Here is a 115,343-nt window from a genome sequence, read left to right as displayed (position 1 = left end):
CAACTTCGGCAGTCACGATTACAGGTTTATCCGTTCTAAATATTCATGAATCTTTTACACTCTTTGGGCAAGTCATTATTTTATTGTTGATTCAGTCAGGTGGTTTAGGCTTCATGACTTTTGCTATTTTGGCCGCACTGAGTCTTTCGCCTAAAATTGGCCTTAAGCAGCAAATGATGGCTCAGGACAGCCTGGGTCAAACGAGCCTATCAAAAGTGACCTTCGTAGCGAAAGGAGTAGTGACTTATACTCTCCTATTTGAACTGATCGGCATAGTCATTCTCACCTGTGCATTTACACCAGCTTTTGGCTTCGCTCGTGGTTTGTATTATGCAATTTTTTATAGTATCTCTTCGTTTAATAATGCCGGTTTTTCATTATTTAATAATAGTTTAATGGGTTTTCAAAACAACTATGTGATCTGCCTTACGGTAAGTTTGCTTTATACAATAGGTGGACTTGGCTTTTTAGTTCTCATGGATATTAAACAAAATAAAAAATGGAAAAAACTTAGCCCAAATAGCAAACTGATCTTAACGACTATTGCCATTATTAATTTAGTGGCCTTTATTTTAATTTGGGCAATGGAAGCACAAAACCCTCATACGCTAGGAATGCTAAGCGTAGGTGATCAAGCTTTACATGCTTGGTTCCAAGCGACTGTTCCACGATCTTCAGGGTTTAACACCATTGACACAGGTGCAATGACTAATAGTAGTTCTTTGCTTATGATGCTACTTATGTTTATTGGCGGTGGTTCATTAAGTACTGCTGGCGGTATAAAAGTGGGTACTTTTGTTATATTAGTTTTAAGTGTCCTGTCCTTTTTAAGACGTACCGATGAAATCAGGGTTTTTAATCATTCTGTTTCCCACGAAACTACTTATAAGGCGTTAGCAGTTACTGCGATTACCAGCATACTCATATTTATTGGGTTCTTTATACTTTTGCTTTTAGAACCAAAAGCCGACTTTATGAACTTACTATTTGAAGTCGTTTCAGCCGCCTGTACGGTAGGCCTTTCCCGCGGTATCACGCCAGATTTACATAACGGTAGCCTGTTTATATTAAGTTTACTTATGTTTGCTGGGAGACTTGGACCTTTAACACTGGCGTATTTAATTGCTACTCCTAAAAAGAGCCGTCTCAAGCATCCTCAGGCCAACATTCAAATTGGTTAATAAAAAAGCCGCTGTTAAAGCGGCATTTTTATGGGTTCGAACTTAGTACCAGTTCATGAGTGAAACACCCAAACCTGCATAAGTTGCACGGTGGTTATAGTCAATTAAGCTTTCACCATATCCATTAAATAGCTGGAAGTGACCACGTAACTTACCACTAATTGGGAATGCCCAGTCAAACTGAACAGCTCCATGAGAGTCATCTCCACCTTTTAAAGAGTGACGTAACATTAGGGAGAAGTCGTTATCTTTCCACTTATAAAAAGCGGTCAAATCGCCTCGTCCAATATAATCTTCAATATCGGGGTTGTTATCATCTTTGGCAGCTTCATTAATACGTATCCAAGGACGAAGCATTACAGCAAAATTGCCACGCTCTAAGCCGACATTAAAGATAACACGGTTCCAACTACGAGATAACGGATCTGAACGACCATTCGATTGGTGATTTAAAGTGACACCAAGCAAGCGACCATCTAAACCGAGTAACTCATAGTTTGTTCTAAACATTAAGCTAGCTTCAGGCTCATAGTTTGTTTCACGGAAAGGCCGAGATTTTTTAGAGTTAAAGGTCTGCCAACGTGAAGATTGGGTATAACCTACCCACAAATCACCATTGTTACCAAAAATATTTTCCCAAGCTTTAGTTTTCAAAGAAATTTGAAATTTAGTTTCGGTAGATTTCAAATCTTGAGCTTCTTTAACTGTGTTATTGGGATTTGGGCTAGTTGGAAATTCATTTTTATCGCTGGTCCAAAATACAGGTAGCAAATAGACAGGCTGATAAGCACGAATGTTCCAAACACCAAGTTTACTTTTTTCAGATAACTCCCAACGTTGGTCTAATAAAGAAGTAGTAGGTTCAATTTTCGGAGCTTTCCCTATTACTTTAATATTACTAACCGTATCTACAACCTTCTCTTTAAAAGTTTCAGGCTGAACAGCAGGTTTATCAATTTTTTTAACAGGCTCTGGTACTGCGGCAGCTTGAACAGCGGGTAAAGCTGAGGGCTTAAATACAGAGTCATAACAAGCTAGGCGATCAGCATTTGAAGCTAGGGCAACACATGCATCTACGGTCGCAGGTTTTACAGGGGCTAAGGTGTCAGCATATGCCACCGACGCACATAAACAGCTAAGCAGGGTCCCCATACTTAGCTGTAAAGATGTGCGTTCAAATTGTCTGAACGCCATGTTCATCTCCAATTTTTATTTTAATTAACTTGTTTAATCGTAAAGCCCAGTTGTTGCAATTCATCACGTTTTGCAAAAGGTGCAACCACAGCTTTTACAGGTGTTTGTTCAATTAAATATTGACGTGCAACACGTTGTAAATCATCTAAAGTTACATGCAATAATCTTTCACGTAAGGTACGACGGAAAGTTGGAGTTCTTGCATGTAACAGTGCATAACACGCTGTAATTGCCTCACCTGCTGGTGAACCAGGTTTATCCATACTCGCCACCAAACCAAGAATTGCTTCTTCAAGCTGATGAGGTTGTTGCTCTGTATTTAACAACCATTGCACACTCGCTTCAAAGTCTTTAAACGTGTCAGCTAAACGAGGATCACGGTAACTAAAGAAACGGAATGAACATGCATTTCCATCATAGCTAGCACCACCACCATAAGCACCACCTTTTTCACGGATAGCGCTGTGCAAGAAGCCATTACGCAAGTAGGCTGCCAATACCATTAAAGGTGCCGCATCCGGATGAGACACTTCAACTGCTTGATATGCAGAGGCACAGAACTGAACATTGGTTTGAATTAACCAAGCTTCATGTTCATTATCATTTTCTTGCTCGACTTGGGTTAACTCAGCCGCTGCTGTATCAACGTTTAATTTATCCCAAACGTTTTGAATTTCTTCAACTAAACGCTCTGACTGATGCTCTTCACATACAAGCAAGAACTGTTTAGGCGCTTGCAATAGTTTGGTATGGATATGCTTCAATTCAGCAATCAGGGCATCATAAGCAGCATCGTCTTGAGTAATGTTAGTAACAAGCTCGCCTAACCAGTTCAACGCACCTAAACCTGTGTTTTGATAGTCACGTTGAGCCAATGCACTCATATTACGAGAAGCGATCTGCATCGCGTAGCTATGACCAGCACCAGATAAACGAGACTGCCAGCGTGTCTTACGTTGTTGCAACAACTCAATAATTCGCTCTTTTTCATCAAAGCGGAGTTGTTCAAACGCTAATTTCAATAAATGAATTGCATCAAACTTCTGCGTTAGAGATTTAGTCGTTAATGTTAACCAAGCGCTAATTTTGTCTTTATCGTCAACTTTGCTACGCAACGAAGCACCCATTCCCAAACCACCACTTACAGCTGTTTGTAAGTTTTGTAGTTCAAGATAATCATACTCACCTGCACCAACTTCACCCATTAAGATAGAGAGCAAATTAAAGTATGGCGATTTAACAACATCATCAGGAATCTGAATGAGAACTTGTTGATAGTAAATACCATTCGTTCCTGCATGATACAAATTCAACGGCGTATCCATTCGATTACAGATAATTTCGCGCAATTGACCTTGTACAATATGCAAGTCAGCTGGAACGTCTTCTAGGCCTACTTTTGGTAATAGCTCAAGATTATCTGGCGTATCTTGACGCTCTTGTAACGCTTTGGTTTTAGCAACGATCTCTGCTTTGTCTTCTTCAGTGAGCTTTTCACCAATCGCAGCTAAACGTGCTTTTTCAGCTTCTTGCTCTTTTACTGACTTGGTTGCATCAGGTACTAAAGTCATTTGTACGCGGTGCGGATTATCTAACAAATGTGTTTGAATTAAATTAGATAACCACATTGGGTCTTGAAGTTCTTCTTTGACCTGAGCAATAGCACTGTCAACATCCCAAATTTGAATCGGGTCGTTATGGTGAATAGCCCCACTTAAACCATTTAAGATCAGGCTTAAGCCATATGGTGTGCCGTCACCATTAATTTCACGTTGATGCAATTCGATTTGATGCAAAATTGCATCAACTAACGATGAGTCAATTGGTTTTGCAGCCACTTCACGTAAAACATTTAAGACACCATCTCTAAAGCTTTGTGCATGCTCTGGATTTGAACCTTGAACGCCGCAATAGAATGTCATTTCAAAATTACTGTCGTCTACTCCCATTAAAGGACCAGTCGACTGAGCATAACCACAAGTTTCTAAATAATGACGTAGTGGTGAAGCAGAGTTTTCTAGTAAAACACCTTCGACCAAACGCATACCTAGACGTAGTTTGATATCACTCGCTTGTGGTAACAACCAAGACAACACATGGTAAGTTTTGTCTTTTAACTCATCACCATCAACAGCATAGGTTTCAGTGACTTCAACAGGAGCTGTTAAACGTTTTTCTGGTTTTGAATATAAAGTTGTACCCGCAGTAAATTTATGTAGAGCTAGTTTTTCAAATTGCTCTTGTAACTCATACGCCGTTTGGTTACCGAAAGTCATAAATACCGCATTACTTGGATGGTAATGGGTTTTATAAAATTCGACTAACTGTTCATAGGTTAAATCAGGAATATCTTTTGGATCACCACCTGAGTTGTAGTGATATGTAGTTTCAGGGAATAGATGATGAGCCAACTGATGATAAAGCTGGTCAGACGGCGCACTCATCGCACCTTTCATTTCATTGAACACTACGCCTTTATATACAGGCTGACCGTTTTCAAGTTCAATACGGATTCCTTCTTGAGCAAAATCAAGAGGATTCAAATTTGCCGAGAAAGCTGCATCAAGATAAACAGAGAGTAAGTTTTGGAAATCTTTCTTATTTTGAGTCGCAAATGGATAGGCTGTCCAATCTGCTGCTGTAAACGCGTTCATAAATGTATTTAATGAACGGCGAATCATTAAAAAGAATGGGTCACGAACAGGAAACTTTTCAGAACCACATAAAGCGGTATGCTCTAAAATATGTGCAGTTCCTTTAGAGTCCATAGGTTGTGTTCTGAACGCAACAAGAAATACATTTTCATCATAATCAGTTGCCAAGTGATAATGCACCGCACCTGTGACTTTATGCTTATATTCAGACACTAAAATATCTAATGCTTCAACATGGTGCTGACGTAGCAACTGAAACGCAGGGTGAACAGTTTGAGAAATGGTTTCAGTGACATCTACAGTCATGTGATCTCCTAACATATCGGATAAGTGAATAAGTCTCATTATAGCCTGAGTCGGCTTGAGATTGGCGAACAAAAGCCAAGTAAAATACTATGTTTTTGTTGAGTATTAGTTTTCATGGGCATAGCTTTGATATCAAGCACATAGCCAACTTAGTTGTATCCTACCAGAACAAAACCTTTTAATACTATCTATATGCTACACGACAAATAAAAAAGCTCACCAAAATGATGAGCTTTTTAGACTTTTTCAATTAAAAACGATAGCGAAGTGCAACTTGAGCATTTAAAGGGTCACCCATCATATTTGAATCATTTGCTCCACTATGGCCTGAAACAAAATAATCGCGATCAAACAAGTTATTTAGGTTTAAGTTCACATCATAACGTTCACTTTGATAACCTAAAGCTGCATTTACAACCGCATATCCAGGTAAAACGTTTTTGTTATCTGGTGCACTAAAGCGCGATGATTCACCACGACCACCTACAGCTGCATACCAATGATCATTAATTTGATATTTTAACCACAGGTTAGCTGTGTTGTTTGGCGTAAGCGCTGAGTGATTACCCGTAAATCCAACAGTCGACTTTTCAATCTTACCATTCATATAAGAATAGCCAGCTAGCACTGACAACTGATCAGTCAACTGACCTGTTAATGAAAGTTCAACACCTTTTGTTTTTTGCTCGCCTGCCAATAGTGCTTGATTTGGATTAGCTGGATCTTGGTTTTGAATATTGGTTTGGCTCATTTCAAATAAAGCCAATGTCACATTCAGTTGATCATTCACATCCCACTTTGCACCCACCTCATAATTTTCAGTTTTTGTTGGTTTTAAATCATCACTGTTTTGATAAAAAACAAATGAATCAGCTAAAGGCTGGAAAGAACGATTATAAGAAGTATAAAGTGAAAGATTATTTACTGGCTGATAGACCACCCCAATTCGTGGAGAATAAGTATTGTCAGTACGGTCTAAGTCTAAATTCGTACTCGTTTTATCATCACGATTTTGAGATAGATTGTCATAACGTAAACCAACTAAAACTTTAAGCTGATCTGTTACTGTCATTAAATCTTGCAGATACACACCATAGTTTTCAAAGGTATTACTATTGTTATTGCGTGCAACTGTTGTTCCAGTATTAATAGGCGCCCAGTAATCTAATTTAGGATCATATAAATCAGTAGTTGTCTTAGCACCTTGCCAAAGTATCTCATCTTTATGCTGTTTGCTATATTCAGCACCAATTAAGGTATTGTGCTTTAAGAAACCTGTATTAAATAAACCACTTAATTCTTGCTGAACATACACACCATCTTCATTACGCAGGCGTTTATTTTGAGTCAAAGTAATTTTTGTCTTATCAGCAGGATGCGTATCAACACTATATTGACGGTCTAACGAGTAGTTATAGTGGCGAACTGCACCATGATATTTGAGTTGATCATTGAACTCATGATCTAAGCTGATAGTCTGGCTTGAGATTTCAGTATCGACATCCCCAACTTCTTTACCGTTTAATGCACCATAAAAAGTTTTAGGGTTTGTCTTAACTGGTTTACCTGTAATTGGATCTGTCGGGAAGCCTTGATCCGCTAGACGATCATCATGCAAATAGTCAGCCTGAAGTAAAAGTTTGGTTTTATCAGTAATATCCCACTGTACAGATGGAGCCACCGCCTGTCGTTTTAAAAATGCCTGATCGCGATAACCATCTGAGTCTTCAACTGCACCAGTTAAACGAACTTTAACATTCTCGGCTACTTTTTCATTTACATCGACTTCTGCACGACGTTGCCCTGTAGTACTACCAATCAGGCTCACTTCACGCAAAGATTGATCCATTGGTTTTTTATTAATCTTGTTAACTAAACCACCCGCCGAACCGCGTCCATATAATACAGAAGCAGGTCCTTTTAGTACCTCAACTCGTTCAACATTCGACATATCACGAAAATACAAAGCATCATCGCGAATACCATCTACATAATTATCTGTGATTGCAGAGAAACCGCGAATCATGACCTGATCACGTTGTCCATCCCCCACACTAAAGCTCAAACCGGCAACATTTTGCAAAGCACCTTGCATAGAAGTCACTGTCTGCTCTCTTAGAATTTGTTTCGGTACAACATTTACAATTTGAGGAACATCTTTTAATTGCATAAGTCCTTTAGTGGCACTTGATGCTTGTCCTACCTCTTGTTTTAAACTGTTTTCCTTGTCAGCTTTGACTGAAATCGTTGGAAGGTTGGTTACAGCCTGTGAGTCTGTCTCTACGGCATATACTTGGCCTGTTATAACCCCAACTGATGAAATAAATAAAATAGAACGTTTCATGTAAGTTCGCTATGAATAATTTCAGGCGAAGTTTCAATGAAATACTATACATTTGTAAATATTATCAAGAATCATTATTAATTGATAATATTTATTAAAAAGAATATTTCGATTGCTTATGCAAACAATAAAACTCTACTAACTGCTGAATTACCTGAATTTTATTCAATAAACTACAGCAAATGTTAGCAATGGTGTAAAATTATCAGTCTGATTTTTTATTCTGTGACAACACATATGGCAACTGTAGATCTTTTTGCAATTGGTAATGCATTAATCGACCAAGAATTTAAAGTGTCTGATGATTTTCTTAGTCAGCAAGGCTTACAAAAAGGCACCATGCAGTTGTCTGACGGTGAAACACAATCTGCCCTTTATGAAAAATTAAAGCAAACTCAAGACTACAAAGGCCAAGCAAGTGGTGGTTCTGCTGCAAATACAACTGTAGCTTTTAGTGCATTAGGTGGAACTGCTTTTTATGGTTGCCGCGTTGGCAACGATGATTTGGGTTCAATTTATCTGCAAGGTCTAAATGATGCAGGCATTCAGACTACGCCAAAGTCAATCAGTGAAGGTGTAACAGGCACCTGTATGGTACTTATTAGTCCAGATTCTGAACGTACCATGCATACCTATTTAGGTATTACAGCTGAACTCTCTCAAGACCAAATCGATTTTGAGCCATTAAAAACAGCAAAATGGCTTTATATTGAAGGCTACCTTTCTACGAGTGAAACGGCACGTAAAGCGGTAAAAGAAGCTCGAGAAATAGCTAAAGCTCACGGCGTTAAAATTGCGTTATCTTTATCAGACCCTGCAATGGTTCAATACGCACGTGAAGGCTTAGAAGAGCTTATGGATGATGGTGTAGATTTATTGTTCTGTAATGAACAAGAAGCTTTAATGTATACCAATACTTCTACTATTGAGGATGCACTCACTCAGTTGCGTTTTAAAAACCATACTGTTGTGATTACACAAAGTGCCAAAGGTGCTTTAGTTGCAAATTCAACCCAACATTTTCATGTACCTGGCCGTCACGTAGAAGCTGTAGATACCAATGGCGCTGGTGATGCTTTTGCTGGTGCCTTCCTCTATGCATTAAATCATCATGAAGATTTAACTGCTGCGGCGCAGTTAGCCATCTTAATTTCTAGTGAAGTTGTGTCTCAATTTGGTCCTCGTTTAGCCATTAATGACTATGCTAAACTTCTCGAAAATTTTCAGAAGGAATGTGCTTGAAATGGAAAGGATCTGTATGACGGAAGAAGTTCCTGAGCGTGAAGCTAGAGCTTTTGACACTTTACAAGGAACGACTATTTTCATTACACAGCGTGATGGCTCATTCTATGCCTATCAGAATTTATGCCCGCATTTGCAAACCGAACTTGAGTATTTAGAAAATCAATTTCTAGACCAAGACAAAGAATATATTCAATGCTCTACTCACGGTGCTTTATTTAACGTGGAAACTGGCGAATGTATTTCAGGTCCTTGTTTAGGTGATTTTTTAAATAAAGTTGAGATTAAAGTACATTCAGATGGCGGTATTTATATCGTAGACTGAGATCATCAACATTAGAGTTTCTACCATGGCTGATTACTTTTTTAATTATTATCTTATGCCATTTCATTTAAGTGTTGTGGCTTTGATATTGCTCAGTGTGGTAGAAACTATTGGTATGTATATCGGGTTACGGCCGAGTCAACTCCTAAAAAAAATTGCACCAGACTGGCTTACTAACTCACCTATACTTAATGTTAAGTTTTCTAAAGCTCTAATTTTTGTTTTTTTACTCATTAATTTCAGTTTTGCTGGTTACTTCTTACAGCTGTCTTTCTTTGCTATACAGCATTACTTTATCACTCCATTTTACTTAATCATCCCTGCACTGGTCATTGCAATCTTTTTTACCGTATTTATGATTCATTGTCTTGATCAAGTGATTAAACCAAAGCATACACATACCAATTACAATCTTTTAGGGCGACTAGCAACTATCTCTAGTGGTAGTGCCAGACCCGGTTTTTCAGCTCAAGCACGTGTACGTGATGAGTTCGGCCAACTACACTACGTGCAAGTTGAACCAGAATATGGCGAGCTAGAATTATATTCACAAGTCATTCTTATTAAAGTGCATAAAAGCCATTATGTTGCCAAAAAAATCTCCTTATCAAACGATCTTTTTGCACCCGATTAATTTTCCATAATTTTTGTCTTTTATCAGTTTAATAACTTTATTATTCCCTTCTATCTTTTTATTTTTTAATTAAAATTAATCCAACTATTTTAGTTAGAAATAAAAATAACTTTATTATATCCAACCATTTTAATCAGAATTAAATTTAACCATACCATTTTAATCAACTTAAAATATTTATTTACAAGTGTTTTAGTTGGATTTAATAATCAATCCAAACTATTTTAGTAAGATATTTTATTTAAAATTATTTAAATACATAAGATATTGTTTTACATAAAAAAGATAATTAAGTTTTTATTTAAAATATATTTATTGTTTATTTTTAATATATTTTGATTAATAATGAAATTAATATGTATCGAGGTTTATTTTATGAGCCTTAAAAATCTAGATATTAATGCCAAATTAGTTAGAGAAATTACGATTATTCTAATAATTAAAGTCGTGCTTCTCTTAACAATCAAACATATTTGGTTTGACGCTCCCACTATCCCCAAAAATTTTGACAATCAGGTCGCCGAGCATATTGCAGGCGATAACACTTCCCACATTAAGGAGACACGTTGATGATTTCTGAAAGCGTGGTTGATCTTTCGCGGTTCCAATTTGCCATGACCGCAATGTATCACTTTCTTTTCGTACCTTTGACCCTAGGCCTTGCATTTATTCTGGCTATTATGGAAACAACTTATGTGATATCTGGTAAAGAAATTTACAAAGATATGACTAAGTTTTGGGGAAAATTATTTGGTATTAACTTTGCCTTAGGTGTAACTACAGGCTTAACCATGGAGTTCCAATTCGGGACAAACTGGGCATATTACTCACATTATGTAGGTGATATTTTCGGTGCACCATTAGCAATTGAAGGCTTAATGGCATTCTTCCTTGAGTCAACATTTATTGGTTTATTCTTTTTCGGATGGGACCGCTTAAGTAAAGTTCAACATCTAGGAGTAACTTGGTTAGTTGCTTTAGGTTCTAACATGTCAGCGCTCTGGATCTTAGTTGCGAATGGCTGGATGCAAAATCCAGTAGGTGCAGCATTTAACTTCGAAACCATGCGTATGGAGCTTGTCGATTTCGGTGCACTTATTTTCAACCCAGTTGCACAGGTTAAATTTGTACATACTGTTTCTGCCGGATATGTAACAGGTGCGATTTTCGTACTTGCCATTTCAAGCTACTATCTACTCAAAAAACGTGACCTTCCTTTTGCCCGCCGTTCATTTGCAATTGCTGCCATTTTTGGTCTTGCCTCTACACTTTCAGTGATTTTGCTTGGTGATGAATCTGGTTATGAGCTAGGTGATGTGCAAAAAACTAAACTCGCTGCAATTGAAGCAGAATGGGATACTCACCCTGCTCCAGCCCCATTTACGTTATTTGGTGTACCCAACCATGAAGAAATGCGAACAGACTATGCAGTTAAAATTCCATATGCATTAGGTCTAATTGCAACTCGTTCAACAACTAAAGAAGTCACTGGTTTAAAAGACTTAATGCAACAGCATGAAGTGCGTATTCGTAACGGTATGCTTGCTTATGCTGAACTTGAAAAACTACGTGCTGGTGATCGCTCACCTGAGTTGTTAGCTTCATTTGAAAAAAATCAAAAAGATTTAGGTTATGGCCTACTTCTTAAAAAATATGCACCAAATGTTGTAGATGCAAGCGAACAAAACATTCAAGCAGCTGTGAAAGATACTGTTCCAAATGTTACAGCGTTATTCTTCTCGTTCCGTGCAATGGTTGCATCTGGTTTCTTAATGTTGCTTCTTTTCATTTTAGCGACTTGGGCTGTTGCGAAAAGAAATGCTGAGAATAAACCTTGGCTACTTAAATATGCATTATTTGCCTTACCACTTCCATGGATTGCTGCACAAACTGGTTGGTATGTAGCTGAGGGCGGCCGTCAGCCGTGGTCTATTGGTGAGATTTTACCAACACACTTATCAGCTTCAAGTTTAAGTACAGGCGATGTGTGGGGTTCCATCCTCGCGTTAGCAGCGTTTTATACCGTCCTTTTAATTATTGAAATGTACTTAATGATTAAATTTGCTCGCTTAGGACCAAGCTCACTTCACACTGGTAAATACCATTTTGAAAAACAAGAGCCAAAAGCAGCTGTTAATGGGGAGGCTTTATCATGATTGAATACGAACTCCTAAAAATCATATGGTGGGTGTTAGTTGGGGTCTTGCTTATTGGGTTTGCTTTAACCGATGGCTTCGATATGGGTTCAATGGCACTCATGCCTTTTGTTGGCAAGACTGATAACGAACGACGTGCTGCTATTAATACCATAGCACCACACTGGGATGGTAATCAGGTCTGGTTTATTACAGCAGGTGGCGCCTTATTTGCTGCGTGGCCAATGGTTTACGCGGTTGCATTCTCCGGAATGTATTGGGCCTTATTACTTGTGCTTTTTGCCCTGTTCTTACGCCCTGTAGGTTTTGACTATCGTTCTAAACTCGAAAATAAAAAATGGCGCAACTCTTGGGACTGGGGCCTTTGTATTGGTGGTGCCGTGCCTGCTCTAGTTTTCGGTGTAGCATTCGGTAATTTATTCTTAGGTATTCCTTTTAGTTTAGATAGCACATTGCGCTCTGAATATTCGGGTAGCTTCTTTGCTCTTCTTAACCCGTTTGCTTTAGTTTGCGGCATTGTCAGTTTATCTATGTTGTGTGCGCACGGCGGTGCTTGGCTTATGCTTCGCACAGACGGCGCTTTAAAACAGCGTTCTGCTAAGGCCACTCAAATTATGGCAGCAGTATTCTTGGTTTGCTTTCTTGTTATTGGAGCTTGGTTATACTTCGGTCAAGTTCCTGGTTATAGCTATGCTGCAGCAATTGATACAAATGCTGCACTTAACCCTTTAGCTAAACAGGTAGTCACAAATAACAACTCAGGTTGGATGAACAATTACACTAATTATCCAATTACCAAGATCGCTCCAGTTCTCGCAATTTTAGGGGCAATTATTGCATTCTTTACAGCATCAAAAGCAAAAGCAGGCTTAAGCTTTGCTGGCACAAGCTTAATGATTGTAGGTGCGATCTTAACTGCTGGTTTTGCACTCTTCCCATTTTTATTACCATCAAGTGTCAATCCAAACTCTAGCTTAACAATGTGGGATGCGGTATCAAGCCATCGTACTTTAGGGGTTATGACTGTTGCTGCATGCATATTCGTTCCGATCATTTTGCTCTACACCAGTTGGTCGTATTACAAAATGTGGGGCGTGATTACCAACAAACATATCGAGTCAAACTCGCACAGCTTGTACTAATAAGGAGAAGCATATGTGGTATTTCGCATGGATTCTTGGAATTTTGATGGCATGTTTTGCGGGTGTACTCAGTGCGCTTTATATCGAACATCATCAAAATTTAGATGAGGAATAAATCATGGCAAACGCAATGACAGCACCAAATCAACGAAAAGCTCAAGCATTCGCAATGGCCATTTCATTTCTGTTGGCATTGCCGCTTGCTGTAATTTTACTGGTGCATCCTTCCCTCATGTTAGATGCAAACGGACACTACAATCATAGCCAGCTTATGCTGGTGATGGTGGGTATTTCTGGAGGCTTCATTTACGGGGTTGGTTTTGTACCACACTTCTGGTTATGGAAATGGTTATTTAGCCCATGGGTAGCTTGGCCTCTCATGCTTTTAGGCTATTACATCTGGTTTTTAACCTAAAAAAAGGACCTCATTTGAGGTCCTTTTTCATTTCAATTAGTTTAATTGGTATAAGTGGTATTCCAACGTCTGCTTCAATCGGATATGGTTCTACATGACCTGTTTTTGCATAACCACGTCTCTCATAATAAGCAATTAGCTCCGAACGTACATTTAAAACATACATGAGTGCACTGTCCAATTCTGGTGTTTTTTGCAAAGCGAACTGTTCAGCATACTCCAAAACCGAACGACCTACTTTCATATTCTGTATTTGAGGATCTGTACAGAATGTTCCTATCTCAACAGTATTGTTCTGAAATGTAAGACCAATACATGCAACAATTTGTGAAGAATCTATTTCTGCAACTAATAATACCGAGTTAGACAATTTCAATTGCTGTGTCAATTGTTCTTGACTAATACGTTGGCCTTTCACGAATTCAACTTCAGTTGTCCAGCTTCTACCTTGTTGTGTTCTATAAGAATGATTAATCAAGTCTAAAAGTGATGGAATGTCACTTAGTTCAGCTAAACGGAAATTTAAATTCATCATAAATATGCTTAGGCTATTTTAAATATTTAAAGAATAAAGCCGATATTAAATCGGCTTTATCTTGAATAGCAATTGCTTAATTTGATTGTTCAGCTAACCAAGCCATAAATTTTTGACGCTCAGCCTTAGAAGATTTTTGCCAAAGCTCGACTAGACGCTGATCATTTGTTTGTGCAACACCTGCCGAAGGTATTGTTGCGGCAATAGATGTTGTAACTTGAGAAGTAGATGGCTTAGCAGCAGCATAAACAGGTTCAGGCTGTGGTTTAGAAGGCTTTGTCGTAAAGTCAGCCACCTTACCCAACAAACCCGTTGCAAACCAAGGTTTTGCTTCGTTGTTTGCACCAGTTTGCTGAACAACCAGTTCGTTATTTGAGTTATATAAAGCGACTGTTGGTTGCTCAGCATATTTCTTTGCTTGCTCATATTTTTTTGGTACACCCACCATAGCAAGCTTATAAGTTTGACCATCTTTTAAAGTTGGAGTTTGAATTGTAACAACACCAGACTTAACAATATCGTGTTCACCATTTAGATGTTCAAAGTATTCTTGATAACGCACACTTAGGTTTGTTTCACCCGCATCAACTTTGTAGTTATTTTTAGAGGAACGGAATAATCCTGAATTGACTTCTTGACCGTTCACCGCAAGGATTACAATTTCCTCAGGTGCCGTAATTGTAACTGCTGAAAATACCGAACCGCTTAGTAATAAACCAATTGCAGCAACACTTAATCTTAAAGTCATCTGTTCACGTCTCTATAATATTTAATAGTTTGTAAAAACATGAGCAATATGCAATATGATTATGACGATTTTATGACACTATCTGTTTTAGCATAGCTACACTTAAAACTTTTAAAATATACTATTGAATTATAATAAATAACTATTTTTCATGTTAATTTTGAACACAAAAAAAAGAGTACCATTGAGGTACTCTTTTGATTAACTAAAATTAGTTAAATGTTTTGAAACGATCTTCATCGTTAATAAATGCTTTCTCACCAGCTGGTGCTTCAACAGAACCAAATACTAATTGAGCACGTAATTTCCAAGTTGATGGGATATCAAATGCTTCAGCAGCGTCAGCATCAACAATTGGGTTATAGTGTTGTAAAGAAGCACCTAAACCAAGTTCTGAAAGCGCAGTCCAAGTTGCAAATTGTGCAATTGCGGTTGAATGTTCAGACCAAACTGGAAAGTTGTCTGCATATAGTTCAAATTGCTCTTGCAAGTTTTTAATAACAGCTTGATCTTCATAAAATAGTACTGTACCAACACCGGCAACGAAACTATCAATTTTTGCATTAGTACCAGCAAAAGCATCTGCAGGAACAATTTTACGTAATGCCTCACGAACCAAATTCCAAAATTTAGTATGTGATTCACCATATAGAGTAACTACACGTGAAGATTGTGAATTAAACGATGAAGGACTATGTTTAACAGCTTCACGAATTGTTTCTTCAATTTTTGTGCGATCTAATGCAACATTTTTACCAATTGCATAAATAGTACGACGGTTTTTAATTTTATCTAAGAAAGTAGACATTTTTATTTCCTACCTATTTGTTTGACCATTGGCCGTTGTTTGGGAATGAATATAGTCTATGAAACTCATTTCTTATAATCAGCATTAAAAATATGACAGTTCGTTTTATTTTCGCAACAATAAAAAAAGATATGGATATAAAAAAACCTCACTATTTCATGAGGTTTTTTTAGAGTTTAGCTGCAAATTACTTTTCTGTTTCAAATAATGCCGCTACAAATGATTTTGCCGAGAACGGTCTTAAATCATCAATTTTTTCACCCACACCAATAAAACGAATTGGTACATGAGTACGACTAGCAATATTAAACAGTACACCACCTTTTGCAGTACCGTCCAACTTAGTAATAGTAATACCAGTTAAACCTACTGCTTGATCAAATTCTTGTACTTGGTTAATTGCATTTTGCCCCGTACCTGCATCTACTACTAACATAATTTCATGAGGTGCCGTAGCATCAATTTTTTGCATAACACGCTTAACTTTTTTAAGCTCTTCCATTAAGTTGCTTTTGTTATGTAAACGACCTGCGGTATCTGCAATTAACACATCAATACCTTTAGCACGCGCACTTTCAAAAGCATCGAAGATAACCGAAGCACTATCTGCACCATGGCCTTGAGCGACAACAGCAATGTCGTTACGCTCACCCCAAATTTGCAATTGTTCAGTAGCAGCTGCACGGAATGTGTCACCTGCTGCTAACATGACTTTCTTGCCTTCGCCTTGTAAACGCTTAGCCAGTTTACCAATAGTGGTTGTTTTTCCAACACCATTCACGCCCACCATTAAAATCACATAAGGTGATTTATTAGGGTCAATATGCAAAGGCTTCACACGTGGAGCCAGTAAAGCAACCAACTCTTCTTGTAAGGCTTTATAAAGCGAATGTGAATAAATCAAATCGCCACGTGCAGTACGTTCAGTCAAGTTGGTAATAATCGTTTTTGTTGCATCTACACCAATATCTGCAACTAATAATTGCTCTTCAACTTCTTCAAGCAGCTCATCATCAATTTCTTTACCACCAATTAAGATATTTACCATACCATCGGTGAAATTACGGCGAGTTTTGCTTAAACCTTCTTTCATTCGCCCAAAGAAACCTGATTTTGGTTGCTCTGGTTCAGTTGAAGGTGCTGTCTCGACAACTTCTGGTGCTTTTACTTCTTGCTTAACAGGTGACTCAACGATAGGAACATCGATAGCAGGTAAATTAGGCAATGTGACATCGTCATCCCCGATCTCAGCATCTATCAAGAATTTATTTTGCATATTCGATTGTTGTTGCATGCCGATTCCTTGAAAAGCAGCGTGTTAAAAAATAGAAAGTTTAGCATAAATTCAAGTTTTTGCCTGCTCCAATAGCGAGCAAAACCTTTCTAAAATAAAGACCATGCTTATTGAGTATCTTCTTGTGCTAACGCAGGATATTCCTTGATGTGATCATGTTCAAACTGATAAGCGTACATTAACTTTAGATACTCTGCCCTATGAATTTTTGATTGATTCATTATCAACTCTGCCATATCTTGAGTTCTAGGATATGTAGCCTGTCGAGAAAGTTGTACAATTCGTTGATACTGTTCCGAGTTCACAGGACGAAGCAATGCTAAATAAGACAGCATAAAAATACAGCCAATGATAATAATCACAACCAGATTAAAACATTGGTCTGCCTTTAACTCAGACTTTAATTTAAGAAAATTTTCTTTGAATGTGAGCATGACCTACCTCTAATTGATGTAGTGTAGGGTTCAATGCACTTCAGCACAAGGTCAAAATCCAGTAAGACTAATATTCTTTAGCCTTACTGGATGATAAACTTTAGCTTATTAAAGAACGTATTACAGAGAAGTATAAGATTGCTGCAATAATTACTAGCACCAGTAACATAGCAAAAATACTTAATCCTTCTTCAGCATCAGCTGGATGCAATTCATCTTCATCTGCAATTTTTCTAAGTTCACCATCATAAACCTGATAGAACCAAGCTTTTTGATTAGGATCCAATTGGCGAGCATAGTCAAAAACCCGTTTACGTTGCGCCAAACAATAATCACCTAAATGTATTTCTTGATGGAAAATTGCTTCGTCTAATAATTTACGATGGTAATGAGCAAGCTCTATGATTTGCTCCTCTTTAGGAGGAGTATCAAAAACAAAGCCATCGATAGTATTTGTCATAGTTATTCTCCTTGTCTTTTATTCTCATATTGATTTTACTCAAAATTATTTGTGAATAATGTTTAATCATGTATCCTAATAGTGAACCAACTAATGCTGAACAATAGTTGACAAATCCATTAATTTGTAATATTAGTTTAACAATTCTAAGTTACATTAGTTCAAAGGCAGTGGCCTTTAGAAAAAGTAATCATAATTAAAATAAGGAGTTTTATATGATTCAACGTATCTCTCATCATGATTTAGAACATGTATACGCAACTGCAGTTAACACAATTCACTCTCAAATGAATTTCCAAGATGCTGTTGCGCAGTTGGAAGAAGTTGCGCGTGCTGGTCACGGCAAAGCTGCCCTATTCTTAGCAGAGCTATATTATCAAGGTTTCCGTGTAGAACGTGATTCCATGAAAGCACAATATTGGCAGAAACTAGCCACCATGCAAGCATAAAGAGACGTCACTTAGGTGGCGTTTTTTATACCTATCAAAAACCAAAATTACCTATTTATCTAAAGCCTTACTTCGCCACTTTAGCCGTGGCTCAGGTGGCGTTTTTTTATACCTGTAAAAAGTTCAATATAAATTAACCATAACTATGTTCATCTTGCGCTTCGCCAAAGCTTTAGTCGCTTTGTCTTGCTCAGGTGGCGTTTTTTTATATCTGAAAAAACTAAAGTTATTAATTTTTCTGCAACCCTACTTCACTATTCTTAGTCATAACACAGCATTATTTTTTAGTATTGATTTATATAGATATTTCAAGTCATCAATATTTGTTTACGATTTGACACCTGTTTAAACTGAAATGTCATGTGGTTTTCTTATAATAAGCAAGACAAGTTGAAAACCTTTAAATTTAAAATGAACAGTTTAAGTAATCTACAACCGGTTTCTAAAGACTTGATGATCAAGATTTATATTTTAAGAACCATGATGTATTGTGGAGTTCTTTGGGGACTATTTGATGAAGGCTGGGCCATTAAATCAGATCAGGAAGATTTTATTTTTCCTTTTTGGTTAAATGGAGTGCAAGCACATCGATATGCCAAAACTCATTGGCCTAATTACAAGCCAAGAAAAATTACCCCAAAAGACTTTCATGAATCTTTATTACCTACTTTAACACGGTTAAAAGTTACCCCTGCATTATTTAACTCATCTCATCGTAAGTTGAAGTTATCTACTCAACAAATGCATCATTTCTTTTTTAATCATCCAAAATGGCAGGTAGCTTAAAGTTTTTAAGCTACCAAACTTAGAGTGCTTTTTGAGCGTTTAAGCGTAAAACTAATATTTGAATGACTCGTAAGTCTTTGCTTTTTTCAAAAATCGAGCTAATTTAAATCAAAATGATAAAACAACAGGACAGAAGAAATGACTATCGTTGCACAAGTAATTAAGAACAAATCTGAACAAGCCATTTTTACAATTTCACCCGAAGCGACTGTCCTCGAAGCAATTACGATTATGGCGGAAAAAGGTATTGGTGCTTTAGTCGTAGCAGAAGGTGAAAAAGTTGTTGGAATATTATCTGAACGCGATTACACACGAAAAGTAACGCTTATGGAGCGTTCGTCTTATAGCACCACAGTTGCTGAAATTATGACGGCAAAAGTAATTACCGTAGGTTTAAACAATACAGTTGAAGAATGTTTACAACTCATGACTGATCGTCATTTACGACACTTACCTGTATTAGATAATGAAAAATTAGTTGGTTTTATTTCAATTGGTGACTTAGTTAAAGCAGCTATGGAAGATCAGAAAGTTTTAATTGAACAATTAAAGCAATATATTTCAGGCTAAATACAAAAATAAAAATGGGCGATTAACGCCCATTTTTATTGTCTTTAAAACTTAAAGATAATTCGTAATTAAAGCAACTAAACGCTCTAGCAAAATATCAGCTTGAGCTTGTGTCATGTTAATTGGAGGTAATAAACGAACCACCGAACCTGCCGTAACGTTAATAATAAGTTTGTATTCATCACGAGCAATCGCAACAAGTTCAGCACAATCTTTAGGTAGTTGAATACCGATCATCATACCGAAACCACGTACTTGCACATTCTTATCCGACAATTGGGCACGTAATTGATCAACAATATAATTACCTACTACTGCTGCATTCTCTACCGCATTTTCCTTCTGGATTGTGTCAATTACCGTATAAACCACACGAGAACCCAATACTGTACCGCCATAAGTAGAACCATGACTGCCTGGCCCTAACAAACCTACAGCCTTACCTTGAGTCATTACAGCACCTACAGGGAAACCATTACCCAATCCTTTTGCTGTAGTTAAAACATCCGGAATAATATTTGTATGTTGATACGCAAAGTATTTACCGGTACGGCCGTTACCAGTTTGGATTTCATCTAGCATCATCAACCAGTTATGCTGATTACAAATTTGGCGAACTTCTTCTAAATAGCTAAATCCTTGAGGTGCAGTATTAATACCACCTTCACCTTGGATTGGTTCAATTAAAATAGCGACGATATCTGGATGTTGTAAAGCTGCCTCTTGAATGGCTTCAATGTCACCAAATGGGACTCGAATAAAGCCTTCCACCAAAGGTGCAAAACCGTCTTGTACTTTCTTGTTACCAGTTGCAGAAAGTGTCGCCAAAGTACGACCATGAAATGATTGTTCAGCAACAATAATCTTTGGCAAGCTTATGCCTTGTTGAGTACCAAATTTACGAGCAATTTTAATCGCTCCTTCGTTTGACTCAGCACCACTGTTTGAAAAGAAAATTTCTTCCATACCTGAAACCTCAGCAAGCTTTTGCGCCGCAGCAGTTTGCCAAGGAATTTCAAATAAATTGCTCGTATGCACGAGAGTAGCTGCTTGTTCTGCAATTGCCTCGGCAATAGCTGGGTGAGCATGTCCTAGTCCACATACAGCAATACCAGTAAGTGCATCTAAATATTCTGTACCATCTTGTGTATAAAGATATGCCCCTCGGCCTCGGACAAAACTGATCGCTTGGCGACCATAAGTAGCCATTAAGTGTGTTGGTTGATCAGGTTGTACTGGAGCTAGGGTAATATCAGTCATCACGAACTCTGTCTGTATGAGGTTTTAAGAAGGGTTTATATAAACAAAAACTTGCACTGATGAAAAGTCTCATCCTTCATTTATCTAAAATTTCGTCTGCTTTTTGCTATCGCTTCGGTTTATACAATAAAATATTGAATATTCTGTGCAACTTTAAGCAACAAGGCGGTTTGCAAAGCGATGTGAACACCCCCTATAATGCTGCAAGATTAGTTGAGGATCTATTTATGACTGAACAAGCACGTGATACTGAAGCGTTAATTCGCGATCAAATTGCGAAGCATCCCGTTTTACTTTACATGAAAGGCACTCCACAGTTTCCACAATGTGGTTTCTCTGCACGTGCAGTAGAGGCGCTCAGTCAAATTGGTCGTCCATTTGCATATGTGAACATCTTAGAAAACCCTGATATTCGTGCAACTTTACCAAAAATTGCAAACTGGCCTACTTTCCCACAATTATGGGTAAACGGCGAGCTTATTGGTGGTAGCGATATCATGCTTGAAATGTTCCAAAATGGCGAATTAAAACCATTAATCGAACAATACAGCGCAGCTCCAGAAGCTTAATAATAAAAAAGCCAATCGAAAGATTGGCTTTTTTATACTTATAAATTTAACAATCACTTATACCGATATAACGAAATAGTCCATCAACACCAAGATCTGCTTTTAAAATAATTAAATTTTTATACGGTGTGGTAGTTATCGCTTCAAAAATATTCATGTTCGGATCTTCATGCAACTCATCTACATTTTGATTCATAACTTCTTCAAAACGATCAGCTACAAATTCAAAGCCTAAATCCATTGCAATAAACAATGTATGTTCACAAGGTTGGACGTACTGCTCTTGTGTCCAATCAATAACTGAAAGCTTACAGATTGGGCAAAGGATATTGGCCGATGCATTTTCTAATTCAACTAACTGGTAAGACATATTTTTAAAAAACCGAGAAAAATCTATTTTATGAAAAATAATATGTAAACGCTATATTTGTTTTAAGCTTCATAAAGTAAATTACAAGAGCATTTCAATGTAATTACATTAAAATTTCAAATTATTTAATTCCCTTTTCTCACTTGTATTTATCGGCTTTTTACAAAAAATTAAAATCAAACTTTATCGTTGCAAAACTAATAATGTAAAATCTTTAGTGTTGCATAAATAGGATATTTTAATGCTCACAGATCTTGATGATTTTTATTGTTTTGCCCTTGTTGTTGAGCATGGTGGATTTAGTGCTGCCGAACGTGTTACGGACATTCCAAAATCAAAATTAAGTCGTCGTGTTTATAATTTAGAGGAAAATTTAGGGGTTCGCTTAATTCAGCGCAGTTCTCGTCATTTTGCTGTTACCGATATCGGGATGGATATCTATAGACACGCACAAGTTATGATGAATGCTGCTCAAGCAGCCCATGATTTAGTTGATCACTTAAGTATTCAACCAAGAGGCGTAGTCAAAGTAAGCGTTCCTGTAGACATTGCCCAAAACCAACTACCTAAAATTTTACCGGCATTCTTAAAAAAATATCCGGAAATTCGTTTACAACTTATTGTAAGTAACCGTCGCGTTGATGTGATTAATGAAGGTATTGATGTAGCTCTACGTGTCAGATCTAAATTAGATGATGACCCTAGCCTAGTACTTAGACAGTTTGCGCTCATAGAACAAAGTTTATTCGCAAGCCAAGCTTACTTAAATGAGTTTGGTAATATTAAGTCACCTGATGAGTTAAGTGATCATCGTATTTTAAGCTTGTCCGAAGAGCATTTAGATCAACAATTTATTTTACATGGTCCAGATAGCCAACTGAAAAAAGTAAAAGTTAGCCCCACTGTAATGGGAACAAATCTTTATATGCTTGCCCAACTTGCAAGTCAGAATTGTGGTATTGCCTTATTGCCAGAAACAGCAGCTGAAGATTTTGTAAAATCGGGTCAGCTTGTACAAATCTTACCGGACTGGAAAGCAGCTCACGGTATATTTCATGCTGTTTACCCATCTCGTAGAGGATTACTCCCAGCAGTGCGTGTATTTATTGATTATCTTGTGGAACATCTGTCAGAGCATTAATAAATTAAGCTCCATAAAAAGTTCGATGATATATCGAACTTTTTATTTTATAACGATTAAATTTTTGGATAATTTCCTACCCCTTCTGGCCAAGGTGTAAGTAGCTCAAAACCTGTATCTGTAACTGCAACCATATGTTCCCATTGAGCAGATAAAGAAAGATCTTGAGTAATGACGGTCCAACCATCATTTAATTCTTTAACTTGAGGTTTGCCTGCATTCACCATAGGTTCAATTGTAAAGACCATACCTTTCTTTAGAACCAAACCTTGTCCACGTTGTCCATAATGCAGAATATTAGGCTGCTCATGGTAAACTTTACCAATGCCATGCCCACAATACTCTCGAACAATGCTATAACCCTCGCGATGAGCAACCGATTGAATAGCGTAACCAATATCACCTAAAGTAGCGCCAGGTTTAACTGCATGAATACCAGCAACCATTGCCTCATAAGTTGTTTCAACCAACTTTTTCGCATGTGGATTTACGTTTCCAACGTAGTACATACGGCTCGTATCGCCAAAGTAACCATCTTTAATAATCGCTACATCAATATTAATAATATCGCCATCTTTTAAAACTTTATTTGGAGATGGAATACCATGACACACTACTTCATTGACTGAAGTACATATTGTTTTTGTGAAACCGTGATAACCAACATTGGCTGGTATGACCTTTAAAGTATTTACGATGTAATCATTGCAAATATTGTCTAAATACTCAGTTGTTACGCCTGGCTTAACGTACTTCCCTATCATTTCTAAAACTTGTGCAGCCAAACGCCCAGAAATTCTTAATTTTTCCAGATCTTGTTCTGTTTTAATTGTAACAGTAGAAGCTCTCATTCAATTTTATCCTCGTAGGCACTGTTTTGATCACGCCTACAAAAATGTTAGTTAATTTATAGTATTTTAGAATGGATATATGATAGGCGGAAAGCTTTAAATGCCCAAATATTCAACATTCATAATAGTATTTTATATTTTTATTTTTACATAATTTTTTTAAAAAATCAGAGTTGAAAACTATTTTCTCTATTTCTTTCAAAGGATTTTCAAATAGATAACTTAACCAGTTGATATTTTTCATATCTCTGACTGATTTAGAAAACTTGAAAAATCTCTTTTTCACATAAAATAGCGCTTGATCATGCTCTCTTTTACTCTAAAATTCTTTCTTTTTTGTTAAATTTAATTTATGCAACAACTTCGTACTGGAGATATTATTGCCTTAGGTTTTATGACCTTTGCCCTCTTTATTGGGGCAGGTAATATTATCTTTCCTCCCATTGTCGCACAGCAAGCTGGTGATCATGTATGGTTAGCGGCCATAGGCTTTTTGATTACTGCTGTTGGCTTACCCGTAATTACGATTATGGCACTCTCTCGCATGCAGGGTTCCATTGAAATCATTAGTTCACCTTTAGGCCGTATCGCAAGTCTGATTTTAACAGTAGTCTGTTATTTATCAGTTGGTCCTTTATTTGCTACACCACGAACTGCAACAGTTTCTTATGAAATTGGTTTTTCCTCTTATTTTGGAACATCAAGCAGTAGTCTTTTAATTTATAGCGCAATCTATTTTACATTTGTTACTTTAGTTTCGTTATACCCAAACAAGCTTTTAGATACAGTTGGACATGTTCTAGCACCTCTAAAAATTATCGCTTTAGCAATTTTAGGTATTGCAGCGGTTATGATTCCTGCGGGCTACGTTCCTGCTCCAATTAATCATTACGTTAACTCTCCTGTTTCGGAAGGTTTCGTAAATGGTTATCTTACTATGGACACTTTAGGTGCCTTAGTATTTGGTATCGTTATTATTCAAGCAATTTATTCGCGTGGTGTTACAGATAAAAAGCTAGTCACCAAATATGCAATTATTGCTAGCCTTATTTCAGGTGTTGGTCTTACTTTAGTGTACTTAAGCTTATTTAAATTAGGTTTAGGTAGTCACGAAGTTGCTCCAAATGCCGCAAATGGTGCTGTAATTCTGCATGCCTATGTTCAACATGCTTTTGGAAATATGGGTTCATTATTCCTAACTGGACTTATTTTCTTAGCGTGTATGGTAACTGCAATTGGTTTAACTTGTGCGTGTGGTGAATATTTTGCTCAACTCACCAAGTTACCTTATAAGCTTTTAGTATTTATCTTAGTTGGTTTCTCTTTCATTATTTCTAATCTTGGATTGACCAAACTCATTGCTGTATCAGTACCGGTTTTAAGTGCAATTTATCCACCAGCTATTGTGGTTATTATGCTCAGTTTCTTCTGGAAATTTTGGCATAAACCATCTTTTATTGTTGGTTCAGTAACAAGTATTGCTTTAATTTTCGGAATTATCGATGGGCTTAAGGTTGCGGGTTTTGGAGATAATCTTCCTACGTTCCTTCAACATTTACCATTAAATGAACAAAATTTAGCATGGTTGATCCCATCTCTAGTTGTTCTTGCGGTAACTACCCTTATCGACAAAGTTAAACATAAAAGCATTTAATCTGGTGTTTTTTTTGAAATCGAGTTTTACCCAAACATGATTTTATATATTGAATAAAATGCTGAGTTTACCCAACCAGCATTTTATTTCCAACACCAATTATTTAATGACAATTCAACTATAGATATAATTAATTTTTACTGTAATATTACATTAAAATAATTTTTAGCTTACTCAGGAAAGAAGAGCATAAATGAAAAGTAAATATTATCTAACATTAGCAGATGCAGAGTTTTTAATGGAAGAAGCTCAAAAATATGCTATCGAACACAACTTCAAAGTCAGTATAGCTATTGTTGATGAAACAAGCTCTTTATTACTTATGAAACGCCTAGATGGCGCCTCTCCTCTCAGTACACATATATGCCTAGAAAAGGCTAAATGCTCATCAATGAGTGGCCGTCCTTCAAAATTTTACGAAGAACTTCTTCAAAATGGCCGTCTTGGTTTCTTAAGTCTACCAAGTGCTAAAGGTATGCTAGAAGGCGGAAAAGCGATTATTTATGAAGGTCAGATTTTAGGCGCAATTGGTGTTTCTGGTGTCCAATCTTTTGAAGATGCTGAAATTGCACAACACGCAATTGATGTCTTCTTAAAGAAACAAAGCAACTAAAGTAAATTGAGAGAAAAGAGAAATTATTACACTTTTCACCTAAAAATTTCTCTTTTCTAAAATATTAAGTATTTTATACAAAAATATTTAATATTTACCTTTTTTATACCTTAACTATTTATAAATATAGAGGTTTTCATAAAACTGTTCAAAAATTTTTCAATTGACTATTGAATTAAGCTAAAAATACAAGTACAACATTAAACTTATTCTTGACTAAAACATTCGGTTTTAGCACAACCACAAGGAGGGATGGAGATGTTATCATTACATTTCAACAAACAAGTCTTCATTAACACTCTGAACAGTAAAGATTCAGTTGTTTATGGAGTAACAACACTTGCTCTTATGCTGACTCTACTGTTTCAAGGTATGATTAAAGGGAATCTGAAACCCGAATACTTTATGTATGCCATGGTTGTTTCTTTTGTATTTTGTGTATGGGCCTTTGTCGACCACAAAATGCGAAAATTAGCTAAAAGACGACTTAGTCAACAGAAATAAGAATTCAAAAATGGATGAGCAATCATCCATTTTTTATTTATTTAAAAATAGAAAAATCGTTCCGATTACCAAAATAGCAGTTGCCAGCAGCTCAGTAATAATTAAAGCAATCATCATAAATGTCATCAGCCATGTCGGCAAATTAACCTGCCCTAACCTATGCGGTTGTTTAAACTGATTGGTCGTATCCTGCAAAAACCCATGAATGATATAAACTAAAATTGAGAAACTAAAAAACAGTATATTTGCCAATACACACCATACAGCAATATCTTCATTTAAAACAGTGAAATAGCTCAATACAGCTAGAATGAGTGTAGCTGCTGCATAGAGCAAACTGCTTCTATGTGCAATATCTACATAATAATGTGCACGGCTTAATTCGGAACGGCGAATTTGCCAATATTTCCATACCCCAGTTAACATTCCTATCCATAAAAAGACACCACTAAAAACAATAGCCAACTGTACGGCTTTCGATAAATCCATCATTTCCTTTATTCGTTTTATTAAAATTTGATGAGTTATATAACATAAATCTTGACTTTGTAGTCACAATTTAATCAAGTGCCTTTTCAGAACTCATGTACATTAAGATAAATAATTAGCCAATTAACTTTAAATCTATGGATAAGACTTTTGAATCTTTTTGGATTACCTGTAAAGATGGTTATCAGCTTGCAGCTCAATTTTATCCTGCTCAAGAAAAGAAAACTGAATATCCTATTCTCATTTGTCCAGCAACAGGTATAACTAAAAACTTTTATCACTCTTTCGCCGCATGGTTAAGCCAACAAGGCTACGATGTATTGAGTTTTGACTTTCGTGGTATTGGCGAGTCCCTACATGGCGCTTTAAAACAAAGCACCGCAAGTATTACCGACTGGGGAACACTTGATATTCCTGCTGCAATTGATGCTTTATTAATAAAAACAAAAGCAGATCAAGTTATCCTTATTGGACATAGTGCTGGTGGACAACTACTAGGAGTCGTACCTAATTATAATAAAGTTGCAAAAGTAATAACGGTTGCTGGTTCAACTGGACATATTAAAGGCCTTAAAGGAAAAACCAAGGTTTTAGCACCAGTTATGTTTAATCTTATCTTTCCTATCTCTAGTCTTGTTAAAGGTTATGGAGCAACTCAATTTATTGGTATGGGAGAAAACCTACCTAAAAAAGTTGCTCAACAATGGCGAGAGTTTTGTAGCCGTCCTGGATATGTGAAAAATGCCATAGGCAAGACGATTTTTCATGATTTTCATTCAGATATTCAATGTCCCATTACGGCTATTTGGGCCGATGATGATGAGATTGCAACTAAACGTAATGTACAAGAATTATTAAGTTTATATCCAAATGCAAATAAAAAAATGATTGAACTTAGCCCAAAAGATTTAGGCTATAAAGCAATTGGCCATATGCTGCTATTTAAAAAATCACATCAAAAACTTTGGTCTATTTTAGAACAAGAAATTAATCATTAAACCCTGCTTTTATTTTCACCTCTAAGTCAGTAATCCGGCTTAGAGGTTTTTTTGTATTAAAAACGAGCAGCTTTTTACTTAAATGCGTCGATATACATTTAAAGTTCTGCTAAGGTAATTCATCTGAAGCTGTTGTCAAAACAGGTATATTTACTTGTTTAATGCAAACAGCTTCTTTTTTTCTGTTTTAGCTAAAGCCAAAGAAATTGTTCAAGGATAATTATGCTAGCACTAGAGCCTCAACATATTCATATGAATCAACATGCTGTTGATAAAACACATGCATTAAAGTGTCTAGTAGATATATTAGAAAATGATGGGTTAGTTACGCCTGAATATATAACAGGACTCATCAATCGTGAACAACAAAGCGCGACTTACTTAGGCCAAGGTATTGCTATTCCCCACGGTACTCCTCAATCACGCGAATATATTTTAAAAACAGGTATTCGCTTAGCCCATTTCCCCGAAGGTGTGATCTGGGATGGAGAAAATAAAATCTATTTAGCTGTCGTAATTGCAGCGAAATCTGATGAACATTTGCAAGTTTTGCAAATTCTTACTCGTGCATTAATGCATGACGTCAGCGAACAAGTAAAAAATGCTTCCAAACCTGAGCAGATTATTGAATTACTACAAGCTCAGCCATTATCTTTAGCACTTCATGAAAATCTTATTCAAACTGAAATTGATGCACAAGATATCGAAGATTTACTTTGGGCAGCGTCTCAAACACTCAAAAAACATAATTTTGTAAAATGTGGTTTTCTAAGTTCACTTGATCCAGAACAAGCCATTCAACTGCAAGATCAAATCTGGTCCATTTCTAGCAATCATTTTGTTCAGCAACCAGCTATTAGCATTACTAAACCATCCCAGTCTTTAGAGCTAAATGGTAAAAAGCTGAACACCCTCGTTTGTATAGCAGCCAATGACCAACTCGATAATGAAAGATTTAATCGTTTAATTGATATTTTATTTAACCCTGAGCAAGTTGCCGAGCTAGATAAGACTCAAACTCCAAACGAAATTGCAAAAATTATTGGGGCTGAAGTTGTTCCGGACTGGCCTCAACGCTCAGTTGTACTGGCAAATGCCCACGGCTTACATGCTCGACCAGCTACACACCTTGTCAATCTTACTAAAACCTTTCAAGGTGACATCCAAGTTGCTGTAGACGATGGTAGCTTTGTTTCCGCTAAAAGTTTAACTCGTCTTTTAGCCTTAGGTTGTAAACGTGGTCAAACTCTACGTTTTATCGCAGAACCAGAAACCGATGCCGTAGAAGCCTTAGATCAAGTTATTTTGGCAGTGCAGCAAGGCTTAGGTGAAGAAGTTGAAGCGCTACCTGTAACCAGTGAAACACCTGACCAGCTTCCTGCTCAAACTGCAATATCAAATGCTACGACATTGGGTAACAATACGGGAATTGCAGCATCAAGTGGCTTAGCTTTTGGACCAGTACATGTGATTAAACCAAAGGTTTATCAATATGAACGTATGGGTTTAAGTGTAAAAGCTGAGAAGGAAAATTTAGATATTGCATTACATGCTGTAAAAAATAATATTCACCAAGTTATTGCCAAAGCTGATGCTTCTGAAATTAAACAAATCTTTCAAGCTCATTTAGAAATGCTTGATGATCCTGATTTGATTAATGGTGTATATCAAAAAATTAACCAAAATTTATCAGCACCTGCTGCTTGGCATGAGCATATTGAAGCTGCAGCTAAAGCACAGGAAGCTCTACCAGACCGTTTACTTGCTGAACGTGCAACAGACTTACGTGACATTGGTGACCGAGTCTTAACACAGTTATGTGGTGAAGTGGTTATTGAAGAGCCTAAAGAGCCATATATTCTAATCATGCACGATGTTGGACCAAGTGATGTCGCTCGTCTCAACAAAGATCGAGTCGCAGGTATTCTCACTGCTATAGGTGGTGCAAGTGCACATAGTGCAATTGTTGCACGTGCTTTAGGTATTCCAGCTATTGTTGGTGCTGGTGAACAAGTCCTAGAAATTGATCCAAAAAGTACTTTACTTATTAATGGTGACACAGGTACTTTCGTTTTAAATCCAGATGCAGCTCAAATCGAACAAGCTAAGCAAGAGCGTGAACAACAGCGTCAAATCCGTGAAGAAGCCGAACGTCATAGCCAAGAGCCAGCTATTACTTTAGATCAACATCAAATCGAAATTGCTGCCAATTTAGGTAAAGTTCAAGCAACAGCACAAGCTGTAGAATGTGGTGCAGAAGCGATTGGTCTGCTTAGAACCGAACTTGTTTTCATGTCTCATAGCAGTGCACCTAATGAAATTGTCCAAGAAGCTGACTACCGAGTGGTATTAGATGCACTTGCTGGCCGCCCACTTGTTGTACGAACATTAGACGTAGGTGGTGACAAACCCTTACCTTATCTACCAATTGCTGAGGAAGAAAATCCATTCCTAGGGTTAAGAGGAATTCGTTTAACCTTAAGACGTCCTGAGCTTTTAAGGCAGCAATTAACTGCTTTATTGAAAGCATCAGATAATCGCCCACTACGAATTATGTTCCCAATGATTGGACGTGTTGAAGAATGGCGCGCTGCAAAAGCGATTCTTGATGAAGTAAGAGCTCAACATCCATGTGATAATTTACAAGTTGGCATTATGATTGAAGTTCCGTCTGCTGCTCTACTTGCGCCAATTCTTGCACAAGAAGTCGACTTTTTCAGTATCGGAACAAATGACCTAACTCAATATACTTTAGCGATTGACCGAGGCCACCCAATACTCTCAGCTGAAGCAGATGGGTTACACCCAAGTATTCTGAACTTGATTGATCAAACTGTTAAAGCTGCCCACAAACACGGCAAATGGGTAGGAATCTGTGGTGAGCTTGCAGCAGACCCGAAAGCTGTACCTATTCTCATGGGATTAGGCGTAGATGAACTGAGTATGTCTCCAAATAGCATTCCTTTAGTAAAAGCTCAAATCCGTACACTAAGCTATAGCCATGCTCAAAAGCTTGCGCAACAAGCTTTACTATGCGATAGCGCCCCTGCTGTGCGCCAGCTATCTGAACAAGACTTATAAGATTGGGAATAGTAATGGCTAAAATTTTAACAGTTACTTTAAACCCTGCAATTGATGTAACCATCCAACTGAATGAGTTACTAGTAGGAGAAGTGAACCGACAAGAGTCGGTAGAAATTCATGCGGCTGGTAAAGGCCTTAATGTGGCTCAAGTATTGAAAGACTTAGGTCACGATGTAATCGTAAGTGGTTTTTTAGGTGAGCATAATCGACAAATTTTCGATACACATTTTGCACAAGCTCAATTTCAACCCGAGTTTATTTATATTGATGGCGAAACACGTCAAAATATAAAAATTGCTGAGCATTCTGGGCGGATGACCGATTTAAACGGCAAAGGTTTCTTTGTTTCTGAAACAGACAAACAAAGCCTATTTAATAAGATTGAAGCTCTCTTACCACAAGTCGAGGTCGTTGCAATAGCTGGTAGCCTCCCGCAAGGTTTTAGTATTGATGAGTTACAACATCTTATTCAACTGATCAAAAAAAATAATAAGAAAGTTGCACTAGATACCAGTGGTAAAGCGCTGGTTGCTGCAATTGAATGTCAACCTTGGATGATCAAACCGAATACAGATGAGTTGGTTGAAAGTTATCAACGCCCTGCAACAAGCTACGCTGAACAAAGAGAACTTTTTGATAGCTTAACCAATATTGAGCATGTGGTTATCTCAATGGGTAAAGATGGCGTAAATTGGTTACACGCCACTCACCCCTTACATGCTCAAGCACCAAAAGTTATTGTAAAAAGTACAGTAGGCGCTGGTGATTCACTCTTAGCCGGCATGATCCATGGACTTGTTAACCAACTGCCTCCTGAAGAAACCTTAAAAACTGCGACTGCCATTGCAAGCCATGCTGTAACACAAATTGGTTTTCGAATCCCTACTCCTGAGATTCTAGACCAACTAAAAGCACAAACTATTATCAATTCATTGAGTGAATCTGATGCAAACTGCTAAACATTTATTATTTGTCACTAATAGTCCGCAACAGCAAGTCAATGCTTTAATCTTGGCTCGTAAACTTGCTTTAGTCGCAACTCAACACGGCTATAAACACAGTGTCATTTCACTCGATGAGTTTGAATCAAGCGATCATTTTGATCATGTCATTATTATTGGTCAACAACCTAAAAATCTAAATATTTTTGGGCAAAACGCTTTAACTTTAGTTTCTATTGAAGATATTAAAGATGATGCAGACAAAGCGCTTTTAACGGCACTTGAACACTCAAAACCAGCCAATGAGTGGGATCAAAAACCTAAGCAAGCTTCAAATACAGCAACTCATTTTGTTGCTATTACTGCTTGCCCAACTGGTGTTGCCCATACATTTATGGCAGCTGAAGCTTTACAGCAAGGCGCAGAGAGACTTGGATACCAAATTGATGTAGAAACTCAGGGTTCTGTGGGTGCAAAGAATATTTTATCTGCTGAATCGATTGCAGACGCCGATATTGTTATTCTTGCCACTGACATTGAAGTCAACACAGACCGTTTTGTAGGTAAACGTGTTTATCGATGCAGTACTGGCTTTGCCTTAAAACAAACTGATAAGGCCTTTGCCGAAGCAATTGCGAATGCACAAGTTTTAGAACAAAGTAAACAACAAGCTACAACGGAAAATAAAGATAAAACTGAAAAAGTTGGTGTATATAAACACTTATTAACTGGTGTTTCTTATATGCTGCCTATGGTTGTTGCAGGTGGTCTATTAATTGCACTTTCTTTATGTTTTGGCCTGAATGCAGCTGAACAAGCTGGCAGCCTACCAGCCATATTAAAACAGATTGGTGCAGCAGCATTTACACTGATGGTACCCATGCTATCGGGTTATATCGCATATTCCATTGCAGACCGCCCTGGTCTTGCACCCGGTTTAATCGGGGGTTTATTGGCAGCACAACTACAAGCGGGCTTTTTAGGCGGTATTGTTTCTGGTTTCCTTGCTGGTTATATAGCATTATTTATTGCCAAAAAAGTTAAGCTTCCAACTAGCTTAGAGTCTCTTAAACCTATTTTAATTATTCCATTATTAGGAACGTTATTTGTTGGACTCATTATGTTCTATGTGGTTGGTCAACCTGTAGCGCATATTTTTGAGTTAATGAAAGATTTCCTCAACAACATGGGCACGACAAATGCCGTATTAATGGGAATTATTCTGGCAAGTATGATGTGTATTGATTTAGGGGGACCAATCAACAAAGCAGCTTATGCTTTTACAGTTGGTTTACTTACAACCAATACCTATATGCCAATGGCTGCCACGATGGCAGGTGGAATGGTACCTGCTATAGGCATGGCAATTGCGACCTTCCTTGCTAGAAATAAATTTAGTACAGGTGAGAAAGATGCTGGTAAAGCTGCTTTCGTGCTTGGTTTATGTTTTATTTCAGAAGGAGCAATTCCATTCGCGGCAAAAGATCCAATGCGTGTTATTCCAACCTGCATTCTAGGTGGTGCAGTAACTGGTGCATTAGTTGCCTTATTTCACTGCGAACTTGTTACTCCACACGGCGGCGTATTTGTACTCCTGATTCCAAATGCAATCAATCATGCGTGGCTATACCTAGCAGCAATTGCAGCAGGAAGCATCGTAACAGGTGTAAGCTATGCCATCCTTAAAAAGAATCAAGAAGAAAAGCTAATAACAAATACATAATCTTAAAAAAAGGGAGAATGCTGATTCTCCCTTTTTTTTATTAAATAATTTTATTGATTAATTTGAACCGCACGCGCCATAACTTGTTCAGGAAGATCTTGGGCTAATACCACTGCAAGAGTTGGTTTTTGGTTAGTCTCATCTTTTAAGTTTTGAGCTTCGAGAACTCTATTTACATATTTAAGTTATAATTTAAAAGAATCATTCTATTTAAGGTAAATATTTAAAAATCAATAACATAAAAACAAATATTTAATAAAATTTATAGATTATTCATCAATCATGTTAAATGTATGGTAAATTTTTATCATTTCAAACCAAATCAAGCTGTTGATTAAATTAAACATTTCTTTATTAAATGGATTGATTTTTTATCGTTATGACTTTATAGACAAAAAATTTTTATAGAAATGTCACGTTCAAAACAATTTTTTTTTTCTAGGATTCTCATGCAAACAGATATCGTTCATTTTACGAACAAGCGAGCAGCCAAGTTCAAATAAACGGTAAGAAAAAAGTTTTATCAGAATAGGAAAATTTATAGTTTGTCCTTGTTAATTCAAACAATATAAATTTTGCTCAAGACTTAAAGTCCTGATATAACTTGCTTAGTGAAACTATATTTTTCAACTATTAAGATTAGTTTCATAAAAATGCGATCCACCAAGGTATGGGGAAAAGTCAATGACAAAGAAGTATGCGCGTTTTTTACCTACAACAGAATCTTTCACTCTTGAAGATTTTCCATATTATTGGATTACTCAGGTCCATGCTCAATATGTTCAAAATATTGATAATGCCCTTAAAAAATATGGCCTCGATAATTCTCGTAGACGTATTATGCTTGCACTCAGTAGCAAACCTCATGCTAGCGTATCTGAGCTATCTGACATGATTATTTCAAAGATGTCCACGACAACTAAAATTGTTTATCGCTTAAAAGATGAAGGTTTAGTTGAAACATATTCTTGCCAAACAGATGGTCGAATTACACGTGTATATCTTACTGAACGTGGTATTGAAATGATCAGTAAAATTAATGACCTTACGAGTGTGGTACTTGAACAATCATTTGAAGGTATTACCCCCCTACAGTTAGAAAAAATGATGGAAAGCTTAAAAATGCTTTTAAAAAATCTATCGCGTTAGTTATTTTTCATAATTTGCAAAATTTATTAGATTTAAAGCTCTCTCATGAGGGCTTTTTTTATACGTGATAATTATGATAAAGAACATGGATTTCATAAAGTAATCAATTAAACATTCTGCTTGTTGACTTGTTCCTTCAACTCCAGTAGAAACTCTTTTTTTATTCTCTACATTGTAATGATAGGAAAAATGGCTAAAAGAAAATATAAAAGTGATAAGTTTCAGGTACGTCGTATTAATCGCCAATGGTGGGTACTTGAAAAGGACTTGGAAACTAACGGCTATGCTAAGCATGAACAAGTAGCTACAAAAACATTAGCTAATAATTATGCTGATGATTATATAGAGCAATACTATATGAATCTCTATATTCAACAACAGTTGAAAAAACCAGAAGCCGTATAAATAAAAAAGCCATTATGGCTTTTTTATTTATAATTTAACAAGTTAATAACAAGTGAGATAATAAAATTTTGGCATAAAAAAAACCTACATCTTGGGGAAAATGTAGGCTATAAAATGCACAAAAAGGAATTATATATCCTTTTTGACAAAAAGAATTCTACGATATCATAAGACCTTATTTTATATTACTTTTGTAAAGTTAATAGTGCTTATTGTATTAATGCTTAATAACTTAAACTGATTCTTTATATAAATTTTTTAAAAGAAAATATTCAAAGTAATTCATTTTTTTCTTATTTAAATATTTTATTTGATATAAATTTCTCAGTTAAGCCTTCTATTACAGCTATATAAACACCTGTTTTAACAAGTTTTTTACAAAAATAAGCATAATTTTTTAAAGTTAAAACTCTATTTTTTATAATTTTCGTAAAATTAAAAGTTAATAAATAACATATGCATACATGAGTAATAACAGTTCGAGTTTAGAAAAACATTTATTCAAGTCTAAAAAAACATCAAATATTCAGTTTTTATAGCTTTTGTGGGGACGACACAACTATTACAATACAGTTTATAAATAGTTTAACTCTTCAGCAGTTTTAGGCATGTTATGACTTCAATGTCGAACACTACCCAAAAGCACTTTATTGTTGAGCAGTTTCCTCTACCGACTTGGGTCAGTGATGAAAAGGGCTTAATTTTATACTGCAATACGGAGTGTACAAAGTACTGGCGCGATACTTCTCCTCCATTGTTTCAGCAATGGTTAGATTTCGTGTACCCTGCCGATTTAGAAGAAGTTAAAAATAAATGGTTAGATGCTATACGGCTCCAATCAAGAGTTGAGTTTAAATGCCGTCTTTTGCATAAGAGTCACCACTATCGATGGTGTAAACTTTCTATTCAATTGTCGAAATACCATGAATCTTCTCAGGAAAATGAATGGTTTGTTAGTTTCCTAGATATTGACCAAGATATTCAAGAACAACAAAGCTTACGCAAAGATATCGATATACAGAACCAAATGCTCGATATTAGTGTGGATTGTATTAAAGTTTTAAATACTGATGGTACAGTGTCTCATATGAATAAATCAGGATGCCTTGCTCTAGGTGTACCTGTAAATGAAAAAAAATTTGGCATGCGATGGTTAGACCTTTTACCATCTCATATTCGTAAGCGTGGAAGAGTTGCTTTAAAAAAAGCCTTAGAAGGTAAAGTAGCCCGATTCGCTGGCATGAGTTGTTTACCTCATCAAGATCCTGAATATTGGGATAACATGCTTACCCCAATCCAGCATACAAATGGCGAAATTATTCAAATATTGTGTGTTTCCCGGAATGTCACTCAACAATATCTTACTGAAAACCGTTTAAGAGATATTAGTGAAAGAGATGAACTTACTGGATTATTTAATAGACGCTCGTTTAAGCTTCAACTAAAACGTACTCTCGCCTACTCAAGGGAAACGCAAACAAGTGTAGGACTACTTTTAATTGATTTAGATCATTTCAAACACATTAATGACACCATAGGCCATAGTGCTGGTGATCACTTATTAAAAATACTATCCAAACGTTTTAATCAATGTGTAGACCATGAACGATGTTCTGTCGCTAGATTAGGTGGCGATGAGTTTGCAGTTATTGTCAGCCATCTAAAAAATGAAAATGATGTGCGCGAGCTTGCTGAAGTATTGCTTCAGCAACTTAATCAACCTATTACGTATGCCGGGAATGTACTCAACGGCGGGATGAGCATTGGCTGTGCCATTTATCCTCAAGATGCTGTTGATCAATCAAGTTTATTAAGCTGTGCAGACATGGCACTGCATGACTTAAAAGCTCGAGGTCGTGGCGGTATACGTATGTATAACCCGAGTATGATGCAATTAACCGAGGCAATCGCATCTCAACTTAACATTGCCCGGCAGCTTATTCGTCACCATACTATCCAACCTTATTATCAACCTAAAGTTGATTTAAAAACACATACTGTCGTGGGCTTTGAAGCATTACTCCGTTGGCACACGACGTCGGCTCAGACAGGTTTACCTTCTCAGATTGCTGAAGCTTTCAAAGATTACGATTTAGCAAGTAAAATTGGTGAAATCATGCAGCATCAAGTTTTGCATGATATGGCTAAATGGATAAAATTAGGTTTTCAGCCCCTTCCAGTATCTCTAAATGCTGCACCAGTTGAGTTTTTAAGAGATAATTATGCAGAACGGCTATTAAAAAAAATTAATCATCTTGAAATTCCTACACATTTAATTGAAGTAGAAGTTACTGAGCATATGCTTGGGGACCGTGGTTCGGAATATGTTATTCGCGCACTCAATAAACTAAAACAACATGGTGTACGCATTGCTTTAGATGATTTCGGAACAGGATTCTCTTCTCTAACACATATAAGAGATTACCCAATTGACTGTCTAAAAGTCGACTGTAGTTTTATACAAAAGATGCAAAATGACCCATCAATTTATGCAATTGTCCAAGCCATTGGCTTACTTGCTCCAAATCTCTCACTTGGTCTAATTGCAGAAGGCATTGAAACACCAGAACAAGAAGAATTACTTCTTCAATTTGGCTATAACATTGGACAAGGCTTTTTATTCGAACAAGCTATCGATGCCAATCAGGTTGTATCTATTCTCAAACAAGGTCAGGCTTACTTAGAAAGTCATTATTCAATGAGTTAATCTCTACCTTTAAAAAGTAGGCGCTCACTTTGCACACTAAAAACACACAATAGAAATCATAAAATTGGCGATAATATAACCATAACGATAACAAGCTTAGGTTCTTCAACAATAAATATTGTCATAAGACAATAAGGAGCAATATATGAGTTATCACCATATTTTAGTTCCAGTCGATGGTTCTCCTACTTCACTTATTGCTGTTAACCATGCTGCAAGCCTTGCTAAAGCGTTTAACAGTAAAGTCACTTTAGTATATGCGCTTACTATTGATCCTTTTATTTCAGTTGAAATCATCGATAGTACAGAAATTGCGCAAGATTACTTTAATAAAGCGAGAGCTTCGATTCAGGGCATCTTAGATCAGGCTAAAGAACAATTTAATCAACACGGAATTTCTGTTGAAACAAAGATTGTTGAGGGTCAAACAATTCACACAGAAATTATTAAAGCAGCAACTGAGCTAAAAGCTGATTTATTAGTAATCGGTTCTCATGGGCGAAAAGGTTTTAAAAAGTTTTTCTTAGGAAGTGTAACTCAAGCACTCTTAGGAGAAATCCATGTACCAGTGTTGGTCGTAACTGAATAAATACATCTAAAGTTATGTAAAAACCCAGCGATAGCGCTGGGTTTTTTGCGTAGATCACTTTCCGTTATACGTAAATTTAATGAGAGAGCCTGGATTCTCTAAGTTATTTGTTACCGAACCATCATCTTTTTGCACATTACCAGCCGTATCTGTCAGTACATATAGAACATTACCCTCCGGACTTGCAATCACATCACGATAACGGTTATTGCTTTTAAACATCGGGATAGCATCATCTAAAGTCACACTATACGTCGGATCTAGCTTAATACGGAAAATTACCCCACGTTTTAAAGATGGTACCAATAATGTATTTTCCCATCCTGGAATCGCTTTTTTTCCTCCCGTATATACATATGCCGATGACGGCGCAACCGTTGGCCAACAAACATAAGTCATATCACCACAAGTTGGATCATTGTAGTTATAGGTATCTTGAACGGTATACAACGTTTTCAAAGGGGCTACAAAGTTTTTACTAGTCCATTCGGATTCTTTAGTCACAGGAACCCCTTCAGCTACTTTTATTCCGTTTTGTCCCAAATCCTTAACTTGTGATTTATTGGTTGCAGCCGAATAGTTAGCATAAGCATAACCACTATCATCTTTATAACCCGCTACATTTGGCCAACCATAGTTCCCACCTTTTAAAATGAGATTAATTTCATCATCAGAATTTGGTCCTTGCTCAGATTGTAAAAGCTTTCCGTTTGGAGCAAACGCTAAACCTTGTGGGTTACGGTGCCCTAAAGTGTAGATATGACTCACTACTCCGTTAAAGCTTGGGTTATCTTTGGGAATACTTCCATCCAGATTTAAGCGTAATACCTTGCCCATATAGGTATGGTAGTCTTTACTATTGAGCTCTTGCTGGGTTGGAGTGTGCTGTGCCTGATTTGGTAAGAACAAATAAGCTAGCTGATTACGGCCTTGGTCACCAATTGTATAATAGATTTTTTGGTCTGGACCAATGACGAGACGACCAGACTGATGGTCTTTCGATGATGGCAAGCCAGCAATCAAATCGACAGGTTTTTCAAATGTATCTGTTGTTTTGTTATAGGTATATCTACGGATAATCGTTTGATTAGGTAGTTCTTTATCTGTAGATTTTGGATTTTTAAAAGTGCCCGAAATATAGATATAAGGGTTATGTTTAAAGTCAGGATGAAAAGCAAAACCTAATAAACCATTCTGACCATCAGCATCATTCACAATTTCAGGAACCTGAAAAACGGTTTTTGCGCTACCAGACTCAGGATTTACTCTCAAAATTTTGCCAGTCGCACGCTCGGTTAACCAAATCTGATTGTCTGGTCCCCATAACAAAGCATGAGGTTTATTCAAGTTAGACAGAATAACTTTTTTATCAAAATTTTGTGTTTTTGCTTTAGCAAATTGTGCTGGGGTAAGAGGAATATCCGCAAATGCCGTATTAAAGGTAAATAGTTGTGCAGCACCTAAAAGAGTGATCTTCGCTAATAAATGTTTATTCATAATTCCACCTTATAAATTTTTTAAAGAGTTAACCCACACTAAAAACGTTTGATTTGTATGCGTTCTCTATATCTTTTGTATTATGATGAATAGCATATTTATTAAAATCCAAATTTCTGAAAGGCTCTGTTGCATAAAAGTAGCTATTCAAAACGAATGAATATCTTAGAAGTCGCCCTATGGTTTCCCCCTACCAATAATTCATTTATTTTTTAAAACGACTAATCCGCAGAAAATCTTTGTTAAAGTAATTGAAAAGTAAAAATTAATACTGAAACAAACAATTCAAACTATAAAAATATACATAACACAAAGCCAAAAGTTCCAAGCTAGGACTTAAGCATTAAATCAGAAATCAGGTTTAGTTATGTGTGCAAATTTTAAACCCCTTAAGAAAGCTCATGCTCATCAATTAGGCTTATTTGAACCTACCTTTGACTACAATTCGGATGTCTATCCAAGCGATGAGTGTCCAATGATCTTATCTCAACAAAATGAATGGGAATGGAGAAAAGTTAAATTTGGTATGCTACCTCCATATGCAAAAGAAATAACTTTTAAATACGCAACTTATAATGCGAGGACTGAAACGGTTGAACAAAAACGTTCCTTTAAGCATGCGTGGTCACACGATCAATTCGCACTTATACCTGTTGAAGCTATTTATGAACCTAAATATATCAATGGTAAAGCTCATTGGTATGGCATATTCCGTCAAGATGGAAAGCCATTTACACTTGCAGCAATTTATGAAGAAACCATAATTGATGAGCAGAAAGTTAGAACAATGTCATTATTAACAATCAATGCAGATCGACATTCTTTTATGAAACAGTTCCATAAACCAGATGATGAAAAACGTTCAATTATTGTGATACCTGAAGATCTTAGAAATGATTGGTTAAATTGCAAGCATCATGAAGCCTCTGACTTTTTCCTAGATATGCCATTAAATGAATTTACGTCTTTGCCTAAAGCTGAGATGAACAAATCATAAAATAGTTAGATGCCTGATAAGTGAAAGTAGCAAGCTTAAATGGCTCCGCCTAATAACTTATGTTATCCTTCGCACCTCTTTAAAACTTCAAATTTTCATTATCCATGACACTTACGCCACCTTAAGTTTATTTACCCTTCTCTTTTGTAAATAACTCATCACTATTTAGTGATGTGGTGTAGTCGCTTGTGTGTTGGTATATCACATCACTAGCCTTTCTAAAATTTAAAATTCTAGGCTATTTCCATGTTAACGAATCTTCGAGAACAATGGTTCTCTAATGTCCGTGCAGATATTCTTTCTGGGCTTGTTGTTGGTCTGGCTTTAATTCCAGAGGCGATTGCCTTTTCAATTATTGCGGGTGTAGATCCCCAAATTGGTTTATATGCATCTTTTTGTATTGCGGTTATTATTTCTTTTGTAGGTGGCCGCCCTGCCATGATTTCGGCAGCAACAGGTGCTATGGCCTTAGTCATGACGACCCTAGTGAAAGAACATGGTCTTCAGTATTTATTCGCAGCTACTATTTTGACGGGTGTTATACAAATTATAGCGGGATATCTTAAGCTTGCTAAACTCATGCGCTTTGTCTCTAAATCGGTTGTAATTGGTTTTGTAAATGCTCTCGCCATACTCATTTTTATGGCTCAACTACCAGAGTTAATCAATGTAAGTTGGTACGTCTATCTATTAGTCGCTATTGGTTTAGCAATTATTTATCTATTTCCCTATGTACCAAAGCTTGGAAAATTTTTTCCATCTCCCCTTATATGTATTGTTATAGTCACATTACTTACCCTCTTTTTAGGCATTGATGTGCGAACAGTTGGCGATATGGGAGCACTACCAAATACTCTACCTATTTTTTTAATTCCAAATATTCCTCTTAATCTAGATACCCTTCTTATCATTCTTCCTTATTCATTAGCGTTAGCTGCAGTTGGCTTACTTGAGTCGATGATGACAGCCACAATTGTTGATGAAATGACGGATAGCCCGAGTAATAAATTTAAGGAATGTAAAGGTCAAGGTATTGCCAATATTGCCTCGGGTTTTATGGGTGGGATGGCTGGATGTGCAATGATTGGACAATCAATGATTAATGTTAAATCAGGTGGCCGTACACGCTTATCTACTTTATGTGCAGGTATATTCTTGCTGATTTTAGTCGTATTTTTAAGTGATTGGTTGAAAGTTATTCCTATGGCTGCACTTGTTGCTGTCATGATTATGGTATCAATCAGTACTTTTGAGTGGAGTTCACTTACGCAATTTAAAACTCATCCTAAAAGTAGCAATATCGTCATGATTGCAACCGTTGTAGTAGTTGTAGCTACTCATAACCTAGCACTAGGCGTATTGACGGGTGTATTACTTTCCGCGCTTTTCTTAGCGAATAAACTTGAAAATGATGTACACGTGATAACCTCATTAGAAGGCAACTATCGTTTATATGATTTAAGAGGACAAATCTTTTTTAGTTCTTCAGATAAATTCATGCAAAGCTTTAACTTTAAAGAAGAAGTAAAAGAAGTCATTATTGATCTGACTCATTCACATATTTGGGATATCACTTCGGTTGCAATGCTTGATTCAGCAGTGGAAAAGTTTCAAAAGAATGGCATACAAGTTACTGTACGTGGTTTAAACGAAGCCAGTTCAGTCATGATTGACAAGTATGGTACACATGCAAAAATTTAAAAAAGGTCCTGCGGGACCTTTTCAATCATAGAGAATTATATTTTTAAGGAGATTTATATAATAAACGGTTTGGGCTACCAGATGGATTTTTCACCACATCACTAGTCGCTTGATTTAGCAGATTGGATGTTATCGTTTGAGGTGTAGCTGTAGGTGTACTTTGAAGAAGTTCAGCAACTACTCCAGCAACATGTGGAGTTGCCATGGAAGTGCCATTTAATACTTTAGTGGCCGTATTACTCCCAATCCAAGAAGAGTTAATTTGACTTCCGGGCGCAAAAATATCAACACAGCTTCCGTAGTTAGAATAGCTTGCTCGAGTATCAGTATTGTCAGTTGCAGCAACTGTAATTGCATTACTTGTTCTCGCCGGAGAAGAAGTACATGCATCTGTATTTGAGTTACCAGCAGCTACGACCATTACATAGCCATTATTATATAAGTTTTCTACTGCACTATCTAAAGAAGAGCTTGCCGCCCCACCTAAGGACATGTTTACAACAGCTGGTTTACTTCCATTTTTCAAAATCCAATCTAAACCAGCAATAACATTACTCGAAGCACCGGAACCATCACATCCTAAAATCCGAACAGGGACAAGTTTTACATTCTTGGCAACACCATAAGTGGTACCGCCTACCGTTCCAGCAACATGTGTGCCGTGCCCATTACAATCAGTCGTACCATTACCATCAGATATTGCTGTATATCCATTTAATACACGACCTGAAAATTCTTGATGAGTAGACAATATACCAGTATCAACAATATAAGCTGTTGTCCCGGTACCAGTTTGCGAATAAGAATATGTTGAATTTAATGGTAAAGCTTTCTGATCAATACGATCTAGTCCCCAATCAGGATTAGTTTGGGTCGTTGCATCAATATTCACTACAGTATCATTTTCTACAGAAAGAACTTGAGGGTTCTTTTTCATCGCTTCAATGAACGCTGTACCTGCAGTATCAGGTAAATAAATTGCAAAACCTTTAAGAGCACTGTCGTAACTTTGTAAAATTCTGCCACCATGCTGTTTTGCAATATTCTGTGCAAAATCTTTCGCAGGCCCAATATCCTTATTTAAAATGACAATATATTGATTTTTAATAATTCCTTTTGCTTGAGAAGAATCTATTGCAGAATTTAAAAGATTAGGTGCCGCATAAGCTAAATGAGTCGCAGCCATTGAAAGAAAAACAGCAGAAACCTTGCGAATCTTCATGTGTATCTCCATATATTATATTTCAGGTATTTTTATGATAAATAATAAATTTTTTATTTCAGGATTAAATTCAAGATGGAAATCTTAAAGATTTTTATCTGTTTTTAAACCTAAATCATATTTTCATAATTTTTTATTCCACACAATATGCTTCAACTTTTTCAATAAAAATTGTGATAGAAATCTAATTTAAATTTATATATTTTATTTTTTTATAGTGAGATGTATTTTATTATTTTGGAGAAATAAAATAAAAAAATATAATCATAATGAGCAATACTATAGTTGCTAGTGATAAGTAAGTTCCAACAGTATTAAAACTTTTCAAAAACTTCAAAATATCCATAACAATATGATAATTAATAAATTAGTAAAATTATTTCAAAATTTATCAATTCCTGCAACTCCAAGTAATTTACAATTTTTTTAACTATAAGTCATACGTATAATAAATGTATAGATATTTTATTTACTCCAATTACCATTTAAACTACTAATTCTAATAATTTTATTTAAATAAATTAATTTTATGAAAAAATCTTTTAATAAAAAATACCCTCATATCTAAAATATGAGGGTATTAAAATAAACAACTTTACAGACGCAGTATATGCATAAGTAAATATACACCTTTAAAGATATATTTACAATGCTTCTTTAAAATTTTCATTTAATTCGACCTGATCCTTCCTACTAACTGCTGCTTTAGTATGCTAAATATTTTTTAGCTAAGGATGATGCAAAATAAAAAAGTCCGTATCTTGGGAAGCTACGGACTATAAAACTCATCTAAGCAACAGCTAAACAGTTTGTCGATTAGAGAGAAAACACTATCCTTTTAATCTAATTGAGTTATTAATTTAGGTCAACTTGAAATCAAACATAGTGATAAAAAGCCACTTAAATGTGATCTATTCTACATTTTTACTTAAATGTAACCAAAAATGAATATATTTATTTCAAATTTAATAAAACATATTATTTGATGCAGCATCTCTTAGCAAAAACAAATTATTGATTTAAATAGTAAAATATAATTAACCTATTCTTATAAAGTTCAGCACCTACATTCCATATCTATTTAAATATATATTTAAAATAGTGGTCTAAAATTGAATAATGATTAACTCCAGAAATAGTCTCGAAAGAAACTAACTCATGACCAGTACTACATCTGTGTTCAAAATAATTTTGGCTTTGCCACTGCAATTCACTTAGCTCCAACTCTCCACACAAAATCCTACAAGGTATATCAGTCTGCTGTTTCTGATAAATAGGGCTATATTTCAAAATATCCTCTTCTGATAAGTTTAATGCATGATTTAAATGAGTCTCCTTTATAGGAGATAAATCATAAATACCACTTAATAAAGCCAATTCTGATAATAAAGGATGGTTTAAACATACAGCTCCAAGATGTGCACCTGCTGAATGCCCCACTAATAGAACTTCATTCGTTTTCCAATTTTGTTTAGCAATAAAATCTAGAGCTTTCTGAATTTGCATAATCATTTCTGAAATATGACTTTGAGGAGCCAAGTCATATTCTAAAAGTACACACTGGGCTCCTTTTGCCAATATATACGGCACTATAAAAGCAAAATCCGATTTATCACACCACTGCCAATAGCCTCCATGAATAAAAATCACGGTTTTATTGGTGTGTTCACAAGGAAAAAAATCCATCGTTGATCGGTTCTGTGAACCGTACTTTATATCTTTTATATGGTGATAGGTCTGATAACTCAGCAAGCTTCTATACTGAAAGCTTGCTAGTATTTCCCCCTCATTTGCTACCGTTGTAGCATTATCGTATTTTCTCATATAGTGATCACTTCAACGTTTCTTCACCAGAATTGAGATTTAGCTTTACAGTTGAACGTTTTAAGTAGAAGCAAAATATCAGAACAAGAACTAAAGGCACGCCAAACTGTAAAGTGGATTTAAACTCATTGGTAAACCAGGTAGTTACTGTAATACTCAAAATCGCAATAAACCCAAATAGTGAGATGAATCGACTAGCGGGAATTTTAAATTTTAGCTCGATGTTTTGCTGTGTCATGTGTTTTCTAAAAAACATATGTGTCACAAAGATACTGCCCCAAGTGAACAATGCACCAAACATCGATAGCGCAATCATAATTGGAAACGCAGAAGCCGGATTAATCGTATAAACAATACTAGCAATACCAATCCCTACCGCAGATAGCAACAGCGCATTTACCGGCACACCATTACTACTGATTCGGCCAAAAACTTTTGGAGCATCACCTGCACGTGACAAACTAAACAACATACGGGTTGAAATATAAAGCATGCTATTCATCGCAGATAAGGCAGCTACAATTACAATAAAATTTAAAATACTATCTGCATATGGGATACCAACAATCTTCATGACCATAACAAAAGGACTAGTTGCATCTGCTCCAATCAAAACAGTCCACGGCACCAAAGTAACGATTAGAAATAAGGATAATAAGTAAAATAAAATGAGTCGTAGCGCTGTGCTTTTAAATGCCTTTTTTACTGCTTTTTCAGGGTCTTTAGCTTCACCAGCTGCGACAGCAATCATTTCTATACTTAAGTAACTAAATATAGAAATAATGACTCCGATCCATACTCCACTAAAGCCATTTGGAAAAAAGCCCCCATGACCTGTCAAATTAGTAACTACTTGATTCATTCCCTGATTACTTTGCGTCAATATACCAATAGATAAAAGAATAAATACGATAATGGCAAAAACTTTAATTGTGGAAAACCAGTACTCGACTAACCCGAAGGCTTTTACACTATAGGCATTTACAACAAGTAAGGTCAGTGAAAAAAATCCAATCCAGACCCAAGAGCCTACATTCGGAAACCAGAGCTTCATATAATCAGCAACGGCGGTAATTTCGGTACCTACAGCCAACACAATACAAGCCCAGTAACAATAGCGGACTAAGAAGCCAGCGAGTGGAGACATATAATGTTCTGCATATGCACCAAATGAGCCCGAAGTAGGATGCTGCACTGTCATTTCAGCCAAACAAGCCATAAGTGCAAATGCAATTAAACCACCAATGGCATAGCTAACTATCACGGCGGGACCTGCAAAACTAATTGCAAATTTGCTTCCCATAAATAAACCGGTTCCAATTGCTCCACCAATCGCAATCATCCCCATCTGTTTTGCAGATAACTTTTTATGCAGTCCAGCTTCTCTATTTTGTATTTCATCAAAACTACTCATAGGCCCTCCTAGCCATTTGTTTTATTTTGATTCCTTAAATCAGGTCACTTCACCGCGAACTAAATAACGCTTGTTTTTCCACTCACTATTCAGCATGGTTTCTTTTAAATGCTGTACTGCATTCCAGATATCTTCAAAGCCCAGATACAAAGGTGTAATACCGAATCTCAAGACAGCAGGTTCACGATAATCACCAATCACGCCACGTGCGATAAGCGCCTGAATGATTTCATAACCAAACTCATGGCGATAACTGACATGACTACCACGATATTTATGATCTAAAGGAGTAATTAACTCAAATCCAAATTCAGAACATTCTTGCTGTACCAGCTGAATGAATAAATCAGTTAATTTCAGCGATTTTTCCCGGATTTTTTGCATATCAGCATGCAGGAAAATATCTACTCCGCACTCAATCAGACTCATAGAAATAATTGGCTGAGTCCCACATAGATAGCGACGAATACTATTCGCTGGTTCATAATGCTGGGCCATATCAAACGGCTTTTTATGACTCCACCAACCAGATAATGGTTGCCAAAACTGATCACGGTGTTTTTCATTGACCCATAACAATGCTGGAGAACCAGGTCCACCATTTAAATATTTATACGTACAACCAATCGCGAAATCACTATCAGCTTGATTAAGATGCATAGGCACAGCACCAACTGAGTGACATAAATCCCAAATAACCAGAGCATCTTGAGAGTGAATCTGTTTATTAATAGATGCCATATCGTAGAAATACCCAGTACGATAATTCACATGAGAAAGAACTACTACAGCAACATCTTTTTCTAGAACTCGAGCTAAGTCTTCTACTCCATCAATCAATTCAACTTGATAGCCCTTTTGAATTAAATCAATAAAACCTTCAATAATATAAATATCTGTTGGGAAAGCATCCTTTTCCGCAACAATTATTTTATGTTCAGGAAATTTTTCAGCCTGAATTTTTACCGCTGCTGATAAAACTTTAAATAAGTTCAGTGTAGTTGAATCTGAAATAACAACTTCACCCTGTTCTGCACCAATCAATGTGGCTACCTTATCGCCCAGTCTAGTAGGTAGCCCCCACCAATCAGCCTTATTCCAACTATTGATCAGATCTTCTCCCCATTCTTGGGAAATAATATGCTGAGCGACAGACAAAGATTTCTTTGGTCTAGCGCCTAAAGAGTTACCATCTAAATAAATGACACCTTCTGGCAATGCAAATTCATCTTTAAATTTTTTGAGTTCGTCTTCCTGATCCCAATACAAACACTGTTCACGAGTAATCATTTGGTATTGCACCTATTTCAACATTTCCTTTGTATTTGAATTTTATCATGGTGATTCTTTCGATTTATTCGATAATATTTGATCAAAAACAGATAATTTCGTATAGAATTCTAATTAAAATTAAAAAACATGAATGGAATTCGAAAATGAATGTAGATGCAATTGATTTAAAAATTTTGAAGTATTTACAAGATAATGCCCGCTTAAGCAATCAAGAACTTGCTGATCTCGTTAATCTTTCAGCCTCTGCTTGTCACAGACGTGTCAAGATTTTAGAAACCAACGGAATTATTGAAAAATATCAAGCGAAAGTTAATTATGAAAAATTAGGAATAAAAATTGAGGCGATAGTTGAAATAAAACTTGCTCAACTCACCGAAAATGACCACAACTTTTTCTTAAGCCAGATCAAGAATTTTGATGAAGTCATTAATGCTTATATCATTACAGGCGAATCTAATTATGTTCTGCATGTCGCCACTAAAGATCTAAATTCTTTTTCTCACTTTGTTATTAATACACTCAATAAAATTAAAGGAGTGGTAAGCATTAATTCTAAGATTATCTTACAGAAAATTATACAAAAGCCACTGTAGACTATATGGTTAAATTAAAAATTATATTTAAAGAGCTTTTACTATGATCGAAACCGAACGTTTAATCTTAAGACAATGGAAGGAAACCGATGCTGCCCCCTTTATCGAAATGGGATTGGATAAAGATGTTATGCGTTTTTTTCCAAAGCTTTTATCTGCTACTGAAAGTATAAATTTAATTCAAAGAGCATCGGCCCTTATTGATGAAAAAGGTTGGGGATTTTGGGCTGTAGAATTAAAAGAAAGCCATGACTTTATTGGTTTTATTGGCCTACATGACCAACCAGAACAATTTGATTTTTCTCCATGCATTGAAATTGGCTGGAGGATTGCTACAAAACACTGGAAAAAAGGTTATGCCACAGAAGGAGCAAAAGCAGCATTGGACTATGCCTTCAATGTGCTTAATAAAGATAAAGTGGTTTCTTTTACAGCAACAGTGAATAAACCTTCTCAAGCTGTAATGGAAAGACTAGGAATGCGTAAAGTTAAACACTTCAATCATCCCAAGCTTCCAGATGGACACGCCCTTCAAGAACATGTTCTTTATGAAATAAATAATCCTAATTTTGAGTTATAAAGGAATAAAATATGGATATATTTCAACTGCTCCAATGAATATAAAATAAAGGTTATTCATCGAAGTCATAACCTACTGAAGTGGAATGCTCCCAATATTCATTAATTTTATCTGCAATAGCTTCCTTATCCATTGTAGTTAAAACATAGAAAAGTTTTGCCTCTTTGTTTTTTCTCAAAATTAATAAATTGTAATAGTCATATTCGGGGCCATTTAGCCCCAATGATGGCTGTTCTTCACAATGCTTCTCAGCCTTGTAATGCCATTCAAGCTTATAAGTATCAATACCATTAGCAGCATTGATCACTATGCCATCATTGGCTCCGCCAATAAATCCAATTTTCATTGCCTGCTCTAAATTGTTATTCGGATAATTTTTAATATAACTTTAAACAAGTACGGTTCAATTTATAAAATGTTTGCCAATACGTATCCTATGTAAATCAAAATAACGAATTCATTATTTCATGGCACGTAAATATTCATAAGCCTCTTTTTCATTACTCTCCAGATGAACTCTTGCTTCTGTCTCATCATTTAAAGTTTCATTTATTATTTTGGTACCTTCATAAGAAATTTGATGACCTATTTGGAAATCTGCTCCTAATGCATCAATCACAATGAATTGTCCAGCAGCATTTGAAGCTATAAAAAAACTATTATTACGATAGCCATATCTAATTGTATATAAGCCCACTTTTATTCCAACTTTTAATAATATTTAAATAATGATAATTCCATAGAGTTCATAGAAAAGCAAAAATGCTTATCAAAAAATGAATCCCCAATAAATACAACTGTATATTTTTAATAAATTTTTATTAATCCTCCACCCTATTCCTTTTATATGAATATTTTTCAAAAAATTTGTTTCAGCGATCTTATTGAGTAGTCTAAGTCTAAGAACTCTCTTGTTATCTCTCTGTTTACCTAGTACAGACTATTTAAATTATAAAATGATGAAATAAGCATAAATCAGTCCGTTTTATCGTATTTAATGATTATAATCTTAAATTACTTTTCTTCCATGTCTGTTTCAATTGGAGCTCTCAAAACATGCATAAAATAGTGCTTTTCGATATGGATGGAACTTTATTAGATTTGGCTTTTGATGATTTTATCTGGAACGAATGCTTACCTGAACGACATTCTCAGACGCATCAAATCTCTTTAACACAAAGCCATGAAATATTAAACCAGTTTTATTGTAGCAATAAACATACTCTTTCCTGGTATTCTTCACAGTATTGGACAAAAACGACAGGTGTAGATGTTTTAAATCTTCAAAAAGAATTTCAGCATAAAATTAAAGCACGATCAGGATGTATGGAGTTACTTAATACTCTGAAAGAACAAGGCTATCAATGCTGGTTAGTGACCAACGCAGACTGTGCAAGCTTACAGTTAAAACTTGATAACATCCCTATTCAAGATTTTTTTGATGTGATTGTATCTAGTGAACAAATTGGTTATGCGAAGGAAGACCTTAAGTTTTGGCAAGAATTACAAGGCTTGCATTATTTTGAACCCCAAAACACTATTTTTTTAGACGATACTATTCAAGTTTTAAAAACTGCAGAAAAATTTGGTATAAGACACTTGTTTACTATCTTACAGCCCTCAACTCTTAAGAGTAAAAGACAGCTACAAGATTTAGAGTATAAAGCACTAGATCAGCTTACAGAGCTACTGTCTATTTTGAATCAAACTGATAGAAAGGATAATGATGTCAAAATTGCGTGAAAACGATGCTGTAGAAACCATGCGTGTCGACAAATGGTTATGGGCAGCACGTTTTTTTAAAACCCGTTCTATTGCTAAAGCTGCAATTGAAGGGGGAAAAGTGCATCACAATAATGAACGTGTAAAAGTTTCTAAAGAAATTCGTGTTGGAATGGAACTTGTTGTTCAACAAGGTTTTGATAAAAAGACAGTTGTTGTTAAAGCACTTTCCAATACCAGAGGACCGGCTCCTATTGCACAACAGCTTTATGAAGAAACCGAAGTAAGTATTGCAAGACGGGAGTTGATTGCTTCGCAACGAAAATTGCATAATCTAGCTCGGCCTGACCATAGACCAAGCAAGAAAGATCGGCGACAAATCAATCGGTTTAAACAGGATAACGATCAACATTATGAAGACCACTGGTCATATAATGATGAATAAAAACGTCGAGTTGTGTCGCACTCACATATACAATATATAGAAGCTAGAGAAAAAATCTGTCACTATTAGCCCTGTGAAACAAGTTGAGATTCAATGCATCCACTTGGGTTAAACGTGATGAACATAGAGTATTGAGGTTTTTGAGATGGATGAGAATAAAAGCAAAGCATTACAAGCCGCTTTGAGCCAAATTGAGAAACAATTTGGTAAAAATACGGTTATGCGTCTCGGTGACAACACTGTTCAAGCAGTTGAAGCCGTATCTACAGGTTCTTTAACTTTAGACATCGCATTGGGGATTGGTGGTTTACCAAAAGGCCGTATTATTGAAATTTATGGTCCTGAATCTTCTGGTAAAACCACAATGACATTACAAGCAATTGCTCAATGTCAAAAGTCTGGTGGTACATGTGCCTTCATCGATGCAGAGCATGCCCTAGATCCTCAATATGCACGTAAGCTTGGTGTAGATATTGATAACCTACTCGTTTCACAACCTGATAATGGTGAGCAAGCGCTTGAAATCGCTGATATGCTTGTTCGCTCAGGTGCAATTGATTTAATCGTTGTGGACTCAGTAGCTGCCCTTACACCTAAAGCAGAGATTGAAGGCGAAATGGGTGACTCTCATATGGGTCTACAAGCACGCCTTATGAGCCAAGCACTTCGTAAAATTACTGGTAACGCTAAACGTTCAAACTGTATGGTTATCTTTATTAACCAAATCCGTATGAAGATTGGTGTTATGTTTGGTAGCCCAGAAACCACGACTGGTGGTAACGCTCTTAAGTTCTATGCTTCAGTTCGTCTAGATATTCGTCGTATTGGTCAGGTAAAAGAAGGCGATGAAATTGTTGGTTCAGAAACTAAAGTTAAAGTCGTTAAGAATAAAATGGCTCCTCCTTTTAGAGAAGCTATTTTCCAAATTCTATACGGTAAAGGTACTAACCAATTAGGTGAACTTGTAGATTTGGCAGTACAGCAAGATATCGTTCAGAAAGCTGGTGCATGGTATTCATATCAAGGCAATAAAATTGGCCAAGGTAAGAATAATGTGATCCGCTATTTTGAAGAAAACAAACATATTGCTGAAGAGATTGAACGTAATATCCGTGAGCAATTGTTGACTACAGGTACAAATGGCGCAGTGCCAATTGAAGATGATGAAGAAGAACCAGATCTTTTATTAGAATCTTAATTACACCTAAGTCATAAAAACGCCCTTCGGGGCGTTTTTTACAAGGAAATATATATGTTCAAAAGAAACAATGAACAATCTCAACAGCGTCCACCACTCACTGGCCAGCGTTTACGCTCATATGCTTTTGCATTACTTACTCGACGAGACTACTCTAAAGCAGAACTCATTGAGAAATTAGCCCGTTATGCACAAAATATAGAAGAAGTGAACCAACTCGTTGAAGAGTTATCTGAACAAAATTACCAAAGTGATCAGCGTGTTGCTGAGCAAATGCTTGCAAGTCAGATTCGTAAAGGTAAAGGACCGAAACGCATTCAACAAGCTTTAAAAACTAAACAGATCGAAAATGATTTAATTGCCGACGAAATTCGCGAAATTGATTGGGTAGAACAAGCTTATCAACTTAAAGTTAAGAAGTTTGGAGAAGAGATAGAGAAAGACCCAAAACTTAAAGCAAAGCAGATTAGATTTCTACAATATAGAGGATTTGATTTAGATGTGATTTTAAAAGCGATCCAAAGAAAATTGGATTAAAGGAATGGTGGCAACCCCACTAGCAAAACTTCGGCACATCATAGATCTGCTACCGTTGCTACCTTCCGGTCCTGGCGGGGTTCACAGAGTACAATTGCGAAGCCACCAGCGGGGTTACCATTGCAAAACAAAGTATAGAGATTTTTAAAAGAGTTGCAACCCTTCTCTGGCTTTTTCAGCAAGTTTTTGTTTCGATTGATTAATTCATCAGCAAAAATAGCTTAAAACCCCAAAAATGTAGTTTTCTGAGCTTATGCTCTTTTCTTATTTTGCATAAAATATGCTTGAAGATTGTAAACTATCCTTGCATTTAAACTGTTAACTGCTTTAATTGCATTGATCAATGAAAAACCTTAGATATTTAGAGAATTGTTTTTTATATTCCTGTGTCAAGGTGGCTTTTATATAAAATTATGGATTTATACACATGCAAATGAAGAAGCATTCTTTATTATTTATTGCCTTAATGAGTACCACTTCTCTATACGCAAACATTCCTATTGAGTCTCGTGGTTTAAGTCAAAATGATGGCAGTGCATCTAATACTTCTTCTTCAAGCAATATTTCAGTTCCTACAAACTTAAACTGGGAACTTATGCAAAAAAATCAACAACTAGAAAATGATATCCGCACTTTAAGAGGTCAATTAGAAGAACAAGCGAATGATATTGACCAATTAAAAAAAGACCTTGCGAATAGATATACCGATTTAGATCAACGTTTAGAATTATTACATCAAAAAGTTGACCCTGATAGTGCTACACAAGAAGACGGTACAAATACCAATACTAATAGCGCCACACCTGCTAGTCCATCAGTATCTCAATCTCAGCCTGCAGATGGCAATAAAGTAGTTGCCGCCCCATCTCAAACGTCTGAACAACAATCTAATACACCAGTAACCAACACTCAACCAGCGACTACTGCTCAAAACCAATCTAATCCACTTGAATTAGAAAAAGCCGCTTATACAGTAGCTTTAGATGCTTATAAACAAGGTGGAGCAAAAAAAGCAATTGCTCCGATGCAAAACTTTATTAAAAACCATCCTAACAGTATTTATACAGGCAATGCTTATTTCTGGTTAGCCGAGTTTCATTTAGCTACAGACCCAGTGAACTACAATGAAGCAAAGAAAAACTACAATATTGTCGCTAGCCAATATCCAAACTCTAGCAAGGCACCTCGAGCACTCTATCAACTATATAGCATTGCCAAAGATGTCGATAAGAATACTGTATCAGCTAATCAATACAAAAATAAGTTACTTACTCAATATCCTAAATCTGAAGAAGCTAAATTCTTTAAAAAATAATTTAGGCATAAAAAAAGACACTGTTTTAACAGTGTCTTTTTTTATGCCTTATTGATTAGCGTACAATTCCACGCTCGGATTGCTCAAGAGAGTCAATTAATAATTGAGCTTCTGGAACAGAAGGCAAAATTTCACTTTTAATTTGCTCAACAGCTTGAACAGAGGTTAGACCAGATTTAAATATCAATTTATAAGCTTCTCTTAAGCCCTGAATTGTATTTTTAGACCAACCTTTTCTTCGCATACCTTCAATATTTATACCAAAGGCATGCGCAGGATTACCAGAAGCCATAACATAGGCTGGTACATCTTTAAGAATCAGTGAGGCCCCACCAATCATGCTATAAGAGTCAATCTTACAGAATTGATGAATTCCAGAATTACCACCGACAATAACATGATCACCAATATGTACGTGTCCAGCAACACCAACATTATTAGCAAAGATATTGTGATCACCTACAATACAGTCATGTGCAATATGAGTATTTACCATCAATAGGTTATGACTACCTATCTTAGTCAATGAATTATCTTGCACAGTGCCTCTATGTAAGCTGCAATGTTCGCGAATTAAATTATTGTTACCAATTTCAAGCCAAGTTTCTTCACCTTTATATTTGAGGTCTTGACAAACTTCGCCAACACTTGCAAATTGAAAGATCTCATTATTTTGACCAATTCTGGTAAAACCACCTACTACCACATGAGAATGTAATTTAGTACCAGCACCAATAGTCACTTGAGGACCAATAACACAATAAGGTCCGATTTGAACATCTGAAGCAATCACTGCAGATGGATCAATAATGGCGGTAGAATGGATTAAATCGTGATTGCTCATGCCTGCTCTGTTTTTTGGTGTGAAATCATAATCTCAGCGGTTGCTGCTACAATGCCATCAACGCTAGCTGTACAATTGTATTTGTAAATACCGCGCTTCTGCATTACCAACTCGGATTTTAATACAAGTTGGTCGCCTGCAACTACTTGTTTTTTAAATCTAACTCTTTCTGCACCAGCAAACAGGAACAAAGAACCTGGTTTTGGCGTCTCATTGTTCATAATAAAACCTAGAACGCCTGAAACTTGAGCTAGTGCTTCAACAATTAGAACACCAGGCATAATTGGATATTCTGGGAAATGTCCTTGAAGAAACTCTTCATTGATAGAAACATTTTTATAACCAACAATACTATTGTCAGTAACTTCAATCACACGATCAACCAATAAGAATGGGTAACGATGCGGCAAATATTGACGAATCGTTTGAATCTGCATTGGTAATTCAGGGATGGCAAATTTAGGTGTAGTTGACTCGGTCATAATATTCTATTTACGCAAATTAAAAGTTGATTCAAGAGACTCTATTTGAGCTTGTATATGATCAAGTCGTTTAGTGATTTGGGTCAATGGCACATCTGCTAATTGTCTCAAGCGTACAATCGTTTTTTTCCACTGGCTATTTTCGAACAATCCAATTCCTGAAGAATAAGTTCCAGCCTCAGAAATATTTTTTGTGACCATTGACATTCCAGTTAAAGTCACATTATCAGCAATTGAAAGGTGACCTGCTACCCCACATGCGCCTGCTAGAATACAGTTTTTGCCAATTTTTGTACTACCCGCAATGCCACAGGTAGCTGCAATAGCAGTATTTGAACCAATATGAACGTTATGTGCAATTTGCACAAGGTTATCAATAATTACACCATCTTCTAAAATTGTATTATCAAGAGCACCGCGATCAATACTACAATTTGATCCAATTCGAACATCGTTTCCGATTAGAACTGATCCTAACTGAGCAATACGGTGCCATTTACCTTGATAGGGAGCAAAACCAAAACCTTCACTACCAATTACAGTATTTGAATGAACACGCACCCGGTCGCCCAATTTAGAGCTACCTGTAATGGTGACATGAGAGTCAATAAAACAGTCTTTCCCAACTTCTACATCATCATCAAGTTTGGTATGTGATTGAATGATTGTGTTATCACCTACTACACAATTCTCACCAATGACTACATAGTGACCAATATAAGCAGCTTCTGAAATAACAGCAGAAGGATGGATTTGAGCAGTACTTTCTATACCTTTTGAAATAAGCTTTTTATCAAATACATGAGTAAGGATTGCAAAAGCAAGATAAGGATTATCAACAATAATAAAGTTATCTTTTTCAGGAAGATGTTCTTTTAAAGCAGCAGTAACAATGAAAGCCCCTGCACGACTTGCTTTAGCTTGTTCGAGATATTTATCACCATTTACGAAAGTAAGATGATTAACCTCTGCATTTTCCAAACTTGCTAAGTTCGAAAATTGAAGACTACCTTCACCAATTAACTCACCTTTAACAAGGTGAGCTAATTCATCTAAACGAAATTGTTGCACTTTCATTAATTTATTTCATTGAATTAACCTTTTGTATCATTTTATCAGTTAAATCATACTTAGCGTCATAGGCAACAGTTGAATTTTTATTCAAAATAAAGTCAAGATTATTTTCTTTTCGTAATTGCTCAGCAGCTTGCTTAACTCTAGACTCAAAAGTTGTGTTCATACTTTGCAAGCTAGTTTGAACTCTAGACTGTAAGCCCTGCTGTGTTGAATTAAATTCATTTAACTTTGATTGATACTGAGATTGTAATTTTTTAATCTCATCTTCTTTCATTTTTTGACCTTGGGTCTGCGCTTGACGTTGAAGCCCTTCTAACTCTTTACCTAATTGCTCAAGTTTAGTCGTTGTTGGTTTCACAGACTGATTCAAGCTTGCGTTTTGTTGTTTCAAATAAGTACTGCTCTCAACAACTTTAGCAAGATCAATCACCCCATAACCGGCTGCATTAGCTGCTACCGAAGCCACCGTCAAGCCTAACCCTAACATTAATGTATTTAATTTTTTCATGTAAATTTCTTTCCTTATTTCGTTGTTCAATATGATCGTACTTAGAAAGTACGACCAATTTCAAACTGGATTTCTTTAGTTTCATCACCCGGTTTATCATTTAACGAGAATGCATAGCTAAGTGATAATGGTCCAATCATAGTAATCCAGGTTACACCCACACCCACGCTATAACGTAAGTTACCTAAATCAAAGCCATAGTTATCTTCACAATATTTCTTAACATCTGTAATAGTTTGGCCATTAATCATCATGCCTTTATCACCGTATACAGAGTTATTAATATTACATTTGGTATCGAAGACCTGACCACCTTCTGCAAAAATAACAGGACGTACTTGACGCGTCCAATCACCTTTAAATGGCATAGGTAATGCTAATTCAGTACCAAATTGAACTAGAGCATTACCACCAACATTTTCAGGTGAAGGATCATTCTGTTTTGTTTCTTGTAAATTTACACTGGCATATTTAGGCCCTAAAGTACTATTGTCATAGCCTCGAACAGAACCATAACCGCCGGCATAGAAGTTTTTATAGAATGGTAAATCGTTACCATAACCCAGCTTACCATAACCACGAAGCACAAAGCCTGATTTACCAATCGGTAAGAATGCTTGTGTATCATAAGTTAATTTTTGATAGTCAACATCACTACCTGGCAGGCCAATTTCAAGACCTACTCGGTGAGACATACCTGATGTTGGGAAAATCGGTCTATTTAAAGTGTTATATGACCAACCCAAGTTTAAATTATAAGTAAAGAACTCGCCATCAAAAGCACTATCATATTCTTTAAAACCACCTTCACATGTATCAGGTATTGGTTGATTTGTTTCAGGGTCAGTCTCGGTCTTACCAGTTGGACACCAATTCGACTTACCAGTTGCCTTACCACCATTTGCCAATAAATAGTCACGCACATAGGTAGAAACATAAGGGCCAGTCGTTACTTTAGTATTATCAATACCTAGAGATGCACTTAAGCTTTGGTTTTCATCAATTGGATAACCAAAGCTTAAACTACCACCAAAACTATCCGTTACGTAGTTGTTAACGTTATAGTTATCATTTAACTTAGTTTTACGATAATAAACGTTATAACCACGACTTACCCCATCAATAGTAAAGTATGGGTCAGTAACACTTAGATTATAATAGTCTTGAGTTTCTGAACGAGACAAATCAATTGCAACTCGGTTACCAGTACCCATAAAGTTAGTTTGACTAAGTCCAGCTTGGAACGTAATACCACCATTTTGTGAATAACCTACAGCTAATGTGGTAGTACCTGAATGTTGTTCTTCAACATTTACGTTCAAATCGACTTGGTCAGGAGAGTTTGGAATACGGGCAGGCTTAATATCAACTGTTTTAAAGAAACCTGTACGCTCTAAACGAACTTTAGACAAATCAATTTTTTCATTACTTGCTAAAGCACCTTCCATTTGACGCATTTCACGACGTAATACTTCATCAGAAGTTTTACTATTACCAGTAAAGTTAATACGACGCACTGTCACTTGCTGACCTGGGTTTACATAATAATTTAAGTCAACCACACCAGTTTCATTATTAATTTGCGGAACAATATTCACATCAGCAAAGTAATAACCTGCGTTACCATACTTTCGTAGAAGTAATTGCTTAACTGCATTTACCTTTTCTTGTGAATAGATATCGCCATCTTTATAAATTTTTAGTGCTTGTAACTCTTCAGGCTTATAAAGCGCATCACCTAAGAATTTAGTTTGACCAAATTTAAATTGGTTACCTTCCTCAACAGCAACTTCAATAAAGATATGTTTTTTATCTTCACTAATATTAAGCTGGGAATTATTAATATTAAAATTAATATAACCCTTGTTAAGGTACATAGCACGCAATGCTTCAAGGCTTGCAGCCATTTTCTCACGCGCATAACGGTCATTACGTGTAACGATTGAAGCCCAACCACTTTCTTTAACAGCAAATGCCTGTTTGATTTCACTGTCTTTAAAAACAGTATTACCAATTACATTGATATCAAAAACTTTTGCTGGCGTTCCTTCGTTAAAATTAAGTTTTAATTCAACGCGGTTATTTGGTCGCGCAACGGTATCAACAGTAACACTAGCATCATAACGACCTTGTTGGGTGTATTGCTGCTCTAATTCTGTTTGAATGGTTTGCAAAGCAGATTTCTTAAAAACCTCACCTTCTGCAACACCCATTTTTTTAAGGCCTTGTTCTAATGCCTCTTTAGGAATAAGTTTATTACCCTTAAATTCGAGTTTTGAAATAATAGGGCGTTCAATGACATTAAAGACCAAAGTATCGTTATCTTTTGATGCTTTAATATCATCAAAAAGACCCGTGGCATACAATGTTCGAATTGCTTCGGCGATCATCGGTTCATTAACGCGATCGCCACTGTTGATTGGCAACATGGTATAAACATTTGCAGGAGTAAGACGGACTAAGCCGTTTACACGAATATCTCTAACAACGAAATCATCAGCTGCATATGCTTGTTGTACCGCTGCCATAGCGCTAACAAGTGCCAAAGGCATTAAAAAATGTGTGTGCCGCATGCCAGTTTTTTCCAGTAAGTTATAAATCCATATACGTTTACAAACGCATAAAGTCATTAAATAAAGCTAAAAGCATCATACTACCGAGCAGTACCATACCAATTTTTAGACCAAACATTTGTATTTGTTCAGAAACAGGTTTCCCTCGAATAGCTTCAATAATGTAATACACTAGATGACCACCATCTAACATTGGAATTGGTAATAAGTTTAAAATTCCAAGACTTACACTCATTAAAGCCATAAAAGAGATAAAAGTTTCCCATCCCATTTCTGCACTTTGTCCAGCAACTTTTGCAATGGTAATTGGGCCAGAAAGATTTTCTAATCCAATTAATCCTTTAACCATTTTCACTATTGAATTCAAAATCATGCTAGAGATTTGGCCAGTTTTATCAAGTGCCATTTCAAAAGCTTGTATTGGAGTATATTGAATTGTTTGCTTATATTCGTCAGGAATTGTAATTTTTCCAGCATCACTTTTTACACCAAGTACACCATTGACCTGTCCCATATTATCCCGCTTTCCTTGCGGCATAACTTGTAAATGCACTAATTGCGCATGGCGTAAAACATCAATATTAAGCAATTTTTCTGGAGAACGCTGTACGACTTCAACAACATCAAACCAATCTTTCATAGGCTGGCCATCAATCGCAACAATACGATCACCTACTTTCATTCCTTGACGAATAGCCGCACCATCTTCTGTTAAATCTGTTACCACAGCAGGAATTACAGGACGATAAGGCAAGAAGCCTAATATATCCAATGCAGATTCATTCTGGTTTTTTAAAAAATCTTTAATAGGTAAGACAAAATTTTTCTCTGTACCTGCACGATCAACATCGATATTTATAGTACCTGTCTCGCCTACACGATCAATTAAAGCAAAGTTTAGTTTTTCCCAAGTTGCAGTCTCTTTTCCATCAACAGCAATAATTTTGTCCCCCACATGCAATTGAGCCTCTGCAGCTGGAGAATTTGGAATAATTTTACCAATTTTGGTATTTAATTGTTGTTGTGCTGGTAAAAACAAAACCCAAAAGAGAAGTACAGCAAAAATTAAGTTAATTAGTGGCCCTGCAGCAACAATAGCTATACGTTTCCATGGTTTTTGTCTATTAAAAGCATACGGTAGATCTTGTTCTGCGACATTACCTTCACGCTCGTCCAACATTTTGACGAAGCCACCTAAAGGTAAAGCAGAAAGCTGATACTTGATACCCGATTTTTTAGAGGTCCATTTCAATAAAGTTGGACCAAAACCAATTGAGTAAACTAAAACTTTAACCCCAAGTTTGCGTGCAACCCAGTAATGGCCAAACTCATGAATTGCAATTAAAGGACCAAGTAAAAGAGCTGCTGCTGCAATCATAAAAAGCGCATTCATTTCAGCCTCCAATACTTGATATATATTTCTGAGCTATAGATCGAGCCACTTTATCTTTATCTAAAATGCACTCAATGCTTTCAGCTGCGGCATTCTCTAACTCTTGCAAAGTATGCTCTACCACTTGTGGAATATGTGTAAATCCAATCCTTTCCTTTAAGAATGCTTCAACAGCAATTTCATTTGCCGCATTCAAAATGGTAGGTGCCAAACCTCCTGCACGCATTGCTTGTCTTGCTAAATTTAATGTAGGAAATTTTTGGGTATCGGGCGCCTGAAAATTAAGTTGAGAATACTCAAATAAATCTAAAGCAGGAACACTTGTTTGTAAACGCTCAGGCCATGCTAATGCATGTGCAATTGGCGTACACATATCAGGATTACCCATTTGTGCTAATGTTGAACCATCAACATACTGCACCATAGAGTGAATAATACTTTGTGGATGAACAACAACTGTAACAAAATGTTCAGATATTGAAAATAAATGACACGCTTCAATTAACTCCAACCCTTTATTCATGAGAGTAGCCGAGTCAACTGAAATTTTTTGCCCCATTGACCAATTTGGATGTTTACATGCTTGTTGGGGTGTTACATGTTCCAACTGTTCCAAGGAATGATTTAAGAATGGGCCACCAGATGCGGTTAGCAATATTTGAGATACGCCTAGTTGTGGTTGTCCAGTTCTCTCAACTTGTAAATAGTTATGAGGTAATGACTGAAAAATGGCATTATGCTCTGAATCCACTGGTAATAATAATGCCTGATGATCACGAGCAGCTTGCATCATGATTTCACCAGACATAACCAATGCTTCTTTATTTGCAAGCAATACTCGTTTACCAGCTTTAACAGCTGCCAAAGTAGGCAACAGTCCCGCTGCTCCGACAATTGCTGCCATAACAATATCAACATCTGTATGTGATGCGATCTCAACTAGACCATCTTGCCCAATTAAAATATCAATACCTTGTATATTTTGTTGAGCAAATAAGGTGGTTAGTTCAACTATTTTCTGTTCAGGAACAACGACCACTTTAGGGCGGAACTGTTTGCAGATTTCAACAAGTTCAGAAATTCGACTATGTGCCGAAACTGCAAAGACTGAATACTTATCTGGATGTTGGCTTAAAATTTTTAATGTACTTTGCCCAATAGAACCAGTTACACCCAATATGCAAACAGATTGTGTCATCTATAAATCTACACCAATAAGCTTTAATATATACATTCCCGTTGCAAAAATCGGGGCTGCTGCGAGTAAAGAATCAATACGATCCAACACACCACCATGACCTGGCAAAACACGGCCAGAATCTTTAATACCAGCACGGCGTTTAATCATCGACTCAAATAGATCACCTAATACTGAACCGAATACTGTGACTAAAGATAAGATCAGGAATAAAAGTTGTTGAACCCAAGTTAAGTTTAAATATTGATATTGCACTACAAGCATTACAATAATTGTAGTGAGAATACCACCATATAAACCTTCTACTGATTTATTAGGGCTTACCGTAGGTGCTAATTTTCTCTTACCGAATTTACGACCTACGAAGTAAGCTCCACTATCTGCACCCCATACAAGCAAGAACAAATACATCAACCACCATGGTGAGCTTTGCCATACTACAAAAATTGCAGTCACTGCTGCACAGATAAGAATTAAACCAATGACATAAAGGGTCGCGTTATACCACCCATCAAATTCAGGAAAGGACTTAACCCAATATACACTAACGAGCCAAGTTAAAATTGAAGCAGACCATAGCAGTAATGCAATGTCGTGAAAGAACAAGGCAACGCCCGAAACAAAAGCAACAAGTAGACCATAACCCCATGCTTTAGGTTTTACTACGGCGCCAGCTTCATGAGGCATCAACTTATACCATTCATACCCCGCAACCGCTGCTGCTACAATCATAAGTACCAACATTGGATAATGTGATTGCGTAGCAAACATACAGCTTAAAACAACTGCAACAAGTACCAATGCGGTAACAATCCGCTCTAACATTATAATTTCTCGATTTTCTCTTGCTGAATTTGTTCAGATGTTTTACCGAAACGACGTTCACGCCCTGAAAAAACATTCAGTGCATGATCGAATTCCTCGACTGTAAATTCCGGCCACAAAGTATCCGTAAAATACAGTTCCGCATAGGCTGCTTGCCATAACAAGAAGTTAGATATACGGAAATCTCCACCTGTACGGATCAACAAGTCCACAGCTGGCAGATCGTTTAGACTGACATATTTTTCGAACAAATCAACATTTATTTGATCAGCGTCAATTTCACCACGTGAAACTGCTTGGGCAACTTGTTTAGCTGCATTTGCAATATCCCACATACCACCATAGCTAATCGCAATGGTTAATGTCATGGTGTCATGATGTACTGTTTGTTGCTCTGCATCTTCCATTAAGGCAACTAAATGTGAAGGTAATCTAGAACGATCCCCTATAAAACGCAAAGCAATATTGAATTTCTTCATGCGAGGTATTTGCTCATGAATAGTTTCTTCAAGAAGCTTCATAAGCAGATCGACTTCATATTGTGGTCGATTCCAATTTTCACTCGAAAATGCAAAAACAGTTAAAGCACGGACACTAGTTTTTATACAATGTTCAACAATAGGATCAAGAATATTTTTACCTTCTCGATGCCCATCACCTTTTTGCATTTGATTTTTCTTTGCAAAGCGGTTGTTGCCATCCATAATGATGGCAACATGCTTAGGAAGATGATACTCTTCTGATTCGGTCATAAAATTAGACCTTCATCAATTCTGCTTCTTTCGCTGCAAGACGCTTATCTACTTCTGCAACATATTTATCAGTGATTTTTTGGATATCATCACCTGCACGACGCTCATCATCTTCAGAGATTTCTTTCTCTTTCAATAATGCTTTGATATCACCTAAAACATCACGACGAATGTTACGAATAGCAACTTTTGCATTTTCAGCTTCACTGCGTGCAACTTTCTGCATATCACGGCGTGTTTCTTCAGTTAAAGCTGGTAAAGGTACACGGATTGAATCAGCAGTAATTGGATTCAAACCTAAATCACTTTCACGAATTGCTTTATCAATTGCAGATACCATTGTACGTTCAAACGGTTGAACGATAAGCGTACGAGAATCTTCAACACCAACGTTCGCTACTTGGTTTAAAGGCACATCAGAACCATAGTAAGGAACCATTACCCCATTTAAAATTGATGGGTGTGCACGGCCGGTACGAACTTTAGCAAACCCTTGTTCCAAAGACTCAAGAGTTTTCATCATACGCTGTTCGCTGTCTTTTTTCAGATCGTTAATCATATGATCTTCCTTACTTATTTATTCAAGGATGTATATAACAAATTTAATTTAGCGCTAGTATAAAGAGCTTTGCGGCACACGTACATTATTTAGTAACGCGTGTACCCTCTTTTTCACCCATTACAACTGATAAAAGCGCACCAGATTTATTCATATCAAACACTTGCAATGGCACATTGTGGTCACGGCATAAGCAAATTGCTGTTAAATCCATAACACCTAACTTCTCATCTAACACCTGATCAAATGTTAAATGATCATATTTCACTGCATCTTCATATTTGCTTGGATCTTTATTATAAACACCGTCTACTTTGGTTGCTTTCAAAATTAAATTTGCTTCAATTTCAATACCACGTAGACATGCTGCTGTATCAGTTGTAAAGAATGGATTTCCAGTTCCCGCAACGAAAACACAAACTTCGCCCTGGCTTAAATGACGGATTGCATCACGACTTGAATATGACTCTACAACAGTACCAATTGGTAATGCAGACATAAGACGAGTTCTAATGTTTCGACGCACTAATGCATCACGCATTGCCAAACCATTCATGACAGTTGCAAGCATACCCATCTGGTCACCTGTTACACGGCCAACCAAGCCATCTTTTTGTAACTGGCTACCACGATATAAGTTACCACCACCAACAACGATACCTACTTGCACACCCAAGCCCACCAAATGTGCAATAGAAAGTGACATCTGATCTAAAACTTGAGCATCAATACCCATATCTTTATTACCTGATAATGCCTCACCAGATAATTTTAATAAAATTCGTGAATAACGGGGGCTTATTGTTTCCGCCATGATTTTGCTCCAAGACCTCTTAAACTGAATGCTTTTTGAATCGTGATTCGATTAGACCGATTTAATTTTAATTAACTTTGCAAATAAGTCGTATTCATCCGCATCGGTAATTTCGACTTCCAACATATCACCTGGTTGAATCGTGCTCTTATCGATATCTTCTACGAAGACATTACCGTCAATTTCCGGAGCATCGGCATAAGAACGTGCAACAGCAACAGGATATTCATCTTCCAAACCATCGACTAATACAGTCATCGTTTGACCGATACGTTTTTGTAATTTGGCAGCAGATATTTGCTGCTGCACTTGCATAAAGCGCTCGTAACGCTCTTGCTTAATTTCTTCTGGCACATGATCTGGTAAATCATTGGCCGTAGCGCCTTCTACTGGTGAGTAGGTAAAGCAGCCTACACGATCAAGTTGAGCTTCAACCAACCAATCGAGCAAAATCTGGAAGTCTTCTTCAGTTTCGCCTGGAAAACCAACCACAAAAGTAGAACGGATTACAAGATCAGGGCATTTTTCACGCCATAATTTAATTTTTTCTAAAGTATTTTCACTATGCGCCGGACGTTTCATTAATTTAAGAACACGTGGGCTTGCATGTTGGAAAGGAATATCTAGGTATGGCAATATTTTACCTTGAGCCATCAAATCGATTACTGCATCAACATGTGGATATGGATATACATAATGTAGACGAACCCAGATTCCAAGCTGACCAAGTGCTTCACACATGTCAAAGAATTTGGTTTTTACAGGTTGGCCATTCCAGAAGTCCAGCTTATATTTAGTATCTACACCATAAGCTGAAGTATCTTGTGAAATAACCAAAATTTCTTTCACACCGGCGCGTTTTAATGCGGCAGCTTCTTCTAATACGCTACCAACCGGACGTGATACTAAATCACCGCGCATGCTTGGGATGATACAGAAGGTACAACGATGGTTACAGCCTTCAGATATTTTCAAATAAGCATAATGTTTAGGTGTTAAACGGATACCTTGCTCAGGAACAAGATCAATAAACGGATTATGTTTAGGCGGTGCTGGCACATATTCATGTACAGCTTCCATAACGTCCTGGTAAGCTGCTGCACCAGTGACTTTTAAAACATTAGGGTGCATTTGACGAATTTTATCTTCGTCTTTACCCAAACAACCTGTAACAATAACTCGGCCATTTTCACTCATGGCTTCGCCAATTGCATCTAACGATTCTTGTACTGCAGATTCAATAAAACCACAGGTATTAACAACAACTAAATCAGCACCATCATAATCTGATGCAACTTGATAACCTTCAGTCTTTAACTGAGTTAAAATTCGTTCAGAATCTACCAATGCCTTAGGACAACCTAAAGAAACAAAACCGACTTTGGGGGTCTTCATGAATCTGCGCTCCACTTGAATGCGCGTATTGTATGTCTTTTCTCGTCTCAAGCATAGGTGGAAACCCCACTCTTTGTGTAATGCACCAAAATACAACCAATATTTGCACCAAAACTCAATATTGCACCAAGTTGGATCATGATATTATTGGTATACACATCCATATTTTTGACCAAAAGATATTAAGAACGATTTTAGAGCGCTTTAACTACGCTTGAAACCTTAAAATAATCCATAAACAAAGTTGGCGTACATTTTGCATCATGCATGTTCTATAACGGTGAAAACCGATAACTAATGAAGATGCCATTGCGCCATTTTAAGACAGGAACGATTCGCTAATGGATCAACACACACCTATCGACTATCGCCTTTTGGTAGACAACTTAACTACTGCGATTTTACTAATCGATAGTAACTTTAATATTTTTTATTTAAATTCTGCTTGTGAAGCACTTTTTGACATTAGTTTGCTTCGCGCTTCTGGACAACCGGTTTTAAATTTACTTCATGCCCCTGATGATACTTTTAATACACATGAAGCGTTACTCAATACTCTAAAAACAGGACAGCCTTATACACGTCGTGAAGCTGTAATTAATGTCAACTTTAAAGACTTACATGTTGATTATACGGTTTCACAGTTAAATGCAGGCAAAAGCTACCACCCGCTCTTACTTATTGAGCTAAATCCAATTGATCGGATGTTGAAAATTTCTAAAGAAGAAAACCTAATTCAACAACATCAGGTGGCTAGACAACTGGTTAGAGGTGTGGCTCATGAAATTAAAAATCCTCTGGCTGGTATCAGGGGTGCAACTCAGTTACTTGCTCGTAGTTTAAATGACGAGAGTTATGCTGAATTTACAGATGTCATTATTAATGAGGTAGACCGTCTCACCAATTTAGCAGACACTATGCTAGGTTCAAGACAACTGCCGAGTTATGAAAACGTAAATGTGCATGAACCTTTGGAACGTGTACGCTCTTTAATCGCAAATCAAACCAAGAAAAAAATAAAAATTACGCGTGACTATGATTTATCTTTACCGGATGTAAAAGCCGATCGAGATCAACTTATCCAAGTCATGCTCAATATTAGCGTTAATGCAATTCAAGCCATCACAGAAAATAAATCTTTTTTTATAGATCAAGAGCCTGAATTAATTTTACGTACCCGAATTCAACGTCTAGTCACTATTAATGGTGTACTCAATCGCTCTGCGGTACGAGTCGATATTGAGGACAATGGACCGGGTATTCCCGAAAGCATTTTAGAGTCTGTGTTTTATCCTTTGGTTACAGGACGAGCAAAAGGCACAGGCCTTGGCCTGAGTATTGCACAGAACATCATGCATCAACATAACGGAATGATTGAATGCCAATCAGTTCCTGGAAAAACAATGTTTAGCTTATATTTACCTTGGGAGTCAGACCGTGTCGCGAAATAAAATATGGGTTATTGATGACGATCGCGCCATGCGATGGGTACTTGAAAAGACCTTTAAAGAAGAAGGATTTGACGTCACCAATTTTGAAGAAGCTCAAACAGCACTCGAACGTTTACATCATGATGCGCCGGATGTCATCTTAACTGACATCCGTATGCCAGGCATTGATGGATTAACTTTCTTATCTAAAGTAAAAAACTCTCATCCTGATTTGCCTGTGATCATTATGACAGCGCATTCGGACTTAGAGTCTGCTGTATCTAGCTATCAAACTGGTGCATTTGAGTATTTACCAAAACCGTTTGATATTGATGAAGCTTTAGCTTTAGTCAATCGAGCAATTTTACATATCAATAAATTGCAGCAGCAAGAGGCTACAAAAACTGCTTCTCCGCTACAATCGACAGAAATTATTGGTGAATCTCCGGCTATGCAAGAGGTTTTCCGGGCAATTGGTCGCTTATCTCAGTCGCATATTACCGTTTTAATTAATGGTGAGTCAGGAACAGGTAAAGAATTAGTTGCACATGCTTTACATAAGCATTCACCACGCAGAGCCAAACCATTTATTGCTCTAAACATGGCAGCAATTCCGAAAGACTTAATTGAAACGGAATTATTTGGCCATGAAAAAGGTGCTTTTACTGGCGCTAATACTCAACATCAAGGTCGCTTTGAACAAGCCAATGGTGGCACTCTCTTCCTTGATGAAATTGGTGACATGCCATTTGAAACACAGACGCGATTACTACGTGTACTCGCAGATGGTGAGTTTTACCGCGTTGGCGGGCATATCCCTGTTAAAGTTGATGTTCGGATCGTAGCGGCAACACACCAAGATTTAGAAAAATTGGTAAATGAAGGTCGCTTCCGTGAAGACTTATACCACCGTCTAAATGTAATTCGTATTCATATTCCTAAGCTTGCACATCGAAGTGAAGATATTCCGATGTTAGCTCAACATTTCTTGGCTCGCGCTGGTAAAGAGTTAGGCGTAAGTCCAAAGATTTTACGTACCGAGACAACTGACTATATGCAGCAATTACCATGGCCTGGTAATGTTCGTCAGCTTGAAAATACCTGCCGCTGGTTAACCGTCATGATTACTGGCCGTGAGGTTTACCCAGAAGATTTACCTTCAGAACTTAAACAAGTTCCACTCCAAAAAAATAGTGAAGCTAGCCAACCTGCTCCATCTTTTGAGCGTATTTCTTTACATCATTGGGATGAGCTACTAAGTCAATGGGCAATTCAAAAACTCAAAAATGGCGAAATGAAGATTTTGGATATTGCTACACCAATGTTTGAGCGCACTTTAATTAATGCTGCACTACAGCAAACTCGTGGACGCAAACGTCATGCAGCCGAGCTATTAGGTTGGGGTCGCAACACTCTAACCCGAAAGTTAAAAGAACTAGGCATGGATTCTGCTGATGACGATGATGAGGATGAACACAAAGTAACTTTGTCTGAAGCTTAATAATCATTCGTAAAAGAAAAAGCGACTAAATCCATTAGTCGCTTTTTCTTTATCTTGATTTACATTGAAAAGACATGGTTAAACTAAAATGTGAACATACAGTTACATCATTAAAAACCTTCAAAATATTTCACAAATATTTGTATTTTAAAATATTTATTCAAATTAAATTTTATATTACTGTTTATCAAGCAACCTAAAAATATAGCGATGACCATCCTTAAAGATAGTTTTGTTATACTAGTTAAGCAGTATTAATTGTCGTTATTAAATTTTATGCATGATCCAGTCCTTGAGTCATATCATCCTATATGTGACAAACCTCAAACACGTCGCGGTGTAGAACGTCGTTTAGCACTATTGCTAAGCGCAACCGAACTGTTTTTGGAAAAAGGATATGATGCTGTCTCTTTAGATGACATCGTCAATCATGCTGGTGGTTCAAAAGCTTCTATTTATAAATACTTTGGTAATAAAGAGGGCTTATTTACTGCAATTTGCGATTACCGCCGTGAGATGTTCTTTAAAGATATTTGTATTGCATTTCAACCAGATCAGGCTTCTTTAAAAGAATACTTAATTCAAACTCTCATCCGTTTTTATAACCACATTATTCAACCTGAGCATATTGCTTTTTTACGTTTGGTTATTGAACAAACCCAGTGTAATGCAACTTTGAGTCAATATTTATACGAAAAATGCGCTCAAGACGTACAAAATACCATTGCTCAAGCACTACTTATTTCTCATCAGTCAGGTGAAATTACTTGTACCTCTCCCGATCACTCATCTCTCATGTATTTTGGGATTTTACGTGATATTGAGTGGCGTATGATTATGGGCATGCCACTGCCAACCAATGAATATGAAGTATTTGATTATATTCATTATTGTGTAGAAATTTTCTTAAAAGGCCACCATAAAGTCTAATTCTTTTGCATTTTGAAATGCTTATAGTATAGTAGACTTCTTTTTCCCACATCCACCCAGCCAACAACAGATAATTGTTGTATTTCAAAGACAATTATTATGGAGTAGCTACATGGCTTTAAGACATTTCCTGACTTTACGTGATCTATCTACATTAGAACTCAATCGCGTTTTACAGCGCGCAAGCGAACTAAAAAAAATGCAACAAAGCAATAAGGTGTATCAACCTTTTGTTGGTAAAGTATTGGGAATGATTTTTGAAAAATCGAGTACACGTACGCGTATTTCTTTTGAAGCCGGTATTAATCAATTTGGTGGTAGCGCTATCTTTTTATCACCTCGCGATACACAGCTAGGTCGCGGTGAACCTATCGAAGATTCAGCACGCGTTATTTCAAGTATGCTTGATATTGTGATGATTCGTACGTTTGGCCATGACATTGTTGAACGTTTTGCATCTTATTCAAAGGTTCCTGTGATTAATGGCCTAACTGATGACCACCACCCTTGTCAGCTACTCGCAGATTTACAAACTTACATTGAACATCGCGGTAGTATCGAAGGTAAAACCGTAGCGTGGATTGGTGATGGTAATAATATGTGTAACTCATATATTGAAGCTGCACATTTAATGGGTTTTAAATTAAAAATTGCTTCACCCAAAGGTTTTGAACCTAAACCTGAATTTTTAGCAGAATTTGGTCATTGCGTTGAGCTTTTTGATAATGCTGAAGACGCGGCTGTAAATGCTGACCTTATCGTTACAGATGTTTGGGCAAGCATGGGGCAAGAAGAAGAACAAAAATTACGTAAGAACGCATTTGCGGCTTTTCAGGTAAATGAAAAACTGATGAGTCTTGCACATCCAGATTGTTTATTTATGCATTGTTTACCAGCCCATCGCGGTGAAGAAATTTCAGAAACAATGCTTGATCATAAAAACTCTGTTGTATGGGATGAAGCTGAAAATCGTCTACATGCACAAAAAGCTTTAATGGAATTTTTATTGAATGAAAATTTAAAAAAAGCTTAATCTTGATATAAAAGCAGCACCTTTAAGGTGCTGTTTTTTTTACTTCTATAAAATACTTATTTTTCTAGTTTATTTTTTTAAAATTTTTCATGATGTTGCTGAATATATAAACAGTCTATATTTCAACTACACTCTAGAATCGTGTATAACATTCTACACAATAAGCCAAGCCTACTCTTGTAGAGTGCGATTATGACAACCCTTGAAGAATCACTATCTCAAATCCCTGCATTTTCAATTATTCATGAACATTTGTTTAGTTCAGCACAACCTTCTATTGAACAGCTTAAACTTATTAAAGAGTATGGTTGTAGTACCGTTATCAATTTAGCTTTGACAAACTCACCAGATTGTATTGAAAACGAAGATCGGGTTTGTCTTGAGTATGGTTTAAATTACATTCATATTCCAATTGACTGGGAAACACCATCTTCTGACCAATGCTTACTGGTTTTAGATTTAATTGATCATTTGGTTCAAAATGAAATTGTTTGGTTACATTGTGCCAAAAATAAACGCGTAAGTTGTCTTATGTATGTCTACAGACAATTTTATATGAATATGGACATGCCTACTTCCCAAGATTTACTGCACGAAATTTGGGAGCCAAATGAAACTTGGACAGGTCTTATCCATAGTATTACCTTACAGCTACAAGGCCGTAAGGCTACTTTAGAACTCCAGCAGTCTTTGCAACAAGCTGATAATTTAGTCTAATTAGAGATTAATACCGTCGCTGTTGCTAAAATTCCTTCTTGGCGACCAGTAAACCCGAGTTTTTCGGTAGTGGTCGCTTTGATGCTAATTTGATTTAAATCCACATTCAAAACATCCGCAATGCTTTGTCGCATCTCTAAATTATATTTCGCTAATTTAGGACGTTCGCAGGCTACAGTAATATCAGCATTATTCAAACGATAACCACGGTCTAAGATTAGTTGATAAACGTGTTTTAGTAGTACACGACTATCTGCACCCTTAAACTCTGGATCGGTATCTGGAAAATGCTGACCAATATCTCCAAGCGCTAGTGCACCTAATAAAGCGTCACATAGTGCATGTAACACGACATCACCATCAGAATGTGCTTTCAGGCCATGCGTATGCGGAATCTGAATGCCAGCTAAAGTTACGAAGTTACCCTCTTCAAAGGCATGCACATCCATTCCTTGACCAATACGAATTTGAGCAACCATATAAACTCTTTCCTTCTATTATAAAAGCTTAAGAAATCTTGTATTCAACCGTTGTGTTTCGCTATAGTACACTTAGCAAAGTAGACTGAAAGTATAAGCGATCATGCCGTCGAATACTGATATGAATCAATTGAAAAGATTAAGTTTTGTCGTGACATTGAGTTGTTTATGCTCATCGCTTGTTTTTGCAGAATCCATTGACTGCTCCAACTCAAAATCAGAGCTCAAAATCTGTTCAAAAAACTTTAGCGAAGCACGAAAGCAACTCAACAACAAATATCTTTCTGCATACTTAGTTACAGATGCCCCATTACAGCTTCTACAAGATACTCAAACATTGTGGTTTAAACATACGCAACAATGTAAAACCAATTCATGTATTCAACAACAGTTTGACGTACGTGGTGATGATTTAAATTTTTATGCTTCACTTAAGCAAACCCTAACACAGCATTACCTTAAATTTGAAAATGGGCACATTGCAGCCCAGCCCGTTCATTTACAAATCCATCAACTTGCTAAAGATAAAATCAAAATAGAAGGGTTAGCTTACCGTAATCCGAATAACCGAAAAGAAGCCCAAACTATTTCATTAATGGCTTATAGCTCTCCAGAGCAGAAAAGTGAAATTTTAGATAACGAACATAACTGCAAATACAAATTTGATTTTCAAAAGGCCTTACTTGTTGTAAAGACTCAACAAAAAGGCTGTGAGCGATTTACTGGCGTTTATCGACTATATGATTAATTGATATAAAATAAAAAAGCCAGTGCATCTACACTGGCTTTTCTTTTTAAGCTGGATATTTTTGCAGGATATCCTGACTCACCAAAACAGCTGTTGCTGCTGACAAAGTCCAACCTAAATGGCCATGCCCTGTATTATAAAAAACCCGTGATTGCTTAGACTGTTTCACTACAGGCAACATATTAGGCATCATTGGTCTTAAACCCGCCCAAGGCACAACATGCTCAGTTGAAATGTCAAAATTGCGGTTCACCCAATTAACCAAAGGCTGAATACGATCTGCACGAATGTCTCGATTGTAACCATTAAACTCAGCTGTACCTGCTATACGTAAACGGTCTTGTCCTAAACGAGAGGTTACAATTTTGGCACTCTCATCAAGCAAACTTACCCACGGCGCATTTTTAATGCTTTTCTCATCTTTCAATTGGACAGTAATCGAATAGCCTTTCACAGGATAAACATTTACACGCTCACCAATCATGTCAGCCAATTGATAACTTCCAACACCACCACAAACCACCAGAACATCACCTTCTAATTGAAAGCTATCTGTTGAGGAAAGATGCGGATGCTCAGCACTTGGCTGACAATTCAGTACGACTTTATCTATATGACACTTAATATCAGTAACTTCTAAGCCAAACTTATACTGCACCCCATATTGTTTAGTCTTTTCAGCTAAAGTGGTTGAATATTTATGAATATCTCCAGTTGCATCGCTTGGTGTGTAATAACCACCAAAGTACTCACCCGTTAAAGAAGGTTCGATTGACTTCATTTCTTCAGGTGAAACTGAGTAGCGCTCCAAAGTCCCTTTATTCAAGACATCATTAACTCGCTTGGCAATATCATAGTCATCCTTAGTATGATACATATGAAGAATACCGCGTTTCTCCAAATCAAATTGAAGCTGCTCTTTTTCAGCGACTTCAAATAAGCGCTTACGAGCAAGCAATGCTAAACGAACAGTTTCTATCGTATTAGCCTCATAATTTTTAATATGAGATAAAAACTCAACTAACCAGCTATATTTGTGCAAACTAAAAGAAGGATTAAGTAATAGAGGAGCATCTTTTTGCCTCATCCATTTAAAACCTTTTATAACGGTCGCTTTCTGGTTCCAGACTTCTGCATTACAAGCAGATAATTGCCCTCCATTTGCAAATGATGTTTCCATAGCTGGATAAAGATGGCGATCAATCACTGTGACTTGGTAACCTAATTGAGATAATTCATAGGCTGAAGTAACCCCTGTGATTCCTGCACCAATCACAATAACATGTGGCATAACAGACTCCTCTGAAATGCAAAAACATTTCATCAGTACAGCCCATCTGTCATTTGTACCTGAGAGTTTCGACCTAAATACTACCTTTTAGCATTTCGATCTTCCCCTTCGGTGAGTTTATGACTTATAAGTTTTTATTCTTCATGCTTATAAATCTTAAGCTGCTCTCCAGATTTTTTAATTATTACAGTCCTTTTGCCTGAGAGTTTCCGGGCCTGTTGCTCCTTCGGCGGGTTCTTAAGAACCTCTCTCCCGCAATAATTTTGTATTTATATAAGCAATGTATCTGCCACTTTTAAAAAAACGCATTCTTTTCTTGTAAACTTTTGTACAGCAATTCAATTAAATATAAAAGTATTTGATTTAATTACAAAAAAAGGTGAATTATTTAAATTCACCTTTTGCCATTTATTAAAGCTTTCCTTCAAGCACTTGGTCTGAAACATGACCTTTCCACTGCTCTCTCAAGGTTGGTAAATAAAACTTCTCACCAATTGTGACCAACTCAGCATCAATGAGTGCATGAATTTCGTGCATAAAAATGTAATCTAAGGCAACTAAAGAGAGTTGATGATTTTTTTGCGCTACTTTTTTTCGCTTCACTTGAGCTTGTTTAATTAACTCATTTGCAAAATTTTTATCTTTATATGTGGTGATTGCATTTAAACGAAGCTCAATAACACCCCAACCGGCCAACAATTTTTTGAAAATTTCAAAGTCTTTCGTCGTTGATTCCCAAGTGACATTTTCCAGATTATTATCTTCAGGCAAAACAGGTAACAGCAAATCACCAGTACTTGGAAAAATCTTTTTAAGATTTAACAGAAATTTAACAGGCTGATCACTCGGGTAATCATTAAACTGCACATGTTGTTCGGTATCTGTTAAATAAATCGAGAGCATTCAAAAATCCTTAGCTAAACAACTGTTTATTATGTGTTTAATTTCCATATCGCAAAATAAATAAAAATTAAAAACAATAGAAAAACAGGATAAGGTGGGCATTTTAACAATTATGGCAGCTTATTCAACTCTAAGTTGGTTTGATAAAGCTTAATTAAGAAATAATTACAATCTAGAAACTTGCAAATAAATCTCATACAACTTCAAAAATTTAAAAATGCTATCTTTTAAATATATTATTTTTTAATCTACTGTTAAATTTAATGTTATAATACATTGATTTACTCAATTTCATCTGGGCTTCCAAAGAAATGAATAGATCAAAATTAATTTTATTATTTTTAAGTATTAGTACTTTTTCTTCTTCGGTGTTTTCTGAAACGATTACTTCTCCAATTAAACAAGAATTTTATGACCAAGAATCTAATCGCCATAGAAGTATGCTTGAGGTAAGTAACACTTCAAATCATAAGTTTAGTGAATCACAACACAATTCTTTTCACTCCGATTCTAATAAGCAAAGAGTAGATTTTTTTGAAATTGCCAAACAATATCAAGATGAGAAACCACAAAATACCTACTCGCATTTTCCTGACCCCACAGTGAACATGAGCGATCATGATCGAAGTCTCTACTATATTAGAAATCATGATGATATAAGCCTTAAAAGGGATATTCGTATTCAACAATATAGATCATTAAAACAGCAATACGATAAAGGAGCTATTTCCAATGATGAATACAAAGAGAAAGTTTATAAAATTTTAAAATAAGCTTTTATATTTTCTGAAGCCTTCTTTCTAATAGAAGGCTTCTATAATAGTTTTGATATAGATTGTTAAAAAAACTTTAAATAACAAAGATCCATAGTAAATAAGCAATAAAAATTAAACAGTTTTAACTGCTAAAAGACGCCAGACTATACAAATCTTCTCTACAAATAAAGGAGAGATCAATGAAGATCCGCGCTTCAAGTACCTATTCAACTTATTCAAACCATTACTTTATTTCGAAAGAATATGAATGTAGCGTTATACCAGTAAAAGGAATGTGCTTTACTGATCTTGGTTTAACCGAAAATGGTGTGATTGAACCTGTAGAAATTAGTGAGGTCACTATAGACCCAGCCTCTAATTCTTATCATATTCTTTTAGCTAAAGACTCACATGAATATACAAAAGAAGAACTAAAAAGAAAGTTTGAAGAAATGAAAGTAAATGGCTGGGAATATATAGAAGATCTTCTGATGTAGCTTTTATTTTCAATCTATAAGTTAAAGTTCTAGATTTAAGGTGTAAACATAATAGCCATCAGTAGTTTAACTGTACATTCTGTAACATAATTATACGGCTGATGGCTATATAGATCGCTTATTTACTATTTGGCGAAACCATTTTTTCAGGTTTAACGACCTCATCAAATTGTTCTGCTGTAACTAAACCAAGCTCAACAGCCACTTGTTTTAAAGTTTTATTCTCTTTATAAGCAGTTTTCGCCACTTTTGCAGAGTTTTCATAACCAATAACCGGATTCAATGCAGTAACCAACATGAGAGAGTTATGCAAGAAGTGATCAATTTTGTCGCGATTAGGCTCAATTCCTACTGCACAGTGGTCATTAAAACTATTACATGCATCACCAAGCAACTGAATAGATTGCAGTAAGTTATAAGCGATTACTGGCATAAATACATTAAGTTCGAAGTTACCCGAAGCACCAGCGACATTAATAGTCGTATCATTACCAAGCACTTGTGCAACCACCATAGTCATTGCTTCACTTTGGGTCGGGTTCACTTTACCCGGCATAATGCTTGAGCCTGGCTCATTTTCAGGAATGCGAATTTCACCAAAACCACAACGTGGTCCGCTTGCTAACCAACGAATATCGTTAGCAATTTTATTTAAACTTACTGCTAAAGTTTTTAATGCACCTGATGCAAAAACAGCTGCATCACGTCCTGCAAGTGCTTCAAATTTATTAGGAGCAGTAACAAATGGCAAACCCGTTAAAGCTGCAAGCTGAGCTGCGGCTTTAACAGCATAGTCAGGATGAGCATTTAAACCAGTTCCTACCGCTGTACCACCCAATGGCAACTCATACAAACCACTTAAAGCTTGTTGTAAGCGTACTAAACCGTGCTCAAGCTGAGAAACATAACCGCTAAATTCTTGGCCAAGTGTTAGTGGCGTCGCATCTTGTAAGTGGGTACGGCCAATTTTGACAATCTCTTGAAATTCATCTGACTTCTTCTGCAAAGTCGCTTTAAGCTGCTCTACAGCTGGAATCAGTAATTCATTAATTTGCAAACTTGCCGCAACATGAATAGCCGTTGGAAATGAGTCATTAGTAGATTGTGCACGGTTAACATGATCATTTGGATGTACTGGCTTTTGTGCTCCGAGCGCTTGGCCTAGCTTTTGATTTGCAATATTTGCAATCACCTCATTACAGTTCATGTTACTTTGCGTACCAGAACCTGTTTGCCAAACTACGAGTGGAAACTGTGAGTCCCATTTCCCTGCAATCACTTCTTCGGCAGCACCTACAATGTACTGACTCAAATCTTGTGGTAACTGGCCCAACTCTGCATTGGTTATTGCCGCAGCTTTTTTTACCAAGCCCATCGCTCGAATCATGGCACGGGGTAAACGCTCCTGCCCGATTTTGAAGTTCTGTAAGCTACGTTGGGTTTGTGCTCCCCATAGCGCTTCATTTGGAACTTCAATCTCACCCATAGTGTCATGTTCAATTCGTGTTTGCATAGAAACCTCGGTTATGTGGCTAAAGAACTCACGGGCTGAAGCAATTTTTGCTTTGGCTAGTTAATTTTAATATCGTACTCAAGCATTCCATTATTGTAAATAAGAATCATTATCCTATCTTCCATTTAATGTATTTTGATAGAATCTCCACTCATCTTCAATCATTTGCTTTAAAGTTCGTTTCGGATTCCATTGTAATAAAGTTTTTGCTTTTCCTATATTTGCACCCAATTGGGCCAACTCTTCATGCTTATAAATTGCCGATTGCGTCGGAATTTCGGCTTGGGTAACCTGCGAAATTTCATCTAATAATTGACGAATCGAGTGCACTTGATCATGAGCAATATTAAAAGCTTCACAGCAATGGGTTTGATCACGTAACCAATGTAAAGTTGAGCTTACGGCTTCGCATACATCTAATACATGTAGAAAACTACGCTCTACAGTATGGTCTTCGGTCGAAACCTGATCTTGTAATTCAATTAAATCACGCTGCATCGCTGCAACTTGTAATGCAAGCGGTACAATATTTTTAGGGAGCTGTGCAACATATTCACCTAATACACCATGCTCAAAAGCACCTACAATATTTGATAGGCGTAGGATTGCAATTTTCCATTCATGATCAATTTTATGAGTATCTCTAATGATTTCTTCAATCATCTGTTGAGATTTAATATATGGATTAGGATAAGCATAGTTGAAGTCTTCCGTTTCGCTTAACTGCAAACCAGATTTTCCATAGACTGCCAAGCTAGATAAATGGATAAAATGACGAACACCAGTACGCTGCATTGCACGTAACAGGCTCATAATGCAACTGACATTGTCATTGTAATATTCGAGCGGTTTTAAATTAGACTCTTCAATAGATTTAAAACCAGCTGTGTGAATAACTGCATCGATTGAGTACTGTTCAAATACTTTGTTCAATGCAGGTGTATTACGTACATCAAGTTTAACAAACGGAACGTACATACCAGAGATGTATTCTAACCGCTCAAGCGTTTGCAAGGTCGAGTTAGCCAAATTATCGACAATAACCACTTCTTGGCGTTGAGCCAATAGACTCAATGCAATGTGTGAACCGATAAAGCCTAAACCACCTGTCACTAAAATCATTGTATACTTACCTTTCTCTTAATGTATCTACGCCCATTTAGACGTATGACCATAGTGAATTCTCAATGAGTACATTACTACTAATAACCTCTGCTCCTACTTCGATCCATGCTTGGCATGCGCTAGGCCTTGCTCAGGCACTCAAAAGTAAAAATGAAGACTTTCGTGTATTCTTTTACCAAGATGGCGTTCAAGTTGCGAATGATTTTCAATGGGTTCCTGACGACCAGCGTAATTTAACGCATGAATGGCAAAAGCTCGCGATCCGACTTCCTGTCTGTGTCAGCGCAGCTCTTGCACGTGGGATTACCGATGCAGAAAATGCGAGTCGTCATCAACTTAGTCATCACAACCTAGCGAACAACTTTGAGTTGGTTGGACTAGGTGAACTTGCTGATGCAGTACAGTCAGCCTCTCGTCTTCTTCAATTCTAAGTTACTTTATTAACTTAGATTGTTGCTTTTAAAAGGTATATTGTGTGAAAACTGTACTCGTTATTTTGACCCAAGCCAATTTAACCAGCCTACAAGTCAATGAAAGCCTCGCCGCTACTATGGTTTTAGCAACCTTTGGCTCACCAGTCAAAGTATTATTAAAAGATGCGGCTCTTAGTCTTTTACAAAATGAACGTAACTTTGACCAATTGCAGCATGCATTTAAAATTGCTTCAAATATGGTAGATAGCTTTGAGTTTTATGACTTAAGCCCAATTCTTATTGAAGACAAAAATAAACAGCATCATTTTGTTCAAAACAGTGAGCAGGAACTAGAATTTGTTCAGCTAGATACGAAACTCATCCAATCTTTCGATCATGTCTTATATTGGTAGATAAAGGTGTAAATTTAATGACGCAATCAACTCTTTATCTTGTGCAAGCTTCTTATCACCATACTCCTCGCATTATTGAAGAACTTGCAAAACTGTTCCATAAAGATGATCAACTTATTTTTATGGGTGACTCAACTGCTCAACTTACAGTAAGTATTTGTCAGCAGTTTGGCTCAGTTTCTTGTTTATCTCATGAAGAAGATTTAATTGATGCAGAAACCTTGGCTCACGTTAAGGTATTGAACTATGACCAGTTTGCGGATCTGGTTTTACAATTTAATCGATGCATTTCTTTGAAATAATATAGTTAGGCTCATTTTTATGAATTTAGAATTAGATCAAGATGGTCATTTAGTCGACTATACGATTTGGAATCCAGAAGTAGCACAGGAACTCGCCAAATCTCTCGATCTTGAATTAACAGATTGGCATTTTGAAGTTTTAGCTGCGGTTCGCCAATTTTATCAGCAATTTGGGCATTCTCCTGCAACACGTCCTTTGATTAAGTTTTTAATGAAAACCGTAAGTCCAGATATTAATAATGCTGTTTTACAGCAAAAATTTAATACCGGTTTAGTTGCTCGCCATCTCAGTCGCTTGGCAGGTATTCCTAAACCGGCAAATTGTTTATAAATTTTTATGCGAATTTTTTAGCGGCAGCGACACATAAAATTGTTACTGCCGTTACCATTAACATCGACCAACTTACATGTTCATGTAATAAAAGTGCGGCAATCGCGAGCCCCATTAAAGGTTGTAAAAGTTGTAGCTGGCTAATTGCAGCTATACCGCCTTGAGCAAGACCTTTGTACCAGAAAAAGAACCCGATGAGCATACTAAATAAAGATACATAAATCAGTCCTGCAACCGCTGATGTAGATACATCTTGAAAGGAAACGGGCATATAAAAAAGAGTAGCAAGCAACATAATCGGCAAAGCTAAAATAAGCGCCCAACAAATCACCTGCCATCCACCTATTTTTTTCGAAAGTACTCCGCCTTCGGCATAGCCAAATCCACACAAAATAATTGCAATAAGCATGTATAAATCGCCGATACCAAAAGAAGCTTCACCCGACAAGAAAAACATATAAGTAAAAACAACTAAACTGCCTAAAATTGCAAATATCCAAAAAAATAAATTTGGTTTTTCTCCCCCTCTTACTACTGCAAATATGGCAGTAGTGAGCGGTAGAAGGCTAACAAAGACAATCGAGTGGGCTGCGTTCATATACTGTAGAGCAAGCGCAGTAAATAAGGGAAACCCAACTACAACGCCTAAAGCCACAATAGCCAGCGGCCACCAGTCTTGTTTAGCAGGCTTTTTTTCCTTAAGCAAAAAGATAAGAATTAAGCCCAAAACTCCTGCAATGACAGCTCTTGCTGCTGTTAGAAAACCAGGCTCAAAACTTGTTACCGCAACACGGGTAGCCGGTAATGAACCGGCAAAAATTGCAACCCCAATAAAACCATTTACCCAACCGTTCATAAACTTTTGCATATTATTCTCCGCAACTATACGAAGAATTTAAGCTGTGATATGGTGTCAAAACCAGATACAAAGCAGTACAATTTTAAAAAACTGTTATGTATAAATGAGCAGTACAGTAGAGATAATTAACGTGAACCAGACAAAAACAAAAATCGAACTTGTTATTTCACAGATTGAACAACAAATTAAGAATCGCTCTTTAACTCCGGGAACTCGACTCCCCTCTGTGCGCAAACTGGCCAAAGATTTAGGTTTTTCAGTTTCTACGATTGTTGAAGCTTACGAGCGATTAATTGCCCTAGGTAAAATTGAATCACGTAGTGGTTCCGGCTTTTATGTAGTGGCACCCCTTGCTCCTTTAGACTTAAGTGAATTAGGACCCAAACTAGATCGCTCAATAGATCCGTTATGGATTTCACGTCAGTCTTTAGAGGCAGAACCTAATGCATTTAAACCCGGTTGTGGTTGGTTACCTAATGACTGGATGCCACTTGAAAGTATCCGTAAAGCATTAAGATCTGTTACACGAAGTGAAGATGATAGTTTAATGGGTTATTCTTCACCGTTAGGGCTGCCCGTATTAAGAGATTTACTGGCTAGGCGAGCACAAAATAAAGGTATAGAGGCAAATCTCAATCAAGTTGTTCTCACCGATTCAGGCACTCAAGCTATTGATCTGGTTTGTCGTTTTTTACTTAAACCAGATGATGTAGTTCTAATTGATGACCCATGTTACTTTAATTTTCATGCTCTACTTAAAGTTCATCAAGTTAAAGTTATTGGTATTCCATACACTCCAAATGGCCCAGACTTAGAGGCATTTAAAGAAGCGATTGAGATCTATAATCCTCGACTTTATATTACAAATTCAGGAATACATAACCCCACTGGCGCAACGCTTTCACTCTCGACAGCTCATCAATTGTTGAAGTTGATTGATCAATCTAATTTGATTGTGATTGAAGACGATATATTTTCGGATTTTGAATATACTCCAGCTCCACGACTTGCAGCCCTAGACAACCTTTCACGCGTGATTTTTATTGGAAGTTTCTCTAAAACGCTCTCTGCCTCTATTCGCTGCGGCTACATTATTGCGAAACCAGAATGGATTGATCAGATTACCGATTTAAAAATTGCTACCAGTTTTTCTCACAATGGACTCTCAGCCAAGATTTTACACACAGCTTTAACCGATGGTTCATACCGTAAGCATTTAGATTTATTAAAAGTTCGTTTAGCTCAAGCCATGCAAGAAACAATTACGAAGCTCAAATCGATTGGGATAGAACCGTGGATTGAACCCAAGGCTGGAATTTTTGTGTGGTGTCATCTACCAGAAGGTGTAGATGCAGCGAAGATTGCTCAGTTTTGTCTGAATCGGCAAGTGATTCTCGCCCCGGGTAATGCCTTTAGCCAGGCCCAATCGGCAGGTCAATTTATCCGTTTTAATATTACACAATCAAATCATGATTATATTTATAAGACCCTTGCAGAAGCACTTCTACAAGAGTCGTTAGAGAAACAAGTTTAAGCCTGTTTTTGCTTTTGTTCCATATAAGCAAAATAGCCCGGCCCAGCCGAAACCTGAACTTGTTTTGCATGCAATGGTTCACGACATACTGAACACACCATAACAGGTTCAAACTTATGTCCACATGTTTTGTGGCGATATTCCAAAGGCTTGCCTAAACCTTGGTCCATCCATTTATCTGCCCAGTTCGCCATAGATAAGATAATTGGATAAAGCTCAAAGCCTTTATCCGTGAGACGATATTCAAAGCGTTCCTGACGGTCAAAATAAGGAGCTTTGACTAAAATTTCGTATTCAACCAACCGTTTTAAGCGATCAGAAAGGACATGACGAGTGACACCTAATGATTTTTGAAAATCATCAAAACGGCGAATTCCCATAAAAGCATTACGTAATATTAGCATCGTCCATCGATCACCAATCACTGATAGCATGCGGGCAACAGAACAAGGCTGATCACCGATGTCATCCCATTTCATCTTTATGCTTTCCTCAATATAGAACTGGCCTATTTGCCTTATTATTTATACCCTAAACCACTTAATATGTTATATGCAATATAGAGCTTAGAAATAAGTTTTTAGTATATTTATAAAGCTTATTTTTTTAAAATAACAGTCACTAAAAATAGATATAAAATATAATTAATCCATCCGTATGGATTAATTATATTCAGCTTATTTATAAGTTAATTTGAAATAAAGATTCCCTTTAGCACAGTTCCTGATGCTAGTTTTGTATTCGCAGGAATACGGACTAGACAATTGGCTTGCATAAGATTACTCAGCATATGGGACTGTTGCTTGGCCAAACTTTTTACCCTAAGTTGTCCTGCATCAAAATAAGCATACATTCGTAAAAAACGCTCACGTGCATCTTCTTTTAAATCATGCTCTAAAATTGCGGTAAACCATTCTGGTCCCTGTCTATTGCCCTGCAATGCATCAAGCAAAGATTTTCCGTAAATTTGCATTGCGACATATACCGCAGCCGGATTGCCCGGTAAGCCTAACAAATAGCAAGAATGTTGGGTTTGTGAATTATGGTATTCGGCAAAGAATAAAGGTTTACCCGGTTTTTGTTTAACTTTCCAAAAGATTTGTTCAAACCCAACTTCGAAAGCACAGGGCCGAACAAAGTCGTAGTCTCCTACCGACACTCCGCCAGTCGTTATAACAACATCATGGCTGTCTTTTAGTTGATTAAAGTAATGGGTGACCTGCTCTGCTTCATCTGCTACGTGAATGAGTTCGATATCTAAACCATAATCTTCAAACCAAGCTTTTAGTAATGGGCCATTTGCATCAAAGACTTTACCTTCAGCTAGATCTTCTGCTGTTTCGGCAACTTCATCACCCGTGATCAAAACAGCGACTTTCGGTGCACGATAGACTTCAACGGTTTGCACACCCGCCATACTTAAAGCAGCCAAACTTCCAATATTCAAAAGTTGTCCTACTTGAGCAAGCAACTGCCCTTGCTGGATTTCCTCTCCGGTAAAGCGGATATCGGCTTGAGGACGTATATGTTCCGTTAAACAAATTTCTTGGGCCGAAATAACCGATACGATTTCTTGTCGAGCTACATGCGTTGTCCCTTCAGGAATTTTGCCGCCCGTAAATATACGAATTGCCTGACCTTCACCGAGTATGTCATGACTCTCGCTTCCGGCACGAATCTCACCTGTGACTTGGAACTTTTGATTATTTAAATCTTCTGCATGGCTACAAAGTGCATAACCGTCAACTGCACTTTGAGAGAAACTTGGTAAATTAATTTCACAGTAAATATCTTTGGCAAGATAACTACTTAGGCTATTTGTTAGAGTCTTTTGAATAGAGCTTAAGTTTTTAGGCTTATTAATAACTAAATCTAGCGCTTCATCTATACTGATTAATCCACGCTCAGCACCACAACCTGACATTATTCATAGCCTCCTGGATGTGGTAAATCACGGCAAACATCAAAAATATGGACTAATGCGGGTAAAATAGCGGCCATTGATTCGCTTGCGCCACCACGGCTTCCCGGTAATGTCACTACTAACGAACGGTCAATAAACCCTGCTACTCCGCGTGACATAGCAGCATATGGCGTGCGTTTTTGTCCAAATGAGCGAGCAGCTTCCATTAAGCCATCTAATTTACGTTCTAAAAGAGGCTCTAGCGTATCAACCGTAATATCACGCTTACCAATTCCTGTCCCACCCACGGTCATAATACAAGCATACGATTTGGTGAGTTCTAAAACCAATTCTTTGAGATCATCTGCTTCATCGGGCAAAATTTGGTAATGGATCGGATCAAAGCCAGCTTCAGTTAAAGTTTCAACCACAGATTTTCCAGCAGTATCCGGCTTTCTACCCGCTGCTACGGTGTCTGACAAGACAATAACAGCAGCCGAAACAGGTTGACGCAATACCCGTTTAAAATGGGATTTTCCGCCTTTTTTCTTAAGTAGTTTACATTGATCCATCCAGAGTTCTTCTGGTTCACAATGAGGCTTTAACATGTCATAGATAGTTAAGCCTGCAAGGCTTGCCGCCGTTAAAGCTTCCATCTCTACGCCAGTTGGACCAATAGTTTCAACAACAGCAATAATTTTTACAAAGTCGTGTTCCAATTCATATTCAACATCTGCCCGATAAATCGGTAGCGGATGACATAGTGGAATCAGCTCATCAGTTCGTTTGGCTGCCAAAATTCCTGCAACACGTGCTGTTTTTAGGGCATCACCTTTTTCCGTGTTTCCTTGTCTTAATAGTTCAATACAGGCGGGTGGTGCATATAAAATCGCTTGTGCTTCGGCAACACGATAACTTTCCGGCTTCATTCCTACGTTTTTCATTATTTATCCTAGTGTTACATATTTCAGTGTGAGTGCTCATGGCCGGCATGATGATGGTGATGTTTGTGGTCGTGCGGCGCATCCTTACGAATACAACAGCCCTCTACATAATGACTTGTGCCATCTGTAAAGAACTCTTCTTTAAAGACAGGCACTTCATGTTTTACCCGTTCGACTGCTTCCTCACATGCTTGAAAAGCTTCACGGCGATGGGCTGCATACGCAATCGCAATAATGGCTGTTTCACCAACATCTAGATATCCAATTCGATGAACCACTCGCACATAAGATACCTGATACTTTTTCTCAATTTCTAGTTCAATTTCACGTATCATTTTTTCTGCAAGCGGTTTATAAGATGTATATTTCAGCGCCTTTACCGCTTTACCTTCGTGGTGATTACGAACCGTACCCATAAAAATATCAATACCGCCACATTCAGGAAAAGATTGAATCGGATCAAAAGTATCTAGACTTAAAGCCTGCTCTTGTATTCTTGCGAACTCTTTCATGATTCATCCTCCAGCAACGGGTGATAATAAAACCAAAGTGCATGGCTCACTTAAGACAGTTTGTCTAGTTATGACATTGTCACCAATTGCACATGCACATTTTTCCATGGCTTTTGTCGATTCAGGATGCAATAAAACAATTTCATCCAATACATCTTTAACCAAACTATGGTTAGGACAAACTAACAAAAGATTTTCAGGAAGCAATTTTTCAATTGCACCAAATGCTTCGACTTTAATTTGGATAGATTGTTGCATTTATCCCCCAAGCATATGCATGCTGATTTTACGGGTTTGTTGATGTTGTAAGGCATGGAAACCTTTTGCTTTATGCCAGATATAAGGATGAACCAAATTCTTTAAATTTTGGATATATATACCGTATTCTGGGCTATGTTGTTTGCTTACCAGTACTTGAAGCTGAGGCTTAATATTTAAACCTTGCGGCGCAAATAAACAGTTATATAGTTCGCCTTTTGCGGTAAGTCGTATACGGTCACATTGATGACAAAATGAATGCGTAATTGTGGAAATGATTCCTAAATGGTAGCTATCGTTAATTAGATATTGACGCGCTGGCTCATGTTGCTGCTCGATCACTTGTACCGAATAATAAGGTTGCAATACCTTCAAAATTTCAGCCTCGCTTACCACATCTTTATTTGACCAAAGTGCATCACCATCAAGCGGCATAAACTCGATAAAACGTAAAGGAATATGATGAGCAATTGACCACTTCACCATAGGTAAGATTTGATTATCATTTTTATCTTTCATTAATACGCAGTTAATTTTAAAAGGCAGTCCTGCATCTTTAGCAGCTTGAATACCCTCAAGAACTGGTTCTAACTTTTTCTTAGTGAGCTCTTTAAATTGAATTGAATCAAGACTATCTAAACTAATGTTTAAATCATCTAATCCAGCGTCTTTTAGTTGTTTAGCGTATTTAGCAAGGTAATGACCATTTGTAGTCATCGATATACGTTTTAAACCTAATGCTTTTAAAGCCTGCAAATCACGAATAAAATGAACAATGCCTTGACGCATTAATGGTTCACCCCCCGTAATGCGAATACTCTCGATACCTTGCTGCACCATAAAATGACAAAATTGAAAGAGCGCTTCAAAACTAAGCAAGTCTTGTTTATTTAACCATTCTGGATGCTCAGGCATGCAATATACACACTTAAAATTACAGCGATCAGTTACAGAAATTCGTAACTTACGCTTGATACGCCCATATTGATCTTGCAGAAGGCTTGGCGCATTTTCAGAGTGATATTGTTTCATCATTTGCACTCATATCGAGAACAGTTCAAATATTGCGAGCACTGATTATGAACAATCAAATACAAAAAATTGCGCCTAAATAGTGCTTTGTTTTTTATGCAAAATTTGTTCCAGCTCTACTTATCTTCCATAATATTTAACTTTTTATAGGTTTTTCACCGCACTACCTTAAGAACAATTAAAAAATAAATCTCAAGTTAGCGCGGTAAAATCTATGTTTTACTTGATTCTATTTCTAACACTTTTCTAAACGGATGGGTACATATTTATGGTACGGCGTTTTCGACAATGGATCACAATGTTCAGCAGAAATAAGTAAGTTTAATTGTGGCCCAATCGGTTCTCCATTTTGAAAGCGCATACCGTAGCCATGTGGAAGTGACACAACACCTCTTCTCATTCCATCATCCAACTCAATAGTTACCTGAATTTCTCCATGTTGTGAGATACATTTAAGCTGCCCTCCTGCATCTACATTTAAGTGCCTTGCATCTTCGGGATGAATACGCAGTGCACCTTCTGCATCTACTTTTCGCCAAGCAGGGTCACGGTAAATTTGGTTGGCGTTGTAACTACGGCGTTCACCTGACAAAAGGATGAAAGGAAACTCTTCAACATTAACGTTATGGCTTTTCAAGCTTGCGAGTTCACTTAACATCTCGAGAATTGCAAGACGTATTTTCTTATCTTTATAAGCCACCAGTTTCCAGACTTCGTCATATTCATGTTGCGATAAAACCATACCTGAACGTTGCTTTAATATCTGCTCAAATAGTTTGACACCTTGTGTTAACGGATTACCTTTATAACCTGCACGGCGTACCGCTTTGGTATGTAAAACAGCATATTGAATAGATAGCGGCAATAAAAAAGCAACTGAATCTGCAGAATTGCCAAGTCGTTTGCCAAGAGTTCGATAAATAATAGAGGCAGCAAAAGGGATATATTTTTTATGTCGTGCCAAGGTAAGGCCTAACGCCGACAAGTATGGTAAGTAGGCAGTTTTTTTCGAGTCGACCGCAGCTATTTTTTCTAAAACTGGGAAACTCTTCGGAATAGCATTCATAGCTTCCAGTAATCGAGTATAAATTTCGGCTTCCGGTAAAGTATTTGCTTGAGCAGTCAAAACGGGATGACGCAGATGAAAACCATTTTTAGGAAATTCCAAGTTAAAACCAGTAAATTCCCATTTTTCAAACTGAGTATGAGCTGGCAAAATATAGTCGGCGAGTCTCGCGGTTTCTGTCATCGCAACATCGACTACAACCAACAAATCTAATGCTTTAAAGGCTTCCTCAAAAGCAGGTGTATCAGGATAGGTTAATAATGGATTACAACTATCTACAAACACAGCACGAATTCGCTTTTCCCCTGCTTTTAAGATTTCATCGGGTAAAATATTAGGTGGAAAAAAACCGGAAATCGGGAACATTTTATGGTAAACGCTACGTCGATATTTTGGTTTTCTTTCATCCGTATCGGTCAAAATTGGAATAAACATGGTATGCAAATTATTGGTACCCTGTTTTCCAAAGTTCCCTGTCAGCAAGTATAAAAGCTTTTCTAAATAACCATTTAATGTTGTATTCAAAGTATGTTGAATACCTAAATCGATACGTACACAGCCTCTTTTTGCCTTGGCAAAATCTCGAACCACTTGATAAATCAAATCGATAGGTACATCAGCTTTAGCAATATAGTCTTCAATCGGGACATGGTTAAATGCAGCTTTTACGTCTTCAAACCCATGTGTGTGCTGCTCAATAAACGCTGCATCATAAAGCTTTTCTTTAATAATGATCGCAATCATGGCCGACATTAAAAAAGCATCAGTTCCTGGTTTTAGCTGTACGTGAATGTCTGCTTGTTTTGCCGTTTCGGTAACACGCGGGTCGAACACCACCATGGTTCGGTTCGGATCTTTCTTAATATGTTTTAGCGTGTCTCGTGCGTTAGGAATACCATGTGCCTGAAACGGGTTCGTCCCAATAAAAAGTACGTAATCTGCATGCTCAACATCTTCTGTCGTATGGCAAGCCTGACTACCGAACAGGCGGCCATTGAGCCAGAAATCACCTGTTTTTTCTTGGGCAAGTGAGTTATATGCATAATAACTTTTCATAGCCAATAAAAGTTGTCGGCCATAAGCTGCACCGAGGTGGTTACCCTGTCCACCACCGCCAACCGAAGCAAAAGCAGTACCGCCAAATTTATCTCTAATCTGCACTAATCGATCAGCAATTTCTTGTATCGTCACATCCCAACTAATTTCTTTAAATGAACCATCTGGTTGGCGTTTTAAAGGTGCGGTCAAACGGTCTGCATGTTTCTGGTAATGCTGTAATCTTGCGGCTTTTTGGCAAATGTAACCTTGAGAAAATGGATGCTCAGGATTACCTTTAATTTTGACAAATTGGTTATCTTTAATTTCTACGCTCAAACCGCAGTTTCTTGAACATAAAATACACGCGGTCACATCTGTTTTACTTTGCTGAGCTGCGTCCATCATTTTTCTGGCTCCGTTTATTTTTATACATCTGGCTAGAATGAAAATAACAAGTTCCAAAATAGAACTTAAATTCTAAACAGTCAATAACTCAAAATTTAAAAAATGATTTCAGATTATCAATGTAAATTTTAAATCGATATGATTGAGGTTCTAATTTGTCGAAAAAATCTCTTTAAATGCTTTAATTTGTTTGTATTGTTGAAGTTCATCTAAAGAATTAATGCTATGGAAAAATAAGTTTTGCTTTTGAAAAATGGCTACTTGTGCGTGTAAAAGTTTGAAGCAATTTTTTAAACTCAATTGTTGCTTGCCAATTTGCTGCTCTAAAACCTCTAGACTTTCACGTTTTAACAAACAAAATGGGTATAAAGCATCTCCATTAATTGAAACGTAAGCTGCCTGGGCCTGTTTATTTTTGCGAAGTGCGCTGTGTAATTTCGCAACGACTTGCGTAGGTATGTAGGTCACATCACAAGGGATAAACAAAACATAATCTGCTTTTACATGTGACCATGCACTTTTCATTCCCATAAGCGGACCAAAAAAACCGGAAGCATCATCTTGAAAACATTTAATATCGGGCACAATACTTTGATAGATTGAATAATCACGATGACTATTTACCCAAATTTCAGATACCGAAGATTTTAGTTTTTGATGAATTTTGAGTAGTTGCGTATCGCCATCGAATTGTTGCAACAGCTTATTTAAACCATTCATACGGCGGGCTTGTCCACCCGCGAGAATGACCAAATCAGTTACGGGATATCCCTTATTCACACTTCCACCTCTTGCTGGCAAGCTTTAATCAAGCCTCGGATTTCAGGTAAACATGAACCACAGTTTCCACCTGCTTTTAAACATGCAGTAACCTGTTTTTCATGGGTAATGTTTTGTGTTTTTATCACGTCGATAATTTTATTCTTACCTACTTTAAAACAACTACACACTAAAGGCCCATCATTATTAGTAGCCGACATTGGCATACCTGCTAGTAAAGCTTTACGGTGCAAGGCGCTTAAACGTTCGCGTTTAAACAGACTTGCTACCCAGTCACGGTCTGGCAATAAATCTGGCGGTGCAATATATAGACTTGCAATTACAATGCCATCTTTCAAAATAACACTATGGCTCAGTTGTGACGAAATATCTTCTATGCTTAACCATTCAAAGGTTTCATCAGCAAATGGCAAAAAGCTTTTCAGATTCTTTTGAGTATCATGAAAAGTTTGGCGGTCTGCAAGTTCATAGCGGCTGGTTTTCACCATTTTGACTTTGGTCCACCATGCACAGTGATGTAGCGATTCTTGAATATGAGAATCGTATCCTTCACGAATATAGAGCACACCTTGCCAAGTGGTATAGAACGGTTGAATAGTTACAGGCGTATGTTTGAACTCGGGCTCACCTGAAATTGCATCAACTTCTGGATTAACGACTTTACCAATACGGGCATCGGATGCGACCTGTTCAGTCCAGTGAATCGGTGCAAAAATTTGCCCACGACGGACACCTGATGAGAAGGTTACACGTAGTACACAACTGCCCCATTTCGAACGAACTTCTACTAAACCTTGATCACGTACACCAAACTTCAATGCATCACTTGGATGAATCTCACAGAATGGTTCAGCACGGTGACTGGTTAAATTTGGCGACAAACCAGTACGGGTCATGGTATGCCATTGATCGCGAATACGCCCCGTGTTCAAAATGAGCGGATAATCTTCTGAAATTGCATGTACCGGATTAATTGCAACAGTCGGAATTAGTTTTGCCTTGGTGTTTTTGTGACTAAACTGGCCCTTGCCAAACAGTTGTTGAACAGCTTTAGCGTCTTGTTTTTTATCCCATACTGGCCATTGCACTGGTTGCAGAACATCGTACTCAGCAGCACTTAGGTTCATTAAACCTTTTAAGTTGAAATAACGAAACGTATCAGTTTGTTCACGTGTTTTAATGTCCGCATTATCTTGTGCTGACAAAGCCGCATGTTCATTGAAAATATCAACAGCACTCGTAAAGTCAAAACCTTTAAAGCCTAATTTTTTCGCAACTTGGCTCACTGACCACCAATCTGCTTTTGCTTCACCCGGCGCAGCTAAAAAAGCACGTTGACGTGAAATACGACGCTCAGAGTTAGTAACGGTTCCGTCTTTTTCACCCCAACCTAAAGCTGGAAGCAAAATATCGGCGTAAGCCGTAGTATCCGTATCGGCACAGATATCTGACACAACGACCAATTCGCATTTTTCTAAAGCACGTTTCACCTGATCAGCATCTGGTAAACTTACTACCGGATTGGTTGCCATAATCCAGATGGCTTTAATTTTTCCAGCTTCAACAGCACGGAATAAATCAACTGCTTTTAAGCCAGCTTGAGTTGCAATAAATGGGCTGTCCCAAAAGGTTTGCACTACTTTTTGGTGCAGGGGATTATCCAAATCCATATGGGCAGCCAGCATATTAGCTAAGCCACCCACTTCTCGGCCACCCATAGCATTGGGCTGGCCTGTCATTGAAAATGGTGCAGCGCCGAGCTTTCCAATTTTGCCTGTTAGTAAGTGACAGTTAATAATGCTGTTGGCTTTATTCACACCCTGACTTGATTGATTCACACCCATTGAAAATAGCGTGATTACCTTTTCAGTCTGCGCAAATTTCTCAAAGAACTGTTGCATCTTATCGAGTGCAATTCCTGTACGCTTTGCCACATATTCCACATTAGTTTCTGGCTCGCTGCTTGCCAAAACCTCTTGCAAACCTTCGGTATAAGCATCTACAAAAGCCTGATCGGCATGACCATTTTGATATAAATATTGGAATAGACCATTGAACAATGCGACGTCTTGGCCCGGTAAAATCGGTAAATGTAAATCCGCTTGTTCACAAGTACTGGTAAAACGTGGATCAATAACTACCACAAACATATCTGGATTGTGGCTTTTAGCCTGCATAATCCGTTGATACAGCACAGGATGGCACCATGCGGTATTGGAACCAACCAAAACCACCATGTCTGCATGTTCAAAATCTTCATAACTTGCTGGCACAATATCTTCACCGAAACTACGTTTGTGACCTGCCACCGCAGATGACATACAAAGCCGTGAGTTGGTGTCGATATTTGCAGTACCCAAATAGCCTTTTACAAACTTGTTCACCACATAATAGTCTTCAGTCAAAAGCTGACCTGAAACATAAAATGCAATGCTGTCACGACCATATTTGTCGATACAAGACTGGAATTTATCGGCAATTTTATTGATTGCTGCATCCCATGTCGTTACCTCCCGATCAGCTTTTCGTCCCATCATTGGTTGTAAAACACGTGTTTCTAACCCCAAAGTATCCGCAAGTCGGCTACCTTTAATACATAAGCGCCCAAAGTTGGAAGGATGCTCAGCATCCCCCTCAACTTGCACCACAGGTCCTTGAGGTTTTTGTTGAACGTTTACACTAACACCACAACCTACACCGCAATATGGACATGTTGTTTTAGTTGTTTTTGCAACATGGTCGGAGCTATCGATTTCAACGCTTGGAATACTATTCATAACTGCTCCTTTCCCTATTTAGCCTGCATTTTTTAATGCAAAATCTCGACCAAATAGCAGTTTATTTCTAAATGAAGAAACAGGGGTTTGGTCTGCAATTAACTCTGCATACCACATGCCATCTTCAGTATCACCAAACAATACTGCACCGATTACTCGATCGCTTTGAATAATAATGCGTTTATAAATCTGGCGTTTTTCATCGTTCAGGATAATGTCTTCATAATCATCTTTCGGTTCAAAATTGCCTGCCGAGAATACATCGACACCACTGACTTTTAACTGAGTTGGTACCGTTGGTGCCTTAAAAGTTAAGCTGCCGTGCTCCGCTAAATGGGTCGCGCAAATAAAAGCTTGCCCCCACAGTGGTTCAACCAAACCAAAAGTTTGACCACGGTGTTCGATACACTCACCCACGGCATAAATACTTGGGTCAAATGTTTGCATGGTGTCATTCACCAATACACCGCGATTGCAACGTAAACCAGCACTTTGTGCCAAAGTAATATTCGGGCGGATACCTGCAGCAAACACCACAAGGTCAGCATCTAACACTGTGCCATCTTTCAAACGGATTTGTTTGACATGACCGTTTTCATCACCAATTAACGCTTCTGTATTGGCTTCGGTAATGATTTGAATACCTTTTTGTTCAATGCTATGACGTAATAACTGGCTCGCACGACCATCAAGTTGGCGTTCCATAATACGGTCCATCAAATGCAGGACTGTGACATTCATACCGCGTTGTTTTAACCCATAGGCAGCTTCTAAACCGAGTAAACCACCACCAATCACCACTGCATTAGTTTTTGAACCACAGTATTCAATCATGGTGTTAACGTCATAAATATCGCGGAAAGTTAACACGCCTTTTAGGTCAATACCCTGAACTGGTGGAATAAATGGTGCCGAGCCAGTTGCCAGAATTAAACGGTCATAATCAACAGTTTGTCCTTTTTCGGTGTAAACCACTTTACGCGGACGATCAATTTTTACGGCTTTATCACCAGCAATAAATTTAATGCCTTTATCGTCATACCACTTCGGTGGATGCAACATAATATCTTCAATGGTTTTCTCACCCGATAAAACCGGAGACAACATAATACGGTTATAGTTACCCCATGGTTCTTCATCAATCACCGTAACTTCATAACGGTCTGGTGCCATATCAAGTAAATCTTCCAGACAACGCATCCCTGCCAAACCATTCCCGATCAGCACCAGTCTAAGTTTGTCTTGTGATACACCTGTATTGGTAATATAAGTTTTTTGCGGCACCGCGTTGACCCAAACACGACCATCAACAATTTTGCTCGGATAAACCGCCAATTTTTGGTCTTTATCTTCTAAACAACGGCCCGTAGCTAAACTGAAATGTTGTTTATAAATTGGTGATGCAACGACGCGTTCGCCTTGTAAATCACCAATAATTCCGCGGCTCATCACATTCGCTAAGCTAAACGGATCTTTATTGCTCAGTACATAAACACGTTTTTCATGCCCCACACGGAAGATTGCAACCGCTTGACCGCTCACTAGCGCTCCTGCACCAGTGTTTGGGGTTAAATCATCGAGTGCACAAACGTCAATCCACTGATCATCAGGAAGCATATTTTTGTCTTGTACAATATTCATAGAAACTCTCCTTTATGCTTCAACCATTGGAATACGGTCTTCTGAACGTTCAGCTTCGGTTAATGGGCGGATTTGACCACGTTCAGTTGTAAATTGAATGTGCGGATCAGCTTGTTCATTCGCTCCTGCATTGATATAGGTTTGGAAGCGTTTACGAACTTCTGGGTTCTCGACAGCTGTACGCCATTCGTCTTGATATGTACCAATAATGTGTTCCATACGGCGCTCAAGCTCGGCAGCTAAACCAAGAGAGTCATCAACGATCACAGATTTAAGGTAGTCTAGACCGCCTTCCATGTTGTCACGCCATACACTGGTACGTTGTAAACGGTCTGCCGTTTGAATGTAGAACATAAAGAAACGGTCGATATAACGAATAAGTGTTTCTTTATCAAGGTCAGATGCAAGTAATTCTGCATGACGCGGTTTCATACCACCGTTACCACATACATAAAGGTTCCAACCCTTTTCAGTGGCAATCACGCCTACATCTTTACCTTGCGCTTCTGCACACTCACGTGTACAGCCAGACACTGCCATTTTCAATTTATGCGGTGAACGCAAACCTTTGTAGCGGTTTTCAAGTTCAATCGCTAAACCAACCGAGTTATCTACCCCGTAACGGCACCAAGTGCTACCCACACAAGATTTCACTGTACGTAACGACTTACCATAGGCATGACCAGACTCGAAGCCCGCAGCATTTAACTCTTCCCAAATAAATGGAAGTTCATGAACTTGGGCACCAAACATATCAACACGTTGACCACCAGTAATTTTGGTGTACAAGTTATATTTCTTTGCAATTTGACCAATCGCAATTAAGCCATCCGGAGTGACTTCCCCTCCTGCCATACGCGGTACAATGGAGTAAGAGCCATCTTTTTGAATGTTACCTAGGTAGTAGTCGTTACTGTCTTGCAGACCTGCATGACTTGGCTTAAGTACGAAATCATTCCAGCAAGATGCCAAAATATTTGCTGCGGCTGGTTTACAAATATCACAACCTAAACCGTGCCCATGTTGATGAATCAAATCATCAAATGTCTTGATTTCATTGACACGGACCAAGTGATACAACTCTTGACGCGAGTACGGGAAGTGTTCGCAAATATGATTGTTAACAGTCACACCTTGACGCTGTAACTCTGACTTCAATACTTGAGTCACTAATGGTGCACAACCACCACATGCTGTTGCTGCTTTGGTGCATTTCTTTAATGCACCTAAAGAGGTCGAACCATCGCTAATTGCTTGGCAGATGTCTGCTTTTGATACGTTGTTACATGAACAAATGGTCGCGCTGTCTGGCAGTAAATCGACTCCGCTACCACCAGATTTTGCTGCTGATTGCTCAAAACCCGGCATAATTAAACTTTCAGGCACTTCCGGTAAAGCCAGACCATTCAACATCATTTGTAAAAGTTCGTTGTATTCTTTGGCATCGCCCACTAAAACCGCGCCAAGCAATTTGGTTTTGTCGGCATTTACAACAATCTTTTTATAAACCAGTGCATGTTCATCTGCATAGAAATAGCTTAATGCACCTGGGGTTATGGCATGTGCATCACCGACAGAAGCAACATCAACGCCCATCAACTTCAACTTGGTGCTCATATCTGCGCCAGCGAAGCAATGACACTCTTCATCTAAAATATGTTTTGCTGCAATACGCGCCATGTCATAGCCCGGTGCAACCAAGCCATAAATTTTATTTTGCCAAAGCGCACATTCACCAATGGCATAAATGTTTTGATCAGATGTTTGGCAATAATCATTAATTACAATACCGCCACGCTCACCAATCGCAAGCCCGCTATTTCGCGCTAATTCATCACGTGGGCGGATCCCCGCAGAGAATAAAATCACATCAGTTTCGAGTTCACTACCATCGGCAAACTTCATCACATGAGTGGTATTTACACCAGACTCAATAGACTGAGTCGCTTTTTGTGTATGAACTTTTACACCTAAATCTTCAATTTTACGGCGTAAAACTTTGCCCCCTAAGTCATCAATTTGAACTGCCATCAAACGTGGTGCAAACTCAACAACGTGCGTTTCTAAATCTAAATCACGTAAAGCTTTGGCTGCCTCAAGTCCAAGTAAACCACCGCCAATTACTACACCTGTTTTTGCATTGAGACTCGCTGCACGAATCGCGTCTAAGTCTTCAATAGTACGGTAAACAAAACAGTTTTCACGGTCATTACCCAGAATTGGCGGAACAAATGCATATGAACCAGTCGCCAGCACCAACTTGTCATAGCTAATCACATCACCATGATTGGTTGTTACGGTTTGTGCAGTTGTATCAATCGCCACTGCTTTAGTATTTAAACGTAGGTCGATGCCATACGCATCGGCAAAATCAAAACGTGCTAAAGATAAATCTTTTGCCGATTTCCCTGAGAAGTATTCAGTCAAATGTACGCGGTCATATGCGATACGAGGTTCTTCTGCAAGAATCGTGATTTCCAGTTCATCATCTGCTTTTTCTAAAATGGCTTCGATGAATTTGTGGCCCACCATACCATGACCAATCATTACCAATTTCATAGTGTTTCTCCTCAAATCACGTTGCTTTTAAGCTGCGTTCTTACGTTCTCAAATAGACATTGTTGTTTTGCCTTGTGCTCTACCGAGAAACGTATCAACATCACAAAGCGTATAGCTGCTTGGAATCCATTTTTTCCACTCGTTGACGACACCCAATGCATAGCAAAGTCATAAAAACAAATAAAAAAAGCGAGCCCCCTCATAGAGAAGGCTCGCATCGCTGGAACTGAAAAATGAGTTAATTCAGATGTAACTTTTTTATGCAATAAAAATAAAGACATAACCTTCACTCCGACTGAACGTAAATTCTTTATGTGTGCAGTTGCACTCACAAATTCGATCAGAACGGACATCGTTGGCCGTCTTTAAAACTTATGGTCGTCTTCGACCTGCAATTAACTAAGCATTTTGCATGCCAATTCTTTTTAAGATTAATATTAATAATTTTTTATTATTATTTTCAAATATTTAAACTAAAACATCTTTTCACCCATAAAGAATATTTAATTTTTCCTGCACTATTGCTGCTCCTCTATATGGTTTAAACAAAAATAAGTTTTGCTACAAAATGAATCGTATTTTTGCACCAATATCGATCAAAACAATGCTTTAACATAGTAAAAGACCACTCATGCCTGATTTTTTGTTTAAATTTGGATGGCACTAATCTTGCTTAAAACTTAATAACAAAAAACGCGTCGAATTGGCGCATTTTCTTAGCCTGATTTTCTGAACTTATGCCAAAACTCAAAATAGCTCTTATCGATGATGATCATGCGCGGGCCGACTATATAAAAAACAGTCTGCTTGAAAATGACTTTGAAGTGGTGGCCTGCCTTACTTTGGACCACTTAAATATTTTTCGTCTTGAAGATTTACAAGCCGATGTCATCTTGCTCGACATGGATCATCCTCATCGTGACATTATTGAAAGTTGTGTGAGTAGCTATGACCTACCAACTGTTCTATTCACTAAAAATTCAGATAAAGACACCATCAAACAAGCAATAGATGCAGGTGTAACGGCTTATATTGTAGACGGCATAGACCCTGCCCGCTTACATACCATTTTAGAGATTTCAATTGAGCAATATAAAAAACATAAAAAGCTCGAAGGTGACTTAAAAGAAGCTCAAACCAAACTGGCAGATCGTAAAGATGTTGAAAAGGCCAAAGTGCTACTCATGCAACTGCATGGCTTACCTGAAGATACAGCTTTTCAATTACTCAGAAAAAATGCCATGAGCCACCGTATAACGATTGGAGAAATGGCACGGCGTTTACTTGACGCTCAAAAATTACTAAATGATCAACTAAAGGATGAATAAATGAGCAAATTAGAAAAGACTCAATTGCAACTCGGCTATATTCCTTTACTTGATTGCATCGCTTTACTGTGGGCAAAGCAGCAAGGTTTCTTCGAAGAAGTCGATTTAGATGTTACCCTAGTCAAAGAAGCATCATGGGCAAGTCTACGCGACCGTTTAGCTTTTGGTTTATTAGATGCTGCACATTGTTTATCTGCTATGCTACCCGCTGCAGCTGTGGGTGCAGACCAAATTGGTATTGCACTGCAGACCCCTCTTATTTTAAGTAAAAACCGTGCCTTTATTAGCTTAAGCCAAAAATTAACTCATCAACTGGCTATTCAAGAAAACGATAATGTACAAGCTACAGCCCAAAAAGTGACGAGCTACATTAAAGAAGATAATGCTCTATCCTTAGCCCATGTATTTAAACATTCAATCCATCATTATTGTTTAAGAGAATGGCTCGCTTTAGCAGACCCTAAAATAGCTCAAACGCTCAAACTCAAGGCACTTCCACCACCGTATATGGTCGAAGCTTTAGATAACCATGTGATTGATGGTTTTTGTGTGGGAGAGCCGTGGAATACACAAGGAGAACTTTTAGGCTTAAGTAAAATAGTTTGCTCAAGTCAGGACATTATTCCCAATGTGGCAGATAAAGTTCTCGCAGTAACTCAAGAATGGGCTGAACAACACTCTCAAACCTTAGTTGCACTTACGGCGGCAATTATGAAAGCTCAAAAAGAATTGAGTAATTTAAAAGATTTTACACCTGTCTTAAAGTTATTGGTCGAGTACGAGATTGTCCGATTTCATTGTTCTGAAGAAGTGCATGTTGATAAATACTATATGATTCAAAATATTGTAAAGCACTTGGTTAAAGAAAATGCTGCCCCGCAACCAGAAGACTTTTATTGGTTATTTGAACAAATGCAAAAATGGGAAAAACTTCAATTAGCTCCTGCTCAAATCATAGAACTGAGTACACAATGCATTAATCTCGATTGCTACAATCAAGCCAAACTCTAAAAAAACTTAAGCACATTATAAAAAAAAGCTGTCTTTTTAACAAAGACAGCTTGAAAGACCCATAAGACAAATGCGTTTTACGCATTACTATATTTAAAGGACTCAACTCATCCATTAAATATAGTTCTTATGCTTCCGATCATAACCAACTAAAACTTATCATTTTCAGACATTTCCATATCAATAACTGACAACTCAGCAGTCTTGCATCCTTTTTATAATTTCGACGAACAACCTGAACTCCCCTAGATATTAGTCTGTAATTTTGTTAACTTGATTATGTTACAAATTCAAAATATGTATTTTGGATTAATAAATTGGGGGCAAAGAAATGATGAGAGAAATCTCACACCGCGAAGTTTATGCACTGGTTGATATTAACAATTGTTATGTCAGCTGTGAGCGACTTTTCAACCCTAAACTTAATGATAAACCTGTAGTTGTTTTATCTAACAACGATGGCTGTGTTGTTTCACGTAGCGAAGAAGCAAAACTTTTAGGTATCAAGATGGGAATACCTTGGTTTCAAATTGAAAAAGATGCTTTAAAAGCTGGTGTTCAAGTTTATTCAAGCAACTACACTTTATATGCCGAGATGTCTCGTCGCTTTTTTGCTGTCCTCGGTGACTTTTTCTCTCCAGATGACTTAGAAGCTTACTCTATAGATGAATGCTTTATTCATCTCACCCCTTACCTTCAGTCTATTGATATATCAGATTACTGCAGTGAAGTGAGAAACACCCTCCTAAAATGGTTAGGCTTACCTTGTTGTATTGGTATTGGATATTCAAAGACACAAGCAAAACTTGCCAATCACTATGCTAAGAAAATTAAAAGTTTTAGCGGAATTTGTAATTTTATCACCTTAGATCCATTAATTATGGAAGATCTCATGCAGCACACATCAGTCAAAGAAGTGTGGGGAATTGGCTATCAATTGGTCAAACAACTACAAAGTTATGAAGTGTACTCCTGCCTAGACTTAACTTTTGCCAATGAACACCATATGGCAAAAGCATTTTCTGTGGTCATGGCACGTACCATTCGTGAGCTAAAAGGCCAATCCTGTATTCAACTTGACGATCCCGCTATTCCGACTAAACGGATTTTAGCATCACGAAGTTTTGCTCAAGCTTTATCCAGTATTGAGATTATTAAACAAGCACTTATCTTTCACCTTAACCGGGCACATCGCCGTTTAATGAAACAAGAACAACTTTGTGCCTGTGTTCAAGTTATGCTTTATGAAAAAACCGACAAACCACCCTATAAAAAAGCCATTTCTCAGGCTATCGGTCTTCATTATGCAACAGATGATTTATGTATACTAACAAAAGCCGCAATGCAGCAAATCGATGTTTTATATAAAGAAAATAAAAGCTACATAAAAATTGGCGTGTTATTTTGTGGTCTACATGCACGTCAGCAACATATTGATGATTTATGGCAGCCTTTAGAACTTATTCATCAAAGACAACAATTGATGGAAACTTTAGGTACAGTCCGTAAGCGTTTTGGTAGTCATTACTTACAAGTCGGCTATCACTCACGTAACCCATCTTGGCAAATGAAACAATGCCATCGCTCAAAAAATTACCTAACTCGCTGGAATGAAATGTTAACGATTGAAGATGCTCACGACCTCGTTACACAAAATACATGAACTGTTTTTGTCAATTCGGTTTAAAATAAGCTCCGTTAAATTACTTGAAATTTTGTCATTTTTTAACATTGCTAATTCGTCGCAAAATTTACAATATATAAGCCGAATTTGGTGTACCCTTTCTGCGACAATTAAAAGAAATTATAAAAAACTTGTAGAAACATATGCCATAATAAGCAAACTTTGCAGACATCTTGCAAAGATTATTTGCAACTTTAGAGCTGGAGCAATCTGAATGAGTTCGACCATTTTGGTAATTCATGGACCGAATTTGAATTTGCTGGGAAAACGCGAACCAGAAGTATATGGTCATCTTACCCTAGACAATATCAATCAACAACTTATTGCTCAAGCTGAACAAGCCTCTATTACACTAGATACTTTTCAAAGCAACTGGGAAGGTGCCATTGTTGACCGTATTCATCAGGCACAAACAGAAGGCGTAAAACTGATTATTATTAACCCTGCTGCCCTCACTCATACTTCAGTTGCTTTACGCGATGCCTTACTGGGCATTGCTATTCCCTTTATAGAAGTACATTTATCAAATGTTCACGCACGTGAAGCTTTCAGACATCATTCTTATTTATCAGACAAAGCAATTGGCGTGATTTGTGGTCTAGGCGCAAAAGGTTACAGCTTTGCTCTCGATTACGCTATTGAAAAAATTCAACCATCTAACCCAAACTAGTTCAGGAATAGTCGCCCATGGATATCCGCAAAATTAAGAAACTCATCGATTTAATGATTGAGTCTGACTTGCAAGCGATTGAAGTTAAAGAAGGTGATCAATCGATCGCTTTAACTCGTCGCAATCCTGTCGTTGCTGCGGCTGGTGTAGCACTTCCGGCAGCTCCTGTTGCTGAAGCACCTGTTGCAAAAACACCACGTGGAGCAGTTGAAACTTCTCCTATGGTTGGTGTGTTCTATGCTGCTCCAAGCCCAGGCGAAGCACCATTTGTTAAAGTAGGTCAAACAGTATCTGCTGGTGAGACTTTGGGTATTATCGAAGCAATGAAAATCATGAACCCGATTGAAGCAACTCAAAGCGGCGTGATTGAAGAAATTTTAGTGAAAAATGGTGAAGTGATCCAATTCGGTCAACCTTTATTCCGTTATCGCGCGTAATACCTCGGGGACAACTATGTTGCAAAAAGTTTTAATTGCAAACCGTGGTGAAATCGCTTTACGAATTACCCGGGCTTGCAAAACATTAGGAATCAAAACTGTCGGTATCTATTCAGATGCTGATAAAGATTTGATGCATTTACGTTTCGTTGATGAAGCAGTATGTATTGGTCCGGGTGCAAGTAGTGACAGCTATTTAAATATCCCGGCAATTATTACTGCTGCAGAAATTACTGGTGCTGATGCAATTCACCCAGGCTATGGCTTTCTTTCAGAAAATGCCGAGTTTGCTGAAATTGTAGAAAGCTCAGGTTTCACATTCATTGGCCCTCGCCCAGAACATATTCGTTTAATGGGTAATAAGGTTTCTGCAATTGTTGCAATGAAAAAAGCTGGTGTACCGACAGTACCGGGTTGTGACCATGCAGTAACTATCCACAATGCTTTAGCTGAAGCGAAAGAAATCGGTTTCCCGCTTATTGTTAAAGCGGCAGCTGGTGGTGGTGGTCGTGGTATGCGTATTGTTGAACGCGTAGATACATTACTTGAGTCAGTTCAAGCAGCTCAACGTGATGCAGAAATGTGGTTCGGCGATGATACAGTGTACATGGAACGCTTCTTACAAAAACCTCGCCATGTCGAAGTTCAAGTTTTAGGTGATGGTAACGGCCATGCGATTCATTTATATGATCGCGACTGCTCATTACAACGTCGTCACCAAAAGGTGTTAGAAGAAGCTCCTGCTCCAAATCTACCAGAACAAGCACGCGCTGATATTTTACAAGCTTGTGTTAATGCATGTCAGTTAATGCAATATCGTGGTGCTGGTACATTTGAATTCTTGTTCGAAGACGGTGAGTTCTTCTTTATTGAAATGAACACTCGTGTTCAGGTTGAGCACCCTGTAACTGAAATGGTGACTGGTGTTGACATTATTGAACAGCAATTACGTATTGCAGCTGGTTTAGGCTTAGAGCTTCAACAAGAAGATATTGAAGTTCGTGGCCATGCCATTGAATGTCGTATCAATGCTGAAGATCCAACCACTTTCTTACCTTCACCAGGTAAAATTGAAAGTTTTTATGCGCCAGGCGGTGCAGGTATTCGTTTAGATTCTCATATCTATCCTGGATATAGCATTCCACCTTATTATGATTCAATGATTGCAAAATTGATCTCTCATGGTAAAAATCGTGAAACTTCGCTTGCCCGTATGCGTCAAGCGTTAGACGAAATGATTCTTACAGGAATTAAAACCAATATTCCTTTACATAAAGATCTTATCTTGCAAGATAAAAACTTCTGCGAACAAGCAATGGACATCCATTACCTTGAAAAACACTTGTTGAAAAAAGTGGAAGAAGAAAAGAAAGCTGAAACTGCATAATATGTATAATAAAAAAAGCCTCTTACATAAGAGGCTTTTTTTATTAATTCAAATTTATGGCAACATGCGACGTAGTGTTGCAAAGCATTGCTCGCCTTTAGCAGTTGAGCAGAAATTGATAGTATGGTCATTTTTCCATTGCACAAAATACTGGGAAACATCACCAGTCTGATCTTGCTGCTGACCAGAACAATCAACTTTATTATTATCAAACTTAATCTGCATCACTAGAGCTGATAACTGCTCTTTAGGGTCATCAGATGGTTGATATTCATAAATACCATATGACCATTCTTCACCGCTTTTAATCACCACATCATTACTACTACGGAAATTATAGTACTCTACACATTTTTTATTATTTGGAATCTCCATTCCCCACAATCCCATAATTTCAGGACGCGTAACAATACGTATAGCGTTAGGATTACTAGCAGTGCGTACGGGCTGTTCCGTTGGCTGTTGAGTCACTGTCTCAGCCATAGCAAAACCAGAACAAGCCAATAATAATCCCATAATATAAATATTTTTCATAGATTTATTAATCATTAAACGCATGGGTTTAAGTTAGCACATTTTTTTAGAAAAACATTGTTTCATAACCATATAAAAACAATATTTTTCAACCGTAACGAACCGATACTTCTCATCAAACAATTTTTATCTTTAACTACTCATCCCTAACAATTTTTAGCAACATTTGATTTAAGAAGCTGGCTTTTCAATCTGTTTAGGTAGCCAAAATACAAAGCACAAACCTAGAAGCACTACTAATGCAGCAATCATAAAAATATACTCACCAGTAAGAATTTTCCAATAATGACCAGCTAGAATACTTCCAAAGGCAACTCCAAGTCCCCACATGGTGCTATAAAAAGCCTGACCTCGACCTTGCTGCCCTATTGAAAAGTTCTGAAAAATGAGACGCATTGCAATAAGATGAAACAAGCCAAAACTAAAAGCATGTAAGCACTGTGCAAATAACTGACCTATAAAATAATGAGAGAAGAGAGCCACCAACAACCAGCGTATGCTTGTTAAAACTAAGCACATGGCAACAAGACTACGCCACGAAAAATATTTAAAAAACGTAGCGGCATATGCAAACATCACAATTTCAGCAATCACTCCCATTGCCCATAAAAAGCCAATTTCAGTGGTACTGTAATTTAAAGATTTTAGAAAATTGCTATAAAAACTATAAAAAGGGGCATGTGAAAAAAGAAGAATAAATTCAATAGTAAAAAAAGCAGCAACTTCTGGACGCTTTAACACAGGCAATAAAGGTTCTAAATGCTTTTGTGAAGTAGGAGCCCCTTCTGGTTCACGAATCGTAAAAGCCCAAATAAATGCAAGCGATGCTATTATGAGTAATAAAATAGGCAACATAGAGATTGGAATAATTTCTAAAATTGCACCTATGGTAAACACACCTACAATAAAACCGACCGATCCCCATTTTCGAATTTTTCCATAAAGTTTTGCCCTTTGGTCGCCCAACCAAAATAAGGTTACCCCTTCAAACTGAGCCAAAATTGCATTTTGGAAAAAGCTAAAAATAAGCATAAGTAAAGCGACAGATTGAAATGTATTGGGAACTATAAAGATAGCCAACCATATACAAGCTTCCATCCAAGTTGCGAGCCGCACCAAAAGCATTCTTTTACCAGATTTATCTGCGATCCAGCCCCAAACTAAAGGCGCAAAGAATCGCGTCACAATAGCAATAGATGATAAGATACCTATCTGCTGATAATTAAACCCTTGATCTTGAAGATATAAATTCCAATACGGCATGAATGTGCCAACGATGGAATAGTAAAAAAAGTAAAATCCACCGAGTCTGGTTTGAATTGTAAGTGATGGGAGCAACTGATAAACCTTATATCTTCAATAAGTTAGAATTTCAGATAATTGTATGTATATCTACATTAGCCTTACTCGCAACTCAACAATCTACACACACAACCTCAAAAAGATGCATCATCAATTGCATATTAAGTAAGAATACACATCAATTTACTGACCGGCGCAATTCTATCATCTAGATAAAAAACTAATAGCTTTATTGCTTTTTAAAATACAAAGCATAAAGCTATCACTATCAATCTTTAATCAAATTTTAATCTCACTTCTTCAATTTTTAGGTCTAGATAATCAATTTATTAAAAGGCTTTTATGTGAAAAGTTTGGCTATAGATAATTAAACAATGGGTAACTTTATTTAAAAGTAGATATACTTCACGCCAAAGTTTGTTCGATACTTCTCAAAATGCCTAACACCCCTAGCTTTTGGCGCAGTCTTTTCCGTCTCGTACATATTTACGCTGGTATTTTTATTGCCCCATTTATATTTATTGCGGCATTTACAGGTCTTCTATATGCAGTTACTCCTCAGATAGAACAATCTATCTATAAAGATGCACTATATGTTCAGCCTTTAAATAAAGATATGCACCCACTAAGCCAACAGGTTGAAGCAGCAAAAAAAGCGATGCCCGAATCTGCACAAATTACAGAAGTTAGGCCGGCACCAAGTTCCATACAAACAACACGAGTCATTTTTTCTGATAAAGCTCATCATTTATATAACGAAGCTATTTTTGTAGATCCTTATACCCTTTATATCAAAGGTCAGCTTGCTGTATATGGAACCAGTGGAGTATTACCATTTCGCACATTCTTAGATCAATTGCATAGTAATTTATTACTTGGAAAATGGGGACGTTTTTATAGTGAACTTGCAGCAAGTTGGCTCGGCATTTTAACTCTGACCGGACTATACAGTTGGTGGAAACGTCGTCAAAACTTCAAAATTACACAAACGCGGAAAAACTATTTATTAAAGTGGCATAGTTCTATTGGCTTGACCTTATTACCACTTTTATTGTTTATTGCGATTACGGGCCTTACATGGTCCCAATGGGCCGGTGATAATATTCGTATTGCTCGTCAGTGGCTAAATTGGCAAACGCCAACCTTAGCCACAACTTTAAATAATGCGCCATTACCAAAAATGTCTCATGATGAGCATAAAGAACATCATGGTATGGTCATGGAGACTTCGAATTTAGAAATCATGCCAACCGAATTCGATTCTGTATTAGCAATTGCTAGAGCAAATGGAATTCATTCAGCACAAATACAAATCAAACCTCCTGTTGATGTAAACCAAGCTTGGACTGTTACTGAACTACAGCGCAAATGGCCAACACAGGCAGACAGTGTGGCTATTGATATACATCAACACAAAGTCATCGATAAACTAGCTTTTAAAGATTATTCATTATTTGCAAAACTTACACGTTGGGGAGTCGATGCTCATATTGGCGTATTATTTGGATGGGTCAATCAACTAGTACTCGCTTTATATGCACTCGGGCTATGTTTTATGATTATTTATGCATATAAAGCTTGGTTTAAAACCTCTAATTTAAAAATTACGACTAGCCATTTTGTAAGCCAAACTTTATTGGTCTGGAAGCGCGCAACCAATCAACAAAAAATAATCACGGCCCTTACATTTATTATTTTAGCAATTATTTTGCCCATTTTCGGATTTAGCTTATTAATCACACTAGTGATATTACTAATACGAAAACAAAGCTCTTTAAACACTAACTAAAACTCATGATACTTGCCAACTCACCTCCTTACTTTAAGTGAATAGTGAGTTGGCAAGTAACTAATAAGTCACCGTAACAACTATACTATCTGAATAGTTACCAGGTGTACTTGAAATAGCTGTTCCTTGTGGAATTTTTCCATATACATTTGAAATTTGACTAGTGCCAGATCCTGTCTTTGACACTCCTCCAGAACCACCCACAGCAGTTATACCCCCTGTAGTATCCCACACTGTACTATACGCAGTATCTTTATATAACTGATAAGGAATGTATTGACTGCTTCCATTGGTCATACGTCTAAATCCACCGCTTATACGATTATTGCCGTCCCCCAAGTAAATGCTATAAGGTGTTCCATTGTTGCAAGTTGCATTAATCGCACCTTGAGCCGTGTAGTCACGACTTGTTGTACCAATATCACCAATATTGCCAAAATCGACATTTGATGTGGAATCTAACTGACAGAAACTTGGTACTACATAGTTAGCTGTAATCGTCATATTACCCGAGTCCCAACCACCGCCACTATCACCCTCACATACACTGCTTGAATTTGCTTGCATGTCCCAAAATACTTGAACGGAGCCAATATAAGTCCCTACCGGATAGGCTGTTAAAGAGCCCGATCTTGCTGGAACTTTAATACTTACTGAGTAACTAATAATATTATTTGGTGCCACCGTAGTAACAGGACCATACCAAAAGTTTGAAGTTTGATTTGCAGTAGAAGAACCTGCTCCGCCTACAGTTGCAATAACCGTATAAGGTAATGAAACATTACTATTTGAAGTAGTTGCTCCAGTAAATACTGTCTTCATGCACATATATCTTGATATTTGAGCAGTACTCCCAACATTCGTACACCGAATAGTTCCAGTATAAGTAATGGTAGCGTCACTATTAATCGTTGCTGCTGTATAATTATAAGTACTATTTGTGGTTCCAGTTACCGTACAGCCAGCATGTGCTGAACTAAAAAAAGCATAAAGCACAAATAACAGTAAACTAGCTAAAACATACTTTAAAGTAGATGAAAACTTTTTGGCTAGCATGTAGGAACTATGACTTACAATACTTATTGACATACATAAGGCCCCAATTTTTTAGCACTGTATTGCTGACTTTCGTAAGTGAAATTAACTTGACATGAACCATGATCAAGAAGGTCTATTTCAAGTTTATTTTGCTTTAATAGGTTTGGAACGAAGACCTCACCATCATAGCCCACTACGGCATCTTGTTGTCCATTAATTCGGACGCTATAACCCGGTAACAATGGCGAGTTATTTTTATCTACAACTTTGGCTAATCCTGAAACAACTCGATGAGCACCAAAGTCAACTAAAGTTCCTTGGCGATAGCCCACAAGTGCTGTTCGATTGGTCGTTGTCACATCCCATTCCAGTGGTAAATAAGATGGGTCTAGATAGATATGATGAGATTGATACGGTCTTAAATTCGCAATTAAGAATCTTCCCGACTTATCAGTTTCTCCTAAATTTACTCCACCATTTATAATCTGGCTTTTCGGTCCGGCATTGGTGACAACAGCATAACCATCCCCTATTTCATTGGCCGCAAATATACGTCCTGCCGCCGCAACCAACGATCCTGTCGCTGAAAGTGCAACCTGGTCATTATCCCCAATTCGGTTATAACGACCTGTCAGGTACGCAGCTCTTGCTCGGTACGAACCATAGATCGATGCATTGTTAGTATGTGCATCCTGATCTCGCTCTACATATCCACCCCATCCAAATGAGCCAATTTGTGGATCACTAAATCCATTTACTTCTTGTCTATACGTTGTTTTACCACTGTCATTAGAAAAACTTGTTATTGAATTAACTTTTGTAGATGGCGTATAGCGCAGCGCAAAGTAAATGCCATAGTCCTTATGGTTTTCATAATCTTTATAAGCTGAACTATAAAAACCCCAGTTCTTGTTTAAACTTCCGCTTAAGTTCGCAGACAGTAACTTATACGAGTTATCACTGTACTTGATCTGGTTATAACCGACATAAACACCATAGCCTGCATAAAAGTTATAGTTAATCCCTGCCCTAATAATCTCATCTGCCAGCGCGCTATAGCTAAGATAGTTCTGTGGTTCAGAAGTAATCTGGTTATCTTTTAAATAGCGAATTTGAGATACACGGGCCAGATCAAAGTAGTTATCAAATACTTTGCGGTAACTTGTGTTAAATGAAATGTTCTTGCTAATACGCCCTTCTAAACCAACCAGAGCCGAATAGCCGTTTTCATCCTTATACTGGCTTGCTGCAAGGTCAGCATTGATAACACCCACACCAAACAAGTTCTTGGCGAAACCTGTGCCCACGTTGGAAAGACCATCTGTGGAAGCCTCTGCACCACCGCTTAAGGTCATTGAGTTGCTATAACCATAACGAATTGCACCAGAGGCAAAGGTGGCATCATCATAATCGTTTGAGTACAGCCCATAGTTGTAGCGTGGAACCCCAACATCTACTGAAAACTCATTTATACCTTTTGCTAAAATCTTGGATGAAAAGTAGTAAGGTTTTTTAGTAATGATTTGCTGACCTGTGGCATCAGTCGTCACCAGTGTGACTTCATTTCCTGAAATAAACGGCAGCTGCTTAATGTCAAATGGGCCTGACGGAACAAGTCCTGAATAAATCTTTTGCTGGTTAACGTATAAGTCCAGTGTTGAAGGCAGTGCTGCCGAACCGGAAAATTGCGGCAACGCCGAGGTAACAATATCACCACGCTGGGTATAGGCACTCGACCACTGGAAACCGGCAAGACGTACACTACTGCCCCAGTCAGAACTGTTGGAAACAAAGTCACCTAGGGTATATATCCTGACTTTTTCAGGGTCTACATATTGCCATTTACTTTCCAGACGCACCCACTTCTCATGGCTATAGCTCGTTTCATTACTACCGTTATATAAAACGCCTGATGAAAAATTACCAAGGGTGCTGTTGAAAATCCCTTCTGCTGAACCAGAGAAAATACTCTCATCATTGGTTATGGTGTGGTACAGGCTATAGTTCAGGATTGCAGCATTTAAGGGTTTCATTTTTAGCAAACCAGAACTAGTAGTTTGCTGACCACTTAACTCAACTGAGTAACCAGTTAACATGCTGGCGGGAACTTGTAAGTTTAAAGATTGCTCATTTTCCAGATATTTAAACTGGATTCCTTTAAGTTCATTAATACACACCCATTGGCTATCTGGAATATGCTCATCCATTTTTAGCCTTAAAGCTTTTAGGTCACGGGCACGAACATATAACTTTTTATCTTGATCTTGGTGTACCGATATTAAATCAGTAGATGTATTAGAATTGATCGAAATATTTAGAAATAGCTGAATATAGCCTTTATCAGAACCAGATGCCTGAAAAGCGGAGTTTGTTACTTCAGGAATATTGGGTAAAGCAGCATTGGTGTTATCTTGTAATGATTCAGCAAAAGCATGAATCGGCAAGTACATAACACATAAAGCACTTACGAGATATTTCATATGTGCCTCTTTAAAGAGATGCTGGCTTACCGTTAATATTCAATGAAATATTATACTTATGATCAGCTTGAAATTTAAAATCAGAACTAATATTAAAGTTTCTTGATTTTCCGGAAAGAATATAACCATTTACGGTATTTACTTTAATCGGATAACTTTTGTTTGAAGTAGTATCTACTAGCGTTAAATTATTTAACAGTGCATGGCGATTGCCAATATTATTAATGGAAAGATAAGCACTATTTTGTTCTTGTTGTATTGACCAAGTCAGCTTAGTCATCGCATCTTTATTGACTACAAACACAGGCAATGATGAGCGAAGCAATACATTTACACCTTGAGAAGCTTTTCGGCTATCAATAGGCTTGGGTAATTCATCAATAATAATACGGTAGGTTTTTTCACCAGAAATTGGTTCCGGCTTAATTCTAACTACTCGTAAATTATAAGAGTCATTAGGTTTTAATTTTAAAAAAGGTGGGCTAATTGCAATATCATCTGTAGGAATTAATTGATCTTGCCCAGCATTTTGGGTCCATTCAAATATACGTACCTGTAAATCAGCACTTTCATTTGACTGGTTATACAAGCTAATTGAAGATGCAGTCTGATCACTCAATATTTCAACATTTACAGGAGAAAGACGTATTGAGGCAGCATTTAACATACTAGGCAAAAATAATAATAAACTTGTAGCAACAAAGATATTTTTTCTCATGATTTGCCCAGAATTACTTTTCTCAAATTAAACTTAAGCTAGCTCTTTCAAATAAGAGCTAGCGTCAACAATGAATAGAACTTATTTAAAATTAATAAGTAACAGTCACAGTCACAGTATCAACATAACTACCTGCACTTGGCAAAGTTGAGCCAGCAGGAATACGGCCATACACGTTCACTGTTTGTACTGCGCCAGTACCTGTACCACTATAGGCTGTTGTTGAAATACCGATTGCTGTTGCACGGTTAGTGTCAGAGAAAAGGTTATAAGGGATATATTCGTTACTTGTTGCACCACCAATCATACGGCGTTGAGTTGTTTGAGCATTTTTGCCTGCATCAAAAGCTAAAGTCCATGGCACAGTATTGTTACATAACACTTTAATAGCTGTACCGCCCGTAGTAGTCGTATCTGCATCTACATTGTTAGCAAGAGAGCTTAAAGTACCAAAATCTAAAACTGCATTAGCAGTTGTACCCGTAGCTGATGTATTCAATACACAACTATTTGTAATTGTTGCTTTAACAGTTAATGTACCTGTAGCCGTTGCAGCATTTGCGACATTGATAGACATTAACCCCATAGCAATTGCTGTTAAACCGATGAGAGATTTTTTCATGATTGAAAACCTTTTTACATTACGCCAATAAGAATTAATAGATGTAAAAACTAGCCTTCCCCAATCCAATCACTAGCTTTTCTGACTGTTTTTTCAAAGCGTCTTTTTTTTTACTCTACTGTGCGCGCATCATACAAAAAAACAACAAAAATGCTGATATTAGTTTCATTTTAAATATCTATTAACAATTCAAAATCCGATGGATTTCTCAATTATGTGTTTTTATATGGTCTATACCACTTTTTGTAGAAATTTCCGGTAATTTTATTCACTTTTTTATTAGTTTTAATAAAAAATCATAAAATTTCATTAGGGTTTGTTGACATTTACTGTTCATAATTAACCCTATAAAGGTAGCCATAAAAATATACAGGCTAAAGCAACAGAACTTTGATAATTTCTTTTGAGCTTGTCATATCGAGTAGCTATTCCTCTAAATTGCTTTAATCTACAAAACATATTTTCAACTAAATGCCTGATTTTATATAAATACCAGTCCATATGGTCATTGTTCGATTGGCTATTTGTTTTCTTTGGTATATTCGCTTTAGTCCCTGTTTTCCTGATCTGTTCACGCAGTGGTTCTGAATCATAGCCTTTATCTGCACATACCACTTTTGTCTCTTTTAAATCTAATGTTGATATTAAATCAGGTGCAACTTTAACATCATGTGTGGTTCCATCGGTAATCATGAAATCAATAGGATTGCCATGTGCATCAACAATCAAATGTATTTTTGAGGAGTTTCCTCCTACACTTTTAGAAATAGATTGATTCGCTATGCCGGCAGAATGTTGATGAGCACGTACATGAGAGCCATCAATAAAAATCCACTCCATATCGGGGCATGAGGCTAGTAATTTGAATAATCTAAGAAACTTACCGCTGCTTGACCAACGATTAAAACGTTTGAAAATAGAGTTTGAATGACCAAAACAGCAAGGAATATCTCGCCACGGACAGCCTGTTCTAATTCTATAGAGAATAGCTTCAATAAAATTGCGTAAATTTGAGTTGTGGTGAATGGATAAATTACGCAGAATAACTTTCAACTTTTGCCAGTGTTGATCTGTCAGCATGGTACGAGGCATAGCGAATAGTAAAATTGGGTTTGGCGATTTGATTTTACTACTTCGCTATTTTTTTAAGCTAAAAGTGTCAACACACCCTA

At 37.3% G+C, this 115,343-nt stretch carries 111 protein-coding genes, 1 other RNA gene, 1 pseudogene and 1 riboswitch (1 of these 114 running past the window's edge); of the genes and pseudogenes, 54 read left to right on the top strand and 59 right to left on the bottom strand.

Going from position 1 to position 115,343, the window contains the following annotated elements:
• Positions 1-1,181: the 3' portion of a TrkH family potassium uptake protein gene (locus tag MKL35_RS12675; protein WP_016804867.1), read on the top strand. The gene continues 157 nt to the left of window position 1, outside the view; 1,181 of the gene's 1,338 nt are visible here — the last part of the coding sequence; its start codon lies beyond the left edge, outside the window; its stop codon occupies positions 1,179-1,181.
• A 42-nt stretch (positions 1,182-1,223) separates the two neighbouring features.
• On the opposite strand, the gene MKL35_RS12670 is transcribed toward MKL35_RS12675, so the two are convergent.
• From MKL35_RS12670 to MKL35_RS12660, 3 genes are all read right to left on the bottom strand, one after another.
• Positions 1,224-2,375: a phospholipase A gene (locus MKL35_RS12670; protein WP_270913809.1), complete on the bottom strand. Its 1,152-nt coding sequence runs from the start codon at positions 2,373-2,375 to the stop codon at positions 1,224-1,226.
• Positions 2,376-2,395: 20 nt separating this feature from the next.
• The gene (locus MKL35_RS12665) at positions 2,396-5,335 is read right to left on the bottom strand and encodes an insulinase family protein (protein WP_002050683.1); all 2,940 of its coding nucleotides are present in this window, start codon (positions 5,333-5,335) and stop codon (positions 2,396-2,398) included.
• Between the two features lie 250 nt (positions 5,336-5,585).
• Positions 5,586-7,679 carry a TonB-dependent receptor gene (locus MKL35_RS12660; RefSeq protein ID WP_270913807.1) on the bottom strand — a complete coding sequence of 698 codons (2,094 nt, stop codon included), beginning with the start codon at positions 7,677-7,679 and terminating at the stop codon, positions 5,586-5,588.
• 237 nt (positions 7,680-7,916) lie between these two features.
• Between MKL35_RS12660 and MKL35_RS12655 the strand changes: the two genes are divergently transcribed.
• The 8 genes from MKL35_RS12655 to MKL35_RS12620 all read left to right on the top strand — a co-directional run bounded on the left by MKL35_RS12655 (position 7,917) and on the right by MKL35_RS12620 (position 13,593).
• A complete protein-coding gene (locus MKL35_RS12655) occupies positions 7,917-8,921 on the top strand; it encodes an adenosine kinase (RefSeq protein WP_032011552.1) in 1,005 nt (334 codons plus the stop codon).
• 16 nt (positions 8,922-8,937) lie between these two features.
• Entirely contained in the window at positions 8,938-9,246 is a 309-nt protein-coding gene (locus tag MKL35_RS12650) for a Rieske (2Fe-2S) protein (RefSeq protein ID WP_002050689.1), read from the top strand.
• Between the two features lie 25 nt (positions 9,247-9,271).
• Entirely contained in the window at positions 9,272-9,880 is a 609-nt protein-coding gene (locus MKL35_RS12645; protein WP_106479790.1) for an OB-fold-containig protein, read from the top strand.
• 375 nt (positions 9,881-10,255) lie between these two features.
• On the top strand, positions 10,256-10,450 hold the full coding sequence (gene cydP / locus MKL35_RS12640; protein ID WP_004701293.1) for a cytochrome oxidase putative small subunit CydP: 195 nt from the start codon (positions 10,256-10,258) through the stop codon (positions 10,448-10,450).
• Positions 10,450-12,036 (top strand): cytochrome ubiquinol oxidase subunit I, encoded by a 1,587-nt coding sequence (locus MKL35_RS12635; protein WP_004708483.1) that lies wholly within the window; start codon positions 10,450-10,452, stop codon positions 12,034-12,036. Before cydP ends, MKL35_RS12635 begins: the two co-directional genes overlap by 1 nt.
• On the top strand, positions 12,033-13,178 hold the full coding sequence (cydB, locus tag MKL35_RS12630; RefSeq protein WP_017394076.1) for a cytochrome d ubiquinol oxidase subunit II: 1,146 nt from the start codon (positions 12,033-12,035) through the stop codon (positions 13,176-13,178). The genes MKL35_RS12635 and cydB overlap by 4 nt, the downstream gene beginning before the upstream one ends.
• Positions 13,179-13,191: 13 nt before the next feature.
• On the top strand, positions 13,192-13,293 hold the full coding sequence (gene cydX / locus MKL35_RS12625; RefSeq protein WP_000270276.1) for a cytochrome bd-I oxidase subunit CydX: 102 nt from the start codon (positions 13,192-13,194) through the stop codon (positions 13,291-13,293).
• Positions 13,294-13,593: a cyd operon YbgE family protein gene (locus MKL35_RS12620; protein ID WP_079377014.1), complete on the top strand. Its 300-nt coding sequence runs from the start codon at positions 13,294-13,296 to the stop codon at positions 13,591-13,593.
• 10 nt (positions 13,594-13,603) lie between these two features.
• On the opposite strand, the gene MKL35_RS12615 is transcribed toward MKL35_RS12620, so the two are convergent.
• The 6 genes from MKL35_RS12615 to MKL35_RS12590 form a co-directional block, all read right to left on the bottom strand.
• Positions 13,604-14,128, bottom strand: a complete 525-nt coding sequence (locus tag MKL35_RS12615) for a GNAT family N-acetyltransferase (RefSeq protein ID WP_017394077.1) — start codon at positions 14,126-14,128, stop codon at positions 13,604-13,606.
• A 76-nt stretch (positions 14,129-14,204) separates the two neighbouring features.
• Positions 14,205-14,876, bottom strand: a complete 672-nt coding sequence (locus MKL35_RS12610) for a YccT family protein (RefSeq protein WP_017394078.1) — start codon at positions 14,874-14,876, stop codon at positions 14,205-14,207.
• Positions 14,877-15,087: 211 nt separating this feature from the next.
• Positions 15,088-15,684: a nitroreductase family protein gene (locus tag MKL35_RS12605; RefSeq protein WP_002050635.1), complete on the bottom strand. Its 597-nt coding sequence runs from the start codon at positions 15,682-15,684 to the stop codon at positions 15,088-15,090.
• A gap of 187 nt (positions 15,685-15,871) precedes the next feature.
• Positions 15,872-16,978 (bottom strand): signal recognition particle-docking protein FtsY, encoded by a 1,107-nt coding sequence (gene ftsY, locus MKL35_RS12600; protein ID WP_002050665.1) that lies wholly within the window; start codon positions 16,976-16,978, stop codon positions 15,872-15,874.
• Positions 16,979-17,085: 107 nt separating this feature from the next.
• A complete protein-coding gene (locus tag MKL35_RS12595; RefSeq protein ID WP_002050644.1) occupies positions 17,086-17,412 on the bottom strand; it encodes a hypothetical protein in 327 nt (108 codons plus the stop codon).
• A 100-nt stretch (positions 17,413-17,512) separates the two neighbouring features.
• Positions 17,513-17,872 (bottom strand): hypothetical protein, encoded by a 360-nt coding sequence (locus MKL35_RS12590; RefSeq protein WP_002050680.1) that lies wholly within the window; start codon positions 17,870-17,872, stop codon positions 17,513-17,515.
• 215 nt (positions 17,873-18,087) lie between these two features.
• Here MKL35_RS12590 and MKL35_RS12585 point away from each other — a divergent pair, with 215 nt between their 5' ends.
• The 3 genes from MKL35_RS12585 (at position 18,088) to MKL35_RS12575 (ending at position 19,677) form a co-directional block, all read left to right on the top strand.
• A complete protein-coding gene (locus MKL35_RS12585; protein WP_002050673.1) occupies positions 18,088-18,321 on the top strand; it encodes a hypothetical protein in 234 nt (77 codons plus the stop codon).
• Positions 18,322-18,732: 411 nt separating this feature from the next.
• On the top strand, positions 18,733-19,107 hold the full coding sequence (locus MKL35_RS12580) for a DUF2750 domain-containing protein (protein WP_001087274.1): 375 nt from the start codon (positions 18,733-18,735) through the stop codon (positions 19,105-19,107).
• 138 nt (positions 19,108-19,245) lie between these two features.
• Positions 19,246-19,677 (top strand): CBS domain-containing protein, encoded by a 432-nt coding sequence (locus MKL35_RS12575; RefSeq protein ID WP_002050640.1) that lies wholly within the window; start codon positions 19,246-19,248, stop codon positions 19,675-19,677.
• 51 nt (positions 19,678-19,728) lie between these two features.
• Here the strand turns inward: MKL35_RS12575 and MKL35_RS12570 are convergent, their stop codons facing one another.
• Entirely contained in the window at positions 19,729-20,937 is a 1,209-nt protein-coding gene (locus MKL35_RS12570) for an aspartate aminotransferase family protein (protein ID WP_000129946.1), read from the bottom strand.
• Positions 20,938-21,164: 227 nt separating this feature from the next.
• Here MKL35_RS12570 and grxD point away from each other — a divergent pair, with 227 nt between their 5' ends.
• A complete protein-coding gene (grxD, locus tag MKL35_RS12565; RefSeq protein WP_000138830.1) occupies positions 21,165-21,506 on the top strand; it encodes a Grx4 family monothiol glutaredoxin in 342 nt (113 codons plus the stop codon).
• Positions 21,507-21,552: 46 nt separating this feature from the next.
• Here grxD and MKL35_RS12560 read toward each other — a convergent pair whose 3' ends face one another.
• Positions 21,553-21,876, bottom strand: coding sequence for a hypothetical protein (locus tag MKL35_RS12560; protein WP_032011547.1), 324 nt, complete (start codon positions 21,874-21,876; stop codon positions 21,553-21,555).
• Positions 21,877-22,117: 241 nt separating this feature from the next.
• On the opposite strand from MKL35_RS12560, the gene MKL35_RS12555 reads away from it, so the two are divergent.
• Positions 22,118-23,017 carry a LysR family transcriptional regulator gene (locus tag MKL35_RS12555; RefSeq protein WP_002050716.1) on the top strand — a complete coding sequence of 300 codons (900 nt, stop codon included), beginning with the start codon at positions 22,118-22,120 and terminating at the stop codon, positions 23,015-23,017.
• A 56-nt stretch (positions 23,018-23,073) separates the two neighbouring features.
• Here MKL35_RS12555 and map read toward each other — a convergent pair whose 3' ends face one another.
• Positions 23,074-23,868: a type I methionyl aminopeptidase gene (gene map / locus MKL35_RS12550; protein ID WP_002050620.1), complete on the bottom strand. Its 795-nt coding sequence runs from the start codon at positions 23,866-23,868 to the stop codon at positions 23,074-23,076.
• A 352-nt stretch (positions 23,869-24,220) separates the two neighbouring features.
• Here map and brnQ point away from each other — a divergent pair, with 352 nt between their 5' ends.
• The 3 genes from brnQ (at position 24,221) to MKL35_RS12535 (ending at position 26,639) form a co-directional block, all read left to right on the top strand.
• Entirely contained in the window at positions 24,221-25,522 is a 1,302-nt protein-coding gene (brnQ, locus tag MKL35_RS12545) for a branched-chain amino acid transport system II carrier protein (RefSeq protein ID WP_004708465.1), read from the top strand.
• Positions 25,523-25,715: 193 nt separating this feature from the next.
• Positions 25,716-26,135, top strand: coding sequence for a GlcG/HbpS family heme-binding protein (locus tag MKL35_RS12540; RefSeq protein WP_002050687.1), 420 nt, complete (start codon positions 25,716-25,718; stop codon positions 26,133-26,135).
• 258 nt (positions 26,136-26,393) lie between these two features.
• Positions 26,394-26,639 carry a hypothetical protein gene (locus MKL35_RS12535; RefSeq protein ID WP_000949688.1) on the top strand — a complete coding sequence of 82 codons (246 nt, stop codon included), beginning with the start codon at positions 26,394-26,396 and terminating at the stop codon, positions 26,637-26,639.
• 33 nt (positions 26,640-26,672) lie between these two features.
• Here MKL35_RS12535 and MKL35_RS12530 read toward each other — a convergent pair whose 3' ends face one another.
• Entirely contained in the window at positions 26,673-27,128 is a 456-nt protein-coding gene (locus MKL35_RS12530; protein WP_032011544.1) for a hypothetical protein, read from the bottom strand.
• A gap of 137 nt (positions 27,129-27,265) precedes the next feature.
• Between MKL35_RS12530 and MKL35_RS12525 the strand changes: the two genes are divergently transcribed.
• The 8 genes from MKL35_RS12525 to MKL35_RS12490 all read left to right on the top strand — a co-directional run bounded on the left by MKL35_RS12525 (position 27,266) and on the right by MKL35_RS12490 (position 38,724).
• Positions 27,266-28,126 (top strand): alpha/beta hydrolase family protein, encoded by an 861-nt coding sequence (locus tag MKL35_RS12525; protein ID WP_022575621.1) that lies wholly within the window; start codon positions 27,266-27,268, stop codon positions 28,124-28,126.
• Positions 28,127-28,348: 222 nt separating this feature from the next.
• Positions 28,349-31,207 (top strand): phosphoenolpyruvate--protein phosphotransferase, encoded by a 2,859-nt coding sequence (gene ptsP, locus MKL35_RS12520; protein WP_119689383.1) that lies wholly within the window; start codon positions 28,349-28,351, stop codon positions 31,205-31,207.
• A gap of 14 nt (positions 31,208-31,221) precedes the next feature.
• A complete protein-coding gene (pfkB, locus tag MKL35_RS12515; protein ID WP_032011542.1) occupies positions 31,222-32,169 on the top strand; it encodes a 1-phosphofructokinase in 948 nt (315 codons plus the stop codon).
• On the top strand, positions 32,156-33,874 hold the full coding sequence (locus tag MKL35_RS12510; protein ID WP_032011541.1) for a fructose-specific PTS transporter subunit EIIC: 1,719 nt from the start codon (positions 32,156-32,158) through the stop codon (positions 33,872-33,874). The genes pfkB and MKL35_RS12510 overlap by 14 nt, the downstream gene beginning before the upstream one ends.
• A gap of 684 nt (positions 33,875-34,558) precedes the next feature.
• A complete protein-coding gene (locus MKL35_RS12505) occupies positions 34,559-35,023 on the top strand; it encodes a MarR family winged helix-turn-helix transcriptional regulator (RefSeq protein ID WP_004708449.1) in 465 nt (154 codons plus the stop codon).
• Between the two features lie 189 nt (positions 35,024-35,212).
• Positions 35,213-35,428, top strand: coding sequence for a hypothetical protein (locus tag MKL35_RS12500; protein WP_016805733.1), 216 nt, complete (start codon positions 35,213-35,215; stop codon positions 35,426-35,428).
• 613 nt (positions 35,429-36,041) lie between these two features.
• Positions 36,042-38,135 carry a GGDEF domain-containing protein gene (locus tag MKL35_RS12495; RefSeq protein ID WP_004708446.1) on the top strand — a complete coding sequence of 698 codons (2,094 nt, stop codon included), beginning with the start codon at positions 36,042-36,044 and terminating at the stop codon, positions 38,133-38,135.
• A 145-nt stretch (positions 38,136-38,280) separates the two neighbouring features.
• On the top strand, positions 38,281-38,724 hold the full coding sequence (locus MKL35_RS12490) for a universal stress protein (RefSeq protein WP_004708443.1): 444 nt from the start codon (positions 38,281-38,283) through the stop codon (positions 38,722-38,724).
• A 54-nt stretch (positions 38,725-38,778) separates the two neighbouring features.
• Here the strand turns inward: MKL35_RS12490 and MKL35_RS12485 are convergent, their stop codons facing one another.
• Positions 38,779-40,221: a glucose/sorbosone family PQQ-dependent dehydrogenase gene (locus tag MKL35_RS12485; protein WP_032011540.1), complete on the bottom strand. Its 1,443-nt coding sequence runs from the start codon at positions 40,219-40,221 to the stop codon at positions 38,779-38,781.
• A gap of 367 nt (positions 40,222-40,588) precedes the next feature.
• Between MKL35_RS12485 and MKL35_RS12480 the strand changes: the two genes are divergently transcribed.
• Together MKL35_RS12480 and MKL35_RS12475 are read left to right on the top strand one after the other, a co-directional pair.
• On the top strand, positions 40,589-41,218 hold the full coding sequence (locus tag MKL35_RS12480) for an SOS response-associated peptidase family protein (protein ID WP_032011539.1): 630 nt from the start codon (positions 40,589-40,591) through the stop codon (positions 41,216-41,218).
• A gap of 246 nt (positions 41,219-41,464) precedes the next feature.
• Positions 41,465-42,919 carry a SulP family inorganic anion transporter gene (locus MKL35_RS12475; RefSeq protein ID WP_032011538.1) on the top strand — a complete coding sequence of 485 codons (1,455 nt, stop codon included), beginning with the start codon at positions 41,465-41,467 and terminating at the stop codon, positions 42,917-42,919.
• A 43-nt stretch (positions 42,920-42,962) separates the two neighbouring features.
• Here the strand turns inward: MKL35_RS12475 and MKL35_RS12470 are convergent, their stop codons facing one another.
• From MKL35_RS12470 to kynU, 5 genes are all read right to left on the bottom strand, one after another.
• A complete protein-coding gene (locus MKL35_RS12470) occupies positions 42,963-44,141 on the bottom strand; it encodes a S8 family peptidase (RefSeq protein WP_032011537.1) in 1,179 nt (392 codons plus the stop codon).
• Positions 44,142-44,373: 232 nt separating this feature from the next.
• Positions 44,374-44,487, bottom strand: a complete 114-nt coding sequence (locus MKL35_RS19415; protein ID WP_080593683.1) for a hypothetical protein — start codon at positions 44,485-44,487, stop codon at positions 44,374-44,376.
• 731 nt (positions 44,488-45,218) lie between these two features.
• Entirely contained in the window at positions 45,219-45,965 is a 747-nt protein-coding gene (locus tag MKL35_RS12465; RefSeq protein WP_032011536.1) for an alpha/beta hydrolase, read from the bottom strand.
• 7 nt (positions 45,966-45,972) lie between these two features.
• Positions 45,973-47,379: an amino acid permease gene (locus MKL35_RS12460; RefSeq protein WP_032011535.1), complete on the bottom strand. Its 1,407-nt coding sequence runs from the start codon at positions 47,377-47,379 to the stop codon at positions 45,973-45,975.
• A 39-nt stretch (positions 47,380-47,418) separates the two neighbouring features.
• The gene (gene kynU, locus MKL35_RS12455) at positions 47,419-48,669 is read right to left on the bottom strand and encodes a kynureninase (protein WP_002049669.1); all 1,251 of its coding nucleotides are present in this window, start codon (positions 48,667-48,669) and stop codon (positions 47,419-47,421) included.
• Between the two features lie 146 nt (positions 48,670-48,815).
• Here kynU and gigD point away from each other — a divergent pair, with 146 nt between their 5' ends.
• Positions 48,816-49,265 (top strand): Lrp/AsnC family transcriptional regulator GigD, encoded by a 450-nt coding sequence (gene gigD / locus MKL35_RS12450; RefSeq protein WP_001099948.1) that lies wholly within the window; start codon positions 48,816-48,818, stop codon positions 49,263-49,265.
• 43 nt (positions 49,266-49,308) lie between these two features.
• On the top strand, positions 49,309-49,845 hold the full coding sequence (locus MKL35_RS12445; protein WP_017394091.1) for a GNAT family N-acetyltransferase: 537 nt from the start codon (positions 49,309-49,311) through the stop codon (positions 49,843-49,845).
• A 52-nt stretch (positions 49,846-49,897) separates the two neighbouring features.
• Here the strand turns inward: MKL35_RS12445 and MKL35_RS12440 are convergent, their stop codons facing one another.
• Both MKL35_RS12440 and MKL35_RS12435 read right to left on the bottom strand, forming a co-directional pair.
• On the bottom strand, positions 49,898-50,191 hold the full coding sequence (locus MKL35_RS12440; protein ID WP_004708422.1) for a hypothetical protein: 294 nt from the start codon (positions 50,189-50,191) through the stop codon (positions 49,898-49,900).
• 114 nt (positions 50,192-50,305) lie between these two features.
• Positions 50,306-50,542, bottom strand: coding sequence for a hypothetical protein (locus MKL35_RS12435; RefSeq protein ID WP_017394092.1), 237 nt, complete (start codon positions 50,540-50,542; stop codon positions 50,306-50,308).
• Positions 50,543-50,901: 359 nt separating this feature from the next.
• Here MKL35_RS12435 and MKL35_RS12430 point away from each other — a divergent pair, with 359 nt between their 5' ends.
• The 4 genes from MKL35_RS12430 (at position 50,902) to MKL35_RS12415 (ending at position 53,747) form a co-directional block, all read left to right on the top strand.
• On the top strand, positions 50,902-51,588 hold the full coding sequence (locus MKL35_RS12430; RefSeq protein WP_032011534.1) for an HAD-IA family hydrolase: 687 nt from the start codon (positions 50,902-50,904) through the stop codon (positions 51,586-51,588).
• On the top strand, positions 51,572-52,012 hold the full coding sequence (locus MKL35_RS12425; protein WP_002049587.1) for an RNA-binding S4 domain-containing protein: 441 nt from the start codon (positions 51,572-51,574) through the stop codon (positions 52,010-52,012). Before MKL35_RS12430 ends, MKL35_RS12425 begins: the two co-directional genes overlap by 17 nt.
• Positions 52,013-52,157: 145 nt before the next feature.
• On the top strand, positions 52,158-53,210 hold the full coding sequence (recA, locus tag MKL35_RS12420) for a recombinase RecA (RefSeq protein ID WP_032011532.1): 1,053 nt from the start codon (positions 52,158-52,160) through the stop codon (positions 53,208-53,210).
• Positions 53,211-53,264: 54 nt separating this feature from the next.
• On the top strand, positions 53,265-53,747 hold the full coding sequence (locus MKL35_RS12415) for a regulatory protein RecX (RefSeq protein WP_032011531.1): 483 nt from the start codon (positions 53,265-53,267) through the stop codon (positions 53,745-53,747).
• 14 nt (positions 53,748-53,761) lie between these two features.
• Here the strand turns inward: MKL35_RS12415 and ffs are convergent.
• Positions 53,762-53,858, bottom strand: an RNA gene (gene ffs, locus MKL35_RS12410) — signal recognition particle sRNA small type.
• Between the two features lie 316 nt (positions 53,859-54,174).
• On the opposite strand from ffs, the gene MKL35_RS12405 reads away from it, so the two are divergent.
• Positions 54,175-55,062, top strand: a complete 888-nt coding sequence (locus MKL35_RS12405; protein WP_032011530.1) for a YbgF trimerization domain-containing protein — start codon at positions 54,175-54,177, stop codon at positions 55,060-55,062.
• A gap of 55 nt (positions 55,063-55,117) precedes the next feature.
• Here MKL35_RS12405 and lpxA read toward each other — a convergent pair whose 3' ends face one another.
• The 12 genes from lpxA to rimO all read right to left on the bottom strand — a co-directional run bounded on the left by lpxA (position 55,118) and on the right by rimO (position 67,482).
• Complete coding sequence (lpxA, locus tag MKL35_RS12400; RefSeq protein WP_002049604.1) at positions 55,118-55,906, bottom strand: acyl-ACP--UDP-N-acetylglucosamine O-acyltransferase; 789 nt, start codon at positions 55,904-55,906, stop codon at positions 55,118-55,120.
• A complete protein-coding gene (gene fabZ, locus MKL35_RS12395; protein WP_002049600.1) occupies positions 55,903-56,388 on the bottom strand; it encodes a 3-hydroxyacyl-ACP dehydratase FabZ in 486 nt (161 codons plus the stop codon). The genes lpxA and fabZ overlap by 4 nt, the downstream gene beginning before the upstream one ends.
• Positions 56,389-56,394: 6 nt before the next feature.
• Positions 56,395-57,465 carry a UDP-3-O-(3-hydroxymyristoyl)glucosamine N-acyltransferase gene (gene lpxD, locus MKL35_RS12390; RefSeq protein WP_032011528.1) on the bottom strand — a complete coding sequence of 357 codons (1,071 nt, stop codon included), beginning with the start codon at positions 57,463-57,465 and terminating at the stop codon, positions 56,395-56,397.
• Positions 57,466-57,469: 4 nt separating this feature from the next.
• A complete protein-coding gene (locus tag MKL35_RS12385) occupies positions 57,470-57,973 on the bottom strand; it encodes an OmpH family outer membrane protein (RefSeq protein WP_002049593.1) in 504 nt (167 codons plus the stop codon).
• Between the two features lie 41 nt (positions 57,974-58,014).
• On the bottom strand, positions 58,015-60,546 hold the full coding sequence (gene bamA, locus MKL35_RS12380) for an outer membrane protein assembly factor BamA (RefSeq protein ID WP_374993140.1): 2,532 nt from the start codon (positions 60,544-60,546) through the stop codon (positions 58,015-58,017).
• A gap of 37 nt (positions 60,547-60,583) precedes the next feature.
• Entirely contained in the window at positions 60,584-61,939 is a 1,356-nt protein-coding gene (gene rseP / locus MKL35_RS12375; protein WP_032011525.1) for an RIP metalloprotease RseP, read from the bottom strand.
• A gap of 1 nt (position 61,940) precedes the next feature.
• Entirely contained in the window at positions 61,941-63,137 is a 1,197-nt protein-coding gene (gene ispC, locus MKL35_RS12370; protein ID WP_270913761.1) for a 1-deoxy-D-xylulose-5-phosphate reductoisomerase, read from the bottom strand.
• Complete coding sequence (locus MKL35_RS12365) at positions 63,138-63,962, bottom strand: phosphatidate cytidylyltransferase (RefSeq protein ID WP_002049666.1); 825 nt, start codon at positions 63,960-63,962, stop codon at positions 63,138-63,140.
• Positions 63,962-64,714, bottom strand: a complete 753-nt coding sequence (gene uppS, locus MKL35_RS12360) for a polyprenyl diphosphate synthase (protein WP_004708401.1) — start codon at positions 64,712-64,714, stop codon at positions 63,962-63,964. The genes MKL35_RS12365 and uppS overlap by 1 nt, the downstream gene beginning before the upstream one ends.
• Positions 64,715-64,718: 4 nt before the next feature.
• Positions 64,719-65,273, bottom strand: coding sequence for a ribosome recycling factor (gene frr, locus MKL35_RS12355; RefSeq protein WP_002049637.1), 555 nt, complete (start codon positions 65,271-65,273; stop codon positions 64,719-64,721).
• Between the two features lie 85 nt (positions 65,274-65,358).
• The gene (pyrH, locus tag MKL35_RS12350; RefSeq protein ID WP_000852257.1) at positions 65,359-66,087 is read right to left on the bottom strand and encodes a UMP kinase; all 729 of its coding nucleotides are present in this window, start codon (positions 66,085-66,087) and stop codon (positions 65,359-65,361) included.
• 51 nt (positions 66,088-66,138) lie between these two features.
• A complete protein-coding gene (rimO, locus tag MKL35_RS12345; RefSeq protein ID WP_004701193.1) occupies positions 66,139-67,482 on the bottom strand; it encodes a 30S ribosomal protein S12 methylthiotransferase RimO in 1,344 nt (447 codons plus the stop codon).
• 341 nt (positions 67,483-67,823) lie between these two features.
• Here rimO and glnL point away from each other — a divergent pair, with 341 nt between their 5' ends.
• The 5 genes from glnL (at position 67,824) to MKL35_RS12315 (ending at position 73,093) form a co-directional block, all read left to right on the top strand.
• Positions 67,824-68,933: a nitrogen regulation protein NR(II) gene (gene glnL, locus MKL35_RS12335; protein ID WP_002049598.1), complete on the top strand. Its 1,110-nt coding sequence runs from the start codon at positions 67,824-67,826 to the stop codon at positions 68,931-68,933.
• The gene (gene glnG, locus MKL35_RS12330) at positions 68,920-70,413 is read left to right on the top strand and encodes a nitrogen regulation protein NR(I) (protein ID WP_004708399.1); all 1,494 of its coding nucleotides are present in this window, start codon (positions 68,920-68,922) and stop codon (positions 70,411-70,413) included. Before glnL ends, glnG begins: the two co-directional genes overlap by 14 nt.
• Positions 70,414-70,689: 276 nt before the next feature.
• Positions 70,690-71,343: a multidrug efflux transcriptional repressor AdeN gene (adeN, locus tag MKL35_RS12325; protein WP_032011523.1), complete on the top strand. Its 654-nt coding sequence runs from the start codon at positions 70,690-70,692 to the stop codon at positions 71,341-71,343.
• A gap of 112 nt (positions 71,344-71,455) precedes the next feature.
• On the top strand, positions 71,456-72,376 hold the full coding sequence (gene argF / locus MKL35_RS12320; protein WP_002049620.1) for an ornithine carbamoyltransferase: 921 nt from the start codon (positions 71,456-71,458) through the stop codon (positions 72,374-72,376).
• Between the two features lie 192 nt (positions 72,377-72,568).
• Positions 72,569-73,093 (top strand): protein tyrosine phosphatase family protein, encoded by a 525-nt coding sequence (locus MKL35_RS12315; protein ID WP_032011521.1) that lies wholly within the window; start codon positions 72,569-72,571, stop codon positions 73,091-73,093.
• Here MKL35_RS12315 and ispF read toward each other — a convergent pair.
• Positions 73,090-73,572: a 2-C-methyl-D-erythritol 2,4-cyclodiphosphate synthase gene (ispF, locus tag MKL35_RS12310; protein WP_032011520.1), complete on the bottom strand. Its 483-nt coding sequence runs from the start codon at positions 73,570-73,572 to the stop codon at positions 73,090-73,092. The two genes, MKL35_RS12315 and ispF, sit on opposite strands and share 4 nt — an antisense overlap.
• Positions 73,573-73,675: 103 nt before the next feature.
• Between ispF and MKL35_RS12305 the strand changes: the two genes are divergently transcribed.
• Positions 73,676-74,320 carry an A1S_1983 family putative colistin resistance protein gene (locus MKL35_RS12305; RefSeq protein WP_004708391.1) on the top strand — a complete coding sequence of 215 codons (645 nt, stop codon included), beginning with the start codon at positions 73,676-73,678 and terminating at the stop codon, positions 74,318-74,320.
• 46 nt (positions 74,321-74,366) lie between these two features.
• Here MKL35_RS12305 and MKL35_RS12300 read toward each other — a convergent pair whose 3' ends face one another.
• Together MKL35_RS12300 and MKL35_RS12295 are read right to left on the bottom strand one after the other, a co-directional pair.
• A complete protein-coding gene (locus MKL35_RS12300) occupies positions 74,367-75,611 on the bottom strand; it encodes a D-amino acid dehydrogenase (protein ID WP_270913752.1) in 1,245 nt (414 codons plus the stop codon).
• Between the two features lie 177 nt (positions 75,612-75,788).
• Positions 75,789-75,876, bottom strand: a riboswitch (glycine riboswitch).
• Between the two features lie 146 nt (positions 75,877-76,022).
• A complete protein-coding gene (locus MKL35_RS12295; protein ID WP_004708388.1) occupies positions 76,023-76,514 on the bottom strand; it encodes a hypothetical protein in 492 nt (163 codons plus the stop codon).
• 311 nt (positions 76,515-76,825) lie between these two features.
• Here MKL35_RS12295 and MKL35_RS12290 point away from each other — a divergent pair, with 311 nt between their 5' ends.
• Together MKL35_RS12290 and MKL35_RS12285 are read left to right on the top strand one after the other, a co-directional pair.
• Positions 76,826-77,287 (top strand): hypothetical protein, encoded by a 462-nt coding sequence (locus tag MKL35_RS12290; protein WP_032012086.1) that lies wholly within the window; start codon positions 76,826-76,828, stop codon positions 77,285-77,287.
• Positions 77,288-77,469: 182 nt separating this feature from the next.
• Complete coding sequence (locus tag MKL35_RS12285) at positions 77,470-77,766, top strand: hypothetical protein (protein ID WP_270913750.1); 297 nt, start codon at positions 77,470-77,472, stop codon at positions 77,764-77,766.
• 118 nt (positions 77,767-77,884) lie between these two features.
• Here MKL35_RS12285 and fumC read toward each other — a convergent pair whose 3' ends face one another.
• Positions 77,885-79,279 (bottom strand): class II fumarate hydratase, encoded by a 1,395-nt coding sequence (fumC, locus tag MKL35_RS12280; protein ID WP_004708382.1) that lies wholly within the window; start codon positions 79,277-79,279, stop codon positions 77,885-77,887.
• Between the two features lie 114 nt (positions 79,280-79,393).
• The gene (gene galE, locus MKL35_RS12275) at positions 79,394-80,401 is read right to left on the bottom strand and encodes a UDP-glucose 4-epimerase GalE (RefSeq protein WP_032012087.1); all 1,008 of its coding nucleotides are present in this window, start codon (positions 80,399-80,401) and stop codon (positions 79,394-79,396) included.
• A 65-nt stretch (positions 80,402-80,466) separates the two neighbouring features.
• Here galE and tusD point away from each other — a divergent pair, with 65 nt between their 5' ends.
• Genes tusD through MKL35_RS12255 form a run of 4 tightly spaced genes read left to right on the top strand, consistent with a single transcriptional unit; the run spans position 80,467 to position 81,863 of the window.
• Entirely contained in the window at positions 80,467-80,835 is a 369-nt protein-coding gene (gene tusD / locus MKL35_RS12270; protein ID WP_000105718.1) for a sulfurtransferase complex subunit TusD, read from the top strand.
• Between the two features lie 44 nt (positions 80,836-80,879).
• Positions 80,880-81,230 (top strand): hypothetical protein, encoded by a 351-nt coding sequence (locus tag MKL35_RS12265; protein ID WP_270913746.1) that lies wholly within the window; start codon positions 80,880-80,882, stop codon positions 81,228-81,230.
• 17 nt (positions 81,231-81,247) lie between these two features.
• Positions 81,248-81,532, top strand: coding sequence for a hypothetical protein (locus tag MKL35_RS12260; RefSeq protein ID WP_016804880.1), 285 nt, complete (start codon positions 81,248-81,250; stop codon positions 81,530-81,532).
• A 19-nt stretch (positions 81,533-81,551) separates the two neighbouring features.
• Positions 81,552-81,863, top strand: coding sequence for a TusE/DsrC/DsvC family sulfur relay protein (locus MKL35_RS12255; RefSeq protein ID WP_001047539.1), 312 nt, complete (start codon positions 81,552-81,554; stop codon positions 81,861-81,863).
• A gap of 4 nt (positions 81,864-81,867) precedes the next feature.
• Here MKL35_RS12255 and MKL35_RS12250 read toward each other — a convergent pair whose 3' ends face one another.
• Positions 81,868-82,731: a DMT family transporter gene (locus tag MKL35_RS12250; protein WP_032012088.1), complete on the bottom strand. Its 864-nt coding sequence runs from the start codon at positions 82,729-82,731 to the stop codon at positions 81,868-81,870.
• Positions 82,732-82,852: 121 nt separating this feature from the next.
• Here MKL35_RS12250 and MKL35_RS12245 point away from each other — a divergent pair, with 121 nt between their 5' ends.
• A complete protein-coding gene (locus MKL35_RS12245) occupies positions 82,853-84,256 on the top strand; it encodes an aminotransferase-like domain-containing protein (RefSeq protein WP_032012089.1) in 1,404 nt (467 codons plus the stop codon).
• On the opposite strand, the gene MKL35_RS12240 is transcribed toward MKL35_RS12245, so the two are convergent.
• The 12 genes from MKL35_RS12240 to MKL35_RS12185 form a co-directional block, all read right to left on the bottom strand.
• The gene (locus MKL35_RS12240; protein WP_002049640.1) at positions 84,253-84,735 is read right to left on the bottom strand and encodes a winged helix-turn-helix transcriptional regulator; all 483 of its coding nucleotides are present in this window, start codon (positions 84,733-84,735) and stop codon (positions 84,253-84,255) included. The two genes, MKL35_RS12245 and MKL35_RS12240, sit on opposite strands and share 4 nt — an antisense overlap.
• A gap of 209 nt (positions 84,736-84,944) precedes the next feature.
• Positions 84,945-86,180, bottom strand: a complete 1,236-nt coding sequence (locus tag MKL35_RS12235) for a molybdopterin molybdotransferase MoeA (protein WP_032012090.1) — start codon at positions 86,178-86,180, stop codon at positions 84,945-84,947.
• A complete protein-coding gene (moaCB, locus tag MKL35_RS12230; protein ID WP_032012091.1) occupies positions 86,180-87,103 on the bottom strand; it encodes a bifunctional molybdenum cofactor biosynthesis protein MoaC/MoaB in 924 nt (307 codons plus the stop codon). Before moaCB ends, MKL35_RS12235 begins: the two co-directional genes overlap by 1 nt.
• 23 nt (positions 87,104-87,126) lie before the next feature.
• A complete protein-coding gene (locus MKL35_RS12225; protein ID WP_000657202.1) occupies positions 87,127-87,615 on the bottom strand; it encodes a molybdenum cofactor biosynthesis protein MoaE in 489 nt (162 codons plus the stop codon).
• 3 nt (positions 87,616-87,618) lie between these two features.
• Positions 87,619-87,873 carry a MoaD/ThiS family protein gene (locus tag MKL35_RS12220; RefSeq protein ID WP_001187656.1) on the bottom strand — a complete coding sequence of 85 codons (255 nt, stop codon included), beginning with the start codon at positions 87,871-87,873 and terminating at the stop codon, positions 87,619-87,621.
• On the bottom strand, positions 87,874-88,914 hold the full coding sequence (moaA, locus tag MKL35_RS12215; RefSeq protein ID WP_081404504.1) for a GTP 3',8-cyclase MoaA: 1,041 nt from the start codon (positions 88,912-88,914) through the stop codon (positions 87,874-87,876).
• A 226-nt stretch (positions 88,915-89,140) separates the two neighbouring features.
• Positions 89,141-91,414: a molybdopterin-dependent oxidoreductase gene (locus MKL35_RS12210; protein ID WP_032012094.1), complete on the bottom strand. Its 2,274-nt coding sequence runs from the start codon at positions 91,412-91,414 to the stop codon at positions 89,141-89,143.
• Between the two features lie 150 nt (positions 91,415-91,564).
• Positions 91,565-92,194, bottom strand: a complete 630-nt coding sequence (mobA, locus tag MKL35_RS12205) for a molybdenum cofactor guanylyltransferase (RefSeq protein WP_032012095.1) — start codon at positions 92,192-92,194, stop codon at positions 91,565-91,567.
• Positions 92,191-94,971 carry a nitrate reductase gene (locus MKL35_RS12200; RefSeq protein ID WP_106479782.1) on the bottom strand — a complete coding sequence of 927 codons (2,781 nt, stop codon included), beginning with the start codon at positions 94,969-94,971 and terminating at the stop codon, positions 92,191-92,193. Before MKL35_RS12200 ends, mobA begins: the two co-directional genes overlap by 4 nt.
• Positions 94,972-94,989: 18 nt before the next feature.
• A complete protein-coding gene (nirD, locus tag MKL35_RS12195; protein ID WP_032012097.1) occupies positions 94,990-96,612 on the bottom strand; it encodes a nitrite reductase small subunit NirD in 1,623 nt (540 codons plus the stop codon).
• A 12-nt stretch (positions 96,613-96,624) separates the two neighbouring features.
• Positions 96,625-99,171: a nitrite reductase large subunit NirB gene (gene nirB / locus MKL35_RS12190; RefSeq protein ID WP_032012099.1), complete on the bottom strand. Its 2,547-nt coding sequence runs from the start codon at positions 99,169-99,171 to the stop codon at positions 96,625-96,627.
• An 11-nt stretch (positions 99,172-99,182) separates the two neighbouring features.
• The gene (locus MKL35_RS12185; RefSeq protein WP_002049585.1) at positions 99,183-99,524 is read right to left on the bottom strand and encodes a hypothetical protein; all 342 of its coding nucleotides are present in this window, start codon (positions 99,522-99,524) and stop codon (positions 99,183-99,185) included.
• Between the two features lie 384 nt (positions 99,525-99,908).
• Here MKL35_RS12185 and MKL35_RS12180 point away from each other — a divergent pair, with 384 nt between their 5' ends.
• The 6 genes from MKL35_RS12180 (at position 99,909) to accC (ending at position 105,688) form a co-directional block, all read left to right on the top strand.
• Positions 99,909-100,499, top strand: coding sequence for an ANTAR domain-containing response regulator (locus tag MKL35_RS12180; protein WP_001125253.1), 591 nt, complete (start codon positions 99,909-99,911; stop codon positions 100,497-100,499).
• On the top strand, positions 100,500-101,510 hold the full coding sequence (locus MKL35_RS12175) for an ABC transporter substrate-binding protein (protein ID WP_032012100.1): 1,011 nt from the start codon (positions 100,500-100,502) through the stop codon (positions 101,508-101,510).
• A gap of 334 nt (positions 101,511-101,844) precedes the next feature.
• Positions 101,845-103,173 (top strand): Y-family DNA polymerase, encoded by a 1,329-nt coding sequence (locus MKL35_RS12170; RefSeq protein ID WP_270913824.1) that lies wholly within the window; start codon positions 101,845-101,847, stop codon positions 103,171-103,173.
• Positions 103,174-103,408: 235 nt separating this feature from the next.
• On the top strand, positions 103,409-103,864 hold the full coding sequence (gene aroQ, locus MKL35_RS12165) for a type II 3-dehydroquinate dehydratase (RefSeq protein WP_106479784.1): 456 nt from the start codon (positions 103,409-103,411) through the stop codon (positions 103,862-103,864).
• A 17-nt stretch (positions 103,865-103,881) separates the two neighbouring features.
• Positions 103,882-104,301: an acetyl-CoA carboxylase biotin carboxyl carrier protein gene (gene accB / locus MKL35_RS12160; RefSeq protein WP_000354611.1), complete on the top strand. Its 420-nt coding sequence runs from the start codon at positions 103,882-103,884 to the stop codon at positions 104,299-104,301.
• A 16-nt stretch (positions 104,302-104,317) separates the two neighbouring features.
• Complete coding sequence (accC, locus tag MKL35_RS12155) at positions 104,318-105,688, top strand: acetyl-CoA carboxylase biotin carboxylase subunit (RefSeq protein ID WP_002049609.1); 1,371 nt, start codon at positions 104,318-104,320, stop codon at positions 105,686-105,688.
• Positions 105,689-105,742: 54 nt separating this feature from the next.
• On the opposite strand, the gene MKL35_RS12150 is transcribed toward accC, so the two are convergent.
• Positions 105,743-106,246, bottom strand: coding sequence for a hypothetical protein (locus MKL35_RS12150; RefSeq protein WP_002049607.1), 504 nt, complete (start codon positions 106,244-106,246; stop codon positions 105,743-105,745).
• 147 nt (positions 106,247-106,393) lie between these two features.
• Positions 106,394-107,560, bottom strand: a complete 1,167-nt coding sequence (locus MKL35_RS12145; protein ID WP_199983349.1) for an MFS transporter — start codon at positions 107,558-107,560, stop codon at positions 106,394-106,396.
• Positions 107,561-107,960: 400 nt separating this feature from the next.
• Between MKL35_RS12145 and MKL35_RS12140 the strand changes: the two genes are divergently transcribed.
• On the top strand, positions 107,961-109,313 hold the full coding sequence (locus tag MKL35_RS12140) for a PepSY-associated TM helix domain-containing protein (protein WP_032012103.1): 1,353 nt from the start codon (positions 107,961-107,963) through the stop codon (positions 109,311-109,313).
• 60 nt (positions 109,314-109,373) lie between these two features.
• On the opposite strand, the gene MKL35_RS12135 is transcribed toward MKL35_RS12140, so the two are convergent.
• From MKL35_RS12135 to MKL35_RS12115, 5 genes and pseudogenes are all read right to left on the bottom strand, one after another.
• Positions 109,374-110,402 (bottom strand): Csu type fimbrial protein, encoded by a 1,029-nt coding sequence (locus tag MKL35_RS12135; RefSeq protein ID WP_106465550.1) that lies wholly within the window; start codon positions 110,400-110,402, stop codon positions 109,374-109,376.
• The gene (locus MKL35_RS12130; protein ID WP_081404507.1) at positions 110,393-112,801 is read right to left on the bottom strand and encodes a fimbria/pilus outer membrane usher protein; all 2,409 of its coding nucleotides are present in this window, start codon (positions 112,799-112,801) and stop codon (positions 110,393-110,395) included. Before MKL35_RS12130 ends, MKL35_RS12135 begins: the two co-directional genes overlap by 10 nt.
• A 40-nt stretch (positions 112,802-112,841) precedes the next feature.
• Positions 112,842-113,549 carry a fimbrial biogenesis chaperone gene (locus MKL35_RS12125; protein WP_004708276.1) on the bottom strand — a complete coding sequence of 236 codons (708 nt, stop codon included), beginning with the start codon at positions 113,547-113,549 and terminating at the stop codon, positions 112,842-112,844.
• A gap of 91 nt (positions 113,550-113,640) precedes the next feature.
• Entirely contained in the window at positions 113,641-114,171 is a 531-nt protein-coding gene (locus MKL35_RS12120; protein ID WP_017393381.1) for a Csu type fimbrial protein, read from the bottom strand.
• A 326-nt stretch (positions 114,172-114,497) separates the two neighbouring features.
• Positions 114,498-115,263 (bottom strand): annotated as a pseudogene (locus MKL35_RS12115) (IS5-like element ISAba31 family transposase).
• Positions 115,264-115,343 lie beyond the last annotated feature (80 nt).

The sequence above is a fragment of the Acinetobacter sp. AOR41_HL genome (genome assembly GCF_027854645.1).
GTDB lineage: Bacteria > Pseudomonadota > Gammaproteobacteria > Pseudomonadales > Moraxellaceae > Acinetobacter > Acinetobacter nosocomialis.
This window is presented reverse-complemented; position numbering and strand designations above follow the sequence as displayed.

Bases quoted from the DNA above. Each gene is read 5' to 3' on its own strand.
- ftsY (WP_002050665.1), bottom strand. From the start codon at position 16,978: ATGCAACAACAATCGAATATGCAAAATAAATTCTTGATAGATGCTGAG.
- MKL35_RS12250 (WP_032012088.1), bottom strand. From the start codon at position 82,731: ATGCAAAAGTTTATGAACGGTTGGGTAAATGGTTTTATTGGGGTTGCA.
- uppS (WP_004708401.1), bottom strand. From the start codon at position 64,714: ATGACCGAATCAGAAGAGTATCATCTTCCTAAGCATGTTGCCATCATT.
- MKL35_RS12365 (WP_002049666.1), bottom strand. From the start codon at position 63,962: ATGTTAGAGCGGATTGTTACCGCATTGGTACTTGTTGCAGTTGTTTTA.
- nirD (WP_032012097.1), bottom strand. From the start codon at position 96,612: ATGAATATTGTACAAGACAAAAATATGCTTCCTGATGATCAGTGGATT.
- MKL35_RS12570 (WP_000129946.1), bottom strand. From the start codon at position 20,937: ATGACTGATATTACCCTAGCTCCAGTACAACCTGATCAACCAACACAC.
- MKL35_RS12405 (WP_032011530.1), top strand. From the start codon at position 54,175: ATGCAAATGAAGAAGCATTCTTTATTATTTATTGCCTTAATGAGTACC.
- MKL35_RS12615 (WP_017394077.1), bottom strand. From the start codon at position 14,128: ATGATGAATTTAAATTTCCGTTTAGCTGAACTAAGTGACATTCCATCA.
- MKL35_RS12510 (WP_032011541.1), top strand. From the start codon at position 32,156: ATGCAAACTGCTAAACATTTATTATTTGTCACTAATAGTCCGCAACAG.
- tusD (WP_000105718.1), top strand. From the start codon at position 80,467: ATGAGTACATTACTACTAATAACCTCTGCTCCTACTTCGATCCATGCT.
- lpxD (WP_032011528.1), bottom strand. From the start codon at position 57,465: ATGAAAGTGCAACAATTTCGTTTAGATGAATTAGCTCACCTTGTTAAA.
- MKL35_RS12240 (WP_002049640.1), bottom strand. From the start codon at position 84,735: ATGAAATGGGATGACATCGGTGATCAGCCTTGTTCTGTTGCCCGCATG.
- MKL35_RS12460 (WP_032011535.1), bottom strand. From the start codon at position 47,379: ATGAGTAGTTTTGATGAAATACAAAATAGAGAAGCTGGACTGCATAAA.
- rimO (WP_004701193.1), bottom strand. From the start codon at position 67,482: ATGAAGACCCCCAAAGTCGGTTTTGTTTCTTTAGGTTGTCCTAAGGCA.
- MKL35_RS12210 (WP_032012094.1), bottom strand. From the start codon at position 91,414: ATGATGGACGCAGCTCAGCAAAGTAAAACAGATGTGACCGCGTGTATT.
- moaCB (WP_032012091.1), bottom strand. From the start codon at position 87,103: ATGAAAAACGTAGGAATGAAGCCGGAAAGTTATCGTGTTGCCGAAGCA.
- MKL35_RS19415 (WP_080593683.1), bottom strand. From the start codon at position 44,487: ATGGATATTTTGAAGTTTTTGAAAAGTTTTAATACTGTTGGAACTTAC.
- MKL35_RS12315 (WP_032011521.1), top strand. From the start codon at position 72,569: ATGACAACCCTTGAAGAATCACTATCTCAAATCCCTGCATTTTCAATT.
- lpxA (WP_002049604.1), bottom strand. From the start codon at position 55,906: ATGAGCAATCACGATTTAATCCATTCTACCGCCATTATTGATCCATCT.
- cydP (WP_004701293.1), top strand. From the start codon at position 10,256: ATGAGCCTTAAAAATCTAGATATTAATGCCAAATTAGTTAGAGAAATT.
- MKL35_RS12135 (WP_106465550.1), bottom strand. From the start codon at position 110,402: ATGTCAATAAGTATTGTAAGTCATAGTTCCTACATGCTAGCCAAAAAG.
- accC (WP_002049609.1), top strand. From the start codon at position 104,318: ATGTTGCAAAAAGTTTTAATTGCAAACCGTGGTGAAATCGCTTTACGA.
- brnQ (WP_004708465.1), top strand. From the start codon at position 24,221: ATGCAACAACTTCGTACTGGAGATATTATTGCCTTAGGTTTTATGACC.
- MKL35_RS12580 (WP_001087274.1), top strand. From the start codon at position 18,733: ATGAACAGTTTAAGTAATCTACAACCGGTTTCTAAAGACTTGATGATC.
- MKL35_RS12220 (WP_001187656.1), bottom strand. From the start codon at position 87,873: ATGCAACAATCTATCCAAATTAAAGTCGAAGCATTTGGTGCAATTGAA.
- MKL35_RS12430 (WP_032011534.1), top strand. From the start codon at position 50,902: ATGCATAAAATAGTGCTTTTCGATATGGATGGAACTTTATTAGATTTG.
- ispC (WP_270913761.1), bottom strand. From the start codon at position 63,137: ATGACACAATCTGTTTGCATATTGGGTGTAACTGGTTCTATTGGGCAA.
- MKL35_RS12590 (WP_002050680.1), bottom strand. From the start codon at position 17,872: ATGACAAATACTATCGATGGCTTTGTTTTTGATACTCCTCCTAAAGAG.
- MKL35_RS12180 (WP_001125253.1), top strand. From the start codon at position 99,909: ATGCCAAAACTCAAAATAGCTCTTATCGATGATGATCATGCGCGGGCC.
- MKL35_RS12575 (WP_002050640.1), top strand. From the start codon at position 19,246: ATGACTATCGTTGCACAAGTAATTAAGAACAAATCTGAACAAGCCATT.
- MKL35_RS12635 (WP_004708483.1), top strand. From the start codon at position 10,450: ATGATTTCTGAAAGCGTGGTTGATCTTTCGCGGTTCCAATTTGCCATG.
- MKL35_RS12670 (WP_270913809.1), bottom strand. From the start codon at position 2,375: ATGGCGTTCAGACAATTTGAACGCACATCTTTACAGCTAAGTATGGGG.
- MKL35_RS12505 (WP_004708449.1), top strand. From the start codon at position 34,559: ATGACAAAGAAGTATGCGCGTTTTTTACCTACAACAGAATCTTTCACT.
- rseP (WP_032011525.1), bottom strand. From the start codon at position 61,939: ATGAATGCGCTTTTTATGATTGCAGCAGCAGCTCTTTTACTTGGTCCT.
- MKL35_RS12605 (WP_002050635.1), bottom strand. From the start codon at position 15,684: ATGTCTACTTTCTTAGATAAAATTAAAAACCGTCGTACTATTTATGCA.
- MKL35_RS12425 (WP_002049587.1), top strand. From the start codon at position 51,572: ATGTCAAAATTGCGTGAAAACGATGCTGTAGAAACCATGCGTGTCGAC.
- MKL35_RS12530 (WP_032011544.1), bottom strand. From the start codon at position 27,128: ATGGATTTATCGAAAGCCGTACAGTTGGCTATTGTTTTTAGTGGTGTC.
- frr (WP_002049637.1), bottom strand. From the start codon at position 65,273: ATGATTAACGATCTGAAAAAAGACAGCGAACAGCGTATGATGAAAACT.
- adeN (WP_032011523.1), top strand. From the start codon at position 70,690: ATGCATGATCCAGTCCTTGAGTCATATCATCCTATATGTGACAAACCT.
- fumC (WP_004708382.1), bottom strand. From the start codon at position 79,279: ATGCAAACACGAATTGAACATGACACTATGGGTGAGATTGAAGTTCCA.
- MKL35_RS12440 (WP_004708422.1), bottom strand. From the start codon at position 50,191: ATGAAAATTGGATTTATTGGCGGAGCCAATGATGGCATAGTGATCAAT.
- pfkB (WP_032011542.1), top strand. From the start codon at position 31,222: ATGGCTAAAATTTTAACAGTTACTTTAAACCCTGCAATTGATGTAACC.
- MKL35_RS12645 (WP_106479790.1), top strand. From the start codon at position 9,272: ATGGCTGATTACTTTTTTAATTATTATCTTATGCCATTTCATTTAAGT.
- grxD (WP_000138830.1), top strand. From the start codon at position 21,165: ATGACTGAACAAGCACGTGATACTGAAGCGTTAATTCGCGATCAAATT.
- MKL35_RS12295 (WP_004708388.1), bottom strand. From the start codon at position 76,514: ATGCTCTCGATTTATTTAACAGATACCGAACAACATGTGCAGTTTAAT.
- nirB (WP_032012099.1), bottom strand. From the start codon at position 99,171: ATGAAATTGGTAATGATTGGTCATGGTATGGTGGGCCACAAATTCATC.
- map (WP_002050620.1), bottom strand. From the start codon at position 23,868: ATGAGAGCTTCTACTGTTACAATTAAAACAGAACAAGATCTGGAAAAA.
- MKL35_RS12175 (WP_032012100.1), top strand. From the start codon at position 100,500: ATGAGCAAATTAGAAAAGACTCAATTGCAACTCGGCTATATTCCTTTA.
- recA (WP_032011532.1), top strand. From the start codon at position 52,158: ATGGATGAGAATAAAAGCAAAGCATTACAAGCCGCTTTGAGCCAAATT.
- accB (WP_000354611.1), top strand. From the start codon at position 103,882: ATGGATATCCGCAAAATTAAGAAACTCATCGATTTAATGATTGAGTCT.
- cydB (WP_017394076.1), top strand. From the start codon at position 12,033: ATGATTGAATACGAACTCCTAAAAATCATATGGTGGGTGTTAGTTGGG.
- MKL35_RS12255 (WP_001047539.1), top strand. From the start codon at position 81,552: ATGAATTTAGAATTAGATCAAGATGGTCATTTAGTCGACTATACGATT.
- MKL35_RS12485 (WP_032011540.1), bottom strand. From the start codon at position 40,221: ATGAATAAACATTTATTAGCGAAGATCACTCTTTTAGGTGCTGCACAA.
- MKL35_RS12540 (WP_002050687.1), top strand. From the start codon at position 25,716: ATGAAAAGTAAATATTATCTAACATTAGCAGATGCAGAGTTTTTAATG.
- fabZ (WP_002049600.1), bottom strand. From the start codon at position 56,388: ATGACCGAGTCAACTACACCTAAATTTGCCATCCCTGAATTACCAATG.
- MKL35_RS12650 (WP_002050689.1), top strand. From the start codon at position 8,938: ATGACGGAAGAAGTTCCTGAGCGTGAAGCTAGAGCTTTTGACACTTTA.
- cydX (WP_000270276.1), top strand. From the start codon at position 13,192: ATGTGGTATTTCGCATGGATTCTTGGAATTTTGATGGCATGTTTTGCG.
- MKL35_RS12665 (WP_002050683.1), bottom strand. From the start codon at position 5,335: ATGACTGTAGATGTCACTGAAACCATTTCTCAAACTGTTCACCCTGCG.
- MKL35_RS12225 (WP_000657202.1), bottom strand. From the start codon at position 87,615: ATGAAAGAGTTCGCAAGAATACAAGAGCAGGCTTTAAGTCTAGATACT.
- glnL (WP_002049598.1), top strand. From the start codon at position 67,824: ATGGATCAACACACACCTATCGACTATCGCCTTTTGGTAGACAACTTA.
- MKL35_RS12560 (WP_032011547.1), bottom strand. From the start codon at position 21,876: ATGTCTTACCAGTTAGTTGAATTAGAAAATGCATCGGCCAATATCCTT.
- MKL35_RS12140 (WP_032012103.1), top strand. From the start codon at position 107,961: ATGCCTAACACCCCTAGCTTTTGGCGCAGTCTTTTCCGTCTCGTACAT.
- MKL35_RS12475 (WP_032011538.1), top strand. From the start codon at position 41,465: ATGTTAACGAATCTTCGAGAACAATGGTTCTCTAATGTCCGTGCAGAT.
- aroQ (WP_106479784.1), top strand. From the start codon at position 103,409: ATGAGTTCGACCATTTTGGTAATTCATGGACCGAATTTGAATTTGCTG.
- MKL35_RS12655 (WP_032011552.1), top strand. From the start codon at position 7,917: ATGGCAACTGTAGATCTTTTTGCAATTGGTAATGCATTAATCGACCAA.
- MKL35_RS12480 (WP_032011539.1), top strand. From the start codon at position 40,589: ATGTGTGCAAATTTTAAACCCCTTAAGAAAGCTCATGCTCATCAATTA.
- MKL35_RS12465 (WP_032011536.1), bottom strand. From the start codon at position 45,965: ATGAGAAAATACGATAATGCTACAACGGTAGCAAATGAGGGGGAAATA.
- MKL35_RS12445 (WP_017394091.1), top strand. From the start codon at position 49,309: ATGATCGAAACCGAACGTTTAATCTTAAGACAATGGAAGGAAACCGAT.
- MKL35_RS12525 (WP_022575621.1), top strand. From the start codon at position 27,266: ATGGATAAGACTTTTGAATCTTTTTGGATTACCTGTAAAGATGGTTAT.
- MKL35_RS12130 (WP_081404507.1), bottom strand. From the start codon at position 112,801: ATGTACTTGCCGATTCATGCTTTTGCTGAATCATTACAAGATAACACC.
- MKL35_RS12150 (WP_002049607.1), bottom strand. From the start codon at position 106,246: ATGCGTTTAATGATTAATAAATCTATGAAAAATATTTATATTATGGGA.
- MKL35_RS12285 (WP_270913750.1), top strand. From the start codon at position 77,470: ATGAAGATCCGCGCTTCAAGTACCTATTCAACTTATTCAAACCATTAC.
- bamA (WP_374993140.1), bottom strand. From the start codon at position 60,546: ATGCGGCACACACATTTTTTAATGCCTTTGGCACTTGTTAGCGCTATG.
- argF (WP_002049620.1), top strand. From the start codon at position 71,456: ATGGCTTTAAGACATTTCCTGACTTTACGTGATCTATCTACATTAGAA.
- MKL35_RS12660 (WP_270913807.1), bottom strand. From the start codon at position 7,679: ATGAAACGTTCTATTTTATTTATTTCATCAGTTGGGGTTATAACAGGC.
- kynU (WP_002049669.1), bottom strand. From the start codon at position 48,669: ATGATTACTCGTGAACAGTGTTTGTATTGGGATCAGGAAGACGAACTC.
- MKL35_RS12305 (WP_004708391.1), top strand. From the start codon at position 73,676: ATGCCGTCGAATACTGATATGAATCAATTGAAAAGATTAAGTTTTGTC.
- MKL35_RS12535 (WP_000949688.1), top strand. From the start codon at position 26,394: ATGTTATCATTACATTTCAACAAACAAGTCTTCATTAACACTCTGAAC.
- ptsP (WP_119689383.1), top strand. From the start codon at position 28,349: ATGCTAGCACTAGAGCCTCAACATATTCATATGAATCAACATGCTGTT.
- MKL35_RS12470 (WP_032011537.1), bottom strand. From the start codon at position 44,141: ATGAAGATTCGCAAGGTTTCTGCTGTTTTTCTTTCAATGGCTGCGACT.
- MKL35_RS12185 (WP_002049585.1), bottom strand. From the start codon at position 99,524: ATGTCCGTTCTGATCGAATTTGTGAGTGCAACTGCACACATAAAGAAT.
- MKL35_RS12300 (WP_270913752.1), bottom strand. From the start codon at position 75,611: ATGCCACATGTTATTGTGATTGGTGCAGGAATCACAGGGGTTACTTCA.
- MKL35_RS12120 (WP_017393381.1), bottom strand. From the start codon at position 114,171: ATGAAAAAATCTCTCATCGGTTTAACAGCAATTGCTATGGGGTTAATG.
- MKL35_RS12235 (WP_032012090.1), bottom strand. From the start codon at position 86,180: ATGTCAGGTTGTGGTGCTGAGCGTGGATTAATCAGTATAGATGAAGCG.
- MKL35_RS12595 (WP_002050644.1), bottom strand. From the start codon at position 17,412: ATGCTCACATTCAAAGAAAATTTTCTTAAATTAAAGTCTGAGTTAAAG.
- MKL35_RS12500 (WP_016805733.1), top strand. From the start codon at position 35,213: ATGGCTAAAAGAAAATATAAAAGTGATAAGTTTCAGGTACGTCGTATT.
- galE (WP_032012087.1), bottom strand. From the start codon at position 80,401: ATGATTTTAGTGACAGGTGGTTTAGGCTTTATCGGTTCACACATTGCA.
- MKL35_RS12290 (WP_032012086.1), top strand. From the start codon at position 76,826: ATGAATAGATCAAAATTAATTTTATTATTTTTAAGTATTAGTACTTTT.
- MKL35_RS12260 (WP_016804880.1), top strand. From the start codon at position 81,248: ATGACGCAATCAACTCTTTATCTTGTGCAAGCTTCTTATCACCATACT.
- MKL35_RS12415 (WP_032011531.1), top strand. From the start codon at position 53,265: ATGTTCAAAAGAAACAATGAACAATCTCAACAGCGTCCACCACTCACT.
- MKL35_RS12170 (WP_270913824.1), top strand. From the start codon at position 101,845: ATGAGAGAAATCTCACACCGCGAAGTTTATGCACTGGTTGATATTAAC.
- MKL35_RS12385 (WP_002049593.1), bottom strand. From the start codon at position 57,973: ATGAAAAAATTAAATACATTAATGTTAGGGTTAGGCTTGACGGTGGCT.
- MKL35_RS12200 (WP_106479782.1), bottom strand. From the start codon at position 94,971: ATGAATAGTATTCCAAGCGTTGAAATCGATAGCTCCGACCATGTTGCA.
- MKL35_RS12585 (WP_002050673.1), top strand. From the start codon at position 18,088: ATGATTCAACGTATCTCTCATCATGATTTAGAACATGTATACGCAACT.
- gigD (WP_001099948.1), top strand. From the start codon at position 48,816: ATGAATGTAGATGCAATTGATTTAAAAATTTTGAAGTATTTACAAGAT.
- pyrH (WP_000852257.1), bottom strand. From the start codon at position 66,087: ATGGCGGAAACAATAAGCCCCCGTTATTCACGAATTTTATTAAAATTA.
- MKL35_RS12555 (WP_002050716.1), top strand. From the start codon at position 22,118: ATGCTCACAGATCTTGATGATTTTTATTGTTTTGCCCTTGTTGTTGAG.
- MKL35_RS12610 (WP_017394078.1), bottom strand. From the start codon at position 14,876: ATGACTTTAAGATTAAGTGTTGCTGCAATTGGTTTATTACTAAGCGGT.
- ispF (WP_032011520.1), bottom strand. From the start codon at position 73,572: ATGGTTGCTCAAATTCGTATTGGTCAAGGAATGGATGTGCATGCCTTT.
- MKL35_RS12495 (WP_004708446.1), top strand. From the start codon at position 36,042: ATGACTTCAATGTCGAACACTACCCAAAAGCACTTTATTGTTGAGCAG.
- MKL35_RS12490 (WP_004708443.1), top strand. From the start codon at position 38,281: ATGAGTTATCACCATATTTTAGTTCCAGTCGATGGTTCTCCTACTTCA.
- MKL35_RS12125 (WP_004708276.1), bottom strand. From the start codon at position 113,549: ATGAGAAAAAATATCTTTGTTGCTACAAGTTTATTATTATTTTTGCCT.